91 protein-coding genes and 2 pseudogenes are annotated in these 104,829 nt (G+C 59.8%); 45 read left to right on the top strand and 48 right to left on the bottom strand.

What is annotated here, in order from left to right; translation table 11 throughout:
* Window positions 1-72 precede the first annotated feature (72 nt).
* Window positions 73-1,512 carry a dihydropyrimidinase gene (hydA, locus tag K5E40_RS22675; protein WP_221732712.1) on the bottom strand — a complete coding sequence of 480 codons (1,440 nt, stop codon included), beginning with the start codon at window positions 1,510-1,512 and terminating at the stop codon, window positions 73-75.
* Window positions 1,513-2,135: 623 nt separating this feature from the next.
* Between hydA and K5E40_RS22670 the strand changes: the two genes are divergently transcribed.
* From K5E40_RS22670 to K5E40_RS22660, 3 genes are all read left to right on the top strand, one after another.
* Window positions 2,136-3,620, top strand: coding sequence for an NCS1 family nucleobase:cation symporter-1 (locus K5E40_RS22670; protein ID WP_221732711.1), 1,485 nt, complete (start codon window positions 2,136-2,138; stop codon window positions 3,618-3,620).
* A gap of 140 nt (window positions 3,621-3,760) precedes the next feature.
* Entirely contained in the window at window positions 3,761-5,044 is a 1,284-nt protein-coding gene (locus K5E40_RS22665) for a Zn-dependent hydrolase (protein WP_221732710.1), read from the top strand.
* Window positions 5,045-5,127: 83 nt separating this feature from the next.
* On the top strand, window positions 5,128-6,069 hold the full coding sequence (locus K5E40_RS22660; RefSeq protein ID WP_221732709.1) for a bifunctional oligoribonuclease/PAP phosphatase NrnA: 942 nt from the start codon (window positions 5,128-5,130) through the stop codon (window positions 6,067-6,069).
* Between the two features lie 76 nt (window positions 6,070-6,145).
* Here K5E40_RS22660 and K5E40_RS22655 read toward each other — a convergent pair whose 3' ends face one another.
* Window positions 6,146-6,916, bottom strand: a complete 771-nt coding sequence (locus K5E40_RS22655; protein WP_221732708.1) for an alpha/beta hydrolase — start codon at window positions 6,914-6,916, stop codon at window positions 6,146-6,148.
* A gap of 112 nt (window positions 6,917-7,028) precedes the next feature.
* Here K5E40_RS22655 and K5E40_RS22650 point away from each other — a divergent pair, with 112 nt between their 5' ends.
* A complete protein-coding gene (locus K5E40_RS22650) occupies window positions 7,029-7,973 on the top strand; it encodes an aldo/keto reductase (protein ID WP_221732707.1) in 945 nt (314 codons plus the stop codon).
* A 6-nt stretch (window positions 7,974-7,979) separates the two neighbouring features.
* Here the strand turns inward: K5E40_RS22650 and K5E40_RS22645 are convergent, their stop codons facing one another.
* Window positions 7,980-8,873, bottom strand: a complete 894-nt coding sequence (locus K5E40_RS22645) for a LysR family transcriptional regulator (RefSeq protein WP_221732706.1) — start codon at window positions 8,871-8,873, stop codon at window positions 7,980-7,982.
* Between the two features lie 96 nt (window positions 8,874-8,969).
* Between K5E40_RS22645 and K5E40_RS22640 the strand changes: the two genes are divergently transcribed.
* Window positions 8,970-9,446, top strand: a complete 477-nt coding sequence (locus tag K5E40_RS22640) for a cupin domain-containing protein (protein WP_221732705.1) — start codon at window positions 8,970-8,972, stop codon at window positions 9,444-9,446.
* Between the two features lie 58 nt (window positions 9,447-9,504).
* On the opposite strand, the gene paoC is transcribed toward K5E40_RS22640, so the two are convergent.
* The 4 genes from paoC to K5E40_RS22620 form a co-directional block, all read right to left on the bottom strand.
* Window positions 9,505-11,703, bottom strand: a complete 2,199-nt coding sequence (gene paoC, locus K5E40_RS22635; protein ID WP_221732704.1) for an aldehyde oxidoreductase molybdenum-binding subunit PaoC — start codon at window positions 11,701-11,703, stop codon at window positions 9,505-9,507.
* Window positions 11,700-12,656 (bottom strand): xanthine dehydrogenase family protein subunit M, encoded by a 957-nt coding sequence (locus tag K5E40_RS22630; RefSeq protein ID WP_221732703.1) that lies wholly within the window; start codon window positions 12,654-12,656, stop codon window positions 11,700-11,702. Before K5E40_RS22630 ends, paoC begins: the two co-directional genes overlap by 4 nt.
* Window positions 12,653-13,276, bottom strand: a complete 624-nt coding sequence (gene paoA, locus K5E40_RS22625; protein WP_221732702.1) for an aldehyde dehydrogenase iron-sulfur subunit PaoA — start codon at window positions 13,274-13,276, stop codon at window positions 12,653-12,655. The genes K5E40_RS22630 and paoA overlap by 4 nt, the downstream gene beginning before the upstream one ends.
* A 275-nt stretch (window positions 13,277-13,551) precedes the next feature.
* Entirely contained in the window at window positions 13,552-13,827 is a 276-nt protein-coding gene (locus K5E40_RS22620) for a hypothetical protein (RefSeq protein WP_221732716.1), read from the bottom strand.
* Window positions 13,828-14,038: 211 nt separating this feature from the next.
* On the opposite strand from K5E40_RS22620, the gene K5E40_RS22615 reads away from it, so the two are divergent.
* Window positions 14,039-15,118 (top strand): hypothetical protein, encoded by a 1,080-nt coding sequence (locus K5E40_RS22615; protein ID WP_221732701.1) that lies wholly within the window; start codon window positions 14,039-14,041, stop codon window positions 15,116-15,118.
* 2 nt (window positions 15,119-15,120) lie between these two features.
* Window positions 15,121-15,474: a DUF1428 domain-containing protein gene (locus K5E40_RS22610; protein WP_221732700.1), complete on the top strand. Its 354-nt coding sequence runs from the start codon at window positions 15,121-15,123 to the stop codon at window positions 15,472-15,474.
* Between the two features lie 35 nt (window positions 15,475-15,509).
* On the opposite strand, the gene K5E40_RS22605 is transcribed toward K5E40_RS22610, so the two are convergent.
* Window positions 15,510-15,704 (bottom strand): hypothetical protein, encoded by a 195-nt coding sequence (locus K5E40_RS22605; protein WP_221732699.1) that lies wholly within the window; start codon window positions 15,702-15,704, stop codon window positions 15,510-15,512.
* A 105-nt stretch (window positions 15,705-15,809) separates the two neighbouring features.
* On the opposite strand from K5E40_RS22605, the gene thpR reads away from it, so the two are divergent.
* Window positions 15,810-16,349 (top strand): RNA 2',3'-cyclic phosphodiesterase, encoded by a 540-nt coding sequence (thpR, locus tag K5E40_RS22600; protein ID WP_221732698.1) that lies wholly within the window; start codon window positions 15,810-15,812, stop codon window positions 16,347-16,349.
* A 241-nt stretch (window positions 16,350-16,590) separates the two neighbouring features.
* Here thpR and K5E40_RS22595 read toward each other — a convergent pair whose 3' ends face one another.
* The 5 genes from K5E40_RS22595 to K5E40_RS22575 all read right to left on the bottom strand — a co-directional run bounded on the left by K5E40_RS22595 (window position 16,591) and on the right by K5E40_RS22575 (window position 21,747).
* Window positions 16,591-17,688, bottom strand: coding sequence for a polyamine ABC transporter substrate-binding protein (locus tag K5E40_RS22595; protein ID WP_221732697.1), 1,098 nt, complete (start codon window positions 17,686-17,688; stop codon window positions 16,591-16,593).
* An 86-nt stretch (window positions 17,689-17,774) separates the two neighbouring features.
* Window positions 17,775-18,653, bottom strand: a complete 879-nt coding sequence (locus K5E40_RS22590) for an ABC transporter permease subunit (protein ID WP_221732696.1) — start codon at window positions 18,651-18,653, stop codon at window positions 17,775-17,777.
* Window positions 18,650-19,531, bottom strand: a complete 882-nt coding sequence (locus K5E40_RS22585) for an ABC transporter permease subunit (protein WP_221732715.1) — start codon at window positions 19,529-19,531, stop codon at window positions 18,650-18,652. The genes K5E40_RS22590 and K5E40_RS22585 overlap by 4 nt, the downstream gene beginning before the upstream one ends.
* A 29-nt stretch (window positions 19,532-19,560) precedes the next feature.
* A complete protein-coding gene (locus K5E40_RS22580) occupies window positions 19,561-20,703 on the bottom strand; it encodes an ABC transporter ATP-binding protein (protein ID WP_221732695.1) in 1,143 nt (380 codons plus the stop codon).
* A 282-nt stretch (window positions 20,704-20,985) separates the two neighbouring features.
* Window positions 20,986-21,747, bottom strand: coding sequence for a gamma-glutamyl-gamma-aminobutyrate hydrolase family protein (locus tag K5E40_RS22575; protein ID WP_221732694.1), 762 nt, complete (start codon window positions 21,745-21,747; stop codon window positions 20,986-20,988).
* Between the two features lie 282 nt (window positions 21,748-22,029).
* Here K5E40_RS22575 and K5E40_RS22570 point away from each other — a divergent pair, with 282 nt between their 5' ends.
* The 3 genes from K5E40_RS22570 to K5E40_RS22560 all read left to right on the top strand — a co-directional run bounded on the left by K5E40_RS22570 (window position 22,030) and on the right by K5E40_RS22560 (window position 26,419).
* Window positions 22,030-23,406, top strand: a complete 1,377-nt coding sequence (locus K5E40_RS22570; protein WP_221732693.1) for a glutamine synthetase family protein — start codon at window positions 22,030-22,032, stop codon at window positions 23,404-23,406.
* A 189-nt stretch (window positions 23,407-23,595) separates the two neighbouring features.
* Window positions 23,596-25,086 carry an aldehyde dehydrogenase gene (locus K5E40_RS22565; RefSeq protein ID WP_221732692.1) on the top strand — a complete coding sequence of 497 codons (1,491 nt, stop codon included), beginning with the start codon at window positions 23,596-23,598 and terminating at the stop codon, window positions 25,084-25,086.
* Between the two features lie 49 nt (window positions 25,087-25,135).
* Window positions 25,136-26,419: an FAD-binding oxidoreductase gene (locus tag K5E40_RS22560; protein ID WP_221732691.1), complete on the top strand. Its 1,284-nt coding sequence runs from the start codon at window positions 25,136-25,138 to the stop codon at window positions 26,417-26,419.
* 92 nt (window positions 26,420-26,511) lie between these two features.
* Here K5E40_RS22560 and K5E40_RS22555 read toward each other — a convergent pair whose 3' ends face one another.
* Window positions 26,512-27,402, bottom strand: a complete 891-nt coding sequence (locus K5E40_RS22555) for a LysR substrate-binding domain-containing protein (RefSeq protein ID WP_221732690.1) — start codon at window positions 27,400-27,402, stop codon at window positions 26,512-26,514.
* 118 nt (window positions 27,403-27,520) lie between these two features.
* Between K5E40_RS22555 and K5E40_RS22550 the strand changes: the two genes are divergently transcribed.
* The 6 genes from K5E40_RS22550 (at window position 27,521) to K5E40_RS22525 (ending at window position 33,667) form a co-directional block, all read left to right on the top strand.
* Window positions 27,521-27,985 (top strand): (2Fe-2S)-binding protein, encoded by a 465-nt coding sequence (locus K5E40_RS22550; RefSeq protein ID WP_221732689.1) that lies wholly within the window; start codon window positions 27,521-27,523, stop codon window positions 27,983-27,985.
* A complete protein-coding gene (locus K5E40_RS22545) occupies window positions 27,985-30,198 on the top strand; it encodes a xanthine dehydrogenase family protein molybdopterin-binding subunit (RefSeq protein ID WP_221732688.1) in 2,214 nt (737 codons plus the stop codon). The genes K5E40_RS22550 and K5E40_RS22545 overlap by 1 nt, the downstream gene beginning before the upstream one ends.
* A gap of 6 nt (window positions 30,199-30,204) precedes the next feature.
* The gene (locus tag K5E40_RS22540) at window positions 30,205-31,086 is read left to right on the top strand and encodes a LysR substrate-binding domain-containing protein (protein ID WP_221732687.1); all 882 of its coding nucleotides are present in this window, start codon (window positions 30,205-30,207) and stop codon (window positions 31,084-31,086) included.
* 141 nt (window positions 31,087-31,227) lie between these two features.
* Window positions 31,228-32,724, top strand: a complete 1,497-nt coding sequence (locus tag K5E40_RS22535) for a helix-turn-helix transcriptional regulator (protein WP_221732686.1) — start codon at window positions 31,228-31,230, stop codon at window positions 32,722-32,724.
* A 138-nt stretch (window positions 32,725-32,862) separates the two neighbouring features.
* Window positions 32,863-33,120, top strand: coding sequence for a DUF1652 domain-containing protein (locus tag K5E40_RS22530; protein WP_221732685.1), 258 nt, complete (start codon window positions 32,863-32,865; stop codon window positions 33,118-33,120).
* A 325-nt stretch (window positions 33,121-33,445) separates the two neighbouring features.
* Window positions 33,446-33,667 (top strand): hypothetical protein, encoded by a 222-nt coding sequence (locus K5E40_RS22525; RefSeq protein ID WP_221732684.1) that lies wholly within the window; start codon window positions 33,446-33,448, stop codon window positions 33,665-33,667.
* 169 nt (window positions 33,668-33,836) lie between these two features.
* Here the strand turns inward: K5E40_RS22525 and K5E40_RS22520 are convergent, their stop codons facing one another.
* Together K5E40_RS22520 and K5E40_RS22515 are read right to left on the bottom strand one after the other, a co-directional pair.
* Window positions 33,837-34,604 (bottom strand): SDR family oxidoreductase, encoded by a 768-nt coding sequence (locus K5E40_RS22520; RefSeq protein ID WP_221732683.1) that lies wholly within the window; start codon window positions 34,602-34,604, stop codon window positions 33,837-33,839.
* A 22-nt stretch (window positions 34,605-34,626) separates the two neighbouring features.
* Window positions 34,627-35,694: a phosphotransferase family protein gene (locus tag K5E40_RS22515; protein WP_221732682.1), complete on the bottom strand. Its 1,068-nt coding sequence runs from the start codon at window positions 35,692-35,694 to the stop codon at window positions 34,627-34,629.
* A gap of 190 nt (window positions 35,695-35,884) precedes the next feature.
* On the opposite strand from K5E40_RS22515, the gene K5E40_RS22510 reads away from it, so the two are divergent.
* Window positions 35,885-36,280, top strand: coding sequence for a DUF4280 domain-containing protein (locus K5E40_RS22510; protein ID WP_221732681.1), 396 nt, complete (start codon window positions 35,885-35,887; stop codon window positions 36,278-36,280).
* A gap of 115 nt (window positions 36,281-36,395) precedes the next feature.
* Here K5E40_RS22510 and K5E40_RS22505 read toward each other — a convergent pair whose 3' ends face one another.
* From K5E40_RS22505 to tssB, 12 genes are all read right to left on the bottom strand, one after another.
* A complete protein-coding gene (locus K5E40_RS22505) occupies window positions 36,396-36,938 on the bottom strand; it encodes a toxin-antitoxin system YwqK family antitoxin (protein ID WP_221732680.1) in 543 nt (180 codons plus the stop codon).
* Between the two features lie 12 nt (window positions 36,939-36,950).
* Entirely contained in the window at window positions 36,951-38,960 is a 2,010-nt protein-coding gene (gene tssI, locus K5E40_RS22500) for a type VI secretion system tip protein VgrG (protein WP_221732679.1), read from the bottom strand.
* 31 nt (window positions 38,961-38,991) lie between these two features.
* Window positions 38,992-39,660, bottom strand: coding sequence for an endonuclease/exonuclease/phosphatase family protein (locus tag K5E40_RS22495; protein WP_221732678.1), 669 nt, complete (start codon window positions 39,658-39,660; stop codon window positions 38,992-38,994).
* 48 nt (window positions 39,661-39,708) lie between these two features.
* Window positions 39,709-40,656, bottom strand: a complete 948-nt coding sequence (locus K5E40_RS22490) for a hypothetical protein (RefSeq protein ID WP_221732677.1) — start codon at window positions 40,654-40,656, stop codon at window positions 39,709-39,711.
* Between the two features lie 107 nt (window positions 40,657-40,763).
* The gene (locus K5E40_RS22485) at window positions 40,764-42,260 is read right to left on the bottom strand and encodes a hypothetical protein (protein ID WP_221732676.1); all 1,497 of its coding nucleotides are present in this window, start codon (window positions 42,258-42,260) and stop codon (window positions 40,764-40,766) included.
* Window positions 42,261-42,337: 77 nt separating this feature from the next.
* The gene (gene tssH / locus K5E40_RS22480; RefSeq protein ID WP_221732675.1) at window positions 42,338-44,881 is read right to left on the bottom strand and encodes a type VI secretion system ATPase TssH; all 2,544 of its coding nucleotides are present in this window, start codon (window positions 44,879-44,881) and stop codon (window positions 42,338-42,340) included.
* A gap of 1 nt (window position 44,882) precedes the next feature.
* Window positions 44,883-45,908 carry a type VI secretion system baseplate subunit TssG gene (gene tssG / locus K5E40_RS22475; RefSeq protein WP_221732674.1) on the bottom strand — a complete coding sequence of 342 codons (1,026 nt, stop codon included), beginning with the start codon at window positions 45,906-45,908 and terminating at the stop codon, window positions 44,883-44,885.
* Window positions 45,872-47,665, bottom strand: a complete 1,794-nt coding sequence (tssF, locus tag K5E40_RS22470; protein ID WP_221732673.1) for a type VI secretion system baseplate subunit TssF — start codon at window positions 47,663-47,665, stop codon at window positions 45,872-45,874. The genes tssG and tssF overlap by 37 nt, the downstream gene beginning before the upstream one ends.
* Window positions 47,649-48,092 carry a type VI secretion system baseplate subunit TssE gene (gene tssE, locus K5E40_RS22465; protein WP_221732672.1) on the bottom strand — a complete coding sequence of 148 codons (444 nt, stop codon included), beginning with the start codon at window positions 48,090-48,092 and terminating at the stop codon, window positions 47,649-47,651. Before tssE ends, tssF begins: the two co-directional genes overlap by 17 nt.
* Before the next feature lie 15 nt (window positions 48,093-48,107).
* The gene (locus tag K5E40_RS22460) at window positions 48,108-48,605 is read right to left on the bottom strand and encodes an Hcp family type VI secretion system effector (protein WP_221732671.1); all 498 of its coding nucleotides are present in this window, start codon (window positions 48,603-48,605) and stop codon (window positions 48,108-48,110) included.
* Window positions 48,606-48,678: 73 nt separating this feature from the next.
* Entirely contained in the window at window positions 48,679-50,160 is a 1,482-nt protein-coding gene (tssC, locus tag K5E40_RS22455; RefSeq protein WP_221732670.1) for a type VI secretion system contractile sheath large subunit, read from the bottom strand.
* A gap of 30 nt (window positions 50,161-50,190) precedes the next feature.
* Complete coding sequence (gene tssB, locus K5E40_RS22450) at window positions 50,191-50,733, bottom strand: type VI secretion system contractile sheath small subunit (protein ID WP_221732669.1); 543 nt, start codon at window positions 50,731-50,733, stop codon at window positions 50,191-50,193.
* A 228-nt stretch (window positions 50,734-50,961) separates the two neighbouring features.
* Here tssB and K5E40_RS22445 point away from each other — a divergent pair, with 228 nt between their 5' ends.
* The 5 genes from K5E40_RS22445 to tssA are packed head-to-tail and all read left to right on the top strand — an operon-like array spanning window position 50,962 to window position 58,469.
* On the top strand, window positions 50,962-51,408 hold the full coding sequence (locus K5E40_RS22445) for a type VI secretion protein (RefSeq protein WP_221732668.1): 447 nt from the start codon (window positions 50,962-50,964) through the stop codon (window positions 51,406-51,408).
* Window positions 51,409-51,454: 46 nt separating this feature from the next.
* The gene (gene tssK, locus K5E40_RS22440) at window positions 51,455-52,786 is read left to right on the top strand and encodes a type VI secretion system baseplate subunit TssK (protein ID WP_221732667.1); all 1,332 of its coding nucleotides are present in this window, start codon (window positions 51,455-51,457) and stop codon (window positions 52,784-52,786) included.
* Between the two features lie 18 nt (window positions 52,787-52,804).
* Entirely contained in the window at window positions 52,805-53,569 is a 765-nt protein-coding gene (locus K5E40_RS22435; RefSeq protein WP_221732666.1) for a DotU/TssL family secretion system protein, read from the top strand.
* A complete protein-coding gene (locus tag K5E40_RS22430; protein ID WP_221732665.1) occupies window positions 53,566-57,390 on the top strand; it encodes a type VI secretion protein IcmF/TssM N-terminal domain-containing protein in 3,825 nt (1,274 codons plus the stop codon). The genes K5E40_RS22435 and K5E40_RS22430 overlap by 4 nt, the downstream gene beginning before the upstream one ends.
* A complete protein-coding gene (tssA, locus tag K5E40_RS22425) occupies window positions 57,387-58,469 on the top strand; it encodes a type VI secretion system protein TssA (RefSeq protein ID WP_221732664.1) in 1,083 nt (360 codons plus the stop codon). Before K5E40_RS22430 ends, tssA begins: the two co-directional genes overlap by 4 nt.
* On the opposite strand, the gene K5E40_RS22420 is transcribed toward tssA, so the two are convergent.
* On the bottom strand, window positions 58,466-59,434 hold the full coding sequence (locus K5E40_RS22420) for a 2-hydroxyacid dehydrogenase (RefSeq protein ID WP_221732663.1): 969 nt from the start codon (window positions 59,432-59,434) through the stop codon (window positions 58,466-58,468). The two genes, tssA and K5E40_RS22420, sit on opposite strands and share 4 nt — an antisense overlap.
* 259 nt (window positions 59,435-59,693) lie before the next feature.
* The gene (locus K5E40_RS22415; protein WP_221732662.1) at window positions 59,694-60,218 is read right to left on the bottom strand and encodes a cysteine hydrolase family protein; all 525 of its coding nucleotides are present in this window, start codon (window positions 60,216-60,218) and stop codon (window positions 59,694-59,696) included.
* A 777-nt stretch (window positions 60,219-60,995) separates the two neighbouring features.
* Here K5E40_RS22415 and K5E40_RS22410 point away from each other — a divergent pair.
* From K5E40_RS22410 to K5E40_RS22400, 3 genes are all read left to right on the top strand, one after another.
* Window positions 60,996-61,361 carry a DUF6124 family protein gene (locus K5E40_RS22410; protein ID WP_221732661.1) on the top strand — a complete coding sequence of 122 codons (366 nt, stop codon included), beginning with the start codon at window positions 60,996-60,998 and terminating at the stop codon, window positions 61,359-61,361.
* 487 nt (window positions 61,362-61,848) lie between these two features.
* A complete protein-coding gene (locus tag K5E40_RS22405; protein ID WP_221732714.1) occupies window positions 61,849-63,126 on the top strand; it encodes an HAAAP family serine/threonine permease in 1,278 nt (425 codons plus the stop codon).
* An 80-nt stretch (window positions 63,127-63,206) separates the two neighbouring features.
* A complete protein-coding gene (locus K5E40_RS22400; RefSeq protein WP_221732660.1) occupies window positions 63,207-64,850 on the top strand; it encodes a SulP family inorganic anion transporter in 1,644 nt (547 codons plus the stop codon).
* A 77-nt stretch (window positions 64,851-64,927) separates the two neighbouring features.
* Here K5E40_RS22400 and acnB read toward each other — a convergent pair whose 3' ends face one another.
* Window positions 64,928-67,537 (bottom strand): bifunctional aconitate hydratase 2/2-methylisocitrate dehydratase, encoded by a 2,610-nt coding sequence (gene acnB / locus K5E40_RS22395; RefSeq protein ID WP_221732713.1) that lies wholly within the window; start codon window positions 67,535-67,537, stop codon window positions 64,928-64,930.
* 410 nt (window positions 67,538-67,947) lie between these two features.
* On the opposite strand from acnB, the gene K5E40_RS22390 reads away from it, so the two are divergent.
* On the top strand, window positions 67,948-68,418 hold the full coding sequence (locus K5E40_RS22390; protein WP_221732659.1) for a DUF1289 domain-containing protein: 471 nt from the start codon (window positions 67,948-67,950) through the stop codon (window positions 68,416-68,418).
* 144 nt (window positions 68,419-68,562) lie between these two features.
* On the opposite strand, the gene K5E40_RS22385 is transcribed toward K5E40_RS22390, so the two are convergent.
* Window positions 68,563-69,426: a universal stress protein gene (locus tag K5E40_RS22385; protein ID WP_221732658.1), complete on the bottom strand. Its 864-nt coding sequence runs from the start codon at window positions 69,424-69,426 to the stop codon at window positions 68,563-68,565.
* A 158-nt stretch (window positions 69,427-69,584) separates the two neighbouring features.
* Here K5E40_RS22385 and K5E40_RS22380 point away from each other — a divergent pair, with 158 nt between their 5' ends.
* From K5E40_RS22380 to K5E40_RS22365, 5 genes and pseudogenes are all read left to right on the top strand, one after another.
* Window positions 69,585-70,193 carry a tRNA-(ms[2]io[6]A)-hydroxylase gene (locus K5E40_RS22380; protein WP_221732657.1) on the top strand — a complete coding sequence of 203 codons (609 nt, stop codon included), beginning with the start codon at window positions 69,585-69,587 and terminating at the stop codon, window positions 70,191-70,193.
* A gap of 160 nt (window positions 70,194-70,353) precedes the next feature.
* On the top strand, window positions 70,354-71,262 hold the full coding sequence (glsB, locus tag K5E40_RS22375; protein WP_221732656.1) for a glutaminase B: 909 nt from the start codon (window positions 70,354-70,356) through the stop codon (window positions 71,260-71,262).
* A gap of 102 nt (window positions 71,263-71,364) precedes the next feature.
* Window positions 71,365-72,015: pseudogene (locus tag K5E40_RS35685) on the top strand (methyl-accepting chemotaxis protein); the annotation flags it as partial.
* Window positions 72,016-72,021: 6 nt separating this feature from the next.
* Window positions 72,022-72,438 (top strand): CZB domain-containing protein, encoded by a 417-nt coding sequence (locus K5E40_RS35680; RefSeq protein WP_401133180.1) that lies wholly within the window; start codon window positions 72,022-72,024, stop codon window positions 72,436-72,438.
* 65 nt (window positions 72,439-72,503) lie between these two features.
* On the top strand, window positions 72,504-74,006 hold the full coding sequence (locus K5E40_RS22365) for an aldehyde dehydrogenase family protein (protein WP_221732654.1): 1,503 nt from the start codon (window positions 72,504-72,506) through the stop codon (window positions 74,004-74,006).
* Window positions 74,007-74,058: 52 nt separating this feature from the next.
* Here the strand turns inward: K5E40_RS22365 and K5E40_RS22360 are convergent, their stop codons facing one another.
* Window positions 74,059-74,718: a carbonic anhydrase gene (locus K5E40_RS22360; RefSeq protein ID WP_221732653.1), complete on the bottom strand. Its 660-nt coding sequence runs from the start codon at window positions 74,716-74,718 to the stop codon at window positions 74,059-74,061.
* Window positions 74,719-74,778: 60 nt separating this feature from the next.
* Window positions 74,779-75,246, bottom strand: a complete 468-nt coding sequence (gene cynS, locus K5E40_RS22355; RefSeq protein ID WP_221732652.1) for a cyanase — start codon at window positions 75,244-75,246, stop codon at window positions 74,779-74,781.
* Between the two features lie 122 nt (window positions 75,247-75,368).
* Between cynS and cynR the strand changes: the two genes are divergently transcribed.
* Window positions 75,369-76,247, top strand: a complete 879-nt coding sequence (cynR, locus tag K5E40_RS22350) for a transcriptional regulator CynR (RefSeq protein ID WP_221732651.1) — start codon at window positions 75,369-75,371, stop codon at window positions 76,245-76,247.
* 70 nt (window positions 76,248-76,317) lie between these two features.
* On the opposite strand, the gene K5E40_RS22345 is transcribed toward cynR, so the two are convergent.
* From K5E40_RS22345 to K5E40_RS22330, 4 genes are all read right to left on the bottom strand, one after another.
* Window positions 76,318-76,647 (bottom strand): hypothetical protein, encoded by a 330-nt coding sequence (locus K5E40_RS22345; protein ID WP_221732650.1) that lies wholly within the window; start codon window positions 76,645-76,647, stop codon window positions 76,318-76,320.
* Window positions 76,648-76,822: 175 nt separating this feature from the next.
* On the bottom strand, window positions 76,823-77,113 hold the full coding sequence (locus tag K5E40_RS22340) for a hypothetical protein (protein ID WP_221732649.1): 291 nt from the start codon (window positions 77,111-77,113) through the stop codon (window positions 76,823-76,825).
* 45 nt (window positions 77,114-77,158) lie between these two features.
* Window positions 77,159-77,662 carry a GNAT family N-acetyltransferase gene (locus tag K5E40_RS22335; RefSeq protein WP_221732648.1) on the bottom strand — a complete coding sequence of 168 codons (504 nt, stop codon included), beginning with the start codon at window positions 77,660-77,662 and terminating at the stop codon, window positions 77,159-77,161.
* 48 nt (window positions 77,663-77,710) lie between these two features.
* Window positions 77,711-79,657, bottom strand: a complete 1,947-nt coding sequence (locus K5E40_RS22330) for a DNA topoisomerase III (protein WP_221732647.1) — start codon at window positions 79,655-79,657, stop codon at window positions 77,711-77,713.
* Between the two features lie 280 nt (window positions 79,658-79,937).
* On the opposite strand from K5E40_RS22330, the gene K5E40_RS22325 reads away from it, so the two are divergent.
* Window positions 79,938-81,344 carry a serralysin family metalloprotease gene (locus K5E40_RS22325; protein WP_221732646.1) on the top strand — a complete coding sequence of 469 codons (1,407 nt, stop codon included), beginning with the start codon at window positions 79,938-79,940 and terminating at the stop codon, window positions 81,342-81,344.
* Window positions 81,345-81,534: 190 nt separating this feature from the next.
* A complete protein-coding gene (locus tag K5E40_RS22320) occupies window positions 81,535-81,906 on the top strand; it encodes a DUF427 domain-containing protein (RefSeq protein WP_221732645.1) in 372 nt (123 codons plus the stop codon).
* Window positions 81,907-81,954: 48 nt separating this feature from the next.
* On the opposite strand, the gene K5E40_RS22315 is transcribed toward K5E40_RS22320, so the two are convergent.
* Together K5E40_RS22315 and K5E40_RS22310 are read right to left on the bottom strand one after the other, a co-directional pair.
* The gene (locus K5E40_RS22315; RefSeq protein WP_221732644.1) at window positions 81,955-83,577 is read right to left on the bottom strand and encodes an MFS transporter; all 1,623 of its coding nucleotides are present in this window, start codon (window positions 83,575-83,577) and stop codon (window positions 81,955-81,957) included.
* A gap of 149 nt (window positions 83,578-83,726) precedes the next feature.
* Window positions 83,727-85,376 carry a GMC family oxidoreductase gene (locus K5E40_RS22310; RefSeq protein WP_221732643.1) on the bottom strand — a complete coding sequence of 550 codons (1,650 nt, stop codon included), beginning with the start codon at window positions 85,374-85,376 and terminating at the stop codon, window positions 83,727-83,729.
* Window positions 85,377-85,509: 133 nt separating this feature from the next.
* Between K5E40_RS22310 and K5E40_RS22305 the strand changes: the two genes are divergently transcribed.
* From K5E40_RS22305 to arsH, 4 genes are all read left to right on the top strand, one after another.
* A complete protein-coding gene (locus tag K5E40_RS22305; RefSeq protein WP_221732642.1) occupies window positions 85,510-86,394 on the top strand; it encodes a LysR family transcriptional regulator in 885 nt (294 codons plus the stop codon).
* A gap of 107 nt (window positions 86,395-86,501) precedes the next feature.
* Window positions 86,502-86,849 (top strand): metalloregulator ArsR/SmtB family transcription factor, encoded by a 348-nt coding sequence (locus K5E40_RS22300; protein ID WP_221732641.1) that lies wholly within the window; start codon window positions 86,502-86,504, stop codon window positions 86,847-86,849.
* Between the two features lie 26 nt (window positions 86,850-86,875).
* Entirely contained in the window at window positions 86,876-87,346 is a 471-nt protein-coding gene (locus K5E40_RS22295) for an arsenate reductase ArsC (protein WP_221732640.1), read from the top strand.
* Between the two features lie 12 nt (window positions 87,347-87,358).
* Window positions 87,359-88,060: an arsenical resistance protein ArsH gene (gene arsH, locus K5E40_RS22290; protein WP_221732639.1), complete on the top strand. Its 702-nt coding sequence runs from the start codon at window positions 87,359-87,361 to the stop codon at window positions 88,058-88,060.
* A gap of 29 nt (window positions 88,061-88,089) precedes the next feature.
* Here the strand turns inward: arsH and K5E40_RS22285 are convergent, their stop codons facing one another.
* Window positions 88,090-88,653, bottom strand: a complete 564-nt coding sequence (locus K5E40_RS22285) for a GNAT family N-acetyltransferase (RefSeq protein WP_221732638.1) — start codon at window positions 88,651-88,653, stop codon at window positions 88,090-88,092.
* Between the two features lie 351 nt (window positions 88,654-89,004).
* Between K5E40_RS22285 and K5E40_RS22280 the strand changes: the two genes are divergently transcribed.
* The 4 genes from K5E40_RS22280 (at window position 89,005) to K5E40_RS22265 (ending at window position 97,482) form a co-directional block, all read left to right on the top strand.
* Window positions 89,005-90,129 carry an HDOD domain-containing protein gene (locus K5E40_RS22280; protein ID WP_221732637.1) on the top strand — a complete coding sequence of 375 codons (1,125 nt, stop codon included), beginning with the start codon at window positions 89,005-89,007 and terminating at the stop codon, window positions 90,127-90,129.
* A gap of 86 nt (window positions 90,130-90,215) precedes the next feature.
* Window positions 90,216-91,925, top strand: coding sequence for an EAL domain-containing protein (locus K5E40_RS22275; RefSeq protein WP_221732636.1), 1,710 nt, complete (start codon window positions 90,216-90,218; stop codon window positions 91,923-91,925).
* 74 nt (window positions 91,926-91,999) lie between these two features.
* Window positions 92,000-96,544: a CHASE domain-containing protein gene (locus K5E40_RS22270; RefSeq protein WP_221732635.1), complete on the top strand. Its 4,545-nt coding sequence runs from the start codon at window positions 92,000-92,002 to the stop codon at window positions 96,542-96,544.
* The gene (locus K5E40_RS22265) at window positions 96,544-97,482 is read left to right on the top strand and encodes a diguanylate cyclase (RefSeq protein ID WP_221732634.1); all 939 of its coding nucleotides are present in this window, start codon (window positions 96,544-96,546) and stop codon (window positions 97,480-97,482) included. The genes K5E40_RS22270 and K5E40_RS22265 overlap by 1 nt, the downstream gene beginning before the upstream one ends.
* 72 nt (window positions 97,483-97,554) lie before the next feature.
* On the opposite strand, the gene K5E40_RS22260 is transcribed toward K5E40_RS22265, so the two are convergent.
* The 7 genes from K5E40_RS22260 to K5E40_RS22230 are packed head-to-tail and all read right to left on the bottom strand — an operon-like array spanning window position 97,555 to window position 103,852.
* On the bottom strand, window positions 97,555-98,925 hold the full coding sequence (locus K5E40_RS22260; protein WP_221732633.1) for an ATP-binding protein: 1,371 nt from the start codon (window positions 98,923-98,925) through the stop codon (window positions 97,555-97,557).
* Window positions 98,922-99,584 (bottom strand): response regulator, encoded by a 663-nt coding sequence (locus tag K5E40_RS22255; protein ID WP_221732632.1) that lies wholly within the window; start codon window positions 99,582-99,584, stop codon window positions 98,922-98,924. Before K5E40_RS22255 ends, K5E40_RS22260 begins: the two co-directional genes overlap by 4 nt.
* An 11-nt stretch (window positions 99,585-99,595) precedes the next feature.
* Window positions 99,596-100,240, bottom strand: a complete 645-nt coding sequence (locus K5E40_RS22250; RefSeq protein ID WP_221732631.1) for a tetratricopeptide repeat protein — start codon at window positions 100,238-100,240, stop codon at window positions 99,596-99,598.
* Window positions 100,237-101,046: an SDR family oxidoreductase gene (locus tag K5E40_RS22245; RefSeq protein WP_221732630.1), complete on the bottom strand. Its 810-nt coding sequence runs from the start codon at window positions 101,044-101,046 to the stop codon at window positions 100,237-100,239. The genes K5E40_RS22250 and K5E40_RS22245 overlap by 4 nt, the downstream gene beginning before the upstream one ends.
* Window positions 101,033-101,707: a TenA family transcriptional regulator gene (locus tag K5E40_RS22240; protein ID WP_221732629.1), complete on the bottom strand. Its 675-nt coding sequence runs from the start codon at window positions 101,705-101,707 to the stop codon at window positions 101,033-101,035. The genes K5E40_RS22245 and K5E40_RS22240 overlap by 14 nt, the downstream gene beginning before the upstream one ends.
* A complete protein-coding gene (locus K5E40_RS22235; protein WP_221732628.1) occupies window positions 101,704-103,185 on the bottom strand; it encodes an AMP-binding protein in 1,482 nt (493 codons plus the stop codon). The genes K5E40_RS22240 and K5E40_RS22235 overlap by 4 nt, the downstream gene beginning before the upstream one ends.
* Entirely contained in the window at window positions 103,175-103,852 is a 678-nt protein-coding gene (locus tag K5E40_RS22230; protein ID WP_221732627.1) for a thermostable hemolysin, read from the bottom strand. The genes K5E40_RS22235 and K5E40_RS22230 overlap by 11 nt, the downstream gene beginning before the upstream one ends.
* Window positions 103,853-104,059: 207 nt before the next feature.
* Here K5E40_RS22230 and K5E40_RS22225 point away from each other — a divergent pair, with 207 nt between their 5' ends.
* Together K5E40_RS22225 and K5E40_RS22220 are read left to right on the top strand one after the other, a co-directional pair.
* The gene (locus K5E40_RS22225; RefSeq protein ID WP_221732626.1) at window positions 104,060-104,614 is read left to right on the top strand and encodes a cytochrome b; all 555 of its coding nucleotides are present in this window, start codon (window positions 104,060-104,062) and stop codon (window positions 104,612-104,614) included.
* Window positions 104,615-104,687: 73 nt separating this feature from the next.
* Window positions 104,688-104,786: pseudogene (locus K5E40_RS22220) on the top strand (cytochrome B); the annotation flags it as partial.
* Window positions 104,787-104,829: the final 43 nt, after the last annotated feature.

The raw sequence follows: 104,829 nt of genomic DNA, 5'->3' as shown, positions 1-104,829 counted from the left end.
AGCCCGCTCCCACATTTGGAATGCGTTCCCCTGTGGGAGCGGGCTTGCTCGCGAAGGCCGAAGGCCTGGTTCTCAGCGTTTCACCGCAGTGGGCTTGTGCATCTCAGCCCGCTTGCTCAGCAAATCAAACACCGCCGGATACGCCGGTCGTTCGATATACCGCCCGGCACCACGCTCGGCGCGCAGGTCGCCATCGGCCCAGACCACTTTGCCCTGGCTGACGGTATGGCTGGGCACACCGCGCACGGTCTTGCCTTCGAAGATGTTGAAGTCCACCTGCTGATGGTGGGTTTTGGCGGAGATGGTACGGGTGCCCTGCGGATCCCACAGCACCAGGTCGGCATCGGCTCCGATGCGAATCGCGCCTTTGCGCGGGTAGAGGTTGAAGATTTTTGCAGTGTTGGTGGAGGTGAGGGCGACGAAGTCCTGCATCGACAAACGCCCGCTGTTCACGCCTTCATCCCAAAGCACGGCCATGCGGTCTTCGATGCCGGCGGTGCCATTGGGAATCTTGCTGAAGTCGTCGCGCCCGGCGGCTTTTTGCTCGGCGCAGAAGCAACAGTGATCGGTGGCGGTGGTGTGCAGGTTGCCGTTTTGCAAGCCGTGCCAAAGCGCCTCTTGGTGACCACGCGGACGGAACGGCGGACTCATCACGTAACCGGCGGCGGTCTGCCAGTCCGGGTGTTGATAGACACTGTCATCCAAAAGCAAATGCCCGGCGAGCACTTCGCCGTACACCGGTTGCCCCTTGCTGCGCGCATAGGTGATTTCGTCGAGGGCTTCTTTGGTTGAAACGTGTACCAGATACAACGGCGTGCCAAGGGTTTCGGCGATACGAATGGCGCGACTTGCCGCCTCACCTTCGACCTGCGAAGGACGCGACAGAGGATGCGCTTCCGGCCCGGTAATGCCCTGCGCCATCAACTTGCGTTGCAGGTGATAAACCAGTTCGCCGTTTTCCGCGTGGACGGTCGGCACTGCACCCAGTTCCAGGCAGCGCTCGAAACTCGCCACCAAGGTATCGTCAGCGGCCATGATCGCGTTTTTGTAAGCCATGAAATGCTTGAAGCTGTTGATCCCGTGATGGCTGACCAGTTCGGCCATTTCCTCACGTACCTGCTCGCTCCACCAGGTGATTGCAACGTGAAAGCCGTAGTCCGAGGCGGATTTTTCCGCCCAGCCGCGCCACTGATCAAACGCCTCCATCAGCGACTGCTGCGGGTTGGGAATCACGAAGTCGATGATTGACGTGGTGCCACCGGCCAGGCCGGCCGCCGTACCACTGAAGAAATCTTCACTGGCCACGGTGCCCATGAAGGGCAGTTGCATGTGGGTGTGCGGATCGATGCCGCCGGGCATCAGGTATTGGCCGCTGCCGTCGAGCACTTCGGCACCGGCGGGAACATCAAGGTTTTCACCCATGGCTTTGATCACGCCATCAGCGCAATAGACGTCGGCGCGGTAACTTTCATCATGGGTAACAACGGTGGCGCCACGGATCAACAGAGACATTCCGAGTTCCTCGCAGGCATGACCGACTTGTGTCGGTTCTAGATGTTTTATTGATGTACAGCGTTGATCGGTGTATTCCTGTCATCGCTGTCAGGAATAGAAACTAGTCGCAGTTCTGCAATAGTTCAAGATAATTTTTTATAAGCTTATTGCCTATATAAAGTATTGAAAAATAAGAATAAAAAACAAAATTCACCAAAATGGTGAGGCCGTTCACCATTTTGACGCACTTGACAGGATGGAAATATGGTCAAGATTTCTTATGTGAAATCAGCCGCTTGAAGTTGAGCTGCGGTTGATCGCTCATGAAGAAAAAAATGCAGTGCACCAGATTGAGTCCTGACAATTCGGCCAACTTGCCAAGTGTTTAGCCTGAGCGCTCAGACAAGTTTTTCCGGACACCTCGGGTGAATAATTAAAACTGATGAATATCAGAAAGTTGCACAACGTTTGAAGCACGGCGCGAGGGGCAAGCGGAGTACCCGGCACGTTTATTGATGCCGCCGCTGACACCATGGCCGGTGCATGAAAGTTGTCAGTTCCTCCGGCCATCGTCCGGCTTGCGCGTTCATACGTCAGCCGCCTGATGAGCAAAAAATAATCAGAAGAACAGTGGAGCGGCCATGCAACAGAACAGATCGCAAGTGACCGAGCGCGACGGCTTGTTTGAACTCGAAGCCGGCAGCGACGTCCTCGACAGTCCCCGTTACAACCACGACATGGCACCGACCAAGGTGCACGAACGAACCTGGAACAAATGGCACATCACCGCGTTGTGGGTCGGTATGTCGATCTGCGTGCCGACCTACACCCTGGGCGGCGTGCTCACCGCGTATTTCGGCCTCTCGGTGGGCGAAGCGCTGGTGGCGATTCTGTTTGCCAACCTTATTGTGCTCATCCCGCTGACCCTCAATGCGTTCCCCGGCACCAAGTACGGCATACCGTTTCCGGTGTTGCTGCGCTCATCTTTCGGCATCCTTGGGTCCAACGTGCCGTGTCTGATTCGTGCGCTGGTGGCGTGTGGCTGGTTTGGTATTCAGACGATGTTTGGCGGGTTGGCCATTCACCTGTTTCTCGGTTCGGTGTTCGACGGTTGGAAATCCCTCGGCGGAACCGGGGAGGTGATCGGCTTCATGATTTTCTGGGCGTTGAACCTGTGGGTGGTGATCCGCGGTGCCGAGTCGATCAAGTGGCTGGAAACCTTGTCTGCGCCGTTGCTGGTCGCGGTCGGCATCGGCTTGCTGGTGTGGGCGATGCCCAATGTATCGATGACCGAGCTGATGGCGATCCCGGCCAAGCGTCCAGAGGGGGCAAGCGTGGTCAGTTACTTCGCTGCCGGGCTGACCGCCATGGTCGGGTTCTGGGCCACGCTGTCGTTGAACATTCCTGACTTCAGCCGTTACGCCAAGAGCCAGAAGGATCAGATTCTCGGGCAGATCATCGGCCTGCCGTTGACCATGTTTCTGTTCGCGGCACTCGGTGTGGTCATGACCGCCGCGTCGGTCAAACTGGTCGGCGTCACGGTCTCCGATCCGGTCACGTTGATCGGCCATATCCAGAGCCCGGTGTGGGTGGCGGTGGCCATGGCGCTGATCATCGTCGCCACGCTGTCTACCAACACCGCCGCCAACATTGTTTCGCCAACCAACGATTTTCAGAACATTGCCCCCAAGGTGATCAACCGCACCAAAGCCGTGTTGCTGACGGGGGTTGTCGGCCTCGCGCTGATGGCCCATGAACTGCTGAAAAAACTCGGCTGGATCGTTTCCGATGTCAGCCTGGAGTCCGTCTACTCCAACTGGTTGCTGGGTTACTCAAGCCTGCTCGGGCCGATTGCCGGGATCATGGTGGTGGATTATTTCCTGATCAGGAAACAACGACTGGATCTGGCCGGGTTGTACCGCGACGACGTCTATCCGGCGTGGAACTGGGCCGGGTTCCTCGCATTCGGCGTGCCGGTGGCGCTGACTGTGCTGTCGCTGGGCAGCGATGCGTTCAGTTGGTTCTACAGTTACGGCTGGTTCACCGGTTCGGCGCTGGGTGGGGTGATTTATTACGGGGTGTGCGTGATGCGGGCACAGCCTTCTGTCGTGAAATCGGCGGTGTAGCGCAGGGCCCTTTCGCGAGCAAGCTCGCTCCCACATTGGAATGCGTTCCCCTGTGGGAGCGAGCTTGCTCGCGAAATCGGTCTGACTGACACCGAGATATAGCTGAGAAACTCATAAGAAAGCAGCCTGAGGAGATCCCCATGAACGCAGCTGTAGACGTTCTGCAATCGAACCATCAGCACATCAACCGCGACCGCCTGTGGGCGTCGCTCATGGAACTGGCCAAACTCGGCGCCACGGTCAAGGGCGGCGTCTGTCGCCTGGCCCTTACCGACCTTGATCGCCAGGCCCGCGATCTGTTTGTGCAGTGGTGCCAGGACGCCGGATGCAGCGTCACCGTCGATGCCGTCGGCAACATCTTCGCCCGCCGCCCGGGCCGCAATCCTGATCTGCCACCGGTGATGACCGGCAGCCACATCGACACCCAACCCACCGGCGGCAAGTTCGATGGTTGCTTTGGTGTACTCGCCGGCGTCGAAGTGCTGCGCACCCTCAATGACCTCGGCGTTGAAACCGAAGCGCCGCTGGAAGTGGTGGTGTGGACCAACGAAGAAGGCTCGCGTTTCGCTCCGTGCATGATGGGGTCTGGCGTGTTTGCAGAAAAATTCACCCTCGAAGAAACCCTGGCCAAAGTCGATGCCGATGGCATCACCGTCGGCGAGGCGCTCAATACCATCGGCTATGCTGGCCCGCGCAAGGTCAGCGGGCACAAGGTCGGCGCCTATTTCGAGGCGCACATCGAACAAGGCCCGATCCTTGAAGACGAACAGAAAACCATCGGCGTGGTGCTCGGCGCGTTGGGGCAAAAGTGGTTTGACCTCAAGCTGCGTGGCGTTGAAGCCCACGCCGGCCCGACGCCCATGCACCTGCGCAAAGATGCACTGGTCGGCGCCTCGGTGATCGTCGGCGCCGTCAACCGCGCCGCCCTCGGCCACCAACCTCATGCCTGCGGCACGGTCGGATGCCTGCAAGCCTATCCCGGTTCGCGCAATGTCATCCCGGGCGAGGTGCGCATGACCCTCGATTTCCGTCATCTGGAACCAGCACGGCTGGACTCGATGATCGCCGAAGTGAAGCACGTCATCGACGCCACATGCGAAGAACACGGCCTCACTTATGAGCTGACCCCAACGGCCGACTTCCCGCCGCTGTACTTCGAAAAGGGCTGTGTCGAAGCCGTACGCGGCGCGGCGAAAGGTTTGGGGCTGTCGCACATGGACATCGTCAGCGGCGCCGGCCACGACGCGATCTTCCTTGCCGAGTTGGGGCCTGCTGGGATGATCTTCGTGCCGTGCGAAGGCGGCATCAGCCACAACGAAATCGAAAACGCTGCACCGGATGATCTGGCGGCGGGCTGTGCGGTGTTGTTGCGGGCGATGCTCGCGGCTTCGGCGATGGTGGCGCAAGGGCAGCGGGCGGCTTGAAGATCAAAAGATCGCAGCCTGCCGCAGGCTGCGATCTTTTTGCTGTCACCCAAATGTCATCAATCCATGCGATGTTGCCGCCCATGAAAATCATCACCTCGGGCGCGGCCTATCTGGATATCGATGCCTACGCCTGCTGTATCGCCTACGCAGAACTGTTGAACCTGCAAGGCATTCCCGCTCGTGCCGTCAGCAGCACACAACCCAACGCCAGCGTGTCGAAAACCGTGCTCGGTTGGGGCCCCGGTCTGCACGTTTACCCCGCGAAGCCGAACGACGAATTCGTCCTGGTCGACGTGTCCGACTATCACCATGTCGACCCAATAGTGGTGCTCGATCAGGTGGTGGAAGTGATCGACCATCATCCGGGTTATGAACATTACTGGGCGCAGAAGCTTGGCACTGGCGCCGATATCCGACCGATTGGCGCGGCGGCGACGCAGGTTTTTCAGCGTTGGCAGGCGGCAGGTATGTTGTCGCAGATCAGCGAGCAAAGCGCCGCGTTATTGGCCACGGCGATTCTGGATAACACGCTCAATTTCACCGGGCAGACGACTACGGCGGCAGATATCGGGGCGTATGCCGAACTTGCGCCAAGAGCCAGGCTTTGTGCTGACTGGGCCGAACAGTATTTCCTTGAATGCCAGGCCGGCATCGAAGCCGACCTCGCCGCTGCGGTGGCAGCCGATTTGAAACGGATGAAGCCCGACAGCCATTTGCCACATAACTTCGCGCAAATGACGGTGTGGGATGTCGATGCCTTGCTGCAAAAACATCGCTCGACGATCAACTGCTGGATGGCAGAGCAGGGCGAGGACGGGGTGCTGAATGTCATCGGTATCCGCGACAGGAAAAGCTGTTTTCTGGCGCCATCCACCGTTAGCCAACAAAAATTGAATAGGTTGTTGGCTCTCGATTGGGAGGCTGGAGTGGCTGTTGTAGTGCCTTCAATGCTGCGCAAGGAATTGTTGAAACTGGGGCTTTTTGCTGCCAGTCAAGGCGCGCCAAACAGCATCGTCCAGTAAACCCCTGCATCGCTGCGCGCTAGGCTTGCTCGCGAAGGGGCCAGTCCCGGTAACACAAATCCCAGGCCCACCATCCTCACCGATTTAACACATCCCCCATCCACTCCAGATACTGCCTGCGCTCGGAAATCGAGTTATGCCCCGAATCCGGCACCACTTTGAGCACGGCCACGCCCTTGGGGAAATGCCCCAGCAAGCGCTCGGTGCTGGCCCGGGGAATTACCTCGTCATCACTCGCCGCCAGCAGCAACGTCGGCACACGAATATGCGCAGCGTACTTGCCCGACTCGAAACGATCCTTGAGCAACCACTTCACCGGCACCCACGGGTATTGCCGCGCCGCAATTTCTTCGAGGCTGTTGTACGGCGTCACCAGGATCAACTGCGCCGCCGGACGCTCACTGGCCAGGCGCACGGCGACGCCCGACCCCAGACTGCGCCCGACCACGGCAATCTGCGGATGGCGGGCAGATACCTGATCGAACAACGCCAGCGCATCTTCGGCAATCGCTTCTTCGGATGGCGAACCGCCGCTACCACCAAAGCCCCGATAGTGCAGGAAAAACAGCGCGTAATCGGGAAACGCTTCGGCAAACGCCGGCAGATTGCGCGATACATCCTCGGCATTGCCGCCGAAATAGATCAGCGCCCGAGGCCCGACGCGCTCGCGCGTAGCGACCCAGATGTCGGCGTCCGGCATCGACAGTTTCAAACGCGAATCGGCGCTCTCGATGGCAGCGGGCTGCGGAAAATAGATCAGCGAGCGCTGGAAAAAGAACAGCGCGGCGCACAGCACCACGTAAACGGCGACGATCAATGCGACGAGTGACATCAGGGTTCGGGACATTCGGCTACTTTTAACGGGGTGTGAGGGTTTGCTGTCGCAGTGTAGTCCAGCGGTTCGCCCCGGCAGCCCTCCAACACAACATGCAACAGACTCACGCAGCGGGGGAGGCAGCATGAGCCACACTGAGGGTTACTCCCGTCGCCGATTGCTCACGCTGGCTGCCGGGGTTTCGGCGGTCTTCACCTTTGAACGGGCGCTGGCCGCTGTCCCATCGTGCGCCGCTACCGGAGGCCAAGCCATGCAGACCCGTGTCATCCCTTCAAGCTCGGAACCCCTGCCGATGGTGGGACTGGGCACCTATCGCGGTTTTGATGTTGCGCCGGGCGATCTGGCCTACAAGCAACTGCCGGCGGTGCTCGATGAATTGTTCGCCAAGGGCGGTACGGTGGTCGATAGCTCACCCATGTATGGCCGCGCCGAAGAGACCACCGGCGAATTGCTGTCGATCCACGAACCGCGCTCGCCGGCGTTTCTGGCCGCAAAGGTGTGGACGCGAGGCCGCGAGGAGGGTCTCGCGCAGATGGAACAGTCGTTCAGTCTGCTGCGCACCGAGCAAATCGACCTGATGCAGATCCACAACCTGCTCGACTGGCAAACCCACCTGCCCACACTGCGTGAATGGAAGGCGCAGGGGCGCATTCGCTACATCGGGATCACCCACTACACGGCGTCGGCCTATGACGAAGTGGAGGCTGTACTCAAGGCTGAGCCGTTGGATTTCCTCCAGATCAACTACGCCCTCGACGACCGGGGCGTGGAAAAACGCATCCTGCCACTGTGCCGCGAACGCGGGGTGGCGGTGATCTGTAATCGGCCATTCGGCGGCGGTGGTTTGCTCGCCCGGCTCAAAGGTAAACCACTCCCGGCGTGGGTCTCGGATGTGCAGGTCAACAGTTGGCCGCAACTGGCGCTGAAGTTTTTGCTGGCTCACCCGGCGGTGACTTGCGTCATCCCGGGTACCGGTAATCCGCGTTATATGGCCGATAACGTCAAGGCCGGTTTCGGCCCGATGTTGACTGATGCGCAACGGCATCAGTTGATTGCGTGGGTCGGTTAGGCCCATTCAACCGCGAAAGCGCAACGCCTCCAGCAACAACGCAAACGCCGGTGCCGCCTGGCGCCGACTCGGGTAGTAGAGGTGATAACCGGCGAAGCGCGGGCACCAGTCTTGCAGAACTTGCACCAGCCGACCCTCTGCCAGATGCGCCGTGACGAGGTTCTGCGGGATGTAACTCAGGCCAAAACCGTCCAGTGCCGCGTCGAGTAACGGGTAGACACCATTCAGCGTGATCTGCCCGGACACCCGCACCTTGAGGCTTTCGCCGTCCTTTTCAAACTCCCAGGTGTACAGCCCGCCATTGGTGGGCAGGCGCAGGTTGTTGCAGGCGTGGTCGGTCAGGTCACGTGGCGTTTGTGGCGGTGGACGGCTGGCGAAGTAGGCCGGTGAGCCGACGACCACCATGCGCATGTCCGGGCCGATGCGCGTGGCGATCATGCCTTGGGCGACGTCTTCGCCCAAGCGCACGCCGGCATCGAACCCTTGCCCGGCGATGTCAACGAAGCCGTAATCGCAGCAGACTTCGACGGCGATGTCGGGGTATTTCGGCAGGAACGCCTTGAGTACCGGGCGCAGCAGCCAGTCCAGCGAATGATCGGTGGCGCTGATGCGAATCTTGCCCGCCGGGGTTTCACGCAGGTTGCTCAGGGCGGCGAGTTCCAGTTCGATCTCTTCGAAGCGCGGGCCGATGGTTTGCAGCAGGTGCTCGCCGGCCTCGGTGGGGGAGACGCTGCGAGTGGTGCGCGTCAGCAGGCGCAGACCAAGGCGCGCTTCGAGGGCGCGGATGGTGTGGCTGAGCGCGGACTGCGAGATGCCAAGTTTGGCGGCGGCTTTGGTGAAGCTGCGCGCGCGCGCCACGGCGAGGAAGGCGAGCAGGTCACTGGCGTTTTCGCGAAGCATTAATGAGTTTCCTGCATAAGTTATTTCGAACTCTAGTTGATTATCTGAAGAGTCGGCGCCGGTAAAGTTCAGGCATCACTTGCTGGAGAGACCGCCATGAACCCGATTGCCGCTTCTGCGTTGACCCTTTCCTTGCTGGCCGCCGACGCCCTAGCCAACGAAACCCCACGAGTCACCGTTACGCCCAACGGCTCACAACCGTCGGCCCAGGGGCCGGCGGATTGGTTCACCGGAACCGTGCGGATCGATGCGCCGTTCAAGGGCACTGATCGGGCGCGGGTCAGTGGCGCTACCGTGACGTTTGAGCCGGGTGCGCGCACGGCGTGGCACACCCATCCGCTGGGGCAGACGTTGATCGTCACGGCCGGAGCGGGGTTTGTGCAGGAGTGGGGGCAGCCGGTGCGGCAGATTCGCCCTAGCGATACCGTGTGGATCGCGCCCGGCGCCAAGCACTGGCATGGCGCCGCACCGACCACGGCGATGACGCATATCGCCATCGCTGAAATGCAGGATGCAACAGTGGTCCAGTGGATGGAGCAGGTCGGTGAGGCGCAGTATCCGCGCAGCGAGTGAACCCATGGCCCTCGACCCAGGCCTCTCCCTGAGTGAGAGGCCTGGGTCGAGGGGGTCTTCAGATCATTTCCGGCAATGACGAAAGAATCTTGTCCAGCGTAATCGGATATTCACGCACCCTGGCACCGGTGGCGTTGTAGATCGCATTCGCCACCGCCGCGCTCACACCGCAAATCCCCAATTCACCGACACCTTTGGCCTTCATCGGCGATGAAACCGGATCGGTTTCTTCAAGGAAAATGACCTCCTGATGCGGGATGTCGGCATGCACCGGCACTTCATATCCGGCCAGATCATGGTTGACGAAAAACCCCAGTCGCGTGTCCACCGCCAACTCTTCCATCAACGCTGCGCCCACGCCCATGGTCATCGCGCCGATGACCTGACTGCGCGCCGCTTTCGGGTTGAGAATCCGCCCGGCCGAACACACCGCCAGCATGCGCCGAACACGAACCTCTCCCGTAGCGGCATCCACCGCGACCTCAACGAAGTGCGCTCCAAACGTCGACTGCTGATATTGCTCGGCGAGGTCAGCAAACTCGATGCTGTCTTCAGCCTGCAGCGCACCATCCTGTGCGGCGTTGCGCAGCGCAACCTGCTGGTCGCCGACGCGCACCAGACCGTCGCTAAACTCAGCCTTGTCGGCAGCCATGCCCAACTTGCCTGCCACCGCTTCGCGCAGTTTCATGCACGCGGCATACACCCCGGCCGTCGAGCAGTTGGCACCGAACTGGCCGCCTGATCCGGCAGACACCGGGTAACTCGAGTCGCCCAGCCGTACGGTCACGTCCTCGAGTCCAACGCCCATCATTTCAGCGGCGGTCTGGGCAATGATCGTGTAACTGCCGGTGCCGATGTCGGTCATGTCGGTTTCCACCGTGACCTTGCCGTCGCGCTCCAGTCGCACCCGCGCGCCGGATTTCAACAGCAGGTTGTTGCGGATGGCCGCAGCGACGCCCATGCCGATCAGCCAGCGGCCCTCGCGGCGCGTACCGGGTTGCGCATTGCGCTTGTTCCAGCCGAATTTTTCGGCGCCAGTTTGCAGGCATTCAATCAAATGACGTTGGGAGAAGGGCCGTTGGGTGTTCACCGGGTCGACTTGCGTGTCGTTAAGGATGCGGAACTGAACCGGATCGAGTTTGAGCTGCTCAGCCATTTCGTCCATGGCGATTTCCAGCGCCATCAGCCCCGGGGTTTCGCCAGGTGCGCGCATGGAGTTGCCTTCGGGCAGGTCCAGCGGCGCCAGGCGCATGGTGACCAGACGGTTTTCGGCGGCGTAGAGCAATTGGCTCGGTTGCGCCGCGACTTCCACCTTGCCGTCCTCCAGATTGCCAGACCAGCCTTCGTGGGCGATGGCCGTGAGTTTGCCGTCCGCTGTCGCGCCCATGCGAATGCGCTGGAGGGTGGCGGGGCGGTGGGTGGTGTTGTTGGCGACCTGCGGGCGGGCGATGGAGAATTTCACCGGGCGGTTGGCCATGCGCGCACCGAGGGCCGCGAGGATTACGTCGGCGCGGATAAACAGTTTGCCCCCGAAGCCACCGCCAATGTATGGCGAGATCAAACGGACGTTCTCCTTCGGCAGACCGAGGGTTTCGGCAACGTCGCCGACGCTCCAGGCGATCATCTGGTTGGAGGTCCACAGGGTCAGTTGATCGCCTTTCCATGCGGCCAATGTCGCGTGGGGTTCCATCATCGCGTGGGACTGATCGGGGGTGGTGTAAGTCTGATCGAACTGCACCGGCGCGGCAGCGAAAGCCTTGGCGAAATCGCCGTGGGTGACGTCCGGCAATTCGTCCTTCGCTTCGACGCCTTGGTCGCGCACGCTGGCCAGATCGAACTCGCCTTTGGTCGCGACGTAATCGACTTTGACCAATTGCGCGGCGGCCCGTGCCTGTTCAAAGGTTTCGGCCACCACCAGCGCCACGGCCTGGTGATAGTGCTGAACCTGAGGGCCGGCCAGCAAGTGCGCCGAGTTGAATTTGCCTTTGCCGAGTTTGCCGGCGTTGGCCGCGGTGACGATCGCCAAAACCCCTGGCGCTGCGTTCGCCTCATCCAGATCAATGTGGTTGATTCGGCCCTTGGCGATGGCCGCACCGACCATAAATCCATAAGCCTGATTGGCCACCGCTTCATGTTGCTCGTAGGCGTAAGGCGCCTGGCCGCAGGTTTTCAGTTTGCCTTCGATACGGTCGGTGGGTTTGCCGATGACCTTCATTTGGTCGATCGGGTTGGTGGTGGCGGGCGTGTCGAATTTCATGCTTGTTCCCTCGCTTGCGCCAACACCGAGCCGAGTGTGCGCTCGACCAAGGTCAGTTTGAATGCGTTGTCGTGGGTCGGCGTGGCGCCATCGAGCAGGCGCGCGCTGACGGCTTTTGCGCCTTGGGGCAACAGGGCTTCAGCCGCTTCCACCCGCCACGGTTTTGGCGCGATACCGCCAACGGCGACGCGGCCGCTACCGTCCTTTTGCAGAATCAAACCGACGGACACCAGGGCAAACGCGTAGGACGAGCGATCACGCACCTTGTGATAAATGTGGGTGCCGCCCACCGGCGCCGGCAAAGTCACTGCGGTGATGAACTCGCCAGCGGTCAGGCTGGTTTCGATGTGCGGCGTGTGCCCCGGCAACTGATGAAAGTCCGCCATGGCGATGCGACGGGTGCTGCCATCGGGTTTGACCGTTTCAATCTGTGCATCGAGGGCGCGCATCGCAATCGCCATGTCGCTTGGGTGGGTGGCGATGCAGGCATCGCTGACGCCGATGATCCCCAGTTGCCGACTGACCCCGCCAATCGCCGCGCAACCGCTGCCGGGGTTGCGTTTGTTACAGGCTTGATTCGTGTCGTAGAAGTAGGGGCAACGGGTGCGTTGCAGCAGGTTGCCAGCCGTGGTCGCCATGTTGCGTAACTGTCCCGATGCCCCGGCAAGCAAGGCGCGGGAGAGCAGGGCGTAGTCCTTTCTGACGCGGTTGTCGGCCGCCAGATCGGTGTTGCGCACCAGTGCGCCGATACGCAAACCGCCCTCGGGCGTGGCTTCGATCTGATCCAGCCCCAGGTGATTGATATCAATCAGGTGCAGCGGGGTTTCGATGTCAAGTTTCATCAAGTCCAGCAGGTTGGTGCCGCCAGCGATGAACTGTGCGCCTTCGACTTGCGCGGCTTGCGCTGCGGCTGTGGCGGGGGAGTCGGCGCGGCTGTAATTGAACGCTCTCATGCCGGTACCTCTGCGACTTCAGTGATGGCTTCGATGATGTTCGAGTAGGCGCCGCAGCGGCAGATGTTGCCGCTCATGCGTTCCTGAAATTCTGCGGCGATCATTTGCGGTGGCTCGGTCAGGCTGGCGCTGACGTGGCTGGGAATGCCGTCGCGGATCTCCTTGAGCACCGCCACCGCCGAACAGATCTGCCCCGGTGTGCAATAGCCGCACTGATAGCCGTCGTGTTTGATGAACGCAGCTTGCATCGGATGCAGATTGTCCGGCATGCCGAGGCCTTCAATGGTGGTGATGTCGCTGCCTTCTTGCATCACCGCCAGGGTCAGACAGGCGTTGATTCGCCGGCCATTAGCGATCACCGTGCAGGCGCCGCACTGGCCATGGTCGCAGCCTTTTTTGCTGCCGGTCATCTGCAGGTTTTCGCGCAAGGCATCGAGCAGGGTGGTGCGATTGTCGACCTCAAGGGTCTGAGGTTTGCCATTGACGTTTAAGGTTATTTTGCTCATGGCCGATTGCTCCAGGTTGGCCGCATAGGCCTTGAGGCTGATAAAGGGGGGCATCGCAAACGCCGTCGCGGTCACGGCGCCGAGGATCAGAAATTTACGTCGGGAAATCGGCATGGTTCGATTCCTTTACTCTCATCAGGGCAGCAGGGTCACAAAAGGCCCATAGGGGCGCGCCGGCATGTTTGCCAGTCTCGTTTCAGGAATGACCGCCGGAGAGAGGAAAAGGTTTTTGCGGATTTGCGCTATAGAGTTATGCGCATGGCTCATGAATCTTCAGATTCATTGTGGGAACGGGCATGCTGGCGAAGGGACGTTTCAATCAACGAGAGGTTGAATGATCCAGCGCTTTCGCGAGCAAGCCCCGCTCCCACGGGGTTTGCCTTCAGGCGTTATAAAAAATGAGCGCTCGCCTGGACGCGGGATCGCGCAGGCGTCGAGGCCTCGAGATCCAGCAAATGGGTGGCGAGAATGTCGCTCAGAAAGCGAAACTGATCGTTGATGCCGACCACTTCATTGCTGAAATGATGGGTCGCGGCGGGCATCAGCAGATCGTCGAAATCGTCGTTGAACACCAACGCCTGCGTCTTGCGTTGCACAACGTGCTGCTCGTAGTAGTTGCTGCCGAACACCGGGAAACTTACGGAGAGCGTGATGGTGTGAATCATGATGTGAACGCCTCGTTGGGGTTCGGATGGCGCAATCGTGCCTTTGATGTGCGGCGGGCGGAACGCAATCGTCGCGATGTTGGATATCGACGGTATTGATGGTTGGCGCAGACCCCTTGTGGGAGCTGTATTTGACCCAATACCAGACAAACGGCCCATCTCCTGCACCTATACTCAAATTTGCTGCTCCTTACTCTAGGAGACCATCACCGTGAAACCGCGCGCGCTGTTCGTCGCCGCACTGTTTTTGCTGGCCGGCTGCGCCTCTTCGGCGCGGGCCCCGGTGACGGCGCCAGCGGTGGTGGTTTCACCTGCAACCTGGCAGCAAATCGACCGCGAAATCGTCAACGCCTCGCAACAGTCCACCGAGCAGGTCAAGCTGTTCGCCCGTGGCTCGATGGAACATTGGCGCACTCGCGTCTATCAGCAAACTGAAGAAAATTTCATCCCGTGGTTCAGCAGTTACTGGACCCAGGAATGGCTGTCGATGAAGGTCAGTTGGTACACGATCAGCGCTGGTGGCGAGGAGGACGCGTCGGCCAAGCGTCTGGCGGCGTATCTGCTTGAGCAATATCAGGAAAAGGTGTTGGCGCCGGTGGCCGTGGAGATCGATCCGGACGCGATCCTTGGCCAGGCCACGGCGTTCTATGCGCAACTGATGGCCCGGCAGATGCCGCTCATCGCTCTGCGTCACGGTGTGCCGGTCGCGCAACTTAATGGACATCTGCAGAAAACTCCGGCGATAGCGCTCGGGCCGCCAACCGCTCGGGACGCGTCGCTCTATCAAATTGTCAGCACGCAGCCTTTGAACACACTGCCCGCTTACGCTGCGTTGATCGACAAGATTCACACCGATGGTGGTGCCCAGGGCATCGCTTCGACTGATGCCGGTATGGCGCCCGTCGCCAAACGCGCCAGCCAACGCATCGAAGCGGAGATGGCACCACGCGGCGCCGCCAGTGCCGTGGCGGCAGCGGCGGGCAAACTGGCCGGCGCGATGATTTCGGTAGGCGTGGCGGGCATCCGCGCGATCATTCAGGCCAATGACCGTCCCGACAGCGAAGCGCTGATCCGTAGCAGCTTGGGCAATACATTCGATAAAGCCTGGCTGAAACTGGTGCAGAACCCGAATACGGGTGTGATGGCCGGTGCACTGCACATCGCTGGGCAGATCGAGCGCCATCTAGGCGGGGTAGAGCAACCGCCGGTCGGGTTGGGCGTGAATCGTGTCGAATGGCAGCCGCCGCAATCGACCATTGAGCAGAACGAACCCACCGTACAAGGAGAATGATCATGTCTTACATCGATATTTTTGTTGCCCCGGTCCCGACTGCCCATCGTGAACAATACAAAAAACACGCTGAGATCGCGGCCGAACTGTTCAAGGAGTACGGCGCCCTGAGCGTGGCCGAATGTTGGGGCGATGACGTGCCAGACGGCAAGCTCACCTCTTTCCCGATGGCGGTGAAACTCAAGGAAGGTGAAACCGTGGCGTCGGGCTGGCTGATCTGGCCGGACAAGGCCACCCGCGATGCGGGCATGGCGAAAATGATGGACGACCCACGCATGCAACCGGACGTCAACCCGATGCCGTTCGATGGGCAGCGAATGATCTTCGCCGGGTTCAAATACCTCATCGAACCTTGAAACTCACGCAAGCCCGCTCCCACAGGTTTTGTATTTCACTCTGCCGATGGCGTAATCCGACAGCCTTTGCGATGACGAATCTGCTCATCCGTTGGCCGCTCTCGGACAAACTCGAATCGCGGATCGCCCTCGCGGTAATGCACCAGCCAGCCCCACTCCAGTTCGTTTTCATCCTGCCCGGGGTTGGGTGGTCTGGCCCACCACGGTTCTTTGCTGAGGATCTCGCGCATGGCGACCTCCGGTTGATGGCAATCCTTGAACTATAGACGTGTGCGGCGAGTCGTCAGAAAGGGGCAGGTAGAATCGGCTATCACGACCCTCTAAGGAGCCAGGCCATGACGGATGAAAAACACGGGGATCTGCCCTCCAAGCGGCTGTTCTTTGCCCTGGACTGCCCAGTGGCGCAGCGCAAGGCGATGGCTCAATGGCGTGCGGAGTTGGGCTTGAGAGCCGGCAAACCCGTGCCCGCCGACAATTTTCACCTGACGTTATTGTTTCTCGGTGCGGTGCCATTGGCGCAGATCGGCGAAGTCTGCGAAGCCGCCAGTAAGGTACGCACGCCGGGAGAGGCCGTGCGGATTTCGCTGGATCGCTTGCAGGTCTGGCACCGCGCCGGGGTGTTGTCGTTGGCGCCCGAGCAGGCACCGCAGGCGTTATTACGTCTGGTCTATGCGCTTGAGCAGGCCATGTTGCCGTTTGGTTTTGAGGCGCCGTCACACGCGTTTCGCCCGCATCTGACGCTGGCCCGTGATTACCGCGCACCCGAGCCGGAAGCCGCCACACCGCCGGAGTTCTGCCTGCGTGCCGAGCGCTTTGCCCTGTTTGAATCGCACAAGGGGCGCTACCGCGTTTTGCAAGATTGGCCGCTGACCTGAGCGACAAAAAAAGGCGCCCGAGGGCGCCTGAAATTCACCTGAGCCGAGGGAGCCAGGTGAGGCCGTTCATATGCAGGGTGCAGCGGTGGTAAGGCGCTGCGTGAACGGGAAATCATAAACCTTCAAGCCGACACCTATCCCCTGTGGGAGTGGGCTTGCTCACGAAGGCGTCAGGTCAGCCAATTCACAGGTGCCTGACACTACGCTTTCGCGAGCAAGCCCGCTCCCACAGGGGATTCGGTTACTTACCGAGTTTCACCCGCGTCCAGCCACGGGTCATGATCCGCTGGGTGGCAATCGGCTGATCCGGCACCGCATACAGCGTCGCCATCACCGCTTGCGACGGGTACGAGCCCGGATCGTTGCGGATCGCTTCATCCACCAGTGGCGTCGCCGCCGAGTTGGCGTTGCTGTAGCCAATATTGTTGGTGACTTCGGCGATGATGTCCGCACGCATCAGGAAATTCATGAACAGGTACGCGTTGTCGACGTTCGCCGCATCGCGCGGGATGGCGACCATGTCGTAGAAGCTGCCGGCGCCTTCCTTGGGAATGCTGTAGTCGATCTTCACGTTGTTGCCCGATTCCACCGCACGGGCCTTGGCCTGCAGCACGTCACCGGAATAACCGACGGCCACACAGATGTTGCCGTTGGCCAGGTCAGAGATGTACTTCGAAGAGTGGAAGTACGCCACGTACGGGCGGATTTTCATGAACAGCGCTTCGGCTTCCAGAAGGTGCGCCTTGTCCTTGTCGTTCACCGGATAGCCCAAGTAGTGCAGGGCGGCCGGGAGCATTTCGGTCGGCGAGTCGAGGAAGCTGATGCCACACGCCTTGAGCTTCTCGGCGTTTTCGGGCTTGAACAGCAAGTCCCAGGAATCGGTCGGGGCGTTGGCGCCGAGCACGTCCTTGACCTTGGCCGGGTTGAAACCGATGCCAATCGAGCCCCACATGTACGGGAACGCGTGAGCGTTGTCCGGATCACTGGCGGAGGCGTTTTTCAGCAGCACCGGGTTGAGATTCTTCCAGTTCGGCAGTTTTGATTTGTCCAGCGGCTGATAGACGCCGGCCTTGATCTGCTTGGCCAGGAAACTGTTGGACGGCACGACGATGTCGTAGCCGGATTTGCCCGCCAGCAAACGCGCCTCAAGGGTTTCGTTGCTGTCGAAGACGTCGTAGGTCACGCGGATGCCGGTCTCGTCTTCGAACTTCTTGACGGTGTCCGGGGCGATGTAATCGGACCAGTTATAAACACGCAGCACCTTGTCGTTGGCCTGGGCGCCCATAACCATTGCGCCCATTAAGGACAGTGTCAGCAGAGTCCTGCCAAACATTTTCATCGGTACAACTCCATTGTTCTTGTTCAAAAACTCAACACGGTAAACCTGTGGCGAGGGGACAAACCCCGTCGCCACAACATCAGTTATCAAGCGTTAGCAGCGGCGCGTTGCGGCTGTTGCCACGATTCATTGGCGGTCTGATCCATCGCTTCCTGAATCGCACGTTTGCGGTTGGCTTCTGCCTTGCGGCCGAAATACCAGACCAGGAAGGTCACGATCGACACCGCCAGCAGAATCAGGCTGGCCACGGCGTTGATCTCAGGCTTCACGCCCAGGCGCACCGCCGAGAACACTTCCATCGGCAGGGTGGTAGAACCCGGGCCCGACACGAAGCTTGCCAACACCAGGTCATCCAGCGACAAGGCAAACGACATCATCCCGCCCGCCGCCAGCGACGGCGCAATCATCGGAATGGTGATCAGGAAAAACACCTTGAAGGGCTTTGCCCCCAGGTCCATCGCCGCTTCTTCAATCGACAGATCCAGTTCACGCAGTCGGGCGGAAACGACCACCGCCACATAGGCTGCACAAAACGTGGTGTGGGCGATCCAGATGGTGACGATGCCACGTTCCTGCGGCCAACCGATCAACTGCGCCATCGCCACGAACAGCAGCAACAACGACAGACCGGTAATCACCTCAGGCATCACCAACGGCGCGGTGACCAGCCCCCCAAACAGCGTGCGCCCCTTGAAACGCGTCACCCGCGTCAGCACAAACGCGGCCAGGGTGCCGAGTGCGACGGCGGCAATCGCTGTGTAGCAGGCGATTTCCAGCGAGCGCAGCACCGAGCCCATCAGTTGCGTGTTGTCGAGCAGGCCGACGTACCACTTCACCGACCAGCCGCCCCACACGGTTACCAGTTTCGAGGCGTTGAACGAGTAGATCACCAGGATCAGCATCGGCAGATAGATGAACATCAGGCCGAAGATCAGCATGAACTTTGCAAAACCGAAGCGTTTCATCCCCGTGCCTCCATCTCTTTGGCCTGGCTGCGGTTGAACAGCAGAATCGGCACAATCAGGATCAACAGCATCACCACCGCCAGGGCGGACGCCACCGGCCAGTCGCGGTTATTGAAGAACTCTTGCCACAACACACGGCCGATCATCAGCGTCTCCGGGCCACCGAGCAGTTCAGGAATCACGAACTCACCAACCACCGGAATGAACACCAGCATGCAACCGGCGATGATGCCGTTCTTGGCCAGCGGCACGGTGATTTTCCAGAAGTTGTTGAAGTTGCTTGAGCCCAGGTCTGACGCGGCTTCCAGCAGGCTGCCATCGTGTTTGACGAGGTTGGCGTACAGCGGCAACACCATGAACGGCAGATAGGCGTAAACCACGCCGATATAGACGGCCGTGTTGGTGTTGAGGATTTCGATCGGGTGATCGGTGAGCCCCGTCCACATCAGAAACGCGTTGAGCAAACCGTTGTTACTGAGAATGCCCATCCACGCATACACGCGGATCAGGATCGCCGTCCAGGTCGGCATCATGATCAGCAGCAGCAAGACGTTTTGCGCTTCCTTGCTCGCCTTGGTGATCGCGTAAGCCATCGGGAAACCGATCCCCAGGCACATCAGCGTGCTCAGTGCCGCGACCTTCAGCGAACCGAGGTAGGCCGACAGATAAAGGTCGTCTTCACCCAACAGGGTGTAGTTGCCGATGTTCAGCAACAGTTGGAATTTCTGCTCGGCGTAGGTGTAGATCTCCGAGTAGGGCGGAATGGCCAGGGCTGCTTCCGAGAAGCTGATCTTCATCACCAGAAAGAACGGCAGCATGAAGAACAGGAACAGCCAGACGAACGGAATACCGATCACCAGTTTTCGCCCGCTGGGCACCAGGCGCAGGAATTGCTGATTGAAGGTTCTCATGAGCGCAGTACCACGCCGCTGTCGTCTTCCCACCAGACGTAGACCTTGTCGTCCCAGGTTGGTCGCGCGCCACGGCGTTCGGCGTTGGCCATGAACGACTGGACGATCTTGCCGCCTGGCAATTCAACGTAGAACACCGAGTGGCCACCGAGGTAGGCGATGTCATGCACCTTGCCTTCGGACCAGTTGTAGCGGAATTCCGGTTGGGTGGTGCTGACGAGCATTTTTTCCGGGCGGATCGCGTAGGTGATCGACTTGTCCTGCACTGAGGTGCTGACGCCATGGCCGACGTAGATTTTTTGCTGCAAGTCCGGGCTGTGAATGATTGCGTGACCTTCCAGGTCTTCCACCACGGTGCCGTCGAAAGCGTTCACGTTGCCGATGAATTCGCAGACCATGCGGCTGACCGGGGCTTCATAGATGTCAATCGGGCTACCAATCTGCGCGATCCAGCCCAGGTGCATGATCGCGATGCGTTCGGCCATGGTCATGGCTTCTTCCTGGTCATGCGTCACCATCACGCACGTTACGCCGACGCGTTCAATGATTTGCACCAGCTCAAGCTGCATCTGCGAACGCAGCTTCTTATCCAGCGCGCCCATCGGTTCGTCGAGCAGCAACAGCTTCGGACGCTTGGCCAGCGAGCGGGCGAGGGCAACGCGCTGGCGTTGACCGCCGGACAACTGGTGCGGCTTGCGCTTGGCGTATTGGGTCATGTGTACCAGGCGCAGCATCTCTTCGACGCGGGCGTCTATTTCACTGGCCGGCAAACGGTCCTGCTTGAGGCCGAAGGCGATGTTCTGCGCAACAGTCATGTGGGGGAACAGCGCGTAGGACTGGAACATCATGTTGATCGGCCGCTCATACGGCGGCATGTCGGTGATGTCCACGCCGTCGAGCAGAATCCGCCCTTCGGTCGGGCGCTCGAAACCGGCGAGCATGCGCAGCAGGGTCGATTTGCCCGAACCGGAGCCGCCGAGCAGGGCGAAGATTTCGCCCTGATGGATCTCCAGGGAAACATCGTCCACGGCGGTGGTTTCGTCGAACTTCTTGGTCACGCGATCGACTTTCACCAGAACCTTTTTCGGTTGCTGATGACCTTCAAGAGCCTTCCTGTAAGTGCTGGAGGCGTTTGCCATGTGAAACTCCCAACAGGTTTCAGTCGCCGGGCCAATGTGGCCTGGCTTAAAAGTGGATTGCAGAGCTGTAAGTGCATTGCCTGTCGGATCACATCCCCTTGTGGGAGCGTTGTCCTGACGGGCACTGCTCTTACCGATCCGGCTTGGTTGGCGCCGCCGTCCTGGCTGCCTGGGTCGTACTTGTTGTTATTACGGTTTGTTGTTTTCACGGATGACGGATGCACACACGCGCAGCCGCCGACCCCGTGGGGGCAGTAAACAGTGATGAAATCCTGGGTTGGGTCAGCGTTGGTTGCGTCGCGCCGCCCGTTGCCGGCAAGCCTCGCCGAACGCCTGGAAAATCCTCAGGTAGTTCGGGTTATCGAGTACCTGCCATTCCGGGTGCCATTGCGCACCGAGGGCAAAGGTCGGGCTGTGCTCCACCGAGATCGCCTCGATCAGGCCATCCGGCGCCACCGCTTCGGCACGCAGGCCGGGAGCGAGGCGGTTGATGCCCTGACTGTGAATCGAGTTGACCTGGAACTCGCCCGGCAACGCCAGTGCTTCGAACACGCCACCGCCAAGGACGCTGACCGCATGGGCCGGTGCGTATTGCACGGCCACATCCGGGCTGTCGGCTTCGCGGTGATCGAGCATGCCCGGCAACTCATGCACCTTCTGATGCAGGCTGCCGCCGAACGCGACGTTCATTTCCTGGAAGCCACGGCAAATGCCCAGCACCGGAACGCCCGCCGCGATGGCTGCACGCAATAGAGGAAGGGTGGTGGCGTCCCGCGCCGGATCGTGATCCGTGCCGGGGGCGCTGGCCAGGCCTTGATAGTGGAAAGGTTCCACATTCGAGGGCGAGCCGGTCAGCAAAAGACCGTCGAGTTGACCGAGCAGGTCTTCGATTTCAGTCAGCTTGCCAAGGGAAGGAATGACCACCGGCAGCCCCAAAGCCGCGACGCTGACAGCACGCAAGTACTTGTCGCCGCTAATGTGATAGGGGTGTAGGCCAATCTGTTTGACGCACGCTGTAACGCCGATCAATGGCTTGAATGCCATTTTTATTCACCTCGAAGTTTGACACTTGAACGAGCTTTTCCGGAGCTTAGCCTCGTTGATTTTAATTAACAACTGCCATGTAAAAAATTCTAAACGCCGCTCGTCCAGTCTTCACGTTTTATGGGTGTCTGGCGCCTGTGTTGGCACATAAGTGTTAAATAAAACCCTAAAAATAAAGGCTGAACGGTCGAGTGTTCGCTATTGACTTCACTTTGCCTTTCGGATTGACTGGCTCGGCGAAACAGCAGTGAACATAATAATTAACAGCTAAATAGGTGCATCATGTCGGTCCCTCTGCGTGCCGTTCAACTCAACGAAGCAAACGCATTCCTTAAGAAATATCCTGAGGTTTTGTACGTCGACCTTCTGATTGCGGATATGAACGGTGTGGTGCGCGGCAAGCGCATCGAACGCACCAGTCTTCATAAGGTTTACGAGAAAGGCATCAACCTGCCGGCCTCGCTTTTCGCCCTCGACATCAATGGCTCCACGGTCGAAAGCACTGGCCTGGGGCTGGACATCGGCGACGCTGACCGCATCTGCTACCCGATCCCCGGCACCCTGAGCATCGAGCCGTGGCAGAAGCGCCCAACCGCACAATTGTTGATGACCATGCACGAGATCGAAGGCCAGCCGTTCTTCGCTGACCCGCGTGAAGTGTTGGCCAATGTCGTGCGCAAGTTCGATGAAATGGGCCTGACCCTCTGCGCGGCGTTCGAACTGGAGTTCTATCTGATCGACCAGGACAACGTGAACGGCCGTCCGCAATCGCCGCGTTCACCGGTTTCCGGCAAGCGTCCGGTATCGACTCAGGTGTATCTGATCGACGACCTCGACGAGTACGTTGACTGCCTGCAAGACATCCTCGAAGGCGCGAAAGAGCAGGGCATCCCGGCTGACGCCATCGTCAAGGAAAGCGCCCCGGCGCAGTTCGAAGTCAACCTGCATCACGTCTCCGACCCGATCAAGGCGTGCGACTACGCCGTCCTGCTCAAGCGTCTGGTGAAGAACATCGCCTACGACCACGAGATGGACACCACCTTCATGGCCAAGCCGTATCCGGGCCAGGCGGGCAACGGACTGCACGTACACATTTCGATTCTGGACAAAGAAGGCAACAACATCTTCGCCAGCGAGGATCCCGAGCAGAACGCCGCGCTGCGACACGCGATCGGCGGTGTGCTGGAGACCCTGCCTGCGCAAATGGCTTTCCTTTGCCCGAACGTCAACTCGTACCGCCGCTTCGGTGCACAGTTCTACGTGCCGAACTCGCCGAGTTGGGGCATCGACAACCGCACCGTGGCCGTGCGCGTGCCGACCGGTTCCGCCGATGCTGTGCGCATCGAGCATCGTGTGGCCGGTGCCGATGCCAACCCGTACTTGCTGATGGCGTCGGTGCTGGCCGGTATTCACCACGGCCTGACCAACCAGATCGAGCCAGGCGCGCCGGTGGAAGGCAACAGCTACGAGCAGAACGAGCAGAGCTTGCCGAACAACCTGCGCGACGCATTGCGTGAGCTGGACGACAGCGAAGTCATGGCCCGCTACATCGACCCGCTGTACATCGACGTGTTTGTCGCGTGCAAGGAAAGCGAGCTGGCCGAGTTCGAAAACTCGATCTCTGATCTTGAGTACAACTGGTATCTGCATACGGTCTGATTTGCAGACCAACACCGACCCAATGTGGGAGCGGGCCTGCTCGCGAATGCGGTGTGTCATTCAAAATCATTTTGTCTGGCATGGTGCTTTCGCGAGCAAGCCCGCTCACACAGGGGATACGGTTACCAGGTTTTGATGAGTGGGCGACCGCCTGCCATCACCCCAATCCCCCCTTGTCGAGCCACAACAATGACTACAACCCGCAACGACTGGGAACAACGCTTCCAGTCCCTGACCATCGAATCCCGCGCCTTTATCAACGGCCAATACCGCCCGGCCATCAGCGGCGACACCTTCGAATGCCTGAGCCCCGTGGACGGCCGTTTCCTCGCCTCCGTGGCCAGCACCGACGAAGCCGACGCCAACCTCGCTGTTGAAGTCGCGCGCCAGTCTTTCGAATCCGGCGTGTGGGCGAAAAAAGCCCCGGCCGAGCGCAAGCGCATCCTGATCCGCTTCGCCGATCTGATCCTGCAACACCAGGAAGAACTGGCGCTGCTCGAAACCCTGGACATGGGCAAACCGATCAGCGACTCGATGAGCATCGACATCCCGGCGACCGCCAACGCGATCCGCTGGAGCGCCGAAGCCATCGACAAGATCTACGACGAAGTCGCCGCCACGCCCCACGATCAACTCGGTCTGGTGACCCGCGAGCCATCCGGTGTAGTCGCCGCGATCGTGCCGTGGAACTTCCCGCTGATCATGGCCAGCTGGAAATTCGCACCTGCGCTGGCAGCGGGTAACTCGTTCATCCTCAAGCCTTCGGAAAAGTCGCCGCTGACCGCCATCCGCATCGCTCAACTGGCGTTGGACGCGGGCATTCCGAAGGGTGTGTTCAACGTCCTGCCGGGCTTCGGTCACACCGTCGGCAAGGCGCTGGCGTTGCACATGGATGTCGACGTGCTGGCCTTTACTGGCTCCACGGCGATTGCCAAGCAACTGATGATTTATGCAGGCCAAAGCAACATGAAACGCGTTTGGCTCGAAGCCGGGGGCAAGAGCCCTAACGTGGTGTTCGCCGACGCACCGGACTTGCGCGCAGCAGCACAAGCGGCGGCTGGCGCCATTGCCTTCAACCAGGGCGAAGTCTGCACTGCCGGCTCGCGTCTGCTGGTTGAGCGTTCGATCCGCGAGCAATTCATCCCGCTGCTGGTGGAAGCGCTGCAAGCGTGGAAACCCGGTCACTCCCTCGACCCGGCCACCACTGTCGGCGCCTTGGTCGATCAGCGTCAACTCGACAACGTGCTGCGCTACATCAGCATCGGCCGCGAGCAGGGCGCCGAGCTGATCGCTGGCGGCCAACGCACCCTCGAAGAAACCGGTGGCCTCTACGTGCAACCGGCGCTTTTCGACGGCGTGACCAATGCCATGACCATCGCCCAAGAAGAGATTTTTGGCCCGGTGCTGTCGCTGATTACCTTCGACACCGTGGAAGAAGCGCTGCACATCGCCAATGACAGCATCTTCGGCCTCGCCGCTGGGGTCTGGACCAGCAACCTGAGCAAGGCACACACCTTCGCTCGTGGCCTGCGCGCCGGCAGTGTGTGGGTCAACCAGTACGACGGCGGCGACATGACCGCGCCGTTCGGTGGCTTTAAACAGTCGGGTAACGGTCGCGACAAATCGCTGCACGCGTTCGACAAGTACACCGAGCTGAAAGCGACCTGGATCAAGCTCTAATTCTTTTACAGCGGCGGTCGCCAGTGCCTGGCGGTCATCGGAGAAACGTATGAAACAACAACACGTAAACAGCTACTACGCCGCCACCCGTAACGAAGTCATCGACTTCCCGATACTGGAAGAAGCGGTGGACTGCGACGTCTGCATCATCGGCGCCGGTTACACCGGCCTGTCCTCGGCGCTGTTCCTGACCGAAGCCGGCTATAAAGTCACGGTGCTGGAAGCGGCGAAAGTCGGCTACGGCGCCAGCGGCCGCAATGGCGGTCAACTGGTCAATTCCTACAGCCGCGACGTCGACGTAATCGAAGAGCGCTATGGCGACAAGACCGCAGAAATCCTCGGCAGCATGATCTTCGAAGGCGCTGACATCATCCGTTCGCGCATCAAAGACTACGACATCCAATGCGACTACCGCCCGGGCGGCATTTTCGCGGCGATGAACAAGAAGCAGCTCAACGGTTTGGCCGAGCAGAAGCGCAACTGGGAACGCTACGGCAACCGTAATCTGAAGATGCTCGACGCGGCGGACATCCGTCGTGAAGTAGGCTCCGACGCCTACGTCGGCGGCCTGCTCGACTTGCAGGGCGGCCACGTACACCCGTTGAACCTGGCCCTCGGTGAAGCCGCCGCAATCACGCGTCTGGGCGGCAAGATCTACGAGCAATCGGCTGCCGTGGAAATCACCTACGGCGAGCCGAATGTCGTGCGCACCGCCAAAGGCCTGGTGCGCGCCAAGTACCTGTTGATCGCTGGCAACGCCTACCTGCCGCAAGGTCTCGACAACCGCGTCACCGCGAAAAGCATGCCGTGCGGTTCGCAAATCGTCGTCACCGAACCGTTGACCGAGAAGCAGGCGCGCAGCCTGATCACCAACAACTACTGCGTCGAAGACTGCAACTATCTGCTCGATTACTACCGCCTCACCGCCGACAACCGCCTGCTCTATGGCGGCGGCGTAGTCTACGGCGCGCGTGAACCGGACGACATCGAACAGCTGATCCGCCCGAAGATCCTCAAGACTTTCCCGCAGCTCAAAGACGTGAAAATCGACTACCGCTGGACCGGCAACTTCCTGCTGACCATGTCACGCATGCCGCAATTCGGCCGCATCGAGAAAAACGCCTACTACATGCAAGGCTACAGCGGCCACGGCGTCACCTGCTCGCACCTGGCCGGCAAACTGATCTCGGAAATGATCCGTGGCGACGCCGAACGCTTCAACGCCTTCGCCTCCCTGCCACACATGCCCATGCTCGGCGGCCGCACCTTCTCCGCACCATTGACCGCCCTCGGCGCCGTTTACTACTCACTACGCGACCGTTTCGGCATTTAGGTTACCTCCCCGGCGGCGGCCCCCAAGACCCCCGCCGGTTTTTTACCTGAGTCCAACGCTCAAAATGTGTGTGGGGCCTGCCATCGATAGCGTCATGACGGGGTGTGCAAGGCCAACTGCTTGATCACCTCAACCACTGGCGCCACCCGCTCAGCCTGCCCCTGCGGCCACACTGCATAGAGGTTGTAATGCGCCGCAATCTGCGCCTCGTTCAGCGCGACCAACCGCCCACTGCGCAATGCATCGGCGGCCAGTAAACCGCGCACCAGTCCGGCACCCACGCCAGCCTCGGCGGCGGCGATCAGATTGGCCGCATTATCGAAAATTATCCGCGCCGGCGGCTCAGTCGGCGGCAAGCCCGCCGCATCCAGCCACGGGATCCACGAACGCCGCGTGTAGCCCAACAGTGGCAGCTCAAGAACCTGCGCCGGGCTCAGCGGCAACTGCAAGCCATGTCGTTCCAGCAACTCGGGCGAGGCCACCGCCAGCACCCGGTCGCCACAAATCTGCGTCATCTCGCAGTCATCCCAATCGCCATAGCCATAACGCAGCGCCAGGTCCACCCGCTCGAACGTGCTGCGATCGCTGCGTGGCATCGACAGCAGTGTCACCTCGTAGTCTGGCAGCCCATCGAGCAATTGCGGCAAGCGCGTATTGAGCCAGCTCTGCGCCAGCTCAGTGTCCACATCCAGTGTCAGCCGCTGCGCCATGCTGCGATTTTTTACCGAAGACAATGCGCGGTCGATCTGCGCCAGACCATCCGACAACACACTGGCAAACAACTGCCCAGCGTCCGTCAGATTGCTACCGCCACCTTCACGCACGAACAGTGGCTGGCCGATAAAATCTTCCAGCGTACGGATTTGCTGGCTGATAGCGCTATGAGTCAGGTCGAGTTTGCGTGCAGCACTGGAAAAACTGCCGCTGCGCGCTGCGTGGATAAACGCGCTCATGGACTGCACCGACGGGTATCGCTTGTACATGTTGTTAGTCCTGCTTACACCGGTTGGCAGAAATCGTCGCTGGCCGCGTTTTGCCAAGGGTTCCAATAATCGGTCACCAGGCCTGCACAAAGACGGGCCGCTCTTTTGGAGCCTGACAATGATTGCATTCACGGTTAACGGCGAACGACGCGAGCTGGATGAGGCGTCCCCCTCCATGCCCTTGTTATGGGTACTGCGTGATCAGTTGAAACTCACCGGCACCAAGTTCGGTTGCGGCATGGGCCTGTGCGGTGCTTGCACCGTGCATCTTGACGGTGTCGCGGTGCGTTCCTGCCAGTTGCCCGTGGCCGCCGTCGCGGGCCACAGCATCACCACCATCGAGGGTTTGTCGCCAACGGAAACTCATCCGCTGCAACTGGCCTGGGTCGCCGAAGATGTGCCGCAATGTGGCTACTGTCAATCCGGGCAGATCATGTCCGCGGCCGCGTTGCTCAACACGGGCGCGGCAGTGACCGACGATTCGATCCGCAACGCGATGTCCGGGAATATCTGCCGCTGCGGCACTTACGGGCGGATCAATAAAGCGATCAAGCGCGCGGCGAATGCGCCGAAGGAGGCCTGATGAGCCTCATCGACGATCGCGGTATCGAACTGCCGCGCCGGGTATTTCTCAAGCAAGCGGCGACGGTTGCCTCTGGGCTGGCGATTGCTTTGTATCTGCCGTCCGGCGTCGCGGCGACTGATCCGAAAGCCCCAGCATCGGCCAGCGAATTCGAACCCAACGCCTGGGTGCGAATACTCCCCGACGGCACGGTGAAACTGGTGGTGCACAAGCACGATTCCGGCACCGGCACGCAAACGGCGCTGGCCGCGTGCGTGGCCGAGGAACTGGACGTCAACCCGATGACTGTGCAGGTGATCACCCCGGAAGATCCGTTCTTCGAAACCTACATTCACCCGATCTGGAAAGTCTTTTCCACCGGTGGCAGCACCAGTGTGTCGCTGGAATACGACCGCCTGCGCATGGCCGGTGCCACGGCGCGGGCGTTGTTGATCGCTGCGGCAGCGAAACAGTGGAGAGTCAGCCCCGACAGCTGTGCCACCGAAGAAGGCCGGGTCGTTCATGCAACAAGCAAACGCAGCTTCGGTTACGGCGAACTGGTTGGTGTGGCGGCGCAACTGCCGGCACCTGAAAAGGTCACGCTGAAGGATCCATCGCAGTTCAAGTACATCGGCAAACTGCGCCATAAACGCGACGCGGCGGCCAAGGTCTGCGGGCGTTTCAAGTACAGCATCGACGTTGAGTTGCCGGGGATGCTGGTGGCGGTGATCCAGCGTGCGCCAGTGATTGGATCTAAGGTGCTCAGCATAGATTCGGCGGCGGCTTTGCAGGTGCCGGGTGTGCGCAAAGTCATTGCCGTCCCAGGGCGACCCGATGTGCTCGGCGGCAATCTGGAGGGTGTCGCGGTGCTGGCCGATACGTTCTGGGCGGCGCAGCAGGGGCGCAAGCTGCTGGAGGTCCAGTGGAGCGATTCGCCGCTGGCCGGGTTCGACAGCGACCAGTTGTTTAGTGCGCAGGCCAAAGCCATCGGCGATCCGGCAGCGCAAACCGTCAAAGCCATGATCCATGGCGATGTCAGTGGTCAATGGCCGTCCGCTGCGAAGCTAATCGAAGCCGATTACACGATGCCCTACAAGGTGCAAAACCCGCTGGAACCGATCTGTATCACTGCGCAGGTCAAGGACAAGGCGATCACCTATTGGGGCGGTGTGCAGGTGCCGTCCTCGGCCCTGGAGGCCGCGCAAATTGTGTGCGGTATCGATAAGGCCAACGTCACCATCCATGAGTGGGTGTCCGGCGGCAGTTTCGGTGCGCGGGAGGCCAAGTATTGGCTGTTTGAAGTGGCCTATCTGGCGCAGAAAACCGGTGTGCCGGTGAAGCTGCTCAACAGCCGTGAAGACGAAATGCACGCGCTGTTCAATCACCCGGCAACCCTGCACCGGGTCAAAGGTGCGCTGGACGCCCAGGGCAAACTCGCCGCGCTGCAACTGCATGCGGTGTCGCCAGCCTCGCCGGAACAGTGGGAACCGGGTTACTTCGAGCGCCCGGATCACATGGATTACAGCACCACCGAAGCGATTACCGCTTGGGACTTCGCCTATCGTGCGCCGCACCTGGAACTGAACTGGGTCAGGCATGAGAGCAACGTGCCCAGCGGCTGGTATCGCTCGGTGAGTTTCATCCCTAACGTGTTCGCCGTGGAAAGCTTCATGGACGAACTGGCCCATGCGGCGGGTGCCGATCCGTTGGCATTCCGGTTGGCGAACATGCAGGCGCGGCCACGGCATGTGGCGGTGCTCACACAAGCTGCCGAGCGCGCTGGATGGGGCCAGCCGTTGCCACCGGGCACCGCGTTGGGGATCGCCACCAATCAGGGTTACACCAGTTTTATCGCCGTTGTGGCACGGGTGGCGACAGTCGATGGCAAGGCCACAGTGCAGAAGCTGACTTGCGTGGTCGATTGCGGTTTGGCGGTGTCGCCGGGCGGCGTTGAAGAGCAGATCTACGGCGGCCTGATGTGGGGCTTTGGGCATGCATTGTTTGATCGGCTCGACATCAAACAGGGGAGGGTGTTGCAGAGCAATTTCCACGACTACCGGGTGACGCGCATGTCCGACATGCCGGCCACCGACATCGTCGTGCTGGATGGCGAGCCAGGTAAACCTGGGGGTGTCGGTGAACTGGGCAGTCCATCGGTGGTGCCAGCCATCGCTAACGCGTTGTTCGCGCTGAACGGTGTTCGTCAACGTTCAACGCCACTGAGCCTGGGATAAGCCGCCATGGACCTGCGCCTGCTGCGGTATTTCATGGCATTGGCCGATGAACTGCACTTCGGTCGCGCCGCCGAACGGCTGCACATCTGTCAGCCCCCGCTGAGCCAGCAAATTCGCCTGCTGGAAGAAGAGCTCGGCACGCCGTTGTTCGAACGCAGTCATCACCGAGTCGAGCTGACAGCGGCGGGGCAAATGCTCAAGGAGCAGGCGCCGCTGGTGTTCGAACAGCTGGAGCGGGCGCTGGATTTGACCCGTCAGACTGGGCGCGGTCAGTTGGGTGAACTGGAAATCGGCATGATCAGTTCGGTCATGGTGGGTGTGCTGCCCAAAGCCCTGCATCTGTTTCGCGAGCGCTATCCGCAGGTTTCCTGGCGTTTACATGAGATGACTCCGGCGGCGCAGGTCAAGGCGTTGAAGGAGAAACGCATCGATGCCTGTGTTTTTCGCGTGGGTTATGACGATCCGCAGTTGCGTAATGAGCTGCTGATCTATGAACCGATTCATGTGGTGATGCCGGTGGATCATCCGTTGGCCCGTCGCAAAGTACTGGCCCCGGCGGATCTGGCGCAGGAGCCGTTTGTTGCGCTGGAGCTGAAACAGTCGCGGTTTGCCAATTTTCTCTATCAGTGCTGCCTCCACGCCGGGTTCACCCCGAAGATTCGTCAGCAGGTCATCGAGGTGCAGACCTTGCTCAGTCTGGTTCAGGCCGGGTTTGGCGTGGCGCTGTTGCCGGCGTCCATCGAACAACTGGCGCCGCCGGGGTTGGTGTTCAAGGCGCTGACGCCACCGCTGCCGGAAGTGCCGCTGTACGCCACCTATCGGGCGGACGATGCTTCGCCGGTGCTCAAGCTGTTTCTCGATACGTTGCGTGAGTGGGTGGAACACTGATCCCTGTGGGAGCGGGCCTGCCCGCGAGGAGGCCGGATAAATCAGCATGCAGTCTTATGACGGACCCACGCAGGTGCTTCGCACGATCACGCGCCGCTGCGGTCGTAATCTTCACATGGCCGTATCACTTGTGGAGATCCAATGAGCCAGGAAGTCCTGACCCGCGAAACCAATCGTCGTCAGTTGCAACAGATCATCGCCGGGTTGTCCGACGGGGTGATTCTGCTTGAGCTTGATCAGAGCATCCTCTGGGCAAATGAAGCGGCGTTGGCCATGCACGGCGTCAACCGGATCGGTGAGCTGGGCAAGAACGCCGATGAGTACGCTCAGCGCTTCAGCCTGCGTTACCGCAACAATCACCCGGTGCCGCCCGAGAACTATCCGATCAGCCGTGCCGCGCGTTGCGAAGCCTTCAGCGACGTGTTGATCGAGGTGTTCGCCGTGGATGACCCCGAGCGCATCTGGGTTCACAGCGTGCGCAGCATGGTGCTGACCGACCGTGATGGCCAGCCCGAGTCGCTGGTGCTGATCATGAGTGACGTTACTGATTGGGCCAACGCTGAGCAGCGTTTCGAAAAGACCTTCAACGCCAATCCAGCGCCGGCGGTGATCTGCCGTCTCAGCGATTTGCGTTATATCAAGGTCAATCCGGGGTTTCTGGAGATGACTGGCTACACCCGCGATCAGGTGATTGGCACCTCGGCCTATGAAATCGACATCCTTGAGCAGGCCGAGCATAAAGACCTGGCCATCCAGCGCCTGCGCGATGTTGCGACCATTCCGCAGATGCAGGCTGAACTGCGATTGTCCGATGGCTCAACCAAGCAAGTGATCGTTGCCGGACAACCACTGCTGCTCAATGACGAGCAATGCATGTTGTTTTCCTTCGTCGACATGGAGTCGCGGCGCAAGGCTGAAGTGGCGCTGCGCCAGAGTGAAGAGCGGTTTGCCAAGGCTTTTCGCCTGACACCGGTGCCGATTCTGATCTGCAGCGCCGACGAGCAACGGGTCATCGACGTCAATCAAGCGTTCCTCGATACCCTGGCCTATGCCAGCGATGACGTCGCGGGCAAAACCGTGACGCAACTGAACTTTATCAACGACACCGGTGAGCGCGAACGGTTGCTGGCGGCGCTGGAGAAAAATGGCCGGGTTGATCGGGTCGATGTAAGCGTGCGCAAGCAGGATGCGGATCTGCTCGAATGCGCGCTGTCTGCCGACACGGTCAATATTCAGGACATGCCGTGCTATCTGCTGGTGTTGATGGACATCTCCGAGCGCAAGCGTACCGAGCTTGAACTGGTGGCGGCGATTGAAGAGGTGATGAAGGACGCTTCGTGGTTCAGTCGCACGCTGATCGAAAAACTGGCCAATGTGAAGAAGGTCAATTCGCCGCAATTGCCGAGTGTGTCGTTCACCGATCTGACCGCACGCGAGCGCGATGTGCTGGGGCTGATCTGCGAGGGGCTGGCGGACAAGGAGATCGCGGCGCGGCTGAAACTGGCACCGAACACGGTGCGTAATCATGTGGCGACGGTGTATTCCAAACTCGATGTGCACAGCCGCAGTGAGGCGATTGTCTGGGCGCGCGAGCGTGGCTTGTTTTCGGGCGATTGGCGCAGCAAGGGCCAGCGGTAAGGTGCAAATGCACTAGCTCGACAGGTGCAAATTCGTGTGTTGCTGTGAGGAGGCTGTTCTTAGTCTGGTGGGGTGCGATACGAGCCTGTTATGGCTTGGGATCGTGTCCCTGTGAGGCCGCTTAAGGAACAGCCCCCAATGATGAATCTTGCGCAGTTGCGCGCGCGGCTTGAACACAGTTTTTCGCCGCTGGCTTGTGAGTGTTCGGTGGATGGTGATCATTCGCTGACGGTGAAGCTTTATCACCCGGTTTCCGGGCAGGTGGATTTGGTGATCAGTGGTTTGAAACTCAATACCTTGCGCACGCCGGAGTCTGTCGAGGCGTTGATTGAAGAGTTGCGGTATGAGCTGGAGAGCAATTCTTTGGGGACTTCGCGGGATCCTGATCTGGCATAGATTTTTGTGTGGGCGGGCTGCTTGCTGGGGCTCGGGGTTCCTTCGTTTCGGGGCGCACAAATAGCAGCTGTGGTAGCCGACCAATTTCTATCAGATGCCCCCGGTCCCTGTGGGCGCGGGCTTGCTCACGAAAGCGACCTGACTGGCGAAGCAGGTTCTAATCGCTATCTGCGCCGGGAGCTCAACGCAAAATCGACAGCCAATCTTCCCTGATGTGGCCGGTTTACTGGCGCTTGCGAGGGGCTCGGCTATAAAGAATGAGTGGTCAGGTCTTCCGTGTTCGGTTTGGTCGCGGGAGTTTGTCTCTCTTTTCGCGGGTCGTCCTATGAACAATCTTGGGAAACGCGTGTGTTCGCCGTTGTCGTTGGTTTTTTCTGTGGCGCTGTTGGCCGGTTGTGCCAGTGCGCCGCCACCGCCACCGGTAATGCCACCTCCGCCGCCGGAACGTACCTGCCAAGTCCTCGAGAACACTGAGGTAGCCGGTGATGTGTATGCCGACGGGCAAGTGACTCGTCACATCACCACTACCCGTTGCATCACCCAATAGCGCCGGTGGGGCGCAATTCCCGGGTTGGGTGGATTGTGCCGGTGGCAGGCCAGGTGGGCAGGGTGGTGTTGAATGTCGGCGGGCAATTGCCAAGGGTCTTGGCCTGATACACATCCCCTGTGGGCGCGAGCAATCTCACTCCCACAGGGTTATTGATTGACCGCCAGGATCAGGACAGGAACCCACCGTCCACGTTCAGTGAAACGCCTGTGGTGTAGCTCGACGCATCACTGGCCAGGTACAGCACCGCACCGGCCATTTCACTTGGGTCGGCCACACGCTTGAGCGGGATCTGCGTCAGCGCCTGTTTCAGAATCGCGTCGTTCTTTACCAGCGCCGAGGCGAACTTGGTGTCGGTGAGGCCCGGCAGCAGGGCGTTGCAGCGGATGCCGAATTGCGCGCACTCCTTGGCGAAGACCTTGGTCATGTTGATCACCGCCGCTTTGGTCACCGAGTAGATGCCCTGGAAGATCCCCGGTGAGATGCCGTTGATCGAGGCGACGTTGATGATGCTGCCACCACCGTTTTCGCGCATCAGCTTGCCCGCTTCCACGGACATGAAAAAGTAGCCACGGATGTTCACGTCGACGGTCTTCTGGAACGCGCCGAGATCGGTGTCCAGCACGTTGCAGAACTGCGGGTTGGTGGCGGCATTGTTCACCAGAATGTCCAGACGCCCGAACTGTTCCTTGATCCCGGCGAACACTTGGCTGATCTGTTCCATTTCACCGATGTGGCAGGCCACCGCGGTGGCTTTGCCGCCGTCAGCGATGATGGCGTCGGCGACGTGCTGGCAGCCGTCGAGTTTGCGACTGGAAACGATGACGTGGGCGCCTTGCTGGGCGAGCAGTTTGGCGATGGCTTCACCGATGCCACGGCTGGCGCCGGAGACGAAAGCGATCTTGCCGTCGAGGTCGAACAACTGAGTCTTGGACATAAGGGTTCCTGGGTGTGGGCCGTCAGAGGCTCGATTTCGAAATGACCTGCAAGCTCATCTGCTCCAGCAGTTTGTTCATGTGAATGAACTGCGCGAAGCGTTTGTCCTGGGTCTGGCCATGGTAGAAGCGGTAGTAGATCTGCTGCACGATCCCGGCCAGACGGAACAGGCCGTAGGTGTAGTAGAAGTCGAAATTGTCGATCTGGATGCCTGAGCGTTCGGCGTAGTAGTCGACGAACTCGCGGCGGGTCAGCATGCCCGGGGCGTGGCTCGGCTGGCGGCGCATCAGTTGCACCGGCGCCGGGTCGCCCGCCTCGATCCAGTAGGCGAGGGTGTTGCCCAGGTCCATCAGCGGATCGCCGAGGGTGGTCAGTTCCCAGTCGAGTACGCCGATGATCTGCATCGGGTTGTTCGGGTCGAGGATCACGTTGTCGAAACGGTAGTCGTTGTGGACGATGCTCGACGTCGGGTGGTCGGCTGGCATCTTGTCGTTGAGCCAGGCTTTGACCGCTTCCCAGTGCGGTGCGTCCGGGGTCAAGGCTTTTTCGTAGCGCTCGCTCCAGCCTTTGATCTGGCGGGCAACGTAACCTTCAGGCTTGCCCAGATCACCGAGACCACAGGCCTTGTAATCGACGCGGTGCAGTTCGACGAAACGGTCGATGAAGCTCTTGCACAGCGCCTCGGTTTTCGCTGAATCCAGACCCAGTTCCGGCGGCAGTTCCGAGCGCAGGATGATCCCGTTGACCCGTTCCATCACATAGAACTCAGCGCCAATCACCGATTCGTCGGTGCAGTGCACGTAGGCTTTCGGGCAATACGGAAAACCGTCGCGCAATTGATTGAGGATGCGGAATTCGCGGCCCATGTCGTGGGCGGATTTGGCCTTGTGACCGAACGGCGGCCGGCGCAGCACGAACTCCTGTTCGGGGTATTCCAGCAGGTAAGTCAGGTTCGACGCGCCGCCGGGAAACTGGCTGATCGCAGGCAAGCCGCTCAGGCCCGGAATGTGTGCCTTGAGGTACGGATCAATCAGGCTGGCATCGAGTTCTTCGCCAGAGCGGATACGGGTGGACTGGTCAGTAAGCGCCATGCTTATCCCTTCTGCTTATTTTGGAGGCCAGACATCATTGGCTAATCTAATGGGGCGCTCGGGCGGTCACAAGCGCGGGTCGGTCTTATAGGTTAGCGTGTTGCCGGATAATCACCTTTGGGAATGTGCAGGGTGGGCCGCAGCAGGCTAAGGTTTAGCGGGTATGCCGTGTCCAACAAGGAGTCGGGAAATGGGCTGTCCGCAAGTCTGTGCCACTGCCACTTTGCAATGCAGCTTCGGCGCCGCACCGTCGGCGCTCAACGTGTTGCCGGTCAATCGCACGCTGACCGGCGGGATGCCGGCGGCGAACATCATGGATTACATTCCGCTGGTCAACATCCTGCCGTTCGGGGTGTGCATGAGCATGGCCAATCCGACGGTGGCGGCCGCGACCGCTGCTGCGCTGGGCGTACTGACGCCGATGCCGTGCATTCCGGCAACCGCGTCGCCATGGATTCCCGGCGGCGCGCCGACCTTGCTGCTCGGCGGGATGCCAGCGATCGATGCCAACAGTACGTTGATGTGCACCTGGGCGGGGGTGATCAAGATCGTCATGCCGGGGCAGATGCAGATGCTGATTCCCTGATTGTTGCGTTGGATGTACCGGCCTCTTCGCGAGCAAGCCCGCTCCCACGTTTGATTGCATTCCAATGTGTGAGCGGGCTTGCTCGTGAAAGGGCCAGTCAATACACCCTGAAACGTCAGGCCTGCTGCGGATCCATCCAGCGTTGATACCACCAGCGCACCCGTGAAATCGGCTTGCCATCCGCCCCCAACGGCCGCCCATCCTCGGCGAATCCTTGCTCCGGCTCCATCAACTGCCCATTCATATACCGCGCTTGCACCGCCGGTTTGCCGTTGGGATGAAAGCGCTGATAGCGTCCCTCACGCACGCCATCGCGATAGAACTCCGCCTCGGCCACTTGCCCGTCTGTAAAGTAATTAAACGCCTCACCGTGCAACAACCCGCGCCGATACGTTGCCTTGCGTTGTAAAAAACCCTCCGGCGCGTAAAAACTGGCAACCCCTTGCAGCTTGTCGCGCACAAACGGCATCTGCGCCGAGACCTTGCCATTGGGGTGATAGAGCAGCGACGTACCCTGCAACTCGCCCTGGCTGTAATTCAAATCGGCCTGCTTGCGCCCGTCATCCTTGATTTGCAACGGGCCATCGAGTTGACCGTCCTGTAAACGCCCCTTGAGCTGCTTGTCAGTCTGCTGCAAGTCCAGCGGTGTGATCGCCATGGTTGCTCCCTGTCAGTTGACCTGCACCAGCCCGCCCTTGATGGTCAGCATGCCGCCGCCGTCCACGGTCTGCGAGGCCGCGCCCTTGTTGGTCAGGCTGATCCCGGCATCGTTGGTCAGGGTGGTTCCGGCCTTGTTGTCCAGCGATGTACCGGCCTGATTGGTCAAGGCAGTGCCGGCCTTGTGGGTGATCGAGGTGCTGGCCGAAGTGGCCAGATCGGCGCCGCTCTTGATGGTGAAGCTGCCGCCACTTTGCAGGGTCAGGGTGCCGCTGACTTTGATCGTCAGGTTACCGTCCACGGTCAGGCTGTAATCGCCCGTGACTTTGTCGGTGTAATTACCGCCCGTGCTGTGATCTTGGTCAGCGCCGACTTTTACCGTGCGACTGTCCTTGACATCGAGCGTGTCGCTGCCGGTCTGGATCGTCACGCTGCGTTTGCCTTTTTCCAGGGTCACGGTCTCGTCGCCGTCCTTGACCGTGCGGGTGCGGGCGTTCTGCACGGTGAGGGTTTCGTCGTGGCCGACGGTGGCCGTGGTGTCGTTGAGCACGTTGATCTTCAGATCTTTCTGCGCCTGCAAAAACACCTCTTCGGCGTCTTTCTTGTCCTCGAAGCGCAGTTCGTTGAAACCGCCGCCACCCTTTGACGATTGGGTCTTGATCCCCGACTGGGTCTGGTTCGCCGGCAAGGCGTAGGGCAGGGCGTTGTCGCCGTTGTAGACGCACCCGGTCACCAGCGGCCGATCCGGATCGCCGTCGATAAAGGTCACGATGACTTCCTGACCGATGCGCGGGATGAACTGCATACCGAAGCCCTTGCCGCTCCACGGCAACACCACGCGCACCCAGCAGGAACTGGTTTCGTCATTTTTGCCATCACGATCCCAAGGGAACTGCAACTTGATCCGGCCGTATTCGTCGGTCCAGATTTCTTCGCCGGACTTGCCCACCACAATTGCAGTTTGCGGGTGCATGCGCGGTTTTGGTGTGACCCGTTGCGGGCGAAACGGCGTGGCTTTGGGAATCGCTTCGAAACGGTTGCGATAGCTTTCATGGCTGACGTCATGGGTGACCCGCGTCACCACCCAATCGATGTTCAGGCTTGCATCGTCGTGGCCGTCGAGGGTGAACCAGTGCCCCGGAATCAGCCAGCGACAGTCGCTTTCGCCGACAAAGCGTTTTTCTTCACTGCGCAAACCGTCGACGCGCTGCTTGGTCAACGTATCGCCGCGCGCCTTGGTGTTGTAGCCGCCCGGATGTTCGTAGATCGCACGCGGCCCGGCCACCGCTTCGGCCTGGCCGTACAGTGAAGTGGCGGGCGTTGTGAACTCGTAATCCGTCGCCTTGTACACCCCGGCCACCGCTTGCAAACACACCTGGCCTGAGCGGATGCCGTGCAGCTCGCGCCCGCCCATTTGCTGGCCCAGATACTTGACCTTCGGCCCATTAGGGATCTGCACGAAAGCGTCGTTGCTGTCGCCCAGTACGAGCGTGTGCTTGCCGTCCTCGTGGGTGAAAAACCAGAAAATGCCTTCTTCTTCCAGCAGCCGCGAGACGAAGGCGAAATCGGTCTCGCCGTATTGCACGCAGTATTCGCGCGGGGTGTAGCTGCCGGTCAGCGACAGTTTGAAATCGCCGAAGCCGTGCGCGTTGAAGATCGTGGTCACGATGTCCGAGGTGGCGAGGTTTTGGAACACGCGGTTGTTGCTGGCCAGGGTCAGCCACCAGAGCCATGGCCTGAGTACAAGCTGATAGCGCTCGGCGGTGGCGTCGGCGGGGAGCTGGCGGATTTCAGCGACCAGCGCATCGAACGGACGCAGTTGCGCGTCGTTGTGCAGGGTAGTCGTGACGTGGCTGGCAACGGCGCTGGTCAGGGTGAGGGCGGTGCCGTCGTTGAGGCCGTTGAGGGTTTGCGAGCCGAGCACATTGAGCGCTTCATCGCCGGACAATGACTCAGGATAAAGCGCCGACAGCGAGGTAGCGGTGAGGGAGAGGGTGGTGTTGCTGTCGGTGGAGCGGGGCATCGACGATCCTCTTTGACAGTGCAGGGTGAACTCAACCGGTGACGTCAAACAGAATAGGTCGGTGGTCGGGGCCAGACATATCGAATACTTGCGCCAGCCCGGTGAGGTCAACAGGCGTCACAGTTACATCCGCCGACGCCAGCACCCAATCGAGAATTCCGCCCTTATTCTGTGTTTGCAGGCCTCCCCAACATTCATAGGCAAGTCCGGCGCTGTCGAGTTTGCCAACGTTCTTGTAGTCGAGGTTCAGGTCCCCCGTCGCCACCCACTTACCGCCCAGAGCGGTGCAGGACTTGAGCTGGCTCTTGGTCACCCCGCTTTGTCCGGATTTGAAGTGCGCCAGGAACACGTAACCGGTATAGCCCCCGACACCATGCACTTCCACGGCGATCAGATCCCTGTTGAGGGCAAACAGGCTGCCTTGGCTGATTACACGCAGTTCTTCAAAGCCTTTGACCATGACGATATAGCCGTTGGAATAGCCTCCCGTGAAAGAGTAAACGTTGTAGGAAGGGTATATGGCCGCAAGGTTCTGTCGGTAATTGTCGATTTGCGCCGAATGTATTTCGCACAGGAAAACAATGTCGGCGTTCCAGCAATTGCTTGAGCAACAGTTGTAGACAAAAACGTCGACCTGAGTCTGTTTGTCCAACGTTGAGGACTTGCCGTTTTTCTCGACATTGAAGCTTCCGATTCTCATGACTAGGACCTTCTTTGCTGCAAAGCGTTTGTCATCCGGCTGATTTTTTCAGGCGTGGTTGTTCAACGTTTTCAATGTCTCCTTGGTAGGCCGCAGCTGGTTCATTTCGTTGTTGATGGTGGGGCAACGGGTGAACGCCACATGTTTTTTCCGCCCGGCATGGCTGTCGATCGTAGATACCGAGAAGCGCAGGCCCGAGAGATCGGCTCCATATTCGGGAACCTGAAACTGGTTGTCGGTGATGTTGAACGACCATGTCGAGCCGTTGTAGTGACTGAGCCAGGATTTGGCATCGAACGGGAGCACTGTGGTGTTGAAACCGGGGGTGACCAGTGTTCTGAGGTGGGCGAAGATTTCATCGTTGAAATGCGCGTCAGTGAGTTTGAACTTCACCTTGTCGCCGTAACCGGCGCTTTTGATGTCCTTACAGCCATTTCGCTCGTTAGGTGCCCAGTAACTGGACAGTTCGAGTTTTGCCCCGATGGCCTGGAGCGCCGACCACCATGTGGCATTGCCGTTGAAAGGTCGGTTCTTTTCCATGGTCGATTCAGGATCGTCGTTGCGCTGCTTGCCCTCCATGCCTGGAAAACCGCCGAACACCGGGCTGGTGCATTCGACGAACAACTTGGAAATATTGGCGGAAACGGTTTCCGTGGCCAGTCGATCGGCCACCCCGTTGGATGTCCGCGTGAGACCATTGAGCAACCTCTGTGCCTCAACCATACCCAGCAGGCTTTTCACCAAGGTGATCTCGTTATTGCACTGGACGATGTCCTTGAACTTGGTATTGAGTGTCGTGCGGTTGGCTACATCGGGGGGACCACCGGTCAACTGGCTGTAGTTAAGGATCACCGCCGTCTGGTAATACCCGAGCAGGCTGCCAAGGCAATAAAAATATTTCCACGGCAGCACGTGGTGGAAGGTCCATTTATCACAATCCGGTGTTCCGCCACTGCGAGCGGCTGGCAACTTCACGGTGAATACATACTCGGCCACGTCACGCACTCCCTTGAAAGCCTATCTCTTAAAAAGGGGACGGATTTATTTGTCTGGCAAACGGCCAACACCCATCCGTCCCCGTGGATACGTCCCCTTTGATTCAGTCACTTCCCGGCATTTTTAGCCTCAGCGGCCTTGGCCTGCTGCCACATCGGGATCGCCTTGAACGCAGTGACCATGTCGTAATCCAGCGCCACCGGTTTTGCACCTGCTGAGGTGTCGGGGCCCATCGGGGTCTTGCCGTCGCGGCTCTGGAACCAGCTCATCCAGAGTTTCGATCCGGGTTCGGCCATGACCAGTGCCGCGTCAGGGTCGCTGCCCGAAAGTGGCGGATCGATGGTTTGTGGTGGCTGGCTGGAGGTGGGCAGCAAGAACGAGGTCATCGGATATTGGGCGCTGCTGTGGCATCCCAGGCATCCGGCACTGGCCAGACCGGCCGGGTAATAGTGCGAACCGGTCCAGGCCGGGGTCACGACGGCACCGTCGTTCGGGCCTGACAATCGGCCGTCCCATCCCAGGGTTGAGGCCGAATAAGCCGGCGACTGGGGATTGATCCAGTTTTCGCTGAGCTTCGGATTGACCGTGACGGGCGGCGTCAGCGCGGTTGGCGCCGTGTTGATGACGTCCGGGTTGCCGCCCCAGGTGGCGCCCAGCGGAATCATCTTGTCCCAGGCGTCTTTGCCCGGCGCGTTCTTGTCGTAGACCAGGGTCGAAAACACCCATCCGGTTTGCGGGGCCGCGACACTGTCCTTGACGATGATGTCGAACTGCATCAGCGACACCTTGGTCATCGCCGGTTGAGTGGTGGTGCCCTTGAAGTCTTTGCCGACGCATTGTGTTTTATTCAGCGCGCTGCCATTGCTGGTGTTCACCGGTGCGTAGATTTCCCATTGGGCGGCGCCTTCCATGGGGGCCCAATCGCTGCCACAGGCACTGACCATGGCAAATTTGATGATGACGCTGCCTTCGGCAAACTGCGTGGTGCTCGTTTCCAGCACCGGATTCATTGCGCGTTCAGGGGTTTTGCCCCAGATGTCGCCGAGGGTTTTCGCCGCACGGGTGTCGTACAGTGTCAGCACATAAGTGGTCACGGGCAGGGTCTGATCCGTCAACGTGCCGGCGGGAAAACCTGACCCGACATACACGCCACGAATGGGCTCACGCTCTATGCCCAGCCAGATCGAGTCGTACCAGCCGCTGCCCTTGTAGTTCCAGTTGGTGTAGTCGTAGACGATCTTGCGCATGTCAGGCGAGACGTAATCTTTCAGTGCCTGAACGTAGGCACCGGCGTTGGCCTGGGTGATCTTGCCGTTGCCGATGGTCTTGCTCCACGGGAAGGAAGTGCCGGTCGGTAATTGGGTCGGATAATCATGGCTGAGTGTGAACAGCGGCCCCTTGTAGTTCGGCGGCGGGGAAATGGGCGAGGTCAGAAAGGGGTCAATCTGCAAGTTCGCGCCATTAAGTTTTTCGACCGTAGAGGTCAGGAAGGACACCTTGCCCACCAACTCGTTTTCCAAATGTCGGGTGTCCGCTGGTGCGGACAACGGTATTGCGACACAGGCTCCCAGCAGACTCATCGGTAATTTCAGGCTTTTTTTCATGACATTATCCTTGTCAGTTTTGGAAGAGTACCTTCCTTTCATCACGGTTTTCGTACATCGGCGAAGGGCGATGGGGATTACTCCAACACCCACTCCGCCAACTTCCCCGTCACTTGCGTCATCAACACATTCTCGACATCACGCGCACCCGCCGCACTGCACTTGGCGAGCACGGCTTTGACAATCCCCGCATCAAACTCAAACTGTTTGCCGGTCGCCGCCTTATAGCGCCCGCGCAACTTCTCAAGTTTCGCCAGCACAATCCCTTCCAGTGTCGCCTCATCCAGTGGTCGATACGCGACCACGGTCATGCGCGCCAGAAATGCCGGGCGGAAGGCTTGTAGCAGGACTTTGTGCAGGGCTTCGTTGAAAGCTTCGCAGCCGAGTTGTGCCACGGGCGTGTCGAGCAGTAACTCGGCACCGACATTGCTGGTGGCGAGCATCACGGTATTTTTGAAGTCCACCACCAATCCGGTGCCGTCCTCCATCAAGCCTTTGTCGAAAACGTTGTAGAACGCCTCGAGCACATCCGGATGCGCCTTCTCGATCTCATCGAGCAACACCACGGAATAGGGTTTGCGCCGCACCGCTTCCGTCAACACGCCACCGCTGCCATAACCGACATAACCGGGCGGCGCGCCTTTGAGTTGGCTGACGGTGTGGGCTTCCTGGTACTCGGAAAGATTGATGCTGATCAGGTTGCGTTCGCCGCCGTACAACGCATCGGCCAGCGCGTAAGCGGTTTCGGTTTTGCCGACGCCGGTAGGGCCGACCAGCAGGAACACCCCGACCGGTTTTTGCGGGTCGGTGAGGCCGGCGCGATAGGCCTGCAAGCGTTGGGCGATAGTGTTGAGCGCGGTGCTTTGGCCCATGACGCGTTGGCCCATGCGGGTGCCAAGTGTGCGCACGGCATGGGCTTCGTCGGCGAGCATTTTGCCGACAGGAATGCCGGTCCATCCGGCGATCACGGCGGCGACGGTTTTGGTATCGACCTGCTCGGGCACCAGTGGATCGTCCTGGCGAATCGCATCGAGACCGGCTTCCAGACGCAGCAGTTCAGCGGCCAGATGATCGATGCGGCTATCAGTCGCTTCGTCGGGTTTGTCGCTGTCGGCGCGCTCGCTCAAGTCGAGCAACTCACGACGAGTGTCGAGCAGCTCGCGCACGGCTACACGCTCTTCACCCCAACGGGTTTCCAGTTCTCGGATGGCTTGAACGTTGCCGCCAGATTCGCTTTCCAGCAGGGTAATGCGCTCACGGTGATCCAGCCCCGTGGCCTGTTCGCGGCGCAAGCGCTCGACTTCATCCTTGAGGCTGTTTTGCCGGTGGCGCAGGCTTTCCAGTGGTGGGGGCACGTCGTGCTGGCCGAGGGCAACGCGGGCGCACGCGGTATCGAGCACGCTGATGGCTTTGTCCGGCAACTGACGGCCGGAGATGTAGCGGTGCGACAGTTTCACCGCTTCGTGGATCGCCGCATCGAGCACCTGCACGCCGTGGTGCTGTTCAAGTTTGGCGGCGACACCACGGAGCATTTCCACGGCGGTGATTTCGTCCGGTTCCTCCACTTGAACCAACTGAAAGCGGCGGGCGAGGGCCGGGTCTTTCTCGAAATATTTTTTGTACTCCATCCACGTGGTCGCGGCGAGGGTGCGTAACTCGCCTCGGGCCAATGCCGGTTTGAGCAGGTTGGCCGCATCACTGCCGCCCTCGGCACCGCCGGCGCCGATCAGGGTGTGAGCTTCGTCGATGAAAAGAATGATCGGTTTGTCGGCGCTGCGTACCGCGTCAATCACGCCTTTGAGCCGTTGTTCGAACTCGCCTTTGACCCCGGCGCCGGCCTGCAACAGACCGAGATCAAGCACGCGCAAACTGACTTCCTGCAACGACGGCGGCACGTCGCCGGCGGCGATGCGCAGGGCCAGGCCTTCGACCACGGCGGTTTTGCCCACGCCCGGTGCGCCGACCAGAATCGGGTTGTTCTGCCGGCGCCGCAAAAGAATGTCGATGCATTGGCGAATCTCACCATCGCGACCCACGATGGGATCGATGCGCCCGGCATGGGCGTCGGCGGTCAGGTCCTGGGTGTATTGATCCAGCACCGAATCCTGTCGTGGCGCAGGATGTCCAGAGGAAACCGCGGAACGTGGGCCGACGTGCTCACGGGAGTTTTCGGTCCACTCCAGCAAGTTCGCCCGCAGCGCTTCTTTGGGAATGCGCAGTAACGACGAGGCACTGTTGAGCAGCAGGCTGCGGCGCTCATCGCGGTCAATCAACGCCAATAGCAGCAGCCCCGAACGAATGCTGTCGAGTCCCAGCACACTGGCCTGCACCACCGCATCTTCGAGCAAGCCCAAGGTGTGCGACGACAGCGCTGGCGTGCGCGTGCTGCCAGCCTTGAACAGTTCCAGCGCCTTGTTGATTTCAGCGCTCAGCGCATCACGCTCCAGACCGAAGCGCGGCAGCAAAAAGGCAAAGTCGCCGCCCTCGATATCCAGCAACTCCAGCAGCAAATGCTCAATCTCGACAAAGTGATGCCCGCGTTGCAGGCACCGTTGCGCGGCGCGTTCGAGGGCGCGGCGGTTATCCGGGTTGAGGCGTCCGATCAGGCTGGCCAGTTCCATTTCAGGTGATCTCCAGCTGACGCAGGCGGGTTTCGATGCGTTGCACTGCAAGGCTGGCCTGACGTTGCAAACCACCGTTCCAACTCAACAGCGCCGGGGCCTGACGCCCCAGTTTCATCGGCCCGGCACCGCGCACCAGCAATACCAGCGTGACATCCAGGTCTGGCCCGAAGTACAACGCGGCGAGGCTCGCCAGCGCCGGGTGCGCCTCACCGTCCGGCAGGAAACGTCCGGCCTGCGCCGACAGCAACGGCCCCAGCGTCAGGCGAATGCCAGCGTGTTCATCCCAGACGCGAGTGCCGGCCACGGCCGTGCGCCCCAGTTGCAGATTGCGTCCACCGGGTTTGATCACGCTGCGGCTGGCGGGCGGAATCTCGCGCCAGGCACCCTCATAAGCGTTCAGTTCGACCGGCACTTCAAACTGCTCGCGGACAATCGCGGCGAACCCGGCCAGTGAGCGGCGGCCATCGGCAAACAACGCCGTACAGGCCAACACCGCACAGTCGGGAACCGCTTGGCGTTCCTGCAAGGATTTGGGCAGTAAACCGGTCAGTGCGCGCAGTTGCGCCTGTACCGGCGAAGCACCCGGCGTGACAAAACCGAGAGCGATCCGGTGTTTGCGCATCACCTTGTACAGCAGGCTGAGCAGGCGATGCTGAAACAGATCGAGGAATTCGGCCGGCGCATGATCCTTGGCCCGGGCGCGTTGTTGCAGCCATTCCTGATAGGCGTAGGGCAGCGGGCCGTCGGGGCCGCCGAGGCCGAAGATCGGCGTGTCGAGGGTCAGCGGTTCGCCGGGCTCTTCGCACAGATTTCCGATCTGGCTGGTGGGAAACAACGGCGTCAACGGTCCTCGCAGTTTCAAGGCCTCCGCTTGGGGCGAAGTGCCGCTGCCGAGGGTGTCGGCCTGTGGTTGTTCGCGCTCCAGCAAGAGCAGCGCCTGCAACCACTCGAACGCTTGCGGATCGCGGCGCAGTCGTTGGCTCAGGGTCAGAGCGACAGGGGCATGCCGGCTTGGGGTTGCCATGCCTTGACCTCCTTGTCGGCCTGCATCAACACCGTGCGCACAAAGCGATTGGCCGTGGCGTACACCGAGAAAAACTGCGCGAGCACTGCCGAAAACAGCACTGCGCTGCTGCCGACAAAATGCTGCGGATCAAGCTGCAGTTGCACCTCCAGACCATTGCGCCAACCGCGCCAGGCATCGACGCCGACATGGCCGATCACTCGCTCGCAACTCAGGCTCAATAACCCTTCGATCTGGCGCAAAGCGCTGGCTTCGTCACGCAGGTTGTGCAGATGCAGAATCTCTTTCAATGCGTCGAGTGCCTGCGGGCCTTCGACCAGCGACAAGTGATTGAGGGTCAGTTGCGACACCAGCCGCCAGCGCGAATCACCGTCCAGTCGCGGCGTGCTCTGCGGGCTTGGCGGATTGCGCAGGCGTGCCCACGCGACCGGGCCGGGGCGTTCGAAGCCCAGCGGTGTGCCGGCGGCCAGGCTCTGAGCCAAATGACGATTGGTACAGAGCAATTCGGCAGTGAGGCTGTAGTCGGGCAGATCCGTTTGCGGCTCGAAGCGGGTGTCGACCACGCACACCAGCAGGTCACTGCCGAGCCGGTTCGGGGTCATGCCGCTGACTCGCCGGGCATGCCAGTAACGCTGTTGATCACCGCCGCTGTGCTGACTGCCGTAATACGCCGGCAGGCGCTGCACGCCGGCACTGGAGCTGGCACGCATGCCGCGAATGCTGTGGATTTCGACGCTGTTCTCGCGGTGGCTGTCGGCGATCAAGCGGTATTCGCTGCGGGTGCCATCGGGGCGCAGCGGCTCGGAGGTGCGCGGGAACAGGTTGATGGCGGGGGCGCAACCGAGGGCGATGTCGCTGGCCTGCAAATGCAGGCGGCTGGTGGGCGCACGGTCGAAAACGATGTACAGATACAGCGTCTGACTGTCGCTGGAAACGCCACTGAGTGGCAGATCGAAGAAGTGGAATTTGTCCGGGAAGGCAAAGTACTCGGCCAGCAGACGCATGCCCGGATGAACGCCGTCTTCGTCGGGTAGCAGCACTTCGTCGTCGCTGAAACCGACGATCTTCGGCAAGCCTTCAACGGTCACCGGAACGCTGCCCGGCGACCCTGCCAGCACCTGCACGGCATGGGCGCCGAGCAAGTCATACAGCCCCGCGTTGATCACCGGCGAAGCCGCCAGATGAATACGCAACTGCTCAATGCCCAGTTCCGCCCATTGGCTGTCACCCAGGCAGCGCAGACTCAGGCGCAACGCTGAGCGAGACTGCGCCACACCCGTTAGGGCTTGGGCTTCATCGCTGCCAAGCAACAAGGCCTCTGTGACTTCAACCGGCCACAAATGCACCGCAGCACTGGTGCGAAAGTGGATGCTTTCACCTTTGCTGGTGGTGACGAACAACGGCGTGTCGCGGGGCAGGGGATAGCCTTCGTCGAGGTTGCCTTTGCTCGGATCCGGTTCGAATTGCACGATGGCGCAGGACGGCAACGGGCGCATGGCCAACGGGTAAAGTTGTTCGAGCAGCGCGTCGCTGAACTCGGCGTAGTCATCGTCCAGTCGTCGTTGCAGGCGCGCCGCCAGCAGCGCAAAACCTTCCAGTAATCGCTCGACATGCGGGTCCGGGCATTCGCCGGGGGACAGTTCCAAGCGCCGTGCGACTTTTGGATAGCGCTCGGCAAACTGGCTGCCGGCATGCCTGAGCCAGGTCAGTTCGCGTTGGTAGTAGTCGAGCAGTTGCGGGTCAATCGAGTCGCTCATGGCGCACCTCCAGCCCTTGGCCGCCAGGCTCGATGACAAACGCCACCGGCCAGTGCTGGTGGCCGCTGCGTAACTCGCCGAGCAGGCGAATGCTCATTTGCTGAGGGTGTTCGGGCAACGGATTGACCTGAACCTCGCCCAGACGCAGGCGCGGTTCAAAATGTGTGATGGCTTCGCGAATGTCTCGCGCCAGTCGACGTCGGTCGTCGCTGCGCTGCTGTTGCAGAGCGCTCCAGTCGGCGATGCCGTAGTCGATCACGCTCGGCGGTGTGGTCAGTGTGCGCGGGCCACGGCGGGTGTTGAACAGGCGCCCGAGCTCGGCGTGCACCGAGTCGAGCAAATCCTGGCGATCAAATTCCCGCGCGCCCTCAGCCTCGCTGGATGCGAGGCGTTCGAACAGCGGGGGAAGCATGCCGGTGCCTGCCATGGCCGGGGCGCCGGGTTAGCTGACGAGCTTGTTGGCGGCCATGTCCCACGTCGACGCGGCGGTGCCTTCCTTGGTGCCGTCGTCCTTCTGCGCGGTGAGTTCCCATTTGATCTTGGTGAAGTTCAGGGAAACGGTTTCCACCGGTTTGCCTCCGGTACCGCCGCTGACGCTGACGTTCGACAGCACCACGTTGGTCAGGGTGTAGATGATGAACGGCAAGAGTTGCCCGCTGCCTTCGGCGGCGTTGCGGCCGATGGTGATCTTGGCTTCTGGAATCGGCTTGCCGGCACAGCAGTATTCGTTGAGGGACGGCGTCGAAGTGTCGACGAATTTGGTCACGGTGAACTCGCCGACGTGAGGTTTACCGGAAGTGCGCTCCGAGTTACTGACGTCATTGGTGACTTGCATCGCGACGTTGTGGCTGTAGGACATGACTTCGATCTTGTCCGCGTAACCCTCGAGCAGGCTGTCGCCTTTGATGTCGCCGCCGAGGTCGAGAATGATTGCATCCATCGCTTGAAACTCCTGAAAGGTGTCGCGCTAGATAAAGGACAGCCCCCGCCGCACGGGCGGCGGGGGCCGCAGGTCAGGCAGCTACCGGTGGCGGCAGGGTGGCGACCAGGCGGATCGAGGCGGTCAACTCTTCGAGTTGAAAGTGCGGCCGCAGAAACACCGTGGCCCGATAGGCGCCCGGTTTGCCGGCGACTTCGGTGACGTCCACCCGTGCTTCACGCAACGGGTACTGCGCCTTGATTTCCTGCGGCGCGTTGTCGTTGATCAGCACGTAGTCGGCGATCCAATTGTTGAGGTAGGTCTGCACGTTATCGCGGGTCATGAAACTGCCGACCTTGTCGCGCATGATCACCTTCAGATAATGGGCGAAACGCGAGGCCGCGAGCACGTACGGCAACATCGCCGAGATGCGCGCGTTGGCGTTGGCCTCGTTGGTGTTGTAGAGCTTGGATTTGTTGGTGGTCTGGCCGCCGAAGAACACGGCGACGTCGCTGTTTTTCTTGTGGCACAGGGCAATGAAACCGAGATCGTTGAGCTCTTTTTCACGGCGGTCGGTGATCGCCACTTCAGTCGGGCATTTGAGCGACAGATCGCCCGAACTGGTGCGGAACGTGTGCGCCGGCAAGCCTTCTACTGCGCCGCCACCCTCGGCGCCACGAATCGCCGCGCACCAGCCGTATTTGGCGAACGCTTCGGTGATGCGTTGTGACAACGCCCACGCGGCATTGCCCCACAGGTATTTGCTGTGGTCGGTGCCGTTGACGTCCTCGACGTAGTTGATGCCTTCCACGGGCGAGGTATCCGGGCCATAAGGCAGGCGCAGGAGAAAGTGCGGCAGCACCAGCGAGACGTAGCGCGAATCTTCGCTCTCACGGAACGAGCGCCACTTGATCAGCTCCTGGCTCTCGAACACTTTCGACAGATCGCGCGGCACCGCCAGTTCGGTGAAGCTGTTCATGTCGAACAACCGGGGGCTGGCGGCGGCAATGAATGGCGCGTGCGCAGCGGCAGCGACGTTCGACAGTTTTTCCAGCAGGCCGATGTCCTGGGGGTGACGGCCGAAGGTGAAATCACCGACCAGCAGGCTGAACGGATGGCCACCGAAGGTGCCGTATTCCTCTTCGTAGATCTTTTTGAACAGGGCGCTCTGATCGAACTCGACGGCTTTTTCCAGGTCGTTCTGCAGCTCTTTCTGGGTCACGTTGAGCAGGCGCAGTTTCAGCCGGGTGCTGGTTTCGGTGTTCTGCACCAGCATGTGCAGGCCTCGCCACGAGGCTTCGAGTTTTTGCAGGTCGGGATGGTGCAGCACCTCGTTGAGCTGGGCGCTGATCAGCTCGTCGATCTGGCTGATGCGGTCGTTGATCATCGCCACGGTGTCCTTGTCGATGGCCATGCCTTCGTCGAGCACCTGGGTGGCGAATTCCGCGAGCATGTCGCGGGCGTAATCCTGCTGACTGTCATCGTGGGCCATACGGCCGTCGAGAATGATCTGGTCGAGCAGGGAAAGTGTCTCGGTTGTACTGTCGCTGGCTTGGTTCTTGGCGGCGGCGGGCATGGCGAATTCTCCCCTCGGTTAAGTGGACGATCAGGCTTGCGGTTCGGCCGGCGCCTCGGCATCAGTTGCCGGGGTAGCGGTGTCTGGGCGGGCCGATTTGATTTCCTGCAAGCCTTCGGTGTTGGCGATGACGTCGCGCAACAGCTTGTCCAGGTCATCGTTGCCGTCGAGTTTGGTCAACAGGTCACGCAGACGTTGGCGGGCCTCGAACAGGCGACGCAGCGGCGTGACTTGCTCCACTACCTTGACCGGGTCGAAGTCGTCGATGTGCTTGAAGTTGAGTTCGATGTTCAGCTTGCTGTCGTCGCCGCTGAGGGTGTTGTTGACCTGCAACGTGGCGCGCGGGGCGATCGAGGCGAGTACTTCGTTGAAGTTGTCGCGGTCGATTTCGGTAAAACGCCGCTCGGTCAGTTTCGCCAATGGCTCAAGGGGTTTGCCCGAGAGATCGGCGAGGATGCCGACCACCAATGGCAATTCCTTTTTCTCGATGGCGTTGCCGATTTCGACGTCGTAAGTGATTTGCACTCGGGGCGGGCGCACCCGGTCGAGCTTGTGCTGAGTACTTTCTGCCATGTCGGCGGACTCCGATGCGATGAGCGGGCGCAATGCATCGGGGTGGCCCGTTCATCGCTTTCCCTTGCTGGACCGTAGGTTAGAAAGGGTGGCAGATGAGCTGTCGTTCCTTTGACAAACCTTCTTGGATTCGGCTGTAGGAACCGAACTACCCAAGACGCTAGAACAGGTCTATAAAAATGCAAGCAAAAACATTTTTGGACACGGCCGAGAAAAGGAAAATTCATTTTGTGCGGACGATTTTTTGTAGCGTTTTTGTTGGTGCTTCTGGCGGGCTGTTCTTTCTTCGAGCCGACGGTGGACCTCGACAGCCTGACCCTCGACGTAGCCCCCAAGGCCAACGACGACACGCCGATTGCCGTGGATTTCATCGCCGTCAACGACCCTGATCTGCTCAAACAACTGTCCGGTATCAGCGCCAGTCAGTGGTTTGCCGAGCGCGAACAGTACCAGCGCGACTATCGTCAGTTGATGAGTGTGTGGGGGCTGGAGTTGGTGCCGGGGCAATTTATCGACCACCAACCCTTCCCGCTGGGGGGCAAGAAGGCGGCTGGACTTTTGGTCTTCGCCAGCTATAACACTCCCGGAGCGCACCGCTTGCGCCTTGATGATCAGCGTCAAGCGTGGCTGAAGTTCGACAGTCGCGAGATGAGCCTGGTCAGTCAGGAAAACTGAAACACACCGTCCGCCGCCGGATCGCGGCGAGGTCGAAGGGAGTCGTATGAGTTTGCTACCTGACGCGGTTTGCTGGCATGAAGGCATGCAATTGCTGCCGCAGCATTTTCAGTTGCAGGGGCTGCGGGCCGAAGCACTCGGCGCGCATCTGGCGCACGCATGTAACCCGTGGTTCTGGGGCGTCAGCCACATGGAATTTGACCCGTCGGCACTGAGCGCCGGCGTGGTGCGGGTGGTGTCGCTGCAAGGGACGATGCCCGACGGCTTGCCGGTGGATGTGCAGGCGGGTGTGGGCCCAGTGCTGGAGCTTGATGTCAGCGCGGCGATCAACGCCACTGACGACGCCACGGTCACTGTGTTCCTGGCGATCAGCCCGATGTGGCGCGCCGGACAATTGCTGCCGCTCAAGGGCCGTTTGCAATCGGTCGTCGGCGAGGCGCTGCCGGATCTCACCAGCGGCCAATTCCCTGAATCGATCACGGTGTGGCGACCCAATCCACGCCTGTGCACACAACTGAACAAAGCCGACTCGATCTGCCTGCCGCTGCTGAAAATCCGCAAGGAGGGCGGAGGCTTCCTGGCGCTGGGTTATACGCCGCCAACGCCGATCCTTTTGCCCGAATCTGTGCTCGGTCGACGCATCGCCGGGCTCTGCGCGCGGGCTCGGGAGAAGTGTCTGTTTCTGGGCGGGCGCTTGCGTCAGGCGCAACAGGCCGGCAATCAGGATGATGCGCTGGAAATCCGTCGGCAGTTGACCGCGCTATGGGCACGCTTGCCGGAAGTCGAAGGTTCGCTGAACAGCCGCATTGCCCAGCCGCAAAGGCTCTATGTGCAACTGCTCGGAATGGCCGGTGCATGGTCGGCGCTTGATCCGCTGGCGGGCGTGCCGGCGTTTGCGCCGCTGGATTTTCTCGAATTGCAGCGCGGTTACGACGCGCTGCTCCAGTGGCTGGAAAGCACCCTCGAACTGATCCGCGCCGGCTATCGCAGCCTGCCGTTCGAACGCAGCGAGCAGAGTTTTTCCATTCAGTTGCCCGATGAGCAGCCGAGCCAGCGTCTGGTCATCGGTTTGCGCATGCCAAACGGCGCCAGCGAGCAAGCTGCGATTGACTGGTTGCGCGGCGCGATCATCGCCTCGGCACCACACATCTCGCTGCTCAGTCGCCAGCGCATGAGCGGTCTGCCTCATCAAGTGATGAACCGCAGCGAGCAAGTGGCCTACAGCGTGGGCGAGGACACGCGGCTGTTTGTCATCACTGCCGAAGGCGCGTGGTTCGACGCGCAACTGCCGCTGGTGATCGCCGCCCCCGCCGCGAAGCTGACCAGCAGTCCGTGGCAAGTGGTGCTGTTTGTCGCCCAGAACAGCGAAAGTGCCTGATCACACAAGGAACGCCGTATGTCGCAAGGAAGTGCCGCAAGCCTGGGGTTGCAGGAAGCACCGTTGAGCAGCGCGTTCCGGCAGACGTGGCAGCAATGGCAACAGGATTGGGTGCAATTGCCCAAGGACAGCGACGACGAAGCGGCGCTGGTGGAGACGGTGGTCGAGCTGTCGACGCAGGCTTCGCAACGGCTCTGGCGCACGGCGTATTCGCGGGTCGGTGATTCGGCGACGGATCAGGTCAAGGCACTGGTTTACGCGTTCGTTGCACTGGTCGATGAAACCCTGTTGTTTACGCCCTGGCCGGGGCAAGCGGCGTGGCAGGACAAACCGCTGGAGTCGCGGTTGTACGCCAGCCGTCAGGCGGGCGAGCAAGTGCCGGCGGCCATTCAAACCCTTCTCGATGAACAACAACCGACCACCCGCGATCTGGCCAACGTGTACTTGCAGTGCCTGATTCTCGGCTTCCACGGACGCCTGCGCGGTGAGCACAGTCAGGCGCAACGGGAGAAATGGCGGCTGGCCCTGTTCAACTTTGCCTGGCAGGACGAAGCCACGTATGACGATGTCAGCCAGCGACTGGTGCAACCTTCGTTGGCTGCACCGTTGCAGTTGCCCGTGCGCACCGCGCTGCCGGACGGCTTTCGTTTGGCGCTGGGTATTCTCGCGATGGTGTTGTTGCTGACTGGACTTGGCCAGTTCCTCTGGCGTGACATTCGTTCCGAGCTCGATCCGGTGCTGCAAATGACCGATTCAGTGGCCGCACCGGAGCAAAACTCATGAGCACCCTGACGATTGTCGCGTGGGTCGTCGCGCTGCTGGTGTTGCTGGTCATTGTTGCCGTGGCCGTGTGGTGGCTACGGACCCAGAGCGGCGCGGCGATCCGCAGTTTCTATGCGTCCGTGCGCCATATGGAGCAGGAGCAGGGCAGTCACGATCGTTATCAGATGCCGTGGATGTTGATGCTCGGCGATGAAACTCAAGGCACGCAATTGGTCACCGAGTGGCGATTGCAGCCGACCGATAAACCGGCGTGGTTTGGCCGCTGGTGGTCGGACCCCGAAGGCGCTGTGCTGGTGGTGCCGCAGGCGTTGTTTCTGCCGGACGACGGCATGCATTTGCAGCGCGGTGGCTGGTGGCGACTGCTCGGGTTGATCCTGCGCATGCGCAGCAAGCGGCCGCTGGACGGCGTGATCTGGACAGTGCCGGTCAGCCACCTGAGCAATCTTGAGCAGGCTGCCAGCCTTGGTCTGGCCGCACGCCGACGCTTTATCGATCTGCTGCAACGCTTTGGTTTGAGCGTGCCGGTGTACGTGATCGTCACGGGACTGGAAGAGTTGCCGGGGTTTCAGGAACTGATCAGCGCCTTGCCCGAGGAGGCCCGTGAACGCACCTTGGGCTGGTCGTCGCCCTACGCGCGCGATGCCGTGTGGCAAGGGCAGTGGAGTGATCAGGCGCTGGATCGAATCCACCGCGCCGTGGCTGAAGCAGTGATTGAAATCGGCACGTTGTCCGGGCAGTTGAGCGCCGACCTGTACGCCTTGCCGGAGCGTCTGGAGACGCTGCGCCGTGGACTTCAGAGCGTGCTCGAACCGGTTTTTCAGGGCAACGCGCAGGGCGAAGCGCCGTGTTTTCGCGGTGTGTATTTCACCGCCAATGAAGCTTCAGAGGACGCCAAGGACGGCTTTTGCGCGGATGACAGCGGCTTGCAGCAGAGCGTGTTCGTGCGCCAGTTGTGGCGTCAGCGTCTGGTCGGCGAACACGGACTGGCCCAAGGCGTGCCGCGTCTGTTGCGTTTGCGTCAGCGTTGGCAGCGGCTGACAGCCGGGGTGGCGTTGGTGGTCGGAGTCGTCTGGGCGGTGGCGATGCTGTGGGTCTGGCACCAGTCGGTCAAGGATGCCCACGAACTGGCGCGGCTGATGCAGGGCGCGCAAAAGAGTTACGTGGCGGTCACCGATGAGGCGCATCGGATTGAACCGACCCGGCGCAATGTGCAGAGTTTCTGGCGGGTGCTGGAGCGAGCACCGCAATGGCGCTACGTTTCGCTGGCATTTCCGTCCTCTTGGTTTTCATCCCTGGACACCCTGCTTGAGCAGGAGCTGTTCCGCTCAGCCCAGGGTCATATGCTCGTGCCGCTGCATGAACTGCTGGTCGCTGAACTGGCGAAAATCAAAACGATCCGCGCCACTGATCGGCGCAGCAGCATTGAAAGTGAAGACCCGGCGCAGTGGAAAAACTATCAAAAGGCCACGGATCTGGTGGACCGGGCATTGCGTCTGGAGCAGCAGAACCAATTGTTTGGCGAAGTGCAGAACAATCAGCGGGCACCGCTCGACGATCTGGTGCAACTGAGCAACAGCGCTTTATCACTGAACCTCAATGCCGCGACATTGCCCCATGCCGCGTATTACAACCGGTTGTTGGCGGCGGGTGATGGCGGCAATTTGCAGGCGTTGGATTTGAGCGTCGAGCAGCCGCTGATACTGAGCAACTTCAACGGGTTGATGGAGCTCTGGCTCAATCAGTATTTCCTTGCCGACAACTTTGTCAGCAAGGCCGGTTACCTCAAATTGCACCTGGAACAACTGGAGGCCGGCAGCGGCAACAGCCTCGGTGAACTGGAAGAACTGCGCGCACTGATTGATGGCCTGCAAGGGGCGATTTCCATGACCAACGCGGCGTGGGGACGCGGCAAGGGCCAGGAACTGGTGCCCGGCTATCGCGCTTTTCTCGACAAGGTGCACAAGAGTTCATTGTTGGGGCCAACCGTGGAGCAACAACTGGAAAACCAGGCCAGCAAATTGCAGCAGAGTTTTCGTGACCAATGGATCGCCCGCGCAGGTTCACGGGACAACTTGCTGGTGCAGCAAGGGAGTGGACAACTGGCGCTGCAGGAACACGTGATCAAACTCGATAACGCCCTGCAGTCGCTATTCAAACGCGATTTCCTGGCCGTTGCCTTGCGCGCCAATCAAGACAATGTGGACATGCAAGGCCAGACCGTGGACGGCGATGACTTCAATCTATCGTTGAGCTATTTCGCCAGTTACAAAAGCTACGTGGCTGAAGAACTGCCTCGGATCCCACCGGCCTATCGCGGCGCGGTGTTGCAAGCCGCCGAAAACGCCGCCGCCCAGGCGATGTGGCTGGGCCTCAAGGATCACGACGACCGAACTCAATCGTACGCGGTGTTCAACGTGCGCGCCGAACAGGCCATGGCCCTGCAAAAAGCCTTTGTGGAACTGCGTCGCAGTGATCTGGCGGCACGTTTGCAAGGCGGGCTGAACCGCCGGGCGATGGCGCAGATCGTCAGTGGCCTGAATGAAATCAGCGACCAGCCACTGTTTGGCGGGCGCACTGAAGTCAGCCAGTGGGACGGCTCGAAAAACCTCGGTCTGCAACTGTACGGCGCCAGTGATGTGCAGGACTTGAAGCTGAGCCTCAAGCAGCAGTTCAACACCATGCTCGGCATCACCGAACGGCGCACCTCGGCGTTGCAATGGCTGATGACTCAACAGGGCAGTCTGTCGGCGCTGGATTACGAGCGGGTGACGCAGTTCAGCGCGCTCAACGACGACTTGCTCAAGTACAAGGATTCGAACCCGGCCAGCTCACCGGCGCAGATCGAGCAATTGGTCAGCCGCGACTTCATCGAGATGGATACCGCCTCGTGCGAACAAGTATTGCAGACCGCTAATGTTGCTCCCGGACGCAGCACGCTGGCGATGCGTGCCGTGGAACTGCAACAGTCCGCCATGCAGCGTTGCCAGTCCCTGCAACAGCAACAGGCCTCAGCGGCATGGAATGAACTGGCCAACTATTTCAATCAATACCTGGCCGATCGCTTTCCCTTCGCCAATGGCGTGCAAGCGCAGGATGCCGACCCGGCAAGGGTTCAGTATTTCCTCGACATTATCGACAAACGCTTGCCGGTGGCGCAGGCCGGACTCGTCCTGAGCCAGGCACCGGAACGGCTGGCGGCGGAAGATTTTCTCAATCGCCTGAAGCAGGCGAGCGTCTGGCTCAAGCCGCTGTTCGTGCGCGACAAGAGCGGCATCCTCGGCGTTGAACTGGATGTGCGTTGGCGTACCGATCGTGATGATGAAAAGGGCGCCGATAAGGTGATTGCCTGGAGCCTGCTCGCCGGCCGTCAGGAGATCAACTACCCGGCAGCCGAGGAGCCGAATCTGCGCTGGAGGGTCGGCCAGCCTATTCGCCTGACCCTGCGCTGGGCGCGTAACGGCAAGGAACGTCCGGTCAATGATCCGCTGCAACCGAACCTGGTGGTGCGCGATCTGGAGGCAGGCTGGGAGTACGGCGGGCCGTGGTCGCTGCTGCGCCTGATGCGTGCGCATTTCTCGGTTCAGCGCCAGCCGAGCATGGACTACACCGATTTCCCGCTGGCCCTGCGTTTGCCGGTGACCGGGGCGCCCGACAGCGTTACCAGTGAATTCGCACGGATGTACGTGCGCCTGTCGTTGATGAGTCAGGGCTCGAAACTGCCGCTGTCGATTGCACCGTTGCCCACGCGCGCACCGCACTCACCGTTTCAGTTCACCGGCACGACGACGGCCGCCATTGAATCGCAGAAGGAGGGATTGTGAATCTGCCATCGACCCCGTTGCCGGATCTGATTGATCAGTTGCTTGCGCCGATCAGCGCAGAAGCGCCGTGCGGCGTCGATCTGCGGTATGAACGCGAGTTCGACCAGTTGCGCGACCTGCGCCGCGAAGACGACGCCAGCCTGCCGACCGGCGTGTGGCAGTCGACGCTGAAACGGGCGAATTGGCCGCAAGTCGAAAAGCTTACGACCGCATTGTTGCTGGAGCGCAGCAAGGATCTGATGCTCAGCGCCTGGCTCGGCGAGGCGTGGCTGCACCTGCAGGCGCTGGATGGTTTGCCCAACAGCCTGGCGCTGATTGCCGGTTTGTGTGAGCGTTTTCCCGAGCAGTTGCACCCGCAAGCCGAGGACGGCGACCAGTCATGGCGGGTAATTCCGCTGGAATGGCTGGTGCGTCGATACAGCGAGGTGTTGCTCACCCGGGTGCCACTGTTCGGCAGTCGCAACAGCGACTTCGAGGCCTATACCCTTGAAGTCTGGCGGCGTTTGCAGGTTCAGCAGGTGCAGGCCAACGACAGCAAGGATGCCAAGACCTCGGTGCAAACCGCGCGCAATGAACAGAAGAAAATCAACGATCAGATCCGCGTTACGCCGCTGGCGTTCTGGCTACGCACCCAAGGCAATCTGCTGCTGAGCCTGCAACACCTGCAACGGCTCGACGCCTGGAGCGAGGCTTATCTGGGCGATCAAGGCCCGGGGTTACGCCCGTTGCAGGACATCATTGAAGCGCTGCTGACGCTGGTTCAGGAGTTTATGGCCATGCACCCACAACAACCGGCGTCGCCCGCGCCAATGCCCGACGTACCCGCCGCCGTGGCGCCATCCACTGAAGAAACGCCCGTGGCCCAGGTGTTTCGCGAACCGGCCAGCCGCGATGAGGCCTACCGCCAATTGCTGCTGATCGCCGAATACCTGGCGCGTACCGAGCCCCATAGCCCGGTGCCGTATCTCATCCGGCGCGCAGTGGAGTGGGGCAATAAACCGCTGAGCGAGTTGCTTGGCGAGTTGATCTCGGCAGATGCCGAGTCACGGCGTTTATGGACGTTGCTCGGGGTGCTTTAGTGCACGCGCAGATTGCTGGTTCTCGACGGCAGTTGAATCGGTGTGAGTACCGGTTGGCCTGAAAAGAACGCCATGAGGTTTTTGCCCACCAACTCGACGGTGCCTCGGGTGGCTTCCGGTGACAGACCGGCGACGTGTGGCGTGAGCAGCACATTGCTGAGGGCTTTCAGCGCCTCCGGCACCTGTGGTTCGTGGTCGAATACATCCAGCGCGGCACCGGCGATTCGGCGTTGTTCAAGGGCCGTGATCAGGTCCGCCGTGGCGATTACGCTCGCCCGCGCGATATTGACGATGAAACCTTTGGGCCCCAGCGCATCGAGCACCGGGCGGGTTACCAGATGCTGAGTGCCAATGCCGCCGGGTGTGGCGACGATGAGAAAGTCAGACGCACGAGCCAATTCGGTCGGCGTCGAGCAGAACGCGTAAGGCACGTCACTGCGCACCTGACGGCTGTGATAGCTGATCTGCATGTCGAAGCCCAGGCCTGCGCGTTTGGCAATCGCCATGCCCACAGATCCTAAGCCGAGAATCCCCAAATGTTTGCCGGCCAGCGACGGACGCATGATCTTCGGCCATTCACCCCGACGCACGGCAGCATCGCAACGTGGAATGTCGCGCACCAACGCCAGCAGCATGGCCATCGCGTGGTCAGCCACCGACGAGGCGTTGACCCCGGCGCCATTGGTCACAGTGATCCCGCGATCACTGGCGGCTTGCAAGTCGACGTGTTCGTAACCGGCACCAATCACCGTGATGATTTTCAGCGCGGGCAGGGCGGCGATTTCGTCGGCGGTCAGGCCCAAGGGGCCACGGGTGAGCACCGCGTCGATGCGGCCGCCATGGGTGGCGATTGCTTGAGCGCGTTCGGCGGGTGTCGGCGCCAGAATCAGGTGGAAGCCCTGATGTTCAAGAATCGGCAAATAGTCATTGATGGTTTCAACCAGTACCAGAACGGATGCGGGCATTGCGCGGCTCCTGTGATCGTCGGTGTCGAGGGCATCAAATGAGTTTCAGAGTGCTGATAGCAAGGCAGCATGGCAATGGTCGACATTCAAGCATGGGTGCTTTGATTCTGGACGGCTTCGCGCAAGAAGCAAGGGCCTCAGCACACCGGCTATCCAGTGCGCTCAAGGTTGGCGACTGATCGTGTTTGAGCGAGACGGTCAGCAGCCTCGTATCGACGCCGCAGTACGGCGCAGCGGCATCGATTCGCGAGGCGACCCGTCAGAATGTCACATCGGCACTGTTGATTAACCGTGCGAAGGCTGCACCGAGGGTTGCGTTGTGATGGTCGATGATGGCTTGGGCGGCCAACAGCGGAGTGTCCATGCAAGTGTGGGCATCGGCCACCAGCACGGGTTTGAGACCCAGATCGGCGGCGGCGCGACAGGTGCTGTCGATGCAGAACTGAGTCTTCATGCCTACGATGTAAAGCTCTCCGATTTTTTCGGTTTTGAGTTGTTGCGCCAGTTCAGTTCCGTGGAAGGCATTGGGGCGGGATTTGTCGAAGAGGATGTCGATTTCAGCGTCCAGTTCAAGCGCTGGCAGCAATTGCCAGAATGGGCTGCCCGCGGCAATCGGCGAACCTTGCGGGCCAGTGTGGCGCACGGCGAAGATCGGAACGTTTTGTTGACGCGCCTTTTTGATCAGGTGCTGGATGTTGGCGAGCACCCGTTCGCCGTCGTGGGGGGGTTCCGGACCCTGGAACAGACCGACCTGCATATCGATAATCAACAGTGCTGCGCACATGTGTTTCTCCTTGAGTGACAAAAGTTGCCGCACGGACGGGAGAAACAACAAGGCCCCGTCCATTGCTGGCGGGGCCTTGGGTTTGCTGCGCTGGGGTTACCTCAGGCACAAACACCACGACCCGCCGGTGGCGGTCGTGGTGGTACGGGTGAGGTGCAGCGCGCGAAGGTTCATGGGGCTGATCATGCTGGCCGTGTTGCCGGGCTGTCAATGACCGAATCAGGTGAAGTATTGAGCGACGCCGTTGCCGCATGCCCCGTTCTCTTTTTTGACTTCCGCCCGGTTGATGTACACGCCTTTGCGAGCAAGCCCGCGCACAGTTGTGCGCGATACACCCCACCATTAACTGATACTTTCAAACCTGAGTCGCACGTTGGTTACCTGCAATCTGTCAGATATTTCGTCAGCTTTTGTAGCTGATAAACGCAATTCTTGGCTTCCGTTTAAAGACATCCGTAGTTACGTGCCAATGCCCACAAATTCTTGCGTCGTTGCCTACGCGTGCGCCAGAATCCGCCGGCTTGTGCGCCTGGAGGGCGGTCGGTAACTTGGTTCGCATCACTGATTTCCAGTGATCGGGCTTAGCGGCCCGGTTTGTTCTCGGTTGCATAAGTCTTATCTAGACGGGCATATGCCTGCGCTTGATGGTGGCTGTGCGCATGGCACCTTCGGGTGCGCCGGGTTTCGAGAACTTACCGGTCCGCTAACTTGCGCATAGCCGCCACCCTTTTGCTTAGCGGCGAGAGGGGAGGCGGCATTACCGGAGGTAAGTTCTCAATGTTCAAGGTAACGCCAAACCCGCCGAATCCCGATCCGGCATCCCCCTACGAATCCCTTGGCTCCAAGAAATTCCACGAAGCCGCCGAGCGCGCCCTCGACCACTACCTGGATCCGCCAACCGCCAAAGTCATGGCCGCGCCCTACGCACCCAATCGCCTGTACATGGCCAACCCCGCCGCCGGCAACGAACCCCTGCTGGCCGATGCAAGCGAAACCCTAGGTTCGGCCAACGTCATGCTCAACAACTTCGCCGCCCTGCTGGAAGGCACCCATCGCCAGACCGCATTAGGCATCGCCCAGAACGTGATGCTGGCTGAACTGGCGGTCAATCAGGTGCTCGATAATCTGGTGCCGACGGAATAAGCCAAACGCTGCGGCGGGGTCATTCGCCTCGCCGCAGTCTCTGTCATGGCTTTGTATGAGGCGGCCTACTCGACTCCCGGATTTTGCCTACGAAACCATCGGATCCATCGGCTTTCCGGCAAGCGATGAGCGCGAAATCATGAGGACACAAAGCAGTCTGAGCAGCCACTGCCAACAGCCAAGGAAGGCCAGTTTTGCATTTCACTTGGATTCATATTGGGTCGATCGGTCTGATCAAGTTTTTTCGGTCACATGCGGCACTGGAACATGCCTAAAAACGACAGTTAACCTTTCCAGCGCCGACATATGTTTTGCCAAAAGCGACATCCCATAATCTGATCCGCACAACCATTGCTCAGCTAAGTCTTTGCTTCTGTTGATTTATCACGGAGAATCGCGCCCCTGTTTCGGCCGGAGCATGTTTGTCGGTTTTTTCCGACGCGTCCTGACCGAGTGGCAAGTGACCGGAATGCGGAGATCCGACCGGATGAATGAGCAGGCCAATAGCGTCAACGAACGCTATGAAGCAGCACCAGCCGAGCTGTCGAGCTGGAGTCGCCAGGACACCACCTGGATGTTGGGACTGTTTGGGACGGCGATTGGCGCCGGCACCCTGTTTTTGCCAATCAATGCAGGGCTGGGCGGCTTCTGGCCGCTGGTGATCCTCGCGCTGTTGGCTTTCCCGATGACGTTCTACGCACACCGTGGCCTGACCCGTTTTGTGCTCTCTGGTCGCGAAGGCGCCGACATCACTGAAGTGGTCGAGCAGCATTTCGGCATCAAGGCCGGGGCGCTGATCACATTGCTGTACTTTTTCGCCATCTTCCCGATTCTGCTGATCTACAGCGTCGGCCTGACCAACACGGTCGCCAGTTTCCTCGAACACCAACTGCACATTACGCCGCCACCGCGTGTGATCCTGTCGTTTGTGCTGATCCTCGGCCTGCTGGCGGTGGTACGTTGCGGCGAGCAGGCGATCGTCAAGGCGATGAGCCTGATGGTTTACCCTTTTATCGTCGCGCTGCTGTTTCTGGCGGTGTACCTGATCCCGCACTGGAATGGCGGCATCCTCGCCACCGCTTCGCACGTGCCGGCGCCATCCGCGTTGCTGCATACGCTGTGGCTGGCCATTCCGGTGATGGTGTTCTCGTTCAACCACTCGCCAATCATTTCCGCGTTTGCGGTCGATCAGAAGCGTCGTTACGGCGTTCACGCACAAGAGCGCAGTTCGCAGATCCTGTCCCGCGCTCATGCGTTGATGGTGCTGATGGTGCTGTTCTTCGTGTTCAGTTGCGTGCTGACGCTGTCGCCCGCACAACTGGCTGAAGCGAAGGCGCAGAACCTGTCGATCCTGTCGTACCTGGCCAACCACTTCAGCAACCCGACCATCGCCTTCGCGGCCCCGTTGATTGCATTTGTGGCGATTTCCAAGTCGTTCCTCGGTCATTACATCGGTGCCAGCGAAGGTCTGAAAGGTCTGATCGTCAAGAGCGGCAAGCGTCCGGGTGCGAAGGCGCTGGATCGCATTGTGGCGGCGTTCATGCTGGTCATCTGCTGGATCGTGGCGACGCTGAACCCGAGCATTCTGGGCATGATTGAAACCATCGGCGGCCCGGTGATTGCGGCCATTCTGTTCCTGATGCCGATGTACGCGATTCGTAAAGTGCCGGCGATGGCGCGCTATCGTGGGCAGGCGTCGAACGTGTTTGTCACGGCTGTGGGGCTGGTGGCGATTTCGGCGTTGATTTATTCGCTGACGGCTTAGGCCAAAGCGCCGGATACTCAGCTACAGTGGCCGCTGTGCGTGATGCGCACAGCGGCTTTTTTTCGTCTGGAGACAGTGGATTGTCGAGCGCCCCGCAACCTGTTGAACCCACCCACCGCTGGCAGGATGTACTCGCCGGCCTGTCGATTGCCGGGCTGCTGTTGCCTGAAGCCGTCGCGTATTCGACCATCGCCGCGCTGGCGCCGCAGGCCGGAGTCATCGCGCTGTTTGCCGGTTTGCTCTGTTACGGGTTGTTCGGCACCAGCCGCTTTGCGATTGTTTCGGCCACCTCGTCATCAGCGGCGGTGCTGGCAGCAGCGACGGCGACGCTGGCTGATGGTGATCCGCAATTACGCTCGACCTTGGCGGTCGGCTTGGTGCTGGTCACCGGGGCGCTGTTTTTGCTGGCGGGGATCTTTCGTTTCGGCAGCGTCACCGCGTTCATCGCCAAGCCGGTGTTGCGCGGATTTGCCTTTGGTCTGGCGCTGACGATCATTCTCAAACAGGTTGCCAGCGTCGTCGGCGTGCACCTGACCGACGCCAATCTGGTGCGCTTCGCCCCGCAACTGCTGGAGCAACTGCCGCAATGGAACTGGCCGGCGGCTGGCGTCGCTGTTGTGGCACTGGTGTTGCTGGGGCTGTTCTCACGCTTTCCACGGGTACCGGGTGGCTTGCTGGTGGTGGTGATCGGCATTGTGGCCGGGCAATGGCTGAACTTGCCGGCGTATGGCGTGAAGATGATCGGACTCATCGATCTGAGCCTGGAAGTACCGAATCTGCCAGTGCTGCCATTTGCTGATTGGCTGCGGTTGGGGGAGGTGGGGTTTGCGCTGGTGATGATTCTGTATGCGGAGTCTTACGGCTCGATCAGTTCGTTTGCGCTCAAGCATGGTGACCGGGTGACTTCCAATCGCGATTTGCTGGTGTTGGGGGCGTCGAACCTGTTGTCCGGGTTGTTTCATGGCATGCCGGCAGGGGCGGGGTATTCGGCGACGTCGGCGAATGAGGAGGCGGGTGCGACTTCACGGTGGGCCGGTGGGGTTGCGGCATTGGTGGTGTTGCTGATCGTGCTGACGGTGTTGCCGTGGATCGCCCTGACGCCGGAGCCGATTCTTGCCGCCATCGTCATGCATGCGCTGGGCAGAGGCTTGAGCTTGCAGCCGCTGGGGCGCTACTTCATTTGGCGCCGGGATCGGGTATTGGTGCTCTGCGCTGTGGGCGCGGTGCTGGTATTGGGCGTGCTGGACGGTTTGCTGGTGTCGGTGGCGATCAGTGTATTGCTGATGCTCAAGCAGATGTCGGCGGCGGATATTCAGGTACTCGGGCGGATTGACGGTGGGCATGACTTTGTCGACTTGCAGCGCCATCCGATTGCTCAGGCCGAGCCAGGGGTGCTGATCATTCGACCGAGCGAGGCGTTGTTCTTTGCCAATGTCGAACGGATTCTCGGGGCAGCGTTGCATTTGGTCCGCCATTCGCCGGTGCCGGTGCACACGGTGATCCTCAGTCTGGAGGAAACGCCCAACCTGGATGGCACCAGCATCGAGGCCATGCAGGAGTTTTTTCTGCGGGTGGATCAGGAGGGTAAACGACTGATACTGGCGCGGCTCAAGCATGAGGCCAAGAGTGCCTTGGCGAAGCTGCCAGAGGTCGCTGCCAATGGCGTGATCCTCAGCGGGCTAAGCGTCGATGGGGCTGTCCAGCAAGCCCAAATCCACAGGTAATTTGAGTTCAGTTGCTTTGGGCATAAAAAAACGCCGCTCATCTCACGATGGGCGGCGTTTTTCATTGCGTTGCAGCGTTAGGCTTGAACGACCGGGATGTTGGCGTTCGCAGCAGCTTCACGGAACTCGGCAATCTGGTCGAAGGACAGGTAGCGGTAGATATCGGCCGCCATGCTGTCGATCTTGCCAGCGTATTCCATGTACTCCTCGACGGTCGGCAGGCGACCCAGGATCGAAGCAACGGACGCCAGCTCGGCCGAAGCCAGGTAGACGTTCGCGCCGTCGCCCAGACGGTTCGGGAAGTTACGGGTCGAAGTCGACACCACGGTGCTGTTCGGCTCAACGCGTGCCTGGTTACCCATGCACAGCGAGCAGCCTGGCATTTCCATGCGAGCGCCAGCCTTGCCGTAGATGCCGTAGTAGCCTTCTTCGGTCAGTTGGTGAGCGTCCATTTTGGTCGGCGGCGACAGCCACAGACGGGTTGGCAGCTGACCCTTGACCTGATCCAGCAGTTTACCGGCAGCGCGGAAGTGACCGATGTTGGTCATGCACGAACCGATGAACACTTCGTCGATCTTCTCGCCAGCAACGCTGGACAGCAGACGGGCGTCGTCCGGATCGTTCGGCGCGCAGAGCACAGGCTCGTTGACGTCGGCCAGATCGATTTCGATGACTTCGGCGTATTCGGCGTCGGCATCGGCTTCCATCAGCTCAGGGTTGGCAACCCAGGCTTCCATTGCTTGTGCGCGACGTTCCAGGGTACGTGCATCGCCGTAGCCTTCGCCGATCATCCAGCGCAGCAGGGTGATGTTGGAGTTCAGGTACTCGGTGATCGACTCTTTCGACAGCTTGATGGTGCAACCGGCAGCCGAACGTTCAGCCGAGGCGTCGGACAGCTCGAAAGCCTGTTCCAGCGTCAGACCTTCCAGGCCTTCGATTTCCAGGATGCGGCCGGAGAAGGCGTTCTTCTTGCCTTTCTTCTCGACGGTCAGCAGACCGTTCTGAATGGCGAAGTAAGGAATGGCATGAACCAGGTCACGCAGGGTGATACCAGGTTTCATTTTGCCTTTGAAGCGCACCAGGATCGATTCCGGCATGTCCAGCGGCATGACGCCGGTGGCGGCGGCGAACGCGACCAGACCGGAACCGGCCGGGAACGAGATGCCCATCGGGAAACGGGTGTGCGAGTCACCACCGGTACCGACGGTGTCCGGCAGCAGCATGCGGTTCAGCCACGAGTGGATGATGCCGTCGCCCGGACGCAGGGAAACGCCGCCGCGGGTCATGATGAAGTCAGGCAGGGTGTGGTGGGTGGTCACGTCGATCGGCTTTGGATAAGCCGCGGTGTGGCAGAACGACTGCATCACCAGATCAGCGGAGAAGCCCAGGCACGCCAGGTCTTTCAGTTCGTCACGGGTCATTGGACCGGTGGTGTCCTGAGACCCTACGGTGGTCATCTTCGGTTCGCAGTAGGTGCCAGGACGAACGCCTTTGCCTTCTGCCAGACCGCAAGCCTTGCCGACCATTTTCTGCGCCAGGGTGAAACCCTTGGTGCTTTCAATGGGCGCGTCTGGCTTCTTGAACAGGTCGAACGGCGGCAGACCCAGTTCGGCGCGAGCCTTCTCGGTCAGGCCACGGCCGATGATCAGCGGGATACGGCCACCAGCGCGGACTTCGTCCAACAGCACCGGGGTCTTCATTTCGAAGGTGGTCAGGACTTCGTCGGTGCCGTGTTTGCAGACTTTGCCAGCATGCGGGTACAGGTCGATCACGTCGCCCATGTTCATGTTGGAAACGTCGAACTCGATTGGCAGTGCGCCGGCATCTTCCATGGTGTTGTAGAAGATCGGAGCGATTTTGCTGCCGAAGCAGAAACCGCCAGCGCGCTTGTTCGGCACGTAAGGAACGTCGTCACCGAAGAACCACAGCACCGAGTTGGTGGCCGATTTACGCGAAGAACCAGTACCGACCACGTCACCGACGTAGGCGATCGGGAAGCCTTGACCGCGCATTTCTTCGATCTGCTTCATCGGGCCGATGGCGCCCTGCTGATCAGGAACGATGCCGTCGCGAGCCATTTTCAGCATGGCCAGGGCGTGCAGCGGGATGTCTGGACGCGACCAGGCATCAGGCGCAGGGGACAGGTCGTCGGTGTTGGTTTCGCCGGTGACCTTGAACACGCGCAGGCTGATCTTGTCGGCCAGGGTCGGGCGGTTCTTGAACCACTCGCCGTCAGCCCAGGATTGCAGCACGGCTTGGGCGTGAGCGTTGCCGTTCTTGGCTTTTTCGGCCACGTCGTGGAACGCATCGAACATCAGCAGGGTGTGCTTGAGTTGCGCGGCAGCGACTGGCGCCAGTTCGGCGTCGTCCAGCAGGTCAACCAGGGTCACGATGTTGTAGCCGCCCTGCATGGTGCCGAGCAGTTCTACAGCGCGTTTTTTGTCCAGCAGAGGGGAGGAAACTTCGCCCTTGGCCAGTGCAGACAGGAAGCCGGCTTTAACGTAAGCCGCTTCGTCCACGCCGGGTGGAATGCGATTGGTGATCAGGTCAACGAGAAATTCTTCTTCGCCAGCCGGAGGGTTCTTCAGCAGCTCGACCAGGCCTGCTGTTTGTTCGGCGTTAAGCGGCTGGGGAACGATACCCAGGGCTGCACGCTCTTCGATATGTTTGCGGTAGGCTTCAAGCACAGTTATTACCCTCATCAGTGGTCCCAAATGGGTGTCCGGGACGCTCATCCCGAAATGGCCGTACTCATGCACCTCGCGACGTTGTGGGTCGCTTGGCCAGAATTACCGGCTATTCCTTACAGAAGCTGCTTTCAAAGTTTTACGCCTGCAGAACGGGGAGCTGATGAGGGTTGGCGTTGAGCTTTTCCCCGCTGGAAAAACCCTTCGCCAACACCGCTCTGAAGGAACGACTGTGCTCGTGACGCTTTGAAAACAGCTTCTAACGGACATTGGCGCCTTAAAAGGCTGGCTGATTCTACGGCAAAAAAAAATTAAAGGTAAGTTAGGCCCTCAAGTTTGAGGGGTGATCAATGTTAGACAAAGGGCTAACATGCCGACCTGTTCCGCGTTTCAGTGCCTTTGCCAACCTTATGCCCAATCAGACCATCAAGACCCCCTGCGTCGGCCTCTGCTCCACTGTTTACGGTGATCTGGTGTGCCGTGGCTGCAAGCGTTTCCATCACGAAGTGATCAACTGGAATGGTTACAACGAGGAGGAAAAACGTGCGGTGTGGCTGCGTCTGGAGCAATTGCTGTCACAAGTGATGGCGGCCAAGGTCGAGATCTTTGATTCGGCGCGTCTGCGTCAGCAACTGGAGCAGCGCAAGATCCGCTTTGTGCCGCATCAGTCCGAGTATTGCTGGGCGTATCAGCTGATTGCCCGGGGGGCGCGGGTGATCATTAATCTGGAAGCCTACGGGATGGTGCTGTTGCCGGAGTTTCGCGACTGGAACCTGCCGGAATTGCGCGATGCCATTGATCGGGAATTCTTCCTGCTATCGGAAGCGCACTATCAGCGCTACATCGCACCGGGCTTTCTCAAAGACGCCTTTGGCGCCTGAAGGTCAAAAGCTTCGCGAGCAAGCCCGCTCCCACAGGGGAATGCATTTCAATATTTGAAAACAAGACCACTCCCACAGAGGAATGCATTTCAAACTGTGGGAGCGGGCTTGCTCGCGAAGAGGCCCTGTCTGACGCCGCAAAACTTAATGCTTCACCGCCAATTCCAGCAAATGATCCTCAACCTCCTGCGGCTTGAGCACCAACACATCGCTTTCCAGCGTATCAAGCACCACTTCCGCCGTATTGCCGATCAACGCACCTGACAACCCAGTGCGCGCCACGGTGCCGATTACGGTCACTGCTGCTTGCAGTTTGTGCGCTATGAACGGAATCAACACATCCGCCGGGCCTTCCTCGATGTGCAGATGCTCGTCATCGACATCGAACTCCGCTTGGAACGCCCGGCATTGCTCGCGATACTTCGCCTCGATCGTTGATTTGAGCTGGAAGGTCGGGTCGGCCGCCGACAGCATCGGCGACGGATGGGCGCTGATCACATGCAGATGCCCTTTGGCCAGGCTGGCAATGTCAAAGCCATGATCGATGATCGTGGTATGCAGATGGCGGTGTTCACCGTCGGCATTGCCCACATCGACCGCCGCCAGAATAACTCTGTCTTTCCAGGGCGTAGAGGTTTTTACCAGCAGCACCGGAGTAGGGCAGTGGCGCAACAACTTCCAGTCCGCCGGGGTCAGCAGGGCTTTTTTCAACGAGCTGTCAGGGAAGTGCTGTTTGATCACCAGTCCGCAACCCTCGGCCTGCTGCACGTCGGTGATGGTTTCGTGCAGGCTCTCGTTCCAGGCCTGTTCGGTGGTGACACTGTAGCCGTCCGCCAGCAGCGCGGCTTTGAGCACGCCGAGCATACCGGCGTGGTCGTGCTTCTTGTCGCACACCAGCAGGTGCAGATGGGCCTGGGTCACACCCGCGATCAACTTGGCGCGCTTGAGCGCCAGGCTCTCCGAATGTTCGGGTTCGATGACCACCAGAATGCTGCGAATGGCTTGCATGAGCGGAGTCTCCAGCGAATAAAGGGCACGGCGTTGCACAACTATAGTTGTTGCGCCAACACCTGCGACTTGATGCATATCAACGCCAGCCGCTGGTGGTCTTCGGACAGGCCGGTATAATCGGCGCCCTTCGCTCGAACACCTTGACCGTGAGCCCCATGATCCTTCCCGAAATCCACGAATTCCTTGGCTGCCGCACACCCGATGCCTGGGTTCAGGCCGCACTGGCCGATCAGGAAACCCTGCTGATCGACCACAAGAACTGCGAGTTCAAGGCTGCCAGCACCGCGCTGAGCCTGATTGCCAAGTATCACTCCCACGTCGACCTGATCAACATGATGTCGCGTCTGGCCCGGGAAGAACTGGTGCACCACGAACAAGTCATGCGTCTGATGAAACGCCGCAAGATCGAATTGCGCCAACTGCATGCCGGCCGTTACGCCTCGGGTCTGCGCAAAGTGGTGCGCAGCCATGAACCGGTGAAACTGGTGGATACGCTGGTGGTTGGCGCGTTCATCGAAGCGCGCAGTTGTGAGCGGTTCGAAGCACTGGTGCCGCATTTGGACGAAGAACTCGGCAAGTTTTACTTCGGTCTGTTGAAAAGCGAGGCTCGGCATTTTCAGGGGTATCTGAAACTGGCTTATCAGTATGGTGACGCCAGGGATGTGGCTCAGGTGATCGATAAGGTGCGTGCGGCCGAACAGGAACTGATCGAATCGCCGGACGTGGAATTTCGTTTCCACAGCGGTGTGCCGGCAGTAGCCTGAAGCTCAAACTGTCGCAGCCTTCGGGGGCTCTCCGATTGCTAGGGGTGCGATTGAACCAAGAATATTCTGCATGATGCCTGCCGGTGTGATTCGACGCATGCCGCCAGCGTCTAGCCTCAGTGTCCCCGCAATCCCACGGGGCGAGACTTCGGAACCCGGCATGCAAGCGCTGTTGAACGAGATCCTTGATGCTGTCCGGCCCCTGATCGGGCAGGGCAAAGTGGCTGACTACATTCCTGCCCTCGGCACCGTGGCGCCCAACCAGTTGGGCATCGCTGTATACGGTAACGACGGCGAGATGTATTGCGCCGGCGACGCCGAGACGCTGTTCTCGGTGCAGAGTATTTCCAAGGTGTTCAGTCTGGTGCAGGCCATTGAACATTCCGGTGAGGCGATCTGGGAGCGTCTGGGCCATGAGCCGTCCGGTCAGCCGTTCAACTCGTTGGTGCAGCTGGAATTCGAGCGCGGTCGCCCGCGCAATCCGTTCATCAATGCCGGCGCACTGGTGATCTGCGACATCAACCAGTCGCGCTTTGCCGCACCGACCTTGTCGATGCGTGACTTCGTCCGGCGTCTGTCGGGCAATCCGCAGATCATGATCGACGGCAAAGTCGCCGACTCTGAATACCAGCACCGCGCACGCAACGCGGCAATGGCGTACCTGATGCAATCGTTCGGCAACTTCCACAACGATGTTGAAGCCGTGTTGCGCAGCTACTTCAGCCATTGCGCGCTGCGCATGAACTGCATCGATCTGGCCCGGGCCTTTTGCTTTCTGGCCAATGACGGCTACTGCAAGCACAGCGGCGAACAGATTCTGACGCGACGCCAGACCCAGCAGGTTAACTCGATCATGGCCACCAGTGGTTTGTATGACGAGGCGGGCAACTTCGCCTATCGCGTCGGCCTGCCGGGCAAGAGCGGCGTCGGCGGCGGGATTGTCGCGGTGGTGCCGGGGCAGTTCACGGTTTGCGTGTGGTCGCCGGAATTGAATGCTGCCGGTAATTCGCTGGCGGGCATGGCGGCGCTGGAGATGCTCAGTTCGCGGATTGGTTGGTCGGTGTTCTGACCGCGTGGTCTCCCGATATTTCGCACAATTGGAGGTTTGATCCGGCCAGGTTCATTCGTATCGTCCCGCGTTTTTGGCGCGCTGGCGTCGGGGGATTTGGCGATGAATTTCACATGGCGCAAAAAAACGCTCGCGGACAGCGGGGCTTCCACGGTCGTAGTGGAACCGGCCCCCGTGCCGATTGATGAAGCGCTGCTGGCGGCCCACACGGCCGAACGGCGCGATCGCGATTTTTTCCAGGGCCTGGCGCAGCACTTGTTGACGTGCGGCAACTCGTTGGCGCCGGTCAGCGAATCGTTCTCGATGCTCAACCAGCGCCTCAAACTGAACCATCAACGCGCCGAAGCCGTCGCCAGTTCGGCCATCGACAACCGCGCGCAAGTCGCTCATTTGCAGGAGCAATCGCGGGTCATGGCCGCGGGCCTGGGAGCACTCGAAGGCGTGATTACTCACTTGGTCAGCCGCGCTAGTGAAATCGACCGCATCGTCGATCTGATCAGTGACATCGCGCGCAAGACCAATCTCCTGGCGCTCAACGCCGCCATTGAGGCGGCCCGCGCAGGGGAGACGGGGCGCGGTTTTGCGGTCGTGGCGAGTGAGGTGCGTTTGCTGGCAGAAAAAACCGCTGAAGCCACTCGGGAAATCGTTAAGGAAACCTCGGCCATCCAGCACGAAATCGATCAGGCGAAGCAGTCTATTTCGCAGCAGAGCCAGGTCTCCGGTGCGTTCGCAGCGATCATCGACAAGACCGAAGAAGCCATGGCCGGTATGTACGGCCAGGCGCAGCAAATGCAGCGCGAAATCGACCAATCGCACCTTTTATCCGATATCGAACTGGCCAACCTGCAAGAGCTGACCCTGAAAGTCACGGTCTACGACCGATTGCTCAACCCCAAGCCTCACGCGCCATTGTCCCTGCCGGATGAAACCGAATGCTTGTTCGGCCAGTGGTATTACGGCGAACAGAATCAGGGTCAGCAACGTGACGCCGACTTCCGGCGTATGGAATTGCCTCATCGACTGGTGCACAGCAGCGGCCAGGCTGCGTTAGAGGCGCACGCTCGTGGCGAACTGGAAGAAGCACTCAAGCAGGTCGGCCAGATGGAGGAGGCCAACGCCGCCGTGATGCGTAATGTCAAAGGACTGGTGCACGCGCGCCTGCAATCTCTGGCTTGAGGCGTGACGCTCAAAGACTTTTGCTATACATTTTTCGCCCGCTCTCTGCATGGTGAATCCGCTTCATGTCTCTTGCGCTCGAACGTCTAGTCGCTGGCACGCCGATCCCTTTCGCTGGTAACCGCGTCACCGTGGTCAGCCCCGAACTGGCCGCGCGCTTTCAGCCCGGTGACCACCTGCTGGTGGAGCAGGTGAGTGGCGAGTTGTTGCTGATTCCGGTGGCCGATCAACACGCGGCCGCCGTGGCGATTGAGCGTGCGGCAGCGGCATTTACCGCGTTATCGGCGGTGTCAGATGAGGCGATCAGTCAGTTTTTCGATCTGTTCGCGCAGCGCCTGGAAACCCCCGATTGCTGGGTGCAGATCGAGGCCGCCAACCTCGCCGATATTGAACGGGCCAAGGTGCGTGGGCGTTCCACCACGCGGTTACTCGCTGATGAGCGCATGCGCCGCGACATGATTGCCGGCCTGCGCGCCTGGCGTGATGCCGCACCGACGCGCGGCAAAGTCATCAGCAGCGTCGAGCACGATGGCTGGAAGGTCGAGCAAGTGATCTCGCCGCTGGGCATCGTTGCATTTGTCTTCGAAGGTCGCCCGAATGTATTTGCCGATGCGGCGGGTGTCTTGCGCACCGGTAACACGGCGGTACTGCGCATTGGCAGCGATGCGTTGGGCACGGCGCAGGCCATTGTCGCTCACGCGTTGAACCCGGCGCTGGCTGCGGCCGGTCTGCCCGTGGGCGCGGTGTCGCTGGTGGAGAGTGTCAATCACGCCGCCGGTTGGGCGATGTTTGCTGATCGGCGTCTGTCGTTGGCGGTGGCTCGCGGGTCAGGACGTGCAGTCAGTCAATTGGGCAGCATTGCCCAGCAGGCGGGAACGGCGGTCAGTCTGCATGGCACCGGTGGTGCGTGGTTGATCGCCGATCGTGAGGCTGACGCCAAACGCTTTGCGGCGGTGGTGCGCAACTCGCTGGATCGCAAGGTCTGCAACACCCTGAATGTCTGCCTGATTCAGCGCGAATGCGCCGATGAACTGGTGCCGCTGTTCCTCGACGCGCTGCAACAGGCCGGTACCGCACGCGGCCAGGGCTGCAAATTGCACATCGTCGAGGGCAGCGAACGTTGTCTGCCTGCTGAATGGCAAGGCACGACGGTCGAGGTCTATCGCGCCGAGGGCTATCAGAGCGAAGCACTGGCCGAACCGTTGGCAGAGTTGGAGTTGGGTCGTGAGTGGGAATGGGAAGAAACCCCGGAAGTCAGTCTGATGATCGTTGACGATCTGGATCAGGCGATTGCGCTGTTCAATCGTTACAGCCCGCAATTTACCGTGTCGCTGATCAGCGAGGATGCGCAGGTTCAGGAGCGGTTTTATAACGCGGTCAACGCACCGTTCGTGGGTAATGGCATTACCCGCTGGGTCGATGGGCAGTACGCGCTGAACAAGCCGGAGCTGGGACTTTCGAACTGGGAGAGCGGGCGGTTGTTCGCGCGCAGTGCGATTCTTTCGGGCGATGGTGTGTTTACCGTTCGCAGCCGTATGACCCAGATTGATCTCGGTGTGAAGCGCTGAAAGAAGCTGTGGCGGGGGAGCAGGCTCCCTCGCCATAGGGGCGCAATGTAATTCAGGCTGCTGCGCTGGTGTTTGCCTGAACGGCGCAAGTTGCCGGTTGCTCGGCCAGCGGCACAAAGGTACGGCGGTCCGAGGACAGCGCATCGATCGAGCCGGTCTCGATGTCATACACCCAACCATGCAGATTCAGCAGGCCTTTCTCCTGTGCCAGGCGCACGCTCGGATGTGTCTGGATATTCGCCAGTTGCGCGATCACGTTTTCGCGCACCATCGAACTCAATTTTGCCGCGTCATTGGCATGCGGCCGCGCTTCATTCACCACTTTTGCCGACTCGGCATGTTGCAGCCAGCCGCTGACGGCAGGCAGGTGATTCATGCATTTGCATTTCGCAATCGCCGTCATCGCGCCGCAATCGGAATGGCCGCAGATGACAATGTCGGTCACGCCAAGCACCGCGACCGCATATTCCACTGTCGCCGAAACCCCGCCCGGATGCGGACTGTAGGACGGCACGATATTGCCGGCGTTGCGGATCACGAACAGTTCGCCGGGTTCTTGCTGGGTCAGCAGTTCCGGCACCACGCGGCTGTCGGAACAGGTGATAAACAATGTGCCGGGCTGCTGGGTGGTTGCCAGGTGTTTGAACAGTTCGGTGCGTTGCGGAAAGGCTTCGTTCTGGAATTTCAGGAAACCGTCGATCAGGGCTTTCATGTGCATGTCCTCGTTGAAGGGAGATCGGATGGCCCGCACGCAAAGTGCGGGCCGGGCACATCAGAACGGACGCAGGGGCAGGAACTTGCCGTCGAGGGTGACCACGGCGCGAGAGCCGCCTTCCGGGTCTTCGACTTTCTTGATGTCGAGTTTGAAGTTGATTGCGCTGATGATGCCGTCGCCGAACTGCTCGTGAACCAGTGCTTTGAGGGTGGTGCCGTAGATCTGGATCATTTCATGGAAGCGATAGATGGTTGGGTCGGTCGGCACGCCGCTAAGGCTGCCACGCAGCGGGATGATTTGCAGGGCCGCGACAGCGTCGGCGTCCAGTTCAAGCTTGTCGCCCACCACTTGGGCGGCGTTTGCCGACAGCGGATGTTGGCCGAGCAAGGCGGCGGTGACGTACGCCAGGCTGAGGCCGGTGCCGTCGGCGAGATCCTGCCACGACAGATTCTTGCGTGCCTTGATGTCCAGAATGCGGGTGGTCAGGGCCAGGCTGGCGTCGTTGTAGGCGTGGGACTGTTGCATGGTGTCACTCCTTTCAGGGGTTGGCTTGCTGTGTGGGATTGATCTTCTGCCGATTCATCCATAGCGTCCAAGACCGATATACAATGATTCGCATAAGCCTTGCCTATAGATGGTGCTCCCACATGCTGCTGCGACATTTGCGTTACCTGCTGGCCGTTGCCGATCACGGCGGCTTCACTCGCGCGGCCGAGGCGCTGCATGTGTCGCAGCCAACCTTGTCGCAACAGATTCGCCAACTGGAAGAAACACTAGGGGTGAGCCTGTTTGATCGAACTTCACGTACGGTCAAAGCCACCGATGCCGGCCAGGCATACATTGAATGTGCACGTCGGGTGCTGGTGGAGTTGGAGGCGGGCAAGCGCGCACTGCATGACGTGAAGGACCTGAGCCGCGGTACGTTGCGCCTGGCGATGACGCCAACGTTTATGGCGTATCTGGTCGGGCCGCTGGTACGCGACTACGCGGCGCGATATCCGGGGATTCATCTGGAAATCTTCGAGTTGTCGATGGACGGCATCGAGGCGGGTCTGGCGGATGACTCGCTGGACATTGCGATTGCGTTCACCCCCGTACGCAGCCCGGACATCGAGTGCATTCCGGCGTTTACCGAGACCCTGGGTGTCATGGTCGGGCGCGAGCATCCGTTGTATGAAAGTGATTCAGTGCTGACGCCTGACGATATCGCGCAGCTGGATTTCGCCTTGCTGGCGTCGGACTTCATCACGCGCTTGTCGGTCGATGAGTATTTTCGTCAGCACGGAATCACGCCGCAGGTGCGCATTGAGGTGAATTCGGTAAGTACGTTGCTGGAGGTAGTGCGGCATTCGCCGATGGCGACGATGTTGCCGGAGGCGATTGCGACTGAGGATCGGGCATTGCGCAGTCTGCGGGTCGAGTGCGAAGCGCCGCAGCGTGGCGCCGCGTTGTTGCGGCGGCGCAATAACTATCACAGTGCGGCGGCGGTGGCATTTATGAATCTAGTCCTGGAACTCTCGCTCTGATTGTAAGCACTCAATAAAAAAGGGCCTGCTTCTTAAAGAAGCAGGCCCTTTATAGTGTTGAAGCAGTCAATCAGCAGAACCGATCAATCACCCGAACTTCGTTCTTGTTCTGCATCGAGTCCCACGCCTGTTTCAGCGTTTGCAGAACATTACCGATGAAGTCCCTATCGGCTGCCGCTTTTTTGCCGACATAGCCGTGGCCGCGACGGTACATCTTCAGGCGGGCCAACAGGTTCTGGTTGTTCTGCTCGAACTCTTCTTCGCCAGCGTGGGGCGACAGGCAGTCGATATGCACCTGCCCCGACTTGCTGATCCACAGAATATGGCTGTCGTGGCTGTCTTTCTGCGCAGCGAACATACGAGCCAGTTCTTCGATATTAGGTTGATTGTTCAGATTCATGATGTTGCCCCTTGACCAGTTTGGTGATCTTTCAAAGTTGATTCGCTAATACAGGTAGCCCATCGGTTAGTTGATCCCTGGCACCGAAACCAGGACGTCAGCGCTCGCCCGTTTGATGTACGGGGTCGTGCATCTGTTGCATGTAGTCGTGTTGAATAACTGCTACGCAATAGCGTCACAACGAAGAGAAACAGCGAAAACCGGGAGGCTCCTTGCCGACGTTTTCAGGGTCGACCACAAGCGTCTTGAGAATTTTCGCCAGCGTTTCTCGTCCTTGTACTGGACGTTCAGGCCAGGTCAGCTTCTTCAATCTGCCTTGTGGGCAGCGTGTATCCGGAAAAAACAACTCGGCGGTCAGACGAGTTTGCTCAAGCGTGTTACCAAATGTTCCCGATCGGGGAACGTCTTCATCATGCAAAAGCAAAACGATGCCGTCAACGGTTTTGTAGTGATTATTTTTGGTCACTACATATTGTCGGACAAAGCAGTTTTGGAATGAGAAAGAATCCGTTCAGGCAACGGAAAAAGGTGAGTGCAGGGCGTAGAACGTGCACGGGTAACCGTCCATTTCACGCTGGTACAAGGTGAAAGCGCCGCCGGTCAATTCCGGGATCAGCTTGGCCCAGAAGCGCTGTGCCGGCAGGTTGGCGTCGATATGGAAAATTTGCCATTGACCGGGGATCCGGCTCAAGAGGGCAGAGACGACAAACTGCGCGACGCCTTGGCCACGAAAGCGCCGGGCGAGGAAGAAGTAGCCGATGTTGTGCTCCGCACCGTCGATATGCGTTTCGCTATCAACGGTCACGAAGCCGGCGAGTTCGTCGTCGACTCGTATCAGGAACGGTTGGGTTGCCGGGTGGCGCCAGTATTCGGCTTTCGATTGGATAGGGAAGAAGCCATGTGCAGCAAGTTTCAACGGCAGCCATTGGCTGAAGTCGTACATGTAGAACTGCATCAGGTTTTCGAGGGTTTCGAGTTCATCGCGTTGGGCGGGGTGCAGTTCTAGGGTGGGCATGCTTTGGGTTCCTGAAAGTGATGGACCTCTCGGAAACAGTAGCGCGTTTCACTTTTTAACTGCCGGTTTTGCCTTTCGTTTGGTCGCCACGGCGGTGTTGCTTCGGGTCGATTTGCGTTTTTTCTTCCAGGGTGTGGCAGCTTTGCCAGCAGGCGGTGGACCGCTGATGGTCAGGTTCAAATGGGAGCAGCGTGTCACTTGCTTGCTCATCCATGCCGCCTGCTTGGTGACGAACTCTTCCAGGCTCATCTCGCCGCTCTGCACCATGTCCAGCGCCTGCTCCCAAATCGCCGTAGTGCCAGGGTCGGCAATGGCACGGGGCACGGCGTCGATCAGGCTGAATGCGGCGGGTGTGGCGGCCAGCGCCTTGCCGTTTTTCACCAGATAACCGCGATCCAGCAGTCCCTGAATGATCGACGCACGGGTGGCTTCAGTGCCAATGCCGGTGGTGTCCTTGAGTTTCTGCTTGAGCAGTGGATCTTCCACCAGTTTGGCGACGTTCTTCATCGCCTTGATCAGGTCACCTTCGGTGTAGGGCTTGGGTGGTTGCGTCCACAAGTCTTTGAACTTCACCTCCACCACAGCGCACTCGACGCCTTGGGTCAGTGCCGGCAAGGTTTGCGGTGCGGGTGCTTCGCGCCCTTTGGCCGGTGCGAGTGCTTCGGGTAAAGCGCGTTTCCAGCCCGGTTCGATGATCTGTTTGCCGACGGCGCGCAACGCTTCACCGCCGCAATCGAAATCGGCCTGGGTTCGATCGTATTCATGATTGGGCAGGAACTGCGCCAGATAACGTGCGCGGATTAGCGTGTAGACCGCCCGGTGTTTGCCGCTCAGGCGCTCAAGATTTTTCGCCGCTGCAGTGGGAATGATGCCGTGGTGCGCGCTGACCTTGGCGTCGTTCCACGCTCGGGATTTTCGCTGAGGCTCAAGAAAGCCCCGCAGCGCTTCAAGGCTTGGGTCAGCCTGACGCAGCGCTGCGAGAATCCCCGGCGCCTCACTGTGCTGGCTTAGCGGCAGAAACCCGCAATCGCTGCGCGGGTAGGTGATGACCTTGTAGGTTTCGTACAGCGCCTGGGCGATGTCGAGGGTTTCCTGGGCGCCGAGGCCGAGCTTCTTCGAGCAGACTTCCTGCAAGGTGCCGAGGTCGAAGGGCAGGGGCGCCACTTCGCGTATACGCTCGGTTCGCAACTTCACCACCCGTGCACTGGCGGCGCTGCTGATCGCGGCGGCAGCTTGCTGCGCCAGTGCCAGGTTCAGGCAGCGATCCTGATCGTCACAAACATCCGACGGGGCGCGCCATTGCGCGGTAAACGGTGTGCCGTTGTGCAGCAGTTGCACATCGATCGCCCAAAACGGCACCGGCACGAAATCGGCGATGCTGCGATCACGATCCACCACCAGCCGCAATGTCGGCGTCTGGACTCGACCGACCGGCAACACACCTTGATAGCCCGACTGACGGCCTAGCAGGGTGAACAGGCGACTCATGTTCATGCCTATCAGCCAGTCTGCCCGCGAGCGACCCAGCGCCGAGTGATACAGGCTGAACGTTTCGGCCCCCGGTTTCAGCGCGGCCAAAGCTTTGCGGATCGATGCCTCATCCAGCGCTGACAGCCACAATCGCCGGATCGGCCCGCGATAGCGGCAATGCTCGACCAGTTCCCGGGCGATCATCTCGCCCTCACGGTCGGCGTCGGTGGCGATGATCAGCTCGCTGGCCTCGCCGAGCAGGCGTTTCACGGCTTTGTACTGGCTGGCGGTGCGTGGCTTGACGGTCATTTTCCACTTGTCCGGGATGATCGGCAGATCGGCCAGCACCCAGCGCTTGTAGCGGGCGTCGTAGGCATCCGGCGGGGCCGTTTCCAGCAAGTGGCCGATGCACCAGGTTACCGTGACGTCTGTTCCCAGCCAGCAGCCGTCGCCCCGGCGCTTTGCGCCGAGTACGGCCGCAATGTCTTTGGCCTGGGAAGGTTTTTCACAGAGGTACAGCTGCATATCCACCATCGTCGATCAATGTCCGAACAGGCGCACAGAATGGCCGGAGTTAGCGTCAGGGGCAACTTTTATCTGTATGGATATACAGATAAAAAGGATTGCCGAACGTGACGGTGATTGACCGGACACTCCGGCGCTATCGAGAAATTGATTAGCGCCGCTTGGGTGTCTGTGTCAGGTTTTTCGCGCCTTTAAGAAAAACGCGAGCGACAGGACGGTCTCGCCAGGAGATCGTCGTGGTCTGTCGGACACTGACTCTTTTGCAACAAGGACGTAAACCATGTCTCAAGCATCTTCCCAGACCAGCAGCGCCTACTCCGCCGTTGACACGTTCAGCCACCTGTATGACCGTGGTGTCGGGCTGGTCAACGGCAAACCCTCGTTCACTGCCGATCAGGCCGCCGACGAAATCCTGCGCAAGGGCCTGTCGTGGGGCGATAAAAACGCCGACGGCAAGATTTCCCTCAGCTACAGCTTTCTGACCGACAAACCGGCCAACTACAACCCTAAACTCGGCAACTTCAGCGAATTCAGCGCCCAGCAAAAAGCTCAAGCGGTGCTGGCCATGCAATCCTGGGCCGACGTCGCCAACGTCACTTTCACCGAGGGCAAGGGCGGCGACGGTCACATGACGTTCGGCAATTACGACGTCAGCACCGGCGGCGCAGCGTTCGCGTATTTGCCGAGCGGCGGCAGCTATGATGGCCAATCGTGGTACTTGATCAACGATCAATACCAGGTCAACAAGACCCCGGACACCAACAACTACGGGCGCCAGACCCTGACACATGAGATCGGTCACACCCTCGGCCTTTCGCACCCCGGCGCCTACAACGCCGGCAACGGCAGCCCCACTTACGCCGACGCCAAGTACGCCGAAGACACTCGTGGTTACAGTCTGATGAGCTACTGGAGTGAGGCCAATACCGATCAGAACTTCAGCAAGGACGGCAGCGGGGCTTACGCCTCGGCACCGTTATTGGACGATATTGTTGCCGTGCAGAAACTCTACGGTGCCAACTACGAGACCCGCGCCGAGGACACGTGGTACGGCTTCAATTCCAACACTGACCGCGATTATTACAGCGCGACTTCGGCGTCGTCCAAAGTGGTGTTTTCGGTGTGGGACGGTGGTGGTAATGACTGGCTGAACTTCTCCGGTTTTACCCAGAACCAGAAGATCAACCTCAACGAAGGTTCGTTCTCCGACGTCGGCGGTCTGGTCGGCAACGTCTCCATCGCCTATGGCGTGACCATGGAAAACGCCCTGGGCGGATCGGGCAATGACTTGCTGATCGGCAACGGGGCGGTCAATAACCTGTTTGGCGGGGCCGGCAACGACATCCTCTACGGCGGTGGCGGCGCAGATGTGCTGTGGGGCGGTGAGGGTGCGGATACCTTCGTGTTCGGCGCAGCCAGCGACTCGACCAATAACCAGCCGGACTGGATCATGGATTTCCAAAGCGGCCTGGACAAGATAGATCTGTCGGGCATTACCGCGTTTGCCACGGGTGCGGCGTCGCTGAATTTCGTCAGCAGTTTCACTGGTCATGCGGGCGATGCGATTCTGACTTACTACGCGCAGCACGGTCAGACCGGGCTGCTGGTCGACCTGACGGGGCAGGGGCAGGTTGACTTTGCGGTGGGTGTGGTAGGGCAGGCGGTGGCGAGTGACATTGTTGCTTGATCTGAGATAAACAGGGCCAACCTGAATCTTGTGGCGAGGCAGTTCGCTCCCGCTCGGCGGCGAAGCCGTCGCAAACTCGGAAATCGCGTTATACCTGATACACCGCGATTTCCGGATTTGGGGCTGCAGCGCATCCCAGCGGGAGCAAGCTCCCTCGCCACAGTCATTTTCATGACCAGGAGAAAACCCGATGAAAACCACCGGCCTCAACCCCGTCATCACCCTCGAAGAACTCCCCGGTTGCCTGGTGGTGAAATTCCACGGCATCCAGGTCGCCGCCTCTTCCCATGTGCTAGTTCTCAACGAAGCCAACTACGCGCCGGTCTATTACGTCCCTCGTGAAGACATCGACGAGAAATACTTCGCCCGCACCGATCACACCAGTTATTGCCCGTACAAGGGCGACGCCAGTTATTTCAGCCTGCAAGTACCGGGGCATGAGGAGGCGAATGCGGTGTGGAGTTATGAGAATCCGAAAGTGTCGGTGGCATCGATCCGCGACTATGTGGCGTTTTATCCGAATCTGGTGAAATTTGAGGTGATCAAGGCGGCGGATGCCTGAATCAAGCAGCGGTGGCGAGGCGATTAAATCCCTCGCCACCGTTTTATTTCAGTTCTTGTCGAGATCGATATTCTTCGTCTCACGCAAACAGATCATCCCCACCACCAGGCTGACCCCGGTAATCAACACCGGATACCACAGCCCATAAAAGATGTCTCCGGTGTACACCACCAGCGCAAACGACACGGTCGGTAGGAAACCGCCAAACCAGCCATTGCCAATGTGGTACGGCAGGGACATCGAGGTGTAGCGGATGCGGGTCGGGAACAGTTCGACCATCAGCGCGGCCAGCGGCCCGTAGCACATGGCCGAGATGATGATCAGAGCGACGATCAGGGCGACGATCATCGGTTTGTTGATTTGCTGCAGGTCGGCCTGTTGCGGATACCCGGCCAACGTCACGGCACCACGCAGGGCTGCTTCGTCGTAGCCGTCGATTTTCACGTCGCCGATGCTCACCTGCACGCCGCTACCGGTCGGTGCGGCGGCGCTGGAGTAGGGCAGGCCTTGTTTGACCAGGAAGGTTTTGACCTTGTCGCACGGGCTGTCGAATTTGGCCTTGCCCACCGGATCGAACTGGAAGGTGCAGGTCGCAGGGTCGGCCAGTACGGTGATCGGTGCCTGACGACTGGCCTGGTCAATCGCCGGGTTGGCGTAGTGGGCCAGGGATTTGAAGATCGGGAAGTACAGCACTGTGGCCAGTAACAGGCCGAGCATCAGCACTGGTTTGCGCCCGACCTTGTCCGACAGCCAGCCGAAAATAATGAAGAACGGCGCACCGATCACCACGCTGATGATCAGCAGCGTGTTGGCCACTGCCGGGTCCATCTTCAGGAACTGCGTGAGGAAGAACAGCACGTAAAATTGCGCCGCGTAGAACGTCACGGCTTGTCCGGCATTGATGCTGAACAGGGCAATCAGTACGACTTTGAGGTTTTCCCATTTGCCGAAGGATTCGCGGATAGGCGCCTTCGAGGTTTTGCCTTCCTCTTTCATTTTCAGATAGGCCGGCGATTCGTGCAGGCTCAGGCGAATCCAGGTGGAGATGCCCAGCAGCACAACCGACAGCAGGAACGGAATCCGCCAGCCCCAGACTTCGAACTGATCGCCCGTGAAGTAGCGGCAACCGAGTACCACCAGCAGTGATAGCAGCAAACCGAGGGTCGCGGTGGACTGAATCCAGCTGGTGTGGAAACCGCGTTTGCCGATGGGCGCGTGTTCTGCGACATACGTTGCAGCGCCGCCGTATTCACCGCCGAGCGCTAGGCCTTGAAGCATGCGCAACAACACCAGAATGATCGGTGCGGCGATACCGATGCTGGCGTAGGTAGGCAGCAAGCCAACGCAGAAGGTGGCGATACCCATCAGGATGATGGTCGCCAGAAACGTGTACTTGCGCCCGATCATGTCACCCAACCGACCGAACACCAGCGCCCCGAACGGCCGTACGACAAACCCCGCCGCAAATGCCATTAGCGCAAAGATGAACGCCGTAGTGTCATTGACTCCGGCAAAAAACTGCTTGCTGATCACCGCCGCGAGGGCGCCGTAGAGGAAGAAGTCATACCATTCGAACACCGTCCCCAGGGACGAGGCGAAGATGACTTTCTGCGTGGCATTGCTGGTGCTGGTGCCGCTCGCGGCGTCCAGCGGCTGAACGTGTTCTGACATATCGGTATCCCTCACAGTGATTGTTTTTGTTGTTCCACTGGTGTTGCGTGTCCGGGTGATGCGCGATGCCCATGAATCAAACGCCAATCTCCTTGTGGGAGCGGGCTTGCTCGCGATAGCGGTGCTTCAGCCAACTTCAATGTTGAATGTCATACCGTCATCGCGGGCAAGCCCGCTCCCACAGGGTGGGTGTTTAGTGTTGGTTTGAGGATCAGTTGTGCAGCCTTCTCGGCAATCATCAGCGTCGGCGAACAGGTGTTGCCCGAGGTGATGCGCGGCATGATCGAGGCGTCGGCAATGCGCAAACCCGGCACACCATGCACGCGCAACTGCGCATCGACCACCGCATCGCCGTCATTGCCCATTCGACAGGTGCCGACCGGATGGAAAATCGTCGTGCCGATTTTTGCCGCTGCTTCGTGCAACTGTTCTTCGCTCTGCAGGCTGTTGCCCGGCAGATACTCGACCGGTTTATACGCTTGCAGGGCAGGGGCGCTGACGATACGTCGGGTCAGGCGAATCGCATCCGCCGCCACGCGCAGGTCTTCAGGATGACTCAGGTAATTGGGCTGAATCAGCGGGGCGTCTTGTGGGTTGGCGGAGCGAATGTCGATGCGGCCACGGCTCTGCGGGCGCAGGTCGCACACCGAAGCGGTGAACGCCGGGAAACTGTGCAACGGCTCGCCAAAGCGCTCCAGCGACAACGGCTGTACGTGATATTGAAGGTTGGCTGACGTCTGTTCCGGCCCTGACCGCGCAAAGGCGCCCAACTGACTCGGCGCCATCGACAATGGCCCGCTGCGGTCATACAGATAACGCAGGCCCATGCCCATCTTGCCCCACACGCTGCCAGCGATCTGGTTCAGGGTACGGGCGTTTTCCAGTTTGTAGATCAGGCGCAATTGCAGGTGATCCTGCAGATTGCCGCCCACCCCGGGCAGTTCATGTAGCACGCCGATCCCCAGTCGCTCCAACAACCCACGCGGACCGATGCCCGAACGCTGGAGAATATTCGGCGACCCAACGGCGCCTGCACACAGCACGATTTCCTTGCGCGCCTTGAAGCATTTGACCTGACCCTCGTGACGCGCACTGACTGCCGTCGCGCGACCGTCCTTGAGCAATACCCGATCGACCTCAACCCCGGTCAGCACCGTCAGATTCACGCGATTGCGCAGCGGTTTGAGAAAGGCTTTGGCCGCGTTCCAGCGCACGCCGGCCTTCTGGTTGACCTGAAAGTAACCGCAGCCCTCGTTGTCGCCCTGATTGAAGTCATCGATGCTGGCAATACCGCTTTGTTCGGCAGCGCTGCGAAATGCATCCAGAATCGGCCATGACAGCCGCTGTTGCTCAACTCGCCATTCGCCCTTGTTGCCGTGAAACTCAGCCGCGCCGGCAAAGTGGTTTTCGCTTTGTTTGAACAGCGGCAGCACATCGTTCCAGGTCCAACCTGGATTGCCTTCGGCCGCCCAGCCATCGTAGTCGTTGGCCTGGCCGCGCATGTAGATCATGCCGTTGATGGAAGAACAGCCGCCCAGTACCTTGCCGCGCGGATAGCTCAGTGCGCGACCGTTGAGGCCCGGTTGTTCTTCGGTTTTGAAGCACCAGTCGGTGCGCGGGTTGCCGATGCAGAAGAGGTAACCCACAGGAATGTGAATCCACGCATAGTTGTCGCGCCCGCCGGCTTCGAGCAACAGCACGCGCTGCTGTGGATCAGCCGACAGTCGATTGGCCAGCAAACACCCGGCAGGGCCGGCGCCGACCACGATGTAGTCGTATTCATCGAGGGAAGTCTGCATTCCCTGACCTCGCTTTTTGTTTTTATTGTCGGACACTCTAGTTGTTAGCTTTCGTTAAAAGAATGTTAATTTTTGCGCAGCCGCTGTGCGTTTTTAAACAGCCTTGAATGACGATCGCTGACAAGGACACCCCATGTTCGACTGGAACGACCTGCGGTTTTTTCTTGAGTTGCAACGCAGCGGCCGGCTGCTCACCGCCGCCCGCCGGCTGAACACGACCCATGCCACCGTTGCCCGCCACATCGAAGCCATTGAAAAAAGCCTCGGCACCGCGCTGTTCGTCCAGCACGCCCAAGGTTACGAAATGACCCCGGCGGGGGAGGCGCTGCTCAAACACGCCGAAGCCATGGAAAACGTCGCGCTGCTGGCCCAGGAAGAGATCACCCAGTCCACGGCGCCGCTGGGCAAGATCCGCGTCGGCGTCACCGAAGGCCTGGGCATCAAATTCCTTGCCAGCCGCATGATCGGTCTGTTCGAACGCTACCCGGGGCTGGAAGTGGAACTGGTGGCTGTGCCGCGCTTCGTTAGCATCCTCAATCGTGAAGCGGAAATCAGCATTCACCTGGAGCGCCCGTCGGCCGACATGCTGGTCACGCGCAAACTCACCGATTACCGCCTCGCGCTCTATGCCAGCCAGCGCTATCTCGACAATGCGCCGCCGTTGCGCAGTCGCGAAGATCTTGGGCGGCACGCGTGGATTGGTTATGTCGATGATTTGTTGTTCAGTCAGGAGCTGATGTTTCTCAACAGTTTCTGTCGCAGCCCTCGGGTGGTGTTTCACAGCACCAGCGTCATCGCGCAGCAAGAGGCGGCGCGCTCGGGATTGGGGATTGCCGTGTTGCCGTGCTACATGGCCGCCGCCGATCCGGATCTGATCGCGTTGTTGCCCGATGAAAGCATCGAGCGCAGTTACTGGATCAGCACGCGGCGTGAGTTGCACAAATCGGTGAGGCTGCGGGTGGTTTGGGACTATGTGGTGGGGCTGTGTGAAGCCGAGCAGGGGCTATTACGCGGTTAACCCAGCTAACACCCATCTCCCACAGGGTCTTCGATGTGTTTGGATTCGAGGTTGATTAATATATGGATATCCGTATATTCGGTTTTCCGTATGTATGGTGCGTCCAGATGATCACCCCCCCTGAACTCTTCAAAAGCCTGGCCGACGAGACCCGCGTGCGCGCCACGTTGTTGATCGCCGACCAAGGCGAACTGTGCGTCTGCGAGCTGATGTGCGCTCTCGACGACAGCCAGCCGAAAATCAGCCGCCACCTCGCGCAACTGCGCAGTAACGGGCTGTTGCTCGATCGCCGTCAGGGCCAATGGGTCTATTACCGGCTCAACACGGATCTGCCCGAGTGGGTCCACGACATCCTGCAAGTGACTGCAAAGGCCAACGCCGATTGGCTCAAGGGCAACGCCGCCCGCCTGCGCAACATGGAAGGACGTCCCGTGCGCGATAGCGCGTGTTGCTGAATCCCCACACTTTTTAGGAGCACTCCATGCGAGTCCTGTTCATGTGCACGGCCAACAGTTGCCGCAGCATTTTGTCTGAAGCGATGTTCAATCACTTGGCCCCGGCGGCACACGAGGCGGTGAGTTCCGGCAGCTTCCCCAAAGGCCAGGTGCTGCCCCGCAGTTTGTCGACCTTGCAGCAGGCCGGCATCAGCATCGATGGCTTGTACAGCAAGGGCAACGACGCTTTCGAAGACAACCTTCCAGACATCGTCATTACCGTTTGCGATAAGGCCGCCGGCGAAAGCTGCCCGGTGTATTTCGGCCCGGCGCTGAAAGCTCATTGGGGTCTTGAAGATCCCTCCGACGTGGCCGGCGATGACGCGACGGTCGAGGCGGCGTTTCGCTCGACGTTGGGGCGCATCGAACGGCGTTGCCAAGCCTTTCTCGACCTTCCCTTTGACCGACTCAACCGCGATGAACTCAAGCGCGAGCTGGATCGGATCGGCACCCTTTAAGCAGGATCCCCCATGTCTGAACAACTGCCCAATCTTGACCTGAGCCTGTTCGAAAGCGAGCAGCATCCGAAGCCGCCAAGCACGCACAAGCCAAGGATTTTGTTGCTTTACGGATCGACCCGCGAGCGCTCCTTCAGCCGTCTGTTGGTCGAAGAGGCCGCGCGCCTGCTCGAGCACTTTGGCGCCGAGACGCGCATTTTCAATCCCTCAGAGCTGCCCCTGCCCGACGATGTCCCCGTCGAGCACCCCAAAGTGCAGGAACTGCGCGATCTGGTGCTGTGGTCGGAAGGTCAGGTCTGGTGCTCGCCGGAGCGCCACGGCGCGATGTCGGCAGTGTTCAAGGCGCAAATCGACTGGATCCCCCTGGCGCTCGGCGCCGTTCGTCCCACTCAGGGCAAAACGCTGGCGGTGATGCAGGTCTGCGGCGGTTCGCAGTCGTTCAATGTGGTCAATCAGTTGCGCGTGTTGGGTCGCTGGATGCGCATGTTCACCATCCCCAATCAATCCTCGATTCCCAAGGCGTTCATGGAATTCGACGAGGCGGGGCGGATGAAACCCTCGCCGTTCTATGATCGCGTCGTCGATGTGATGGAAGAATTGGTGAAGTTCACCGTGCTGCTGCGCGACAGTCAGGCCTATTTGGTCGATCGCTATTCAGAGCGCAAGGAGTCGGCCGAGCAACTGATGGCTCGGGTCAACCAGCGTTCGATCTGACGCCCTGGTTGCAAGTGCGCGACGTGGCGCTACAAATGCAGGCGATGGATGACCTGGCGGCTATCGTCAGGATCAGTATGGGTTTCAAAGCCCAAGGCTCTGGCCAGGTCGCGCATGGCCGTGTTGCTGGCCGAGTCCACCGAGTACAGGTGCGTGAAACCGTTTTTGCCGGCGGCTTTGATCAGATGCTCCATCAGTAAGGTGCCTAGGCCCAGATGCGCCCACTCATCGGCGACAGTCACGGCGCATTCACCTTCCTGCTCGCCCGTGGCGGCGTAGCGGCTGACACCGATTTCGATCAATTCGCCGTTTTCGTGAACCAGCGCAATGAAAGCGGCGCGTTGCTTTTGATCGATGTCCATCAACTGATCGAGCAGCGCCGTGCCCGGCTCGCTGATCTGCGCCAGAAAACGCATGTGGCGGGACTCGGGGGACAAGCGCTGGATAAACGTGTACTCGCGCTCGCGGTCGTTGTCTGCCAGAGGGCGGATCAATACATGTCGGCCATCCTTGAGCGATTCGATCCAGTATTCACCGGTGTGCGCGGCATAAGCGGCCGTCGCCCGGTCATTGTGGTCTTTGACAGTGAGCATGATATGAACCTCCAGCGAGGGAAAGAGCAACGTGCGGTTGTACTGCGCTCATTCCTTTCTACACTGTTAAAGACCTTGGCGTCTGATCTGAATCAAACCGACGCTAAACGTACCCCGTCGCTCGACTTCCAACCCTGTCAGGCCAACCGGAGGATGCAGCCGGACTTTGTTGTTTGTGAAAAACTCGCGCAGGTCAATTGAGTTGCAGATTAGCGCCACAGTGACCCACCACGTCTTGCGTTGAAAACGACCGGATCCCACGATCTACGCTCAACGACTACTATTGCTGCGGATGGTTGAGAGTCTGTTACACGTCGTAAAACAGGCCGTCGATCCGGTGAGGATTACCGAATGCGAGTGATGATTCTGGATGATGACCCTTGGATTTCAGATCTTTTAAAACAACTGGTGTTGAGTCTTCGCCCGGCGGCACAGGTCGATTGCTATATCGACGTCGCTAGCGCGTTGGCTGCCTGGCAGCCAGGTGCCTATCAACTGGTCATCGCGGACTGGAATCTGCCGGATGCGCCTGGCGTTGACCTGCTGCACAGCATTCGCCAAAAAGATCACGACATGCCGCTGATCATCATCACCGGGCGCGCCGATCGGGACAGCGTGCTGGCGGTGAAATCGCTGAGGATCAGCGCATTTTTTACCAAGCCCTTTCAGGTTTCACGCCTTGTCCAACGCTTGGAAGCACTGCTTCCGCCTGATGACCCGCTGCGCCCCCCCACTATCAATACTGAAGACTTACCCATCTATCTCGCTAGTTTGACTGCGGACGAACTGGACTTGCCTTTACTCGCCTCGGTAAAGGAAAAGCTTCAGCTTGGCTATGGCGGCGCCGTACTGGATCTGCGCGAACTCGCCAATGATTGGCAGTATGACCCGGCCTTGTGCGCCCATCTGATCGCTGCCGCCAACAGCGCCGCGTATCTCGGCCAGGGCCAGCCGTGCACGAACCTGAAAGCGGCACTCACCCGGTTAGGCGGGTTGACCAGCGTTAATCTGGCGATCAGCCAGGCGTTGCGACAGATCGCAACGCAACCCGGCGCGATGCTCATGCCCGGGGTTCAGGCTCTCCTGGATGATTCCGAGCGTTTGGCTGAACGGGTTGTGCTTCTGGCCCAGCAGTGCGCGCTTGATCCTGCGCCGATGCAAACGGCCGCCTTGTTGCATCGCATGGGCGAACTCTGTGTGTATTACCAGACCCAGAAATGGGAGAACCTGGGCAATAGCGTTAGCGAAGAGGCGCTCTCGCACGCTGTCCGCGATTTTGCAGCGCCTTTTGCCGTTCGATTGAAAGCAAGCTGGGGGCTGCCGATGGTTCTGCGTGAGCTGATTGGTGCTATTTATGTCTTGCCGACCCTGCAAGTGCGTCGTGCGCAGATCGTGATGCGTTTGGCCGCCGCCATGAGCAATGGCGAACCAGAAGCAGACGTTGAAAGGCTTCAGCGGTTGGCCGGTCTGGCCTGAGCGTGTCGGGTAGTGCGAGGGTGGAGCAGGGCGTTGACTCAGGGTTGTCGGGTATTCAATGCAAGGAATTTGCGAGGAGCAACGGAATGCGCAATAAGCCGTTTAGTCTCAAACCGGTCCTCCTGATCGTTGATGACCAGATCACCGCCTTGAGAACACTGAGCAGTGCCGTGTCTGACCTGGCTGAGGTCCATACGGCCCAAAGTGGTCGGGAAGCCCTCGAGATGGCTCGTCAGTTCAGGCCCGATGTGGTCTTGCTCGACATCGAAATGCCCGGCATGAACGGTTTCGAGGTGTGTCGGATACTCAAGTCTGACCCGGAACTGTTTAGCGTCGCGGTCATTTTTGTCAGCGCTCATACGCAAACAAACGCTGAATTACTGGCTATGGAGTGCGGCGGCGTGGACTTCATTCAAAAGCCGTTGAATATTCCGGTTGCCAGAGCCCATATCAAAGCTCACATCGCCTTGCGCGTTGAGGCCAAGAGGCTCGCCAATCACGATGCTCTGACGGGCCTGCCCAACCGGATCCTGTTGCAGGATCGCACCGAGCAGGCCTTGCAAAAGGCTCGTCGCAGGCAGGGTCGTGTGGCGATGCTCGTGATTGATCTGGACAACTTCAAGGTCATCAACGATTCGATGGGCCACTCGGTCGGTGATCTGGTGCTGCGGGAGGTTGCAGCGCGAATATCGGGTTCCCTGCGCATGGAGGACACTGTCAGCCGGCAAGGGGGAGACGAGTTCATCCTGCTCCTGCCGGAGGTGGTCGGGTTCGATGCCATGGGGGACTTCGCGCAAAGGTTGCTCGCGACCCTCTCCAGTCCTTTTTCAATTCAAGGTAACCGTTACGACCTTTCAGCGAGCATCGGCATCAGCGTCTTCCCTGAAGACAGCGACGACATGGAATCGCTGCACCGGCATGCTGATGCGGCCATGTACCAGGCGAAGCTCTCAGGCCGTAATCGCTACTGTTTTTTTTCCTCGCATATCGAGAGCAGCATGCGCGCCAGGCACCTGCTTGAACGCCACATGCGCAACGCTTTGGAAGAAGGCGTTTTTGAGGTTTTTTACCAGGCGAAGGTTGATGCCCGGCATAACCGCATCATTGGCATGGAGGCGCTGATCCGCTGGCGCAATCCTGAAGGGGGGCTGGTTTCTCCTGCTGATTTCATTCCACTGGCAGAAGAAACCGGGCTGATCATCCCTATTGGCAAGTACGTTTTGCTCCAGGCTTGCAAGGACACCAGGACACTTCGTGAGCTGGGTCACGACATCTCCATCAGCGTGAATATCTCCGTCGTGCAATTTCGCGAGGCGTCCTTTCTGACCATGGTCGAAGGCATCCTGCTTGAGTCTGGATTGGAGGGGCGATATCTGGAACTGGAGATCACCGAGGGTGTACTGGCGAAGGACATTGATAGCGCGCGAGAAACCCTCTTTCATCTCAAAACGCTCGGCGTGCGTATTTCGATCGACGATTTTGGCACCGGTTATTCAAGCCTGGCTTACCTGAAACGGTTTCCAATCGATGTTCTGAAAATAGATCAGAGTTTTGTGCGAGACATGCTCACCGATAAAAGCGATTCGGCCATCATCGAAGCAATCATCAAGTTAGGTCAGGCGCTAGGTCTGGAACTGGTGGCCGAAGGTGTTGAAACCCAGGAACAGGCCGATGCGCTTCTAAAACAAGGTTGTCAGATCATGCAAGGTTATCTGTATTGCCGTCCGATCAACTTTGCTCAAATAAAGTCGTTTTTATCCGCTGGGCTTGAGGTTACTGTTCCCACGCTGAGCTAAGTTGCAAATGCCTCCCTGACAGGGTCGAACTTTAAATTTGAAGGCTGAAGGTCTTCTGCAACAGGGCAAACCGGGTGAAGAAATTCAGATTTTTTGCATTTAACTGGGGCGTAGCGATTACTTTGGCTGTGGGCTTGGGGGCAAGCGTTCTGGGTAGCTGGGTGCTTGATCGTATCAACGAGCGCCACGCTCAAGAAGCGATCGTTGCAGCTACAGCGGATGCCGCAGAATTGGTTTTAAGTCGCCTCAATCTTTACCAGTACGGTTTGCGAGGTGCTCGGGGGGCTGTGGTGACAGCGGGGGAGCAGGGGATAAGTCGTGAACTGTTCAGTCGTTATCAAAAAACGCGTGACCTGGCGGTGGAGTTTCCCGGCGCAAGAGCTATTGGGTTTGTCAGGCGCGTAGCGCAGCGCGATGAAAGCGCGTTTATCAAGTCCGCTCGTGCCGATGGCGCCGCTGACTTCTCCATTCGTCAACTCTCGGCTCATCCTGGCGAGCGCTACGTTATCCAGTATGTCGAACCTGTTGAAGGTAATCAGCCCGCCATTGGCCTGGACATAGCGTCGGAACCTGCTCGGCGCGAAGCTGCTCACTCTGCAATACAGAGCGGCATGACGCGGATAACAGCGCCCATCACACTGGTACAGGCCATAGGCAAACCGCAGCAGTCGTTCTTGTTGTTGATGCCCATTTTTCGCAACGGCGTGACACCCGCAACGGCAGCCGAACGTGACGCCGCCGCGTTTGGCTGGAGCTATGCAGTCTTGCAGACCGAGCAGGTACTCACGGGGCTTCGCATAGAAGACAAGGCCGTGCACCTGAGATTGAGGGACATCACTGTCCCGGGGCAAGAGACGTTGTTTTATGAGAGCGCCGACAACTCGGCCAGCTCTGCAACGCTGATCACTCATCAAGTGGAGCGCGAGGTTTACGGCCGGCGGTGGCAAATCGAACTTGGCGCCAATTCGCTGTTCATCCAGCGTTTGCGTCAGGTCTCACCGAAGGTGGTGCTGTTGCTGGGCGGTGTTCTCACCCTTCTTTTGGCGACACTGGTGGGTGTCGGCAGTGTCAGTCGTCAACGTCGACGTCAGGTAATTGCCGAACAGGCAAGGCTGGCCGCCATTGTTGAAAGCTCGGCAGAGGCGATTATCGGTAAAACCCTTGATGGCATTGTCACCAACTGGAACAAAGGGGCTGAGCATCTTTTTGGGTTTACCTCGCAAGAAGCCGTGGGCCACACACTGGCCAATCTGATTGTTCCCTCGGAGCTGGCCAGTGAGGAGGTGCACATCCTTGAGCGTGTCAGGGCGGGCGATCGTATCGATAGTTTTGATACTCAGCGCCGTCACAAAGACGGACAACTGATCGACGTCTCCGCGAGCATCTCTCCGATTTATGGCGAGGGTGGCCGCGTCGTCGGTGCCTCCAAGACAATCAGGGACATTTCGGCCAAAAAGGCCGCAGAGGCCCGGATTCTCGAACTTAATTCAAGCCTGGAAGATCAGGTCGCACAGCGAACGTCAGAACTGCAGCGCCTCAACGTGTTGTTGGACAGCGTGCTGCGCTCGGCCACTGAGGTGTCGATCATTGCGACAGATCTTGAAGGCGTCATTCGTGTCTTCAATAACGGCGCCGAGCATTTGTTGGGTTATGACGCCGAAGAGGTGCTGGGCAAGCACACGCCGGCACTCTTCCATGTAGCCGATGAAGTCACTGCGCGGGGGCAGGAACTGAGCCAGGAGTATGGCCAGACCATTAATGGCATTGGTGTGTTTACCCATAAACCCGAGCATGAAAGCGCAGAAACTCGAGAGTGGACTTACGTACGCAAGGATGGCTCACGGTTTCCTGTCACGCTGGTCGTCACCTCCATGCGCGATGACGATGGGAAATTGACTGGCTACCTTGGCATCGCCGTCGATATCACCGAACGTAAAGCGGCAGAAAAGGAGCTGGCGGCAAGCCTGGAAACGACACAGCGACAGCGCAGCGAACTGATGGCGGTGCATCATCAATTGCTGATGGCCGCGGAAGTGGCGGAACTGGGGATCTGGTCCTGGACGTTGTCGGACAATGCCTTGCAATGGAATGACCGCATGTTCGAGTTTTACGGGCAGCCTTTGACGTTGCGTGGCAACGGCCTGAACTATATGCATTGGTACATCCGTGTTCACCCTGATGATGTCGAGGCTGCGGCTGCAAGGCTCAGTGCCGCCGTCGATGGGGTGGATGAGTACGACACGGTATTCCGGGTCACAGGCCCGGACAGCCAGATTCGCTTTATCCATGCCGCCGCGCAGATCGAGCGCACTCCATCCGGGGCAGCGCTGCGTGTGACCGGTATCAACCGGGACATCACCTCCCAGCGCGAGCTGGAATCGCGCCTGCTTTACGCCAAAGAGCAGGCCGATCTGGCGAGTGCGGCGAAGTCGGCCTTTCTCGCCAACATGAGCCATGAGATTCGCACGCCGATGAACGCTGTGCTGGGCATGTTGCAGTTGGTGCAAAACACTCCGCTTGATGGGCGCCAGCTCGATTACGTGAGCAAAGCGCAGGGCGCCGCGAAATCGCTGCTGGGCTTGCTCAATGACATTCTCGATTATTCCAAGATCGAGGCGGACAAGTTGCAACTCGATGTGCACCCGTTCGAACTTGAGTCGTTGATGCGCGATCTTGCCGTCGTGCTGGCAGGCAACCAGGGTGAGAAAGAGGTTGAGGTCATGTTCGACCTGGACGCCAACCTGCCCAACGGCCTGATCGGCGATAGCCTGCGACTGCAACAAGTGCTGATCAACCTGGCGGGTAATGCGCTCAAGTTCACCCCGCAAGGCCAGATAGTCGTCAGCGTTGAACAACGGATGCGCACGGAAAATGCCGTTGAATTACGCATCGCTGTCTCTGATACCGGCATCGGCATCAGCCCGGAGCAACTTCAGCGCATTTTCGAAGGTTTTACCCAAGCGGAAGCTTCAACCTCCAGGCGCTTTGGTGGCACCGGTCTGGGGCTGGTGATCTGCAAGCGGTTGGTCGGTTTGATGGGCGGAGAGTTGCAAGTGGAGAGCCAGTACGGCGTCGGAAGTCGCTTCTGGTTCGATATCACCCTGGATGTCGCTCAGAACGCGCTGCTGCGATCCGACTGCCCAGGCGTTGATGTGCCGATGCGCCTACTGGTCGTCGACGACAACGCAATGGCGGGCGAACTGTTGTTACGAACCGTTCATGCGCTGGGATGGACCGCAGACTATGTGAGTGAAGGCGCGCAAGCAGTGGAACGGGTCAACAGCGCCCAATCGCGCGGCGAGGCTTACGATGTCGTGCTGATGGATTGGCGGATGTCGGGGATGGATGGCTTGAACGCTGCGCAATTGATCAAGCAGCAGAGCCGTGACGCGCCACCACCACTGATCATCATGATCACCGCCTACGGCCGTGAAGTGCTGACAGATGCCTATCTTGAGGGCGATGCTCCCTTTGCCGGGTTTCTCACCAAACCTGTGACTCCCAAGCAGTTGGCCGACTCGGTTCAGCGAGCTTTCGAGGGCAAAGACCCTCTGCAATCTGCGCGGGTGCAACCAGCGGGTGCCAGGTCACAGCGCTTGGCGGGGCTGCGCTTGCTGGTGGTGGAAGACAATATGCTCAATCGGCAGATTGCCAATGAACTGCTGTCCAGTGAAGGTGCTCAGGTGACGCTGGCTGAGTGTGGGTTGGAGGGCGTCAGCAAGGTGATGAATGAGCGTGTGCCCTTCGACGCCGTATTGATGGATATCCAGATGCCGGATATCGATGGCCTGGAGGCAACCCGTCGCATTCGTGCCGACTCGCGTTTTGCGGCGTTACCGATTGTGGCAATGACGGCCAATGCCTCCAGTGCAGACCGAGAAGCCTGCCTTGCAGCGGGGATGAATGAGCACGTCGGTAAACCGGTAGACCTGGAACAACTGGTCGTGACGCTGCTCTGTCAAACCGGCCGCGAGGGCAGTCAAACATCGACAGGCCTTGTGCAAACCGACAGGGATGAGGCCCTCATTGAGGACCGGCAGTCGATCATCAATCGCTTTGGCGGTAACCTCGAGTTGATCCGCAATGTATTGATGAACTTTGGCCCCGAGCTGGAAAAACAACTGGTGCAGTTGCATGATCAGATCCAGCGACAAGAGGCGTCGGGGGCTGTTTTCGTTCTCCACGCCATTAAAGGCAGCAGCGGCACCATGGGGGCCAGGGCATTGTCACGGTTGGCCGGCGATCTGGAGCACAAGCTTAAACACGAGGATGCTGAATCCGCAGCAAGGCTCTTGGCTGACCCCTCCTGGTTTGAGGAGCTTGGCAGGCTGCTGCAACAAAGCCTTTTACAGATGAATGTCGAATTTTCTCAGAGCCCATCAACAGAAATCCTTACCGATAGGGAAGTCATGGAATCTGCGCAATGGAAAGAGTCCCTTGAAGTGATTTTGCTCTTGCTGGAAACCGGTAATCTTCAAGCCATTGAACTGACAACTGGACTGCTGTCAAAAACGCCCCCGGCACTGCGCCCGCAATTCAACGAACTCGTTGTTATGGTGCAGTCGTTGGACTTTAGTGCTGCGATGCCCATAGGGCGTGAACTGTTGAGATCTGCCTGATGGAGCAATTGAAAAAGACTTGGCTACTTCAGCCGCACAAACGCCCAAAACTGCTTATTGTCGACGATCAACCGACCAATATCCGGGTCCTGCATGAGCTGTTTCGTGAGGACTGCGACGTGTTCATGGCCACCAGCGGCGAACAGGCAATCACTGTATGCCAGGCGCAAATTCCCGATCTGGTGCTACTGGATGTGGTCATGGATGGCGTGGACGGTCATGAAGTCTGTCGTCGCCTCAAGGCGGACCCGACGACTCAAGACATTCCTGTCATCTTCGTTACGGCGAAACAGCAAGACTCTGATGAGGTGCTGGGCCTGGAACTGGGCGCGGTAGATTTCATCAGCAAACCCATCAACCCGATCGTGGTCAGGGCGCGGGTGCGAACACACCTGACTCTGAAACTGCAGAACGATCTGCTGCGCTCCATGGCGTTGCTGGATGGTCTGACGGGAGTGCCTAATCGGCGCAAATTCGATGAGGAGATATCAGCTGATTGGCGCCAGTGTTTTCGAGAGCAAAAACCCCTGTCGCTGATCCTGGCCGATGTCGACTTTTTCAAACGCTACAACGACCAGTATGGCCATCAGGCTGGAGACAGTTGCCTGAGGTCTGTTGCTCAGGCGTTATCTGAAACGGTCAGACGCCCCTACGACCTGGTCGCTCGATACGGCGGCGAAGAGTTTGCCTGCCTTTTGCCCACGACCAGTCATGCGGGAGCCGTCGAGATTGCAGAAAAAATGCAAGCGAATGTTCGAGCGTTGGCCATCGAACATTCGACCTCCGATGCCGATCATGTGGTGACCATCTCTCTGGGGGTGGCGACTGTGACCCCTACGGGCGTTCTTGCTTTCGAGGCCTTGATAGACGCGGCGGACATGCAGCTCTACGAAGCGAAGAACGCCGGTCGGGCTCGGGTAGCCTCCGTGGAGATGTAGGGTCGCGGCGTACTGCTGGCAAGTGACAGCGATTGTCAGTGAGATTCAACCTGATCCATCGACCGTCGCAGATCACTGCCTTGCGGGCATCGACAACGTCGCCCGCAATCCACCCTCAGCCCGGTTGACCAACGTAATCCGCCCACCCAGTCGCGTGGCGATGGTGTTGACGATGGTCAGCCCCAATCCCGCACCCTGCGCGTTACCACGGCTGTAGAACCGTTCGAACAAGCGCTCTCGATCTTCCTCATTAATGCCCGGCCCCTGATCTTCGACGCTCAAATGGCAGAAGCCGTCGGTTTGAGTCAGCGTCACGGTGATCACGCCGTGTTCCGGGGAGAAGTTGGCGGCATTGGTGATCAGGTTGTTCAGGGCAATGTCGATGGCGGCGGTGCTGGCCAGGACATGGAGCGTTTGGGCGCCGTCTTCAAAGGCCAGTTCCAGCTGTTTACTCAGCAACCACGGGGTCAGTTGCACCAGGCTGTTGCGCACGGTTTCGCTGAGGTCGATGCGTTGCAGGGGCGGCGGGTTGGGTTTGGGCTCCAGGCGGGCCATGGTCAGCAACTGATTGACCAGACGGCTGGTGCGATCGACACCCGAGATCAGAAATTGCAGCGAGTCGCGGCGCTCCTGTTCGGTGCCGGCCTCCAGCAGGTTTTGCGCATGCACCCTCAGCACCGCCAGCGGTGTGCGCATTTCGTGGGCGGCGTCGGCGATGAAGCGGCGTTCACGGCCGAGCACTTCCTGGATCTGCGCGAGCATGCGGTTGAGCGCTGCTTGCATCGGTTCCAGCTCGCTGGGCAAGGGTGTCAGTTGCAAGGGTTCCAGCGAGCCGCTGTGGCGGGCGCGCAGGGTCGCAGCCATGTCCGCCAGTGGCTTGAGGCCCCAGCCGATGGCGAGCCAGACCATGGCCGCGAGGATCAGGCTACCGAGCACGTTCGGCCACAGTGTGTGACGGACGATGCGGTCGACCAGATCGGCGCGCACATCATCGCGCTCACCGACCCAGATGCGCAGGCCGTTCTGCTTGTCTTCCAGCATGAATGCGCGCCATTGGCGGTCTTTCAAATCCACCACATCGCTAAAACCAGGCTGGGTTGGCGGTGAAGTGAAGGAGGGGGCGCTGGCGGTGTGTACCAGCACTTCATTCTTGGGGTCCCACACTTGAAAGGCGATTTTGCCTTCGTAAGGATGCCCGTCGACGCGGGGCACTGCTTCTCCCAGCGCGGTGTTGAACGCCTGAAACAGATCGCTGTGCGACTGACCATTGATCGGCATACGCATCACGCCTTGCAGTAACCGGGCGTTTTGCGCCAGTTGCGCGTCGTAGACTTCGGCGATTTCGTGGTTGCTGTCGTGCAGGTTGAACACGCTCAGTACCGATAGACCGGCGAGCATCAGGCCGATGATCAGCGTCAGCGTACGGCGACGAATCGAACTCATCGGCGCTCCTCCACCAGATAACCCACGCCACGAATGGTGCGGATCAGGTCGGTGGAGAACTTTTTGCGCAGGTGGTGGATATGCACTTCCAGGGTGTTGCTCTCCGCTTCTTCGTTCCAGCCGTAAAGCAACTGAATCAGTTGGTCGCGGGTCATGACGCGGCCCGGTGGCGAGAGCAATTCATGCAATAACTGATATTCCTTGGGGGTCAGCGCCACGGGTTGGCCGTGATAGGTGACCTGCTGTGTGCCGGGATTGAGGCTGATGCCGGCGTGCTCGATCAGCGCTTGGGCGCGCCCGGCACTGCGTCGTAACAAGGCACGCAAACGCGCCTTGAGTTCGGCCAGATCGAACGGTTTGATCAGGTAATCGTCGGCGCCGGCATCGAGCCCGGCGATACGATCCTCGGTGGCATCGCGAGCGGTCAGGATCAGCACCGGCAGGTTCGAGCCGCTGTCGCGCAGACGACGCAGCACTTCGAGGCCGTCCATGCGCGGCAGACCCAGATCAAGCACCGCCAGGTCAAAGGTTTCACTGAGCAAGGCGTGAAGGGCGCTGCTGCCGTCCTTGAGCCAGTCGACGGTGTAGCCTTCGCGCCCCAACGCTTGATGAATGCCCTCGCCGAGGGCCTCATCGTCCTCGATCAGTAATAAACGCACACGGACTCCTGTCATTCGAGTTTCTTGTTCACGTCCACCAGCAACGCGGCGATTTCTTTACGGCGCCCGGCATCGGCGGTTTCCCGGCCTGGGCGTGGCGCCGCTTGCAGTGCTTTTTGCAACGCGGCTTTGGCTTCAGCGTAGCGCTTCTGACGGTAGAGGTGATCGCCCCAGAAGTACAGGCTGTCGATGCCCTCGGGGTTGAGTTGCAGCGCTTGCTTGAGCAGTTGCTCAGCCTTGTCGCTGTCGCCAAAACCGATTGGCCAGCCCGGCACGCGATCATACAGGGCGGCGAGGCTGGTGTAGGCCGAACCTTGCAGGGCTTTGGGGTCCAGGCTCAGGGATTTTTCCAGGTCAGCCTTGGCGTCTTTGGCTTTGCCCAACGCACCGAGCCCACCCTGGGCACCGGCCCAACTGCTGGTGACGATGCCTTTCCAGATCCACGCTTCGGCCACGGCCGGGCGCTGGCTGGTGAAACTTGTCGTTTGCGCTGACAGTTGCTCGAAAGCGGCGGCGCGCTGTTTCTCCGGTGTTTCGTATTGAATGTGCGCCCAGCTCTGCTGAATGCCGGCCAAGCGTTGCTGATCGGCGGTGTCCAGCGCCCAAACACTTTGGCTCAGCGCGCCGAGCAGTAGACATGCGTAGATTTTTTTCATGGTTTTGGCGGCTCGTTGTCGGGTTTTTCACTCAGGCGACGGATCAGTGGCAACTGCTTGCGCAGGCCTCGATCCACCAGATGCGGCAGCAGGCTGTTGAGGCGCACGAAGAAGCGCTCCGGCCAGCCCAGATACAAATCGCGACGGTCGCCGGCAATCGCGTGGATCACCGCCGAGGCCACGGCTTGCGGGTCATCGACGTTGGATTTCAGCGCATCATTCAAGGCTTGCGCCGCCGCGCTGTTCATCGACGTGCGCGTAGCGCGGGGTGCGACGTAGAGCACGCTGACCCGGGTGTCGGCCAGTTCCCGGCGCAAGGCTTCGGAAAAACCGCGCAGGGCAAATTTGGTCGCGCAATAACTGGCATAACCGGGGTAGCCGATCGAGCCGTACGTGGAGCCAACGTTGACCACCATCGCACTGTCGGCGTCCTTAAGCAGCGGCAGCAGCAGTTTGGTCAGGCAGATCGGGGCACTGATGTTCACCGCCAGCATCGCGTTGATGTCGCTGTCATCGAGTTGCTCAAGCATGGCGAAGTGATTGACCCCGGCCGCGTTGATCAGCAGGTTGATGCCACCGATGGCTTCGGCGGCAGCCAGCACTTTGCGCCGGTCGGCAAGGAAGGTCAGGTCAGCGGCCACCCAGCACAGGTTTTGCGGGTAGCGCTCGATCAGCGGCTGCAAGGCTTCCTGGTGGCGGGCCACAGCCAGCACCCGGGCGCCGGCGGCGCACAAGGCATTGGCGATGGCCATGCCGATGCCACCACTGGCGCCGGTCAATACCACACGCGCTTCACGCAGCTGCATGTTGAGCCTCCGCGTCACGCGGCAAGCCACGGAACATGTCGGTGTACAAGCGATATACGACTTTCGAGGCGTGGATCACCGCGGCCTGGTCTTCTGGATCTTCCAACTGATTCATCAGTCGGCGATAGGTCTGCATATGCTCAACGTCCAGCGAACCGTGGGAGCTCAGGTAGCTGAAGGCAGTCTCCGGCAGCGCCAGACGCTCGCGAATGCTGCCCGCTGCATGTGTCGCCAGGGCAATGCTGGTGCCTTCGAGCACGTTGACCATGCCGAACAGCCCCACCGGGTTGCCGCGAGCGATCAGGTCATAAAGGAAACTGACCATCAACTCGATCGACAGCGACGGCTGACCATCACGCACCGCATCGCGGTCACCGCCACACGCAGCGATATCGTTGAGCACCCATTGTTCATGGCCGTACTCGTCCTCGATGTACTCGCACACCGCTTTGCGCAGCCATTCCAGACGCGTCGGCAAACGAGCACCGCAAGCCATCATCAATGGCACGGTGTGGCGTACGTGGTAATAGGCCTGGGCGAGAAATGCGCGATAGCTTTCAAGGCTGACCTTGCCTTGCAGCGCATCAAGAATGATCGGCAGATTGAACAGCTCGTGACGTTCCTGTTGGGTGGCTTCTTGCAGGGTGTCGAAAAAATTCATGATGCGGATTCCTCGGAGACGGCGGATTCGGTCAGTTGTGTGTGGTACTGCGCGACGATGGCCTCGCGGCGCGGGCGGCCATTGGCGGTGAGCAAGCCATTGGCGGCGGTGAACGGTTGTGGCAGGCGCGTCCAGTTGTGTACCTGGGCGTAATCGGGCAGCGCCTCGTTGGCTTCGGCAATGGCAGCGGCCAGTTCCGCGTCGGTGCAATCCGGGCGATGTGGCCAGAGCAAGGCGTGGTTGTGCGGCATCGCCTCGCCGTAGACGAACGCCTGGGCGATGTGACGGCGCTGGGTCAGCTCGGACTCGACCCATTCCGGGTTGACGTTGCGCCCGAAACTGGTGACGAACTGATGCTTCTTGCGGCCCTTGAGGTAGAGAAACCCTTGCGAATCGAACTCGCCCAGATCGCCGCTTGGCCACCATTCTTCGGCGTACGGCGCATCCCCCAGATAACCCAACAGCGGCGAACCCTTGATCAGCACTTCGCCGTCCTCGGCCACGCGCACTTCAACGTGAGGCAGCGGCCTGCCGACGCTGCCCGGACGCCAGGCACCGGGGCGATTGAGGCAGACCACCGAGGCACACTCGGACAAGCCATAACCTTCATAAACCGGCAGGCCGACCCGTTGGGCGCGGTGCAGCAGATCCTCGGACACTCGCGCGCCACCCACCGCCGCAAAACGCAGAGTCTGGGGATCGAAGGCTTTCTGTTCGGCGGCGCCGACCAGCAATAGCAACAATTGCGGCACCAGAATCAGACTCTCCGGCGCACGGCTGGCCAGATAACCCAGCAGGCGCGGCACATCCACGCCACTGGCGCCCTGAATGCCGAGGGTTTTCTGGCCAGGCAGACTCAGCGTCGCACCCGCATACAGCGCCGCATAACAGCCAAGGTTTTCCAGCAGAATCGCCAACGGCAAAAGCGCCAGGTGATGCTGAGGAGCAGTCGGTTCGCTGGCCTGATGCAGCTCGCGTGCAACCCGCAACAAACTGTCGGCGCTCAGGCAAACGCCTTTGGGCGTGCCGGTGGTGCCGGACGTGAAGGTCAGTTTGGCCGTGCCGGCGGGCATGCGGCTCGGGCCACTGAAGGTACGGCACCAGAACTCGCCGCTTTTCACATAACCGCCCGCAAGCAATTCGGCCTCCAGTTCCGGCTCGGCGATCACCCGTTCGGCCTGACTCTGTTCCAGACAATGAGCACGTTGCGCCGAGCTGAAAAACGGCGGCAGCGTCACGCAGGTCAGGCCTTCGAACAGTACGGCCAAGTCCCAGAGCATCGCGTCGACGCCGTTGTCCAGCGCCAGTGCGATCACCTGCACGTTTTCATCGCGCAAGCGCTCCTGGCGATACAGCACCTCGGCGTACAACGTGGCGTAATCGAGCCTTAGGGTGTCGCCCCAAAGGGCAATCGTGTTGTCATTGCGCCCGGCATGGCTGCGCAGGGTTTCCTTGAAACGTTGCAGTTCAAGCGACATGACAAGCTCCTTCAATCGAGGTTGGCAGGCCCAAGCGCGTGAACAGGCCGATATTGCGCAGATGGATAAAACCGGCGCGGATGTTGCCCACATGAACCCACGGTTTGCTTTCGTAATAACTGCCCCAGCTGTGACGGTCGTCCCCCAGGCGTGCCGGGTCGGCGGCGCACAACGTCACCGGTTTCAGGCCCAGACGATGGAAGCTGTTGACCAGCCCGATGTTGCCGGTGAACGTCACCCACTCCAGACCGCCCATGGCCAGCAAGTAAGTGATAGCGATAATGCTCAAGCGCGCACTGCCGGTGTCGCTGGCAGCAAGGTTGCCCACCTCGACGATCCCGTCGCGATCCACCGGGCGATCCGCTGCCGCACTGATCAGCGGCTCGATCGGCTCATCCAGATAGCGCTCAAGAAACAACGGCTCCAGATGCGCGCGGCGCAGCCCGGCCACCGCACACAATTCACCGTCGCCGTTGTGCATACCGAACAGCTCGGGCATGAAGTGGCGGATGTCAGCGCCATGGGCCTTGCGAAAACGTTGCTGGATAAAGGCCTCGAACACCGGTCGCTGAACATCGTCCGGCAAGGCACTGGATAAGGTCATCTGCGGTGTTTCGGCTTGGCCGAAGTGCAGGGGCAGGGGGATGTTCCAGTGGAAATCGGGCATGGGCAGAACGCCTCCCTCAATGGTTTGAGCGAAGTATCCGAACCATTTCTTAACGAAGTCTGAAGGTAAAAAAGGGTAATCTACGGGCCGATCTTCAGACTGTCTTAAGACTGGGCGGGCAGGGTGATGCCGTCGGTTCGCCCGGCAACCGAATCGAGACCGTCGAATGAATCGACCGTCGCTAACGACAATCACGAGGCGCTTCTTATGACCCGCGACAACGCCGTAAACCGTTATGGAAAACTCTCAATCATGCTGCACTGGCTGATGCTGGCGCTGTTCGTCGGTGTTTATGCCTGCGTCGAGCTCAAAGGTTTCATGCCCAAGGGCAGCGAAGCGCGCGGCCTGCTGATGGGCTTTCACGGCCTGTTCGGCGCCAGCATCTTCGCCCTGGTGTGGATCCGCCTGCTGGGCCGCCTGACCCCACGCCCACCGATCACCCCCAAACCACCGGCCTGGCAGACCGGCATCTCGCACCTGATGCACCTGGCCCTCTACGGCCTGATGATCGCCACCCCGATCCTCGCCTGGTTGATGCTTGCCGCCGGCGACAAACCGTTTCCATACTTCGGCTTCCACGTACCGGCCCCGGTCGCCATCGACCCGGACTTCGCCAAACGCCTCAAGTACTGGCACGAACTGATCGGCAGCACCGGTTACTGGCTGATCGGCCTGCACGCCGCGGCGGGGTTGTTTCACCATTATTGGGTGCGGGATAACACCCTCGTACGCATGCTGCCGGGCCGTTCTGATACGCAATAAGCCCATTCACCTCAAACCCTGTGGGAGTGGGCTTGCTCGCCGCCGGCGACAAACCATTCCCCAACTTCGCGCACTGATCGGCCTGCACGCCGCGGCAGGCTTGTTCCACCACTACTGGGTGCGCGACAACACCCTCGTGCGCATGCTGCCGGGCCGTTCTGATACGCAATAAGCCCATTCACCTCAAACTCTGTGGGAGCGGGCTTGCTCGCGAA

The sequence above is a fragment of the Pseudomonas baetica genome (assembly GCF_019733355.1).
Classification (GTDB): Bacteria; Pseudomonadota; Gammaproteobacteria; order Pseudomonadales; family Pseudomonadaceae; genus Aquipseudomonas; species Aquipseudomonas baetica_A.
The sequence above is the reverse complement of the archived record's forward strand: the minus strand, read 5'-3'. Positions and strand labels throughout refer to the sequence as shown.

Coding starts and splice junctions, on each gene's coding strand:
- hydA (WP_221732712.1), bottom strand. CDS start 1,512: ATGTCTCTGTTGATCCGTGGCGCCACCGTTGTTACCCATGATGAAAGT.
- K5E40_RS22670 (WP_221732711.1), top strand. CDS start 2,136: ATGCAACAGAACAGATCGCAAGTGACCGAGCGCGACGGCTTGTTTGAA.
- K5E40_RS22665 (WP_221732710.1), top strand. CDS start 3,761: ATGAACGCAGCTGTAGACGTTCTGCAATCGAACCATCAGCACATCAAC.
- K5E40_RS22660 (WP_221732709.1), top strand. CDS start 5,128: ATGAAAATCATCACCTCGGGCGCGGCCTATCTGGATATCGATGCCTAC.
- K5E40_RS22655 (WP_221732708.1), bottom strand. CDS start 6,916: ATGTCCCGAACCCTGATGTCACTCGTCGCATTGATCGTCGCCGTTTAC.
- K5E40_RS22650 (WP_221732707.1), top strand. CDS start 7,029: ATGAGCCACACTGAGGGTTACTCCCGTCGCCGATTGCTCACGCTGGCT.
- K5E40_RS22645 (WP_221732706.1), bottom strand. CDS start 8,873: ATGCTTCGCGAAAACGCCAGTGACCTGCTCGCCTTCCTCGCCGTGGCG.
- K5E40_RS22640 (WP_221732705.1), top strand. CDS start 8,970: ATGAACCCGATTGCCGCTTCTGCGTTGACCCTTTCCTTGCTGGCCGCC.
- paoC (WP_221732704.1), bottom strand. CDS start 11,703: ATGAAATTCGACACGCCCGCCACCACCAACCCGATCGACCAAATGAAG.
- K5E40_RS22630 (WP_221732703.1), bottom strand. CDS start 12,656: ATGAGAGCGTTCAATTACAGCCGCGCCGACTCCCCCGCCACAGCCGCA.
- paoA (WP_221732702.1), bottom strand. CDS start 13,276: ATGCCGATTTCCCGACGTAAATTTCTGATCCTCGGCGCCGTGACCGCG.
- K5E40_RS22620 (WP_221732716.1), bottom strand. CDS start 13,827: ATGATTCACACCATCACGCTCTCCGTAAGTTTCCCGGTGTTCGGCAGC.
- K5E40_RS22610 (WP_221732700.1), top strand. CDS start 15,121: ATGTCTTACATCGATATTTTTGTTGCCCCGGTCCCGACTGCCCATCGT.
- K5E40_RS22605 (WP_221732699.1), bottom strand. CDS start 15,704: ATGCGCGAGATCCTCAGCAAAGAACCGTGGTGGGCCAGACCACCCAAC.
- thpR (WP_221732698.1), top strand. CDS start 15,810: ATGACGGATGAAAAACACGGGGATCTGCCCTCCAAGCGGCTGTTCTTT.
- K5E40_RS22595 (WP_221732697.1), bottom strand. CDS start 17,688: ATGAAAATGTTTGGCAGGACTCTGCTGACACTGTCCTTAATGGGCGCA.
- K5E40_RS22590 (WP_221732696.1), bottom strand. CDS start 18,653: ATGAAACGCTTCGGTTTTGCAAAGTTCATGCTGATCTTCGGCCTGATG.
- K5E40_RS22580 (WP_221732695.1), bottom strand. CDS start 20,703: ATGGCAAACGCCTCCAGCACTTACAGGAAGGCTCTTGAAGGTCATCAG.
- K5E40_RS22575 (WP_221732694.1), bottom strand. CDS start 21,747: ATGGCATTCAAGCCATTGATCGGCGTTACAGCGTGCGTCAAACAGATT.
- K5E40_RS22570 (WP_221732693.1), top strand. CDS start 22,030: ATGTCGGTCCCTCTGCGTGCCGTTCAACTCAACGAAGCAAACGCATTC.
- K5E40_RS22565 (WP_221732692.1), top strand. CDS start 23,596: ATGACTACAACCCGCAACGACTGGGAACAACGCTTCCAGTCCCTGACC.
- K5E40_RS22560 (WP_221732691.1), top strand. CDS start 25,136: ATGAAACAACAACACGTAAACAGCTACTACGCCGCCACCCGTAACGAA.
- K5E40_RS22555 (WP_221732690.1), bottom strand. CDS start 27,402: ATGTACAAGCGATACCCGTCGGTGCAGTCCATGAGCGCGTTTATCCAC.
- K5E40_RS22550 (WP_221732689.1), top strand. CDS start 27,521: ATGATTGCATTCACGGTTAACGGCGAACGACGCGAGCTGGATGAGGCG.
- K5E40_RS22545 (WP_221732688.1), top strand. CDS start 27,985: ATGAGCCTCATCGACGATCGCGGTATCGAACTGCCGCGCCGGGTATTT.
- K5E40_RS22540 (WP_221732687.1), top strand. CDS start 30,205: ATGGACCTGCGCCTGCTGCGGTATTTCATGGCATTGGCCGATGAACTG.
- K5E40_RS22535 (WP_221732686.1), top strand. CDS start 31,228: ATGAGCCAGGAAGTCCTGACCCGCGAAACCAATCGTCGTCAGTTGCAA.
- K5E40_RS22530 (WP_221732685.1), top strand. CDS start 32,863: ATGATGAATCTTGCGCAGTTGCGCGCGCGGCTTGAACACAGTTTTTCG.
- K5E40_RS22525 (WP_221732684.1), top strand. CDS start 33,446: ATGAACAATCTTGGGAAACGCGTGTGTTCGCCGTTGTCGTTGGTTTTT.
- K5E40_RS22520 (WP_221732683.1), bottom strand. CDS start 34,604: ATGTCCAAGACTCAGTTGTTCGACCTCGACGGCAAGATCGCTTTCGTC.
- K5E40_RS22515 (WP_221732682.1), bottom strand. CDS start 35,694: ATGGCGCTTACTGACCAGTCCACCCGTATCCGCTCTGGCGAAGAACTC.
- K5E40_RS22510 (WP_221732681.1), top strand. CDS start 35,885: ATGGGCTGTCCGCAAGTCTGTGCCACTGCCACTTTGCAATGCAGCTTC.
- K5E40_RS22505 (WP_221732680.1), bottom strand. CDS start 36,938: ATGGCGATCACACCGCTGGACTTGCAGCAGACTGACAAGCAGCTCAAG.
- tssI (WP_221732679.1), bottom strand. CDS start 38,960: ATGCCCCGCTCCACCGACAGCAACACCACCCTCTCCCTCACCGCTACC.
- K5E40_RS22495 (WP_221732678.1), bottom strand. CDS start 39,660: ATGAGAATCGGAAGCTTCAATGTCGAGAAAAACGGCAAGTCCTCAACG.
- K5E40_RS22485 (WP_221732676.1), bottom strand. CDS start 42,260: ATGAAAAAAAGCCTGAAATTACCGATGAGTCTGCTGGGAGCCTGTGTC.
- tssH (WP_221732675.1), bottom strand. CDS start 44,881: ATGGAACTGGCCAGCCTGATCGGACGCCTCAACCCGGATAACCGCCGC.
- tssG (WP_221732674.1), bottom strand. CDS start 45,908: ATGGCAACCCCAAGCCGGCATGCCCCTGTCGCTCTGACCCTGAGCCAA.
- tssF (WP_221732673.1), bottom strand. CDS start 47,665: ATGAGCGACTCGATTGACCCGCAACTGCTCGACTACTACCAACGCGAA.
- tssE (WP_221732672.1), bottom strand. CDS start 48,092: ATGGCAGGCACCGGCATGCTTCCCCCGCTGTTCGAACGCCTCGCATCC.
- K5E40_RS22460 (WP_221732671.1), bottom strand. CDS start 48,605: ATGGATGCAATCATTCTCGACCTCGGCGGCGACATCAAAGGCGACAGC.
- tssC (WP_221732670.1), bottom strand. CDS start 50,160: ATGCCCGCCGCCGCCAAGAACCAAGCCAGCGACAGTACAACCGAGACA.
- tssB (WP_221732669.1), bottom strand. CDS start 50,733: ATGGCAGAAAGTACTCAGCACAAGCTCGACCGGGTGCGCCCGCCCCGA.
- tssK (WP_221732667.1), top strand. CDS start 51,455: ATGAGTTTGCTACCTGACGCGGTTTGCTGGCATGAAGGCATGCAATTG.
- K5E40_RS22435 (WP_221732666.1), top strand. CDS start 52,805: ATGTCGCAAGGAAGTGCCGCAAGCCTGGGGTTGCAGGAAGCACCGTTG.
- K5E40_RS22430 (WP_221732665.1), top strand. CDS start 53,566: ATGAGCACCCTGACGATTGTCGCGTGGGTCGTCGCGCTGCTGGTGTTG.
- K5E40_RS22420 (WP_221732663.1), bottom strand. CDS start 59,434: ATGCCCGCATCCGTTCTGGTACTGGTTGAAACCATCAATGACTATTTG.
- K5E40_RS22415 (WP_221732662.1), bottom strand. CDS start 60,218: ATGTGCGCAGCACTGTTGATTATCGATATGCAGGTCGGTCTGTTCCAG.
- K5E40_RS22410 (WP_221732661.1), top strand. CDS start 60,996: ATGTTCAAGGTAACGCCAAACCCGCCGAATCCCGATCCGGCATCCCCC.
- K5E40_RS22405 (WP_221732714.1), top strand. CDS start 61,849: ATGAATGAGCAGGCCAATAGCGTCAACGAACGCTATGAAGCAGCACCA.
- K5E40_RS22390 (WP_221732659.1), top strand. CDS start 67,948: ATGCCCAATCAGACCATCAAGACCCCCTGCGTCGGCCTCTGCTCCACT.
- K5E40_RS22385 (WP_221732658.1), bottom strand. CDS start 69,426: ATGCAAGCCATTCGCAGCATTCTGGTGGTCATCGAACCCGAACATTCG.
- K5E40_RS22380 (WP_221732657.1), top strand. CDS start 69,585: ATGATCCTTCCCGAAATCCACGAATTCCTTGGCTGCCGCACACCCGAT.
- glsB (WP_221732656.1), top strand. CDS start 70,354: ATGCAAGCGCTGTTGAACGAGATCCTTGATGCTGTCCGGCCCCTGATC.
- K5E40_RS35680 (WP_401133180.1), top strand. CDS start 72,022: ATGGCCGGTATGTACGGCCAGGCGCAGCAAATGCAGCGCGAAATCGAC.
- K5E40_RS22365 (WP_221732654.1), top strand. CDS start 72,504: ATGTCTCTTGCGCTCGAACGTCTAGTCGCTGGCACGCCGATCCCTTTC.
- K5E40_RS22360 (WP_221732653.1), bottom strand. CDS start 74,718: ATGAAAGCCCTGATCGACGGTTTCCTGAAATTCCAGAACGAAGCCTTT.
- cynS (WP_221732652.1), bottom strand. CDS start 75,246: ATGCAACAGTCCCACGCCTACAACGACGCCAGCCTGGCCCTGACCACC.
- cynR (WP_221732651.1), top strand. CDS start 75,369: ATGCTGCTGCGACATTTGCGTTACCTGCTGGCCGTTGCCGATCACGGC.
- K5E40_RS22345 (WP_221732650.1), bottom strand. CDS start 76,647: ATGAATCTGAACAATCAACCTAATATCGAAGAACTGGCTCGTATGTTC.
- K5E40_RS22335 (WP_221732648.1), bottom strand. CDS start 77,662: ATGCCCACCCTAGAACTGCACCCCGCCCAACGCGATGAACTCGAAACC.
- K5E40_RS22330 (WP_221732647.1), bottom strand. CDS start 79,657: ATGCAGCTGTACCTCTGTGAAAAACCTTCCCAGGCCAAAGACATTGCG.
- K5E40_RS22325 (WP_221732646.1), top strand. CDS start 79,938: ATGTCTCAAGCATCTTCCCAGACCAGCAGCGCCTACTCCGCCGTTGAC.
- K5E40_RS22320 (WP_221732645.1), top strand. CDS start 81,535: ATGAAAACCACCGGCCTCAACCCCGTCATCACCCTCGAAGAACTCCCC.
- K5E40_RS22315 (WP_221732644.1), bottom strand. CDS start 83,577: ATGTCAGAACACGTTCAGCCGCTGGACGCCGCGAGCGGCACCAGCACC.
- K5E40_RS22310 (WP_221732643.1), bottom strand. CDS start 85,376: ATGCAGACTTCCCTCGATGAATACGACTACATCGTGGTCGGCGCCGGC.
- K5E40_RS22305 (WP_221732642.1), top strand. CDS start 85,510: ATGTTCGACTGGAACGACCTGCGGTTTTTTCTTGAGTTGCAACGCAGC.
- K5E40_RS22300 (WP_221732641.1), top strand. CDS start 86,502: ATGATCACCCCCCCTGAACTCTTCAAAAGCCTGGCCGACGAGACCCGC.
- K5E40_RS22295 (WP_221732640.1), top strand. CDS start 86,876: ATGCGAGTCCTGTTCATGTGCACGGCCAACAGTTGCCGCAGCATTTTG.
- arsH (WP_221732639.1), top strand. CDS start 87,359: ATGTCTGAACAACTGCCCAATCTTGACCTGAGCCTGTTCGAAAGCGAG.
- K5E40_RS22285 (WP_221732638.1), bottom strand. CDS start 88,653: ATGCTCACTGTCAAAGACCACAATGACCGGGCGACGGCCGCTTATGCC.
- K5E40_RS22280 (WP_221732637.1), top strand. CDS start 89,005: ATGCGAGTGATGATTCTGGATGATGACCCTTGGATTTCAGATCTTTTA.
- K5E40_RS22275 (WP_221732636.1), top strand. CDS start 90,216: ATGCGCAATAAGCCGTTTAGTCTCAAACCGGTCCTCCTGATCGTTGAT.
- K5E40_RS22265 (WP_221732634.1), top strand. CDS start 96,544: ATGGAGCAATTGAAAAAGACTTGGCTACTTCAGCCGCACAAACGCCCA.
- K5E40_RS22260 (WP_221732633.1), bottom strand. CDS start 98,925: ATGAGTTCGATTCGTCGCCGTACGCTGACGCTGATCATCGGCCTGATG.
- K5E40_RS22250 (WP_221732631.1), bottom strand. CDS start 100,240: ATGAAAAAAATCTACGCATGTCTACTGCTCGGCGCGCTGAGCCAAAGT.
- K5E40_RS22245 (WP_221732630.1), bottom strand. CDS start 101,046: ATGCAGCTGCGTGAAGCGCGTGTGGTATTGACCGGCGCCAGTGGTGGC.
- K5E40_RS22240 (WP_221732629.1), bottom strand. CDS start 101,707: ATGAATTTTTTCGACACCCTGCAAGAAGCCACCCAACAGGAACGTCAC.
- K5E40_RS22235 (WP_221732628.1), bottom strand. CDS start 103,185: ATGTCGCTTGAACTGCAACGTTTCAAGGAAACCCTGCGCAGCCATGCC.
- K5E40_RS22230 (WP_221732627.1), bottom strand. CDS start 103,852: ATGCCCGATTTCCACTGGAACATCCCCCTGCCCCTGCACTTCGGCCAA.
- K5E40_RS22225 (WP_221732626.1), top strand. CDS start 104,060: ATGACCCGCGACAACGCCGTAAACCGTTATGGAAAACTCTCAATCATG.